This is a genomic window from Campylobacter showae CSUNSWCD (assembly GCF_000313615.1).
Lineage (GTDB): Bacteria > Campylobacterota > Campylobacteria > Campylobacterales > Campylobacteraceae > Campylobacter_A > Campylobacter_A showae_A.
The window spans coordinates 56,578-171,920 of the sequence record NZ_AMZQ01000008.1; the positions used below are offsets into that span (position 1 = coordinate 56,578).

Annotated in this window: 115 protein-coding genes and 1 pseudogene (2 of these 116 only partly in view); 53 read left to right on the top strand and 63 right to left on the bottom strand. The window is 46.5% G+C overall.

Annotated elements, in window-relative coordinates; genetic code table 11:
• A protein-coding gene (locus CSUNSWCD_RS06100; protein WP_009494987.1) for a hypothetical protein crosses the window boundary here: on the top strand, window positions 1-1,844 show its 3' portion. It extends 73 nt beyond the left edge of the window; the window shows 1,844 of its 1,917 coding nt (coding positions 74-1,917); its start codon lies beyond the left edge, outside the window; its stop codon occupies window positions 1,842-1,844.
• 29 nt (window positions 1,845-1,873) lie between these two features.
• Window positions 1,874-2,209 (top strand): hypothetical protein, encoded by a 336-nt coding sequence (locus CSUNSWCD_RS06105; protein WP_009494988.1) that lies wholly within the window; start codon window positions 1,874-1,876, stop codon window positions 2,207-2,209.
• A 114-nt stretch (window positions 2,210-2,323) separates the two neighbouring features.
• On the opposite strand, the gene CSUNSWCD_RS06110 is transcribed toward CSUNSWCD_RS06105, so the two are convergent.
• Window positions 2,324-2,920, bottom strand: a complete 597-nt coding sequence (locus CSUNSWCD_RS06110; protein ID WP_009494989.1) for a DJ-1/PfpI family protein — start codon at window positions 2,918-2,920, stop codon at window positions 2,324-2,326.
• Window positions 2,921-3,053: 133 nt separating this feature from the next.
• Here CSUNSWCD_RS06110 and CSUNSWCD_RS06115 point away from each other — a divergent pair, with 133 nt between their 5' ends.
• Window positions 3,054-4,682, top strand: coding sequence for a formate--tetrahydrofolate ligase (locus CSUNSWCD_RS06115; RefSeq protein WP_009494990.1), 1,629 nt, complete (start codon window positions 3,054-3,056; stop codon window positions 4,680-4,682).
• Window positions 4,683-5,103: 421 nt separating this feature from the next.
• Here CSUNSWCD_RS06115 and CSUNSWCD_RS06120 read toward each other — a convergent pair whose 3' ends face one another.
• Both CSUNSWCD_RS06120 and uvrA read right to left on the bottom strand, forming a co-directional pair.
• Complete coding sequence (locus tag CSUNSWCD_RS06120; RefSeq protein WP_009494992.1) at window positions 5,104-5,544, bottom strand: pyrimidine dimer DNA glycosylase/endonuclease V; 441 nt, start codon at window positions 5,542-5,544, stop codon at window positions 5,104-5,106.
• Between the two features lie 115 nt (window positions 5,545-5,659).
• Window positions 5,660-8,515 (bottom strand): excinuclease ABC subunit UvrA, encoded by a 2,856-nt coding sequence (uvrA, locus tag CSUNSWCD_RS06125; RefSeq protein ID WP_009494993.1) that lies wholly within the window; start codon window positions 8,513-8,515, stop codon window positions 5,660-5,662.
• Window positions 8,516-8,743: 228 nt separating this feature from the next.
• Here uvrA and CSUNSWCD_RS06130 point away from each other — a divergent pair, with 228 nt between their 5' ends.
• Entirely contained in the window at window positions 8,744-10,327 is a 1,584-nt protein-coding gene (locus CSUNSWCD_RS06130; RefSeq protein ID WP_009494994.1) for a class I SAM-dependent methyltransferase, read from the top strand.
• An 89-nt stretch (window positions 10,328-10,416) separates the two neighbouring features.
• On the opposite strand, the gene CSUNSWCD_RS06135 is transcribed toward CSUNSWCD_RS06130, so the two are convergent.
• The gene (locus CSUNSWCD_RS06135) at window positions 10,417-11,169 is read right to left on the bottom strand and encodes a sulfite exporter TauE/SafE family protein (protein ID WP_009494995.1); all 753 of its coding nucleotides are present in this window, start codon (window positions 11,167-11,169) and stop codon (window positions 10,417-10,419) included.
• A 77-nt stretch (window positions 11,170-11,246) separates the two neighbouring features.
• Between CSUNSWCD_RS06135 and CSUNSWCD_RS06140 the strand changes: the two genes are divergently transcribed.
• The 9 genes from CSUNSWCD_RS06140 (at window position 11,247) to CSUNSWCD_RS06180 (ending at window position 19,611) form a co-directional block, all read left to right on the top strand.
• Window positions 11,247-11,675, top strand: a complete 429-nt coding sequence (locus CSUNSWCD_RS06140) for a DUF302 domain-containing protein (protein ID WP_009494996.1) — start codon at window positions 11,247-11,249, stop codon at window positions 11,673-11,675.
• A gap of 48 nt (window positions 11,676-11,723) precedes the next feature.
• Window positions 11,724-13,091: an anthranilate synthase component I family protein gene (locus CSUNSWCD_RS06145; protein ID WP_009494997.1), complete on the top strand. Its 1,368-nt coding sequence runs from the start codon at window positions 11,724-11,726 to the stop codon at window positions 13,089-13,091.
• A gap of 443 nt (window positions 13,092-13,534) precedes the next feature.
• Entirely contained in the window at window positions 13,535-15,148 is a 1,614-nt protein-coding gene (trpD, locus tag CSUNSWCD_RS06150; protein ID WP_009494998.1) for an anthranilate phosphoribosyltransferase, read from the top strand.
• Entirely contained in the window at window positions 15,145-15,744 is a 600-nt protein-coding gene (locus tag CSUNSWCD_RS06155) for a phosphoribosylanthranilate isomerase (RefSeq protein WP_009494999.1), read from the top strand. The genes trpD and CSUNSWCD_RS06155 overlap by 4 nt, the downstream gene beginning before the upstream one ends.
• Window positions 15,745-15,920: 176 nt before the next feature.
• Window positions 15,921-17,102, top strand: coding sequence for a tryptophan synthase subunit beta (gene trpB / locus CSUNSWCD_RS06160; protein ID WP_009495000.1), 1,182 nt, complete (start codon window positions 15,921-15,923; stop codon window positions 17,100-17,102).
• Entirely contained in the window at window positions 17,095-17,844 is a 750-nt protein-coding gene (trpA, locus tag CSUNSWCD_RS06165; protein ID WP_009495001.1) for a tryptophan synthase subunit alpha, read from the top strand. Before trpB ends, trpA begins: the two co-directional genes overlap by 8 nt.
• A 65-nt stretch (window positions 17,845-17,909) precedes the next feature.
• Entirely contained in the window at window positions 17,910-18,323 is a 414-nt protein-coding gene (locus CSUNSWCD_RS06170; protein ID WP_009495002.1) for a chemotaxis protein CheX, read from the top strand.
• 56 nt (window positions 18,324-18,379) lie between these two features.
• The gene (gene fliN, locus CSUNSWCD_RS06175) at window positions 18,380-18,676 is read left to right on the top strand and encodes a flagellar motor switch protein FliN (RefSeq protein WP_034957998.1); all 297 of its coding nucleotides are present in this window, start codon (window positions 18,380-18,382) and stop codon (window positions 18,674-18,676) included.
• Complete coding sequence (locus CSUNSWCD_RS06180) at window positions 18,673-19,611, top strand: hypothetical protein (RefSeq protein ID WP_009495003.1); 939 nt, start codon at window positions 18,673-18,675, stop codon at window positions 19,609-19,611. Before fliN ends, CSUNSWCD_RS06180 begins: the two co-directional genes overlap by 4 nt.
• A gap of 62 nt (window positions 19,612-19,673) precedes the next feature.
• On the opposite strand, the gene CSUNSWCD_RS06185 is transcribed toward CSUNSWCD_RS06180, so the two are convergent.
• The 9 genes from CSUNSWCD_RS06185 to CSUNSWCD_RS06225 all read right to left on the bottom strand — a co-directional run bounded on the left by CSUNSWCD_RS06185 (window position 19,674) and on the right by CSUNSWCD_RS06225 (window position 28,579).
• Window positions 19,674-21,122, bottom strand: a complete 1,449-nt coding sequence (locus tag CSUNSWCD_RS06185) for a Ppx/GppA phosphatase family protein (RefSeq protein WP_009495004.1) — start codon at window positions 21,120-21,122, stop codon at window positions 19,674-19,676.
• Window positions 21,123-22,352, bottom strand: coding sequence for a sensor histidine kinase (locus tag CSUNSWCD_RS06190; protein ID WP_009495005.1), 1,230 nt, complete (start codon window positions 22,350-22,352; stop codon window positions 21,123-21,125).
• Between the two features lie 38 nt (window positions 22,353-22,390).
• A complete protein-coding gene (gene hsrA, locus CSUNSWCD_RS06195) occupies window positions 22,391-23,062 on the bottom strand; it encodes a homeostatic response regulator transcription factor HsrA (RefSeq protein WP_009495006.1) in 672 nt (223 codons plus the stop codon).
• 73 nt (window positions 23,063-23,135) lie between these two features.
• On the bottom strand, window positions 23,136-23,450 hold the full coding sequence (locus CSUNSWCD_RS06200; protein ID WP_009495007.1) for a dihydroneopterin aldolase: 315 nt from the start codon (window positions 23,448-23,450) through the stop codon (window positions 23,136-23,138).
• The gene (gene plsY, locus CSUNSWCD_RS06205; RefSeq protein ID WP_009495008.1) at window positions 23,447-24,061 is read right to left on the bottom strand and encodes a glycerol-3-phosphate 1-O-acyltransferase PlsY; all 615 of its coding nucleotides are present in this window, start codon (window positions 24,059-24,061) and stop codon (window positions 23,447-23,449) included. Before plsY ends, CSUNSWCD_RS06200 begins: the two co-directional genes overlap by 4 nt.
• 288 nt (window positions 24,062-24,349) lie before the next feature.
• Window positions 24,350-24,556, bottom strand: coding sequence for a hypothetical protein (locus CSUNSWCD_RS06210; RefSeq protein WP_244263917.1), 207 nt, complete (start codon window positions 24,554-24,556; stop codon window positions 24,350-24,352).
• Between the two features lie 86 nt (window positions 24,557-24,642).
• The gene (locus tag CSUNSWCD_RS06215) at window positions 24,643-26,952 is read right to left on the bottom strand and encodes an ATP-binding protein (RefSeq protein WP_009495010.1); all 2,310 of its coding nucleotides are present in this window, start codon (window positions 26,950-26,952) and stop codon (window positions 24,643-24,645) included.
• 139 nt (window positions 26,953-27,091) lie between these two features.
• Window positions 27,092-27,814: a PilZ domain-containing protein gene (locus CSUNSWCD_RS06220; protein ID WP_009495011.1), complete on the bottom strand. Its 723-nt coding sequence runs from the start codon at window positions 27,812-27,814 to the stop codon at window positions 27,092-27,094.
• 165 nt (window positions 27,815-27,979) lie between these two features.
• Window positions 27,980-28,579: a peroxiredoxin gene (locus tag CSUNSWCD_RS06225; protein WP_009495012.1), complete on the bottom strand. Its 600-nt coding sequence runs from the start codon at window positions 28,577-28,579 to the stop codon at window positions 27,980-27,982.
• A 165-nt stretch (window positions 28,580-28,744) separates the two neighbouring features.
• Between CSUNSWCD_RS06225 and CSUNSWCD_RS06230 the strand changes: the two genes are divergently transcribed.
• From CSUNSWCD_RS06230 to CSUNSWCD_RS06265, 9 genes and pseudogenes are all read left to right on the top strand, one after another.
• The gene (locus CSUNSWCD_RS06230; protein WP_002952388.1) at window positions 28,745-29,029 is read left to right on the top strand and encodes a DUF362 domain-containing protein; all 285 of its coding nucleotides are present in this window, start codon (window positions 28,745-28,747) and stop codon (window positions 29,027-29,029) included.
• A gap of 95 nt (window positions 29,030-29,124) precedes the next feature.
• A complete protein-coding gene (ndk, locus tag CSUNSWCD_RS06235) occupies window positions 29,125-29,538 on the top strand; it encodes a nucleoside-diphosphate kinase (protein ID WP_009495014.1) in 414 nt (137 codons plus the stop codon).
• Window positions 29,539-29,552: 14 nt separating this feature from the next.
• Entirely contained in the window at window positions 29,553-29,909 is a 357-nt protein-coding gene (locus tag CSUNSWCD_RS06240; protein ID WP_009495015.1) for a DUF177 domain-containing protein, read from the top strand.
• 11 nt (window positions 29,910-29,920) lie between these two features.
• Window positions 29,921-30,067, top strand: a complete 147-nt coding sequence (gene rpmF / locus CSUNSWCD_RS06245; RefSeq protein WP_002943740.1) for a 50S ribosomal protein L32 — start codon at window positions 29,921-29,923, stop codon at window positions 30,065-30,067.
• Between the two features lie 5 nt (window positions 30,068-30,072).
• Window positions 30,073-31,062, top strand: coding sequence for a phosphate acyltransferase PlsX (plsX, locus tag CSUNSWCD_RS06250; protein ID WP_009495016.1), 990 nt, complete (start codon window positions 30,073-30,075; stop codon window positions 31,060-31,062).
• A gap of 19 nt (window positions 31,063-31,081) precedes the next feature.
• Window positions 31,082-32,044, top strand: a complete 963-nt coding sequence (locus CSUNSWCD_RS06255; protein WP_009495017.1) for a beta-ketoacyl-ACP synthase III — start codon at window positions 31,082-31,084, stop codon at window positions 32,042-32,044.
• A gap of 169 nt (window positions 32,045-32,213) precedes the next feature.
• Window positions 32,214-33,443, top strand: a pseudogene (locus tag CSUNSWCD_RS11435) (DUF2920 family protein); the annotation flags it as partial.
• Between the two features lie 18 nt (window positions 33,444-33,461).
• Complete coding sequence (locus tag CSUNSWCD_RS11440; RefSeq protein WP_167536554.1) at window positions 33,462-34,748, top strand: DUF2920 family protein; 1,287 nt, start codon at window positions 33,462-33,464, stop codon at window positions 34,746-34,748.
• A complete protein-coding gene (locus CSUNSWCD_RS06265) occupies window positions 34,735-35,967 on the top strand; it encodes a DUF2920 family protein (RefSeq protein WP_009495019.1) in 1,233 nt (410 codons plus the stop codon). Before CSUNSWCD_RS11440 ends, CSUNSWCD_RS06265 begins: the two co-directional genes overlap by 14 nt.
• Before the next feature lie 436 nt (window positions 35,968-36,403).
• On the opposite strand, the gene serC is transcribed toward CSUNSWCD_RS06265, so the two are convergent.
• Window positions 36,404-37,480 (bottom strand): 3-phosphoserine/phosphohydroxythreonine transaminase, encoded by a 1,077-nt coding sequence (gene serC / locus CSUNSWCD_RS06270; protein ID WP_009495022.1) that lies wholly within the window; start codon window positions 37,478-37,480, stop codon window positions 36,404-36,406.
• A gap of 144 nt (window positions 37,481-37,624) precedes the next feature.
• Here serC and CSUNSWCD_RS06275 point away from each other — a divergent pair, with 144 nt between their 5' ends.
• The 10 genes from CSUNSWCD_RS06275 to CSUNSWCD_RS06320 all read left to right on the top strand — a co-directional run bounded on the left by CSUNSWCD_RS06275 (window position 37,625) and on the right by CSUNSWCD_RS06320 (window position 47,282).
• A complete protein-coding gene (locus CSUNSWCD_RS06275) occupies window positions 37,625-39,043 on the top strand; it encodes a CYTH and CHAD domain-containing protein (RefSeq protein ID WP_009495024.1) in 1,419 nt (472 codons plus the stop codon).
• Window positions 39,044-39,052: 9 nt separating this feature from the next.
• Window positions 39,053-39,769 (top strand): bifunctional demethylmenaquinone methyltransferase/2-methoxy-6-polyprenyl-1,4-benzoquinol methylase UbiE, encoded by a 717-nt coding sequence (gene ubiE / locus CSUNSWCD_RS06280; protein WP_009495025.1) that lies wholly within the window; start codon window positions 39,053-39,055, stop codon window positions 39,767-39,769.
• Window positions 39,763-40,926, top strand: a complete 1,164-nt coding sequence (gene xseA / locus CSUNSWCD_RS06285) for an exodeoxyribonuclease VII large subunit (protein ID WP_009495026.1) — start codon at window positions 39,763-39,765, stop codon at window positions 40,924-40,926. Before ubiE ends, xseA begins: the two co-directional genes overlap by 7 nt.
• A gap of 459 nt (window positions 40,927-41,385) precedes the next feature.
• Entirely contained in the window at window positions 41,386-42,888 is a 1,503-nt protein-coding gene (locus tag CSUNSWCD_RS06290) for a DUF1266 domain-containing protein (protein WP_244263918.1), read from the top strand.
• A gap of 107 nt (window positions 42,889-42,995) precedes the next feature.
• Window positions 42,996-43,664 (top strand): CsgG/HfaB family protein, encoded by a 669-nt coding sequence (locus CSUNSWCD_RS06295; protein ID WP_009495029.1) that lies wholly within the window; start codon window positions 42,996-42,998, stop codon window positions 43,662-43,664.
• 9 nt (window positions 43,665-43,673) lie between these two features.
• Complete coding sequence (locus CSUNSWCD_RS06300) at window positions 43,674-44,228, top strand: DUF4810 domain-containing protein (protein WP_009495030.1); 555 nt, start codon at window positions 43,674-43,676, stop codon at window positions 44,226-44,228.
• Window positions 44,218-44,898 carry a DUF799 domain-containing protein gene (locus tag CSUNSWCD_RS06305; RefSeq protein WP_009495031.1) on the top strand — a complete coding sequence of 227 codons (681 nt, stop codon included), beginning with the start codon at window positions 44,218-44,220 and terminating at the stop codon, window positions 44,896-44,898. The genes CSUNSWCD_RS06300 and CSUNSWCD_RS06305 overlap by 11 nt, the downstream gene beginning before the upstream one ends.
• 16 nt (window positions 44,899-44,914) lie before the next feature.
• Window positions 44,915-45,373, top strand: coding sequence for a DIP1984 family protein (locus tag CSUNSWCD_RS06310; protein WP_034964479.1), 459 nt, complete (start codon window positions 44,915-44,917; stop codon window positions 45,371-45,373).
• 373 nt (window positions 45,374-45,746) lie between these two features.
• A complete protein-coding gene (locus tag CSUNSWCD_RS06315; protein ID WP_009495033.1) occupies window positions 45,747-46,382 on the top strand; it encodes a tyrosine-protein phosphatase in 636 nt (211 codons plus the stop codon).
• 216 nt (window positions 46,383-46,598) lie between these two features.
• The gene (locus CSUNSWCD_RS06320) at window positions 46,599-47,282 is read left to right on the top strand and encodes a hypothetical protein (RefSeq protein ID WP_034964482.1); all 684 of its coding nucleotides are present in this window, start codon (window positions 46,599-46,601) and stop codon (window positions 47,280-47,282) included.
• Between the two features lie 210 nt (window positions 47,283-47,492).
• Here CSUNSWCD_RS06320 and CSUNSWCD_RS06325 read toward each other — a convergent pair whose 3' ends face one another.
• From CSUNSWCD_RS06325 to nrfH, 23 genes are all read right to left on the bottom strand, one after another.
• Window positions 47,493-47,903 carry a Fur family transcriptional regulator gene (locus tag CSUNSWCD_RS06325; protein WP_002952362.1) on the bottom strand — a complete coding sequence of 137 codons (411 nt, stop codon included), beginning with the start codon at window positions 47,901-47,903 and terminating at the stop codon, window positions 47,493-47,495.
• 869 nt (window positions 47,904-48,772) lie between these two features.
• Window positions 48,773-50,614: a 1-deoxy-D-xylulose-5-phosphate synthase gene (dxs, locus tag CSUNSWCD_RS06335; protein ID WP_208853716.1), complete on the bottom strand. Its 1,842-nt coding sequence runs from the start codon at window positions 50,612-50,614 to the stop codon at window positions 48,773-48,775.
• On the bottom strand, window positions 50,614-51,426 hold the full coding sequence (gene fliH, locus CSUNSWCD_RS06340; protein ID WP_009495040.1) for a flagellar assembly protein FliH: 813 nt from the start codon (window positions 51,424-51,426) through the stop codon (window positions 50,614-50,616). The genes dxs and fliH overlap by 1 nt, the downstream gene beginning before the upstream one ends.
• Window positions 51,423-52,454: a flagellar motor switch protein FliG gene (gene fliG, locus CSUNSWCD_RS06345; RefSeq protein WP_009495041.1), complete on the bottom strand. Its 1,032-nt coding sequence runs from the start codon at window positions 52,452-52,454 to the stop codon at window positions 51,423-51,425. The genes fliH and fliG overlap by 4 nt, the downstream gene beginning before the upstream one ends.
• The gene (gene fliF, locus CSUNSWCD_RS06350) at window positions 52,454-54,148 is read right to left on the bottom strand and encodes a flagellar basal-body MS-ring/collar protein FliF (protein ID WP_009495042.1); all 1,695 of its coding nucleotides are present in this window, start codon (window positions 54,146-54,148) and stop codon (window positions 52,454-52,456) included. The genes fliG and fliF overlap by 1 nt, the downstream gene beginning before the upstream one ends.
• Window positions 54,149-55,249: a histidinol-phosphate transaminase gene (gene hisC, locus CSUNSWCD_RS06355; RefSeq protein ID WP_009495043.1), complete on the bottom strand. Its 1,101-nt coding sequence runs from the start codon at window positions 55,247-55,249 to the stop codon at window positions 54,149-54,151. It abuts the gene before it with no gap.
• Window position 55,250: 1 nt separating this feature from the next.
• Entirely contained in the window at window positions 55,251-56,327 is a 1,077-nt protein-coding gene (gene pheA / locus CSUNSWCD_RS06360; protein WP_009495044.1) for a prephenate dehydratase, read from the bottom strand.
• A 9-nt stretch (window positions 56,328-56,336) separates the two neighbouring features.
• Window positions 56,337-57,578, bottom strand: coding sequence for a diaminopimelate decarboxylase (gene lysA, locus CSUNSWCD_RS06365; protein ID WP_009495045.1), 1,242 nt, complete (start codon window positions 57,576-57,578; stop codon window positions 56,337-56,339).
• 55 nt (window positions 57,579-57,633) lie between these two features.
• Window positions 57,634-58,695, bottom strand: coding sequence for an LptF/LptG family permease (locus tag CSUNSWCD_RS06370; RefSeq protein WP_009495046.1), 1,062 nt, complete (start codon window positions 58,693-58,695; stop codon window positions 57,634-57,636).
• 331 nt (window positions 58,696-59,026) lie between these two features.
• Window positions 59,027-59,587 carry an aminoacyl-tRNA hydrolase gene (gene pth / locus CSUNSWCD_RS06380; protein WP_009495048.1) on the bottom strand — a complete coding sequence of 187 codons (561 nt, stop codon included), beginning with the start codon at window positions 59,585-59,587 and terminating at the stop codon, window positions 59,027-59,029.
• Window positions 59,588-59,595: 8 nt separating this feature from the next.
• Entirely contained in the window at window positions 59,596-60,132 is a 537-nt protein-coding gene (locus CSUNSWCD_RS06385) for a 50S ribosomal protein L25/general stress protein Ctc (RefSeq protein ID WP_009495049.1), read from the bottom strand.
• 58 nt (window positions 60,133-60,190) lie between these two features.
• Entirely contained in the window at window positions 60,191-62,452 is a 2,262-nt protein-coding gene (locus CSUNSWCD_RS11950) for a type IV pilus twitching motility protein PilT (RefSeq protein ID WP_009495050.1), read from the bottom strand.
• Window positions 62,449-63,444, bottom strand: a complete 996-nt coding sequence (locus CSUNSWCD_RS06395; protein ID WP_009495051.1) for a transaldolase — start codon at window positions 63,442-63,444, stop codon at window positions 62,449-62,451. The genes CSUNSWCD_RS11950 and CSUNSWCD_RS06395 overlap by 4 nt, the downstream gene beginning before the upstream one ends.
• A gap of 13 nt (window positions 63,445-63,457) precedes the next feature.
• Window positions 63,458-64,081, bottom strand: a complete 624-nt coding sequence (gene serB, locus CSUNSWCD_RS06400) for a phosphoserine phosphatase SerB (protein WP_009495052.1) — start codon at window positions 64,079-64,081, stop codon at window positions 63,458-63,460.
• A gap of 8 nt (window positions 64,082-64,089) precedes the next feature.
• Window positions 64,090-64,587, bottom strand: coding sequence for a chemotaxis protein CheW (locus CSUNSWCD_RS06405; protein WP_009495053.1), 498 nt, complete (start codon window positions 64,585-64,587; stop codon window positions 64,090-64,092).
• Window positions 64,588-64,590: 3 nt separating this feature from the next.
• Window positions 64,591-66,945, bottom strand: coding sequence for a hybrid sensor histidine kinase/response regulator (locus CSUNSWCD_RS06410; protein WP_009495054.1), 2,355 nt, complete (start codon window positions 66,943-66,945; stop codon window positions 64,591-64,593).
• Window positions 66,946-66,955: 10 nt separating this feature from the next.
• Window positions 66,956-67,897 (bottom strand): chemotaxis protein, encoded by a 942-nt coding sequence (locus CSUNSWCD_RS06415; RefSeq protein WP_009495055.1) that lies wholly within the window; start codon window positions 67,895-67,897, stop codon window positions 66,956-66,958.
• A 1-nt stretch (window position 67,898) separates the two neighbouring features.
• On the bottom strand, window positions 67,899-68,639 hold the full coding sequence (locus tag CSUNSWCD_RS06420) for a UDP-2,3-diacylglucosamine diphosphatase (RefSeq protein WP_009495056.1): 741 nt from the start codon (window positions 68,637-68,639) through the stop codon (window positions 67,899-67,901).
• Between the two features lie 121 nt (window positions 68,640-68,760).
• Complete coding sequence (gene greA / locus CSUNSWCD_RS06425; protein WP_009495058.1) at window positions 68,761-69,243, bottom strand: transcription elongation factor GreA; 483 nt, start codon at window positions 69,241-69,243, stop codon at window positions 68,761-68,763.
• 3 nt (window positions 69,244-69,246) lie between these two features.
• Window positions 69,247-70,281, bottom strand: a complete 1,035-nt coding sequence (gene lpxB, locus CSUNSWCD_RS06430; RefSeq protein ID WP_034964484.1) for a lipid-A-disaccharide synthase — start codon at window positions 70,279-70,281, stop codon at window positions 69,247-69,249.
• Window positions 70,278-70,733 (bottom strand): lysozyme inhibitor LprI family protein, encoded by a 456-nt coding sequence (locus CSUNSWCD_RS06435; protein WP_009495060.1) that lies wholly within the window; start codon window positions 70,731-70,733, stop codon window positions 70,278-70,280. Before CSUNSWCD_RS06435 ends, lpxB begins: the two co-directional genes overlap by 4 nt.
• Window positions 70,734-70,885: 152 nt before the next feature.
• Window positions 70,886-72,592, bottom strand: a complete 1,707-nt coding sequence (locus CSUNSWCD_RS06440; RefSeq protein WP_009495061.1) for an ammonia-forming cytochrome c nitrite reductase subunit c552 — start codon at window positions 72,590-72,592, stop codon at window positions 70,886-70,888.
• Window positions 72,593-72,613: 21 nt separating this feature from the next.
• Entirely contained in the window at window positions 72,614-73,126 is a 513-nt protein-coding gene (gene nrfH / locus CSUNSWCD_RS06445) for a cytochrome c nitrite reductase small subunit (protein WP_009495062.1), read from the bottom strand.
• Window positions 73,127-73,518: 392 nt separating this feature from the next.
• On the opposite strand from nrfH, the gene surE reads away from it, so the two are divergent.
• The 7 genes from surE (at window position 73,519) to CSUNSWCD_RS06480 (ending at window position 79,557) form a co-directional block, all read left to right on the top strand.
• Window positions 73,519-74,301, top strand: coding sequence for a 5'/3'-nucleotidase SurE (surE, locus tag CSUNSWCD_RS06450; protein ID WP_009495063.1), 783 nt, complete (start codon window positions 73,519-73,521; stop codon window positions 74,299-74,301).
• Complete coding sequence (locus CSUNSWCD_RS06455) at window positions 74,298-74,963, top strand: tRNA threonylcarbamoyladenosine dehydratase (RefSeq protein ID WP_009495064.1); 666 nt, start codon at window positions 74,298-74,300, stop codon at window positions 74,961-74,963. The genes surE and CSUNSWCD_RS06455 overlap by 4 nt, the downstream gene beginning before the upstream one ends.
• Window positions 74,964-75,033: 70 nt before the next feature.
• Window positions 75,034-75,699: a molybdenum cofactor guanylyltransferase gene (gene mobA, locus CSUNSWCD_RS06460; protein ID WP_009495065.1), complete on the top strand. Its 666-nt coding sequence runs from the start codon at window positions 75,034-75,036 to the stop codon at window positions 75,697-75,699.
• A complete protein-coding gene (locus CSUNSWCD_RS06465) occupies window positions 75,696-76,790 on the top strand; it encodes a phospholipase A (protein ID WP_009495066.1) in 1,095 nt (364 codons plus the stop codon). Before mobA ends, CSUNSWCD_RS06465 begins: the two co-directional genes overlap by 4 nt.
• Before the next feature lie 346 nt (window positions 76,791-77,136).
• Complete coding sequence (locus tag CSUNSWCD_RS06470; RefSeq protein ID WP_009495068.1) at window positions 77,137-77,724, top strand: SMI1/KNR4 family protein; 588 nt, start codon at window positions 77,137-77,139, stop codon at window positions 77,722-77,724.
• Between the two features lie 225 nt (window positions 77,725-77,949).
• Entirely contained in the window at window positions 77,950-78,852 is a 903-nt protein-coding gene (menA, locus tag CSUNSWCD_RS06475; protein WP_009495069.1) for a 1,4-dihydroxy-2-naphthoate octaprenyltransferase, read from the top strand.
• 135 nt (window positions 78,853-78,987) lie between these two features.
• Complete coding sequence (locus tag CSUNSWCD_RS06480; protein WP_034964486.1) at window positions 78,988-79,557, top strand: YceI family protein; 570 nt, start codon at window positions 78,988-78,990, stop codon at window positions 79,555-79,557.
• 263 nt (window positions 79,558-79,820) lie between these two features.
• Here CSUNSWCD_RS06480 and CSUNSWCD_RS06485 read toward each other — a convergent pair whose 3' ends face one another.
• The 3 genes from CSUNSWCD_RS06485 to CSUNSWCD_RS06495 form a co-directional block, all read right to left on the bottom strand.
• The gene (locus CSUNSWCD_RS06485; protein WP_009495072.1) at window positions 79,821-80,963 is read right to left on the bottom strand and encodes a glycerate kinase family protein; all 1,143 of its coding nucleotides are present in this window, start codon (window positions 80,961-80,963) and stop codon (window positions 79,821-79,823) included.
• Between the two features lie 461 nt (window positions 80,964-81,424).
• Window positions 81,425-81,547: a hypothetical protein gene (locus CSUNSWCD_RS11895; protein ID WP_009495074.1), complete on the bottom strand. Its 123-nt coding sequence runs from the start codon at window positions 81,545-81,547 to the stop codon at window positions 81,425-81,427.
• Between the two features lie 48 nt (window positions 81,548-81,595).
• Window positions 81,596-83,023 (bottom strand): GntP family permease, encoded by a 1,428-nt coding sequence (locus CSUNSWCD_RS06495; RefSeq protein ID WP_009495075.1) that lies wholly within the window; start codon window positions 83,021-83,023, stop codon window positions 81,596-81,598.
• 461 nt (window positions 83,024-83,484) lie between these two features.
• Here CSUNSWCD_RS06495 and CSUNSWCD_RS11545 point away from each other — a divergent pair, with 461 nt between their 5' ends.
• Both CSUNSWCD_RS11545 and CSUNSWCD_RS11550 read left to right on the top strand, forming a co-directional pair.
• Entirely contained in the window at window positions 83,485-83,700 is a 216-nt protein-coding gene (locus CSUNSWCD_RS11545) for a hypothetical protein (RefSeq protein ID WP_009495077.1), read from the top strand.
• Between the two features lie 68 nt (window positions 83,701-83,768).
• The gene (locus CSUNSWCD_RS11550; RefSeq protein WP_009495078.1) at window positions 83,769-84,302 is read left to right on the top strand and encodes a hypothetical protein; all 534 of its coding nucleotides are present in this window, start codon (window positions 83,769-83,771) and stop codon (window positions 84,300-84,302) included.
• Between the two features lie 452 nt (window positions 84,303-84,754).
• On the opposite strand, the gene CSUNSWCD_RS06505 is transcribed toward CSUNSWCD_RS11550, so the two are convergent.
• The 20 genes from CSUNSWCD_RS06505 to mqnP all read right to left on the bottom strand — a co-directional run bounded on the left by CSUNSWCD_RS06505 (window position 84,755) and on the right by mqnP (window position 98,895).
• Entirely contained in the window at window positions 84,755-85,693 is a 939-nt protein-coding gene (locus CSUNSWCD_RS06505; protein ID WP_009495080.1) for an NAD(P)/FAD-dependent oxidoreductase, read from the bottom strand.
• An 11-nt stretch (window positions 85,694-85,704) separates the two neighbouring features.
• On the bottom strand, window positions 85,705-86,154 hold the full coding sequence (locus tag CSUNSWCD_RS06510) for a hypothetical protein (protein ID WP_009495081.1): 450 nt from the start codon (window positions 86,152-86,154) through the stop codon (window positions 85,705-85,707).
• A complete protein-coding gene (gene trxA, locus CSUNSWCD_RS06515; protein WP_009495082.1) occupies window positions 86,154-86,468 on the bottom strand; it encodes a thioredoxin in 315 nt (104 codons plus the stop codon). The genes CSUNSWCD_RS06510 and trxA overlap by 1 nt, the downstream gene beginning before the upstream one ends.
• 70 nt (window positions 86,469-86,538) lie before the next feature.
• Window positions 86,539-86,877, bottom strand: a complete 339-nt coding sequence (locus tag CSUNSWCD_RS06520) for a YraN family protein (RefSeq protein WP_009495083.1) — start codon at window positions 86,875-86,877, stop codon at window positions 86,539-86,541.
• Window positions 86,878-86,880: 3 nt separating this feature from the next.
• Window positions 86,881-88,143, bottom strand: coding sequence for a homoserine dehydrogenase (locus CSUNSWCD_RS06525; protein ID WP_009495084.1), 1,263 nt, complete (start codon window positions 88,141-88,143; stop codon window positions 86,881-86,883).
• Window positions 88,140-89,348, bottom strand: a complete 1,209-nt coding sequence (locus tag CSUNSWCD_RS06530; protein WP_009495085.1) for an LL-diaminopimelate aminotransferase — start codon at window positions 89,346-89,348, stop codon at window positions 88,140-88,142. The genes CSUNSWCD_RS06525 and CSUNSWCD_RS06530 overlap by 4 nt, the downstream gene beginning before the upstream one ends.
• A 10-nt stretch (window positions 89,349-89,358) precedes the next feature.
• On the bottom strand, window positions 89,359-90,156 hold the full coding sequence (locus CSUNSWCD_RS06535) for a hypothetical protein (protein ID WP_009495086.1): 798 nt from the start codon (window positions 90,154-90,156) through the stop codon (window positions 89,359-89,361).
• The gene (locus tag CSUNSWCD_RS06540; protein WP_009495087.1) at window positions 90,150-91,175 is read right to left on the bottom strand and encodes a helix-turn-helix domain-containing protein; all 1,026 of its coding nucleotides are present in this window, start codon (window positions 91,173-91,175) and stop codon (window positions 90,150-90,152) included. Before CSUNSWCD_RS06540 ends, CSUNSWCD_RS06535 begins: the two co-directional genes overlap by 7 nt.
• Window positions 91,168-91,848 (bottom strand): 23S rRNA (guanosine(2251)-2'-O)-methyltransferase RlmB, encoded by a 681-nt coding sequence (gene rlmB, locus CSUNSWCD_RS06545; RefSeq protein ID WP_034964489.1) that lies wholly within the window; start codon window positions 91,846-91,848, stop codon window positions 91,168-91,170. Before rlmB ends, CSUNSWCD_RS06540 begins: the two co-directional genes overlap by 8 nt.
• Before the next feature lie 82 nt (window positions 91,849-91,930).
• On the bottom strand, window positions 91,931-92,743 hold the full coding sequence (gene rsmI, locus CSUNSWCD_RS06550) for a 16S rRNA (cytidine(1402)-2'-O)-methyltransferase (protein ID WP_009495089.1): 813 nt from the start codon (window positions 92,741-92,743) through the stop codon (window positions 91,931-91,933).
• A 4-nt stretch (window positions 92,744-92,747) separates the two neighbouring features.
• Complete coding sequence (gene rpmE, locus CSUNSWCD_RS06555; RefSeq protein WP_009495090.1) at window positions 92,748-92,948, bottom strand: 50S ribosomal protein L31; 201 nt, start codon at window positions 92,946-92,948, stop codon at window positions 92,748-92,750.
• Window positions 92,949-93,031: 83 nt separating this feature from the next.
• A complete protein-coding gene (locus CSUNSWCD_RS06560) occupies window positions 93,032-93,688 on the bottom strand; it encodes a 16S rRNA (uracil(1498)-N(3))-methyltransferase (protein ID WP_009495091.1) in 657 nt (218 codons plus the stop codon).
• On the bottom strand, window positions 93,685-94,098 hold the full coding sequence (locus tag CSUNSWCD_RS06565) for a hypothetical protein (protein WP_009495092.1): 414 nt from the start codon (window positions 94,096-94,098) through the stop codon (window positions 93,685-93,687). Before CSUNSWCD_RS06565 ends, CSUNSWCD_RS06560 begins: the two co-directional genes overlap by 4 nt.
• Entirely contained in the window at window positions 94,095-94,277 is a 183-nt protein-coding gene (locus CSUNSWCD_RS06570) for a hypothetical protein (RefSeq protein ID WP_009495093.1), read from the bottom strand. The genes CSUNSWCD_RS06565 and CSUNSWCD_RS06570 overlap by 4 nt, the downstream gene beginning before the upstream one ends.
• Before the next feature lie 5 nt (window positions 94,278-94,282).
• A complete protein-coding gene (locus tag CSUNSWCD_RS06575) occupies window positions 94,283-94,864 on the bottom strand; it encodes a 6-pyruvoyl trahydropterin synthase family protein (protein ID WP_009495094.1) in 582 nt (193 codons plus the stop codon).
• A 62-nt stretch (window positions 94,865-94,926) separates the two neighbouring features.
• A complete protein-coding gene (locus tag CSUNSWCD_RS06580; RefSeq protein WP_009495095.1) occupies window positions 94,927-95,691 on the bottom strand; it encodes a 7-carboxy-7-deazaguanine synthase QueE in 765 nt (254 codons plus the stop codon).
• Window positions 95,692-95,896: 205 nt separating this feature from the next.
• Window positions 95,897-96,865: a GTP 3',8-cyclase MoaA gene (gene moaA / locus CSUNSWCD_RS06585; protein ID WP_009495096.1), complete on the bottom strand. Its 969-nt coding sequence runs from the start codon at window positions 96,863-96,865 to the stop codon at window positions 95,897-95,899.
• Window positions 96,866-97,005: 140 nt separating this feature from the next.
• A complete protein-coding gene (locus CSUNSWCD_RS06590; protein WP_009495097.1) occupies window positions 97,006-97,521 on the bottom strand; it encodes a DUF6115 domain-containing protein in 516 nt (171 codons plus the stop codon).
• The gene (locus CSUNSWCD_RS06595) at window positions 97,514-98,032 is read right to left on the bottom strand and encodes a hypothetical protein (RefSeq protein WP_009495098.1); all 519 of its coding nucleotides are present in this window, start codon (window positions 98,030-98,032) and stop codon (window positions 97,514-97,516) included. Before CSUNSWCD_RS06595 ends, CSUNSWCD_RS06590 begins: the two co-directional genes overlap by 8 nt.
• Window positions 98,029-98,895, bottom strand: coding sequence for a menaquinone biosynthesis prenyltransferase MqnP (mqnP, locus tag CSUNSWCD_RS06600; protein ID WP_009495099.1), 867 nt, complete (start codon window positions 98,893-98,895; stop codon window positions 98,029-98,031). The genes CSUNSWCD_RS06595 and mqnP overlap by 4 nt, the downstream gene beginning before the upstream one ends.
• Before the next feature lie 90 nt (window positions 98,896-98,985).
• Between mqnP and miaA the strand changes: the two genes are divergently transcribed.
• The 9 genes from miaA (at window position 98,986) to CSUNSWCD_RS06645 (ending at window position 110,030) form a co-directional block, all read left to right on the top strand.
• Entirely contained in the window at window positions 98,986-99,876 is an 891-nt protein-coding gene (gene miaA / locus CSUNSWCD_RS06605; RefSeq protein WP_009495100.1) for a tRNA (adenosine(37)-N6)-dimethylallyltransferase MiaA, read from the top strand.
• A gap of 521 nt (window positions 99,877-100,397) precedes the next feature.
• On the top strand, window positions 100,398-101,474 hold the full coding sequence (locus CSUNSWCD_RS06610) for an epoxyqueuosine reductase QueH (RefSeq protein WP_009495106.1): 1,077 nt from the start codon (window positions 100,398-100,400) through the stop codon (window positions 101,472-101,474).
• Between the two features lie 136 nt (window positions 101,475-101,610).
• Entirely contained in the window at window positions 101,611-102,057 is a 447-nt protein-coding gene (gene fabZ / locus CSUNSWCD_RS06615) for a 3-hydroxyacyl-ACP dehydratase FabZ (RefSeq protein WP_009495110.1), read from the top strand.
• 10 nt (window positions 102,058-102,067) lie between these two features.
• Window positions 102,068-102,856: an acyl-ACP--UDP-N-acetylglucosamine O-acyltransferase gene (lpxA, locus tag CSUNSWCD_RS06620; RefSeq protein ID WP_009495112.1), complete on the top strand. Its 789-nt coding sequence runs from the start codon at window positions 102,068-102,070 to the stop codon at window positions 102,854-102,856.
• Window positions 102,856-104,088, top strand: coding sequence for an ATP-dependent Clp protease ATP-binding subunit ClpX (gene clpX / locus CSUNSWCD_RS06625; protein ID WP_009495113.1), 1,233 nt, complete (start codon window positions 102,856-102,858; stop codon window positions 104,086-104,088). Before lpxA ends, clpX begins: the two co-directional genes overlap by 1 nt.
• An 8-nt stretch (window positions 104,089-104,096) precedes the next feature.
• Window positions 104,097-105,134 (top strand): rod shape-determining protein, encoded by a 1,038-nt coding sequence (locus CSUNSWCD_RS06630; protein ID WP_002947212.1) that lies wholly within the window; start codon window positions 104,097-104,099, stop codon window positions 105,132-105,134.
• Window positions 105,124-105,879 carry a rod shape-determining protein MreC gene (mreC, locus tag CSUNSWCD_RS06635; RefSeq protein ID WP_009495114.1) on the top strand — a complete coding sequence of 252 codons (756 nt, stop codon included), beginning with the start codon at window positions 105,124-105,126 and terminating at the stop codon, window positions 105,877-105,879. Before CSUNSWCD_RS06630 ends, mreC begins: the two co-directional genes overlap by 11 nt.
• Window positions 105,879-109,172, top strand: coding sequence for a carbamoyl-phosphate synthase large subunit (gene carB / locus CSUNSWCD_RS06640; protein WP_009495115.1), 3,294 nt, complete (start codon window positions 105,879-105,881; stop codon window positions 109,170-109,172). The genes mreC and carB overlap by 1 nt, the downstream gene beginning before the upstream one ends.
• 216 nt (window positions 109,173-109,388) lie before the next feature.
• Complete coding sequence (locus CSUNSWCD_RS06645; RefSeq protein WP_034964493.1) at window positions 109,389-110,030, top strand: hypothetical protein; 642 nt, start codon at window positions 109,389-109,391, stop codon at window positions 110,028-110,030.
• Window positions 110,031-110,140: 110 nt separating this feature from the next.
• Here the strand turns inward: CSUNSWCD_RS06645 and CSUNSWCD_RS06650 are convergent, their stop codons facing one another.
• Together CSUNSWCD_RS06650 and CSUNSWCD_RS06655 are read right to left on the bottom strand one after the other, a co-directional pair.
• Window positions 110,141-110,530 carry a hypothetical protein gene (locus CSUNSWCD_RS06650; RefSeq protein ID WP_009495117.1) on the bottom strand — a complete coding sequence of 130 codons (390 nt, stop codon included), beginning with the start codon at window positions 110,528-110,530 and terminating at the stop codon, window positions 110,141-110,143.
• Window positions 110,521-110,799: a hypothetical protein gene (locus tag CSUNSWCD_RS06655; protein WP_009495118.1), complete on the bottom strand. Its 279-nt coding sequence runs from the start codon at window positions 110,797-110,799 to the stop codon at window positions 110,521-110,523. The genes CSUNSWCD_RS06650 and CSUNSWCD_RS06655 overlap by 10 nt, the downstream gene beginning before the upstream one ends.
• A 149-nt stretch (window positions 110,800-110,948) precedes the next feature.
• Between CSUNSWCD_RS06655 and CSUNSWCD_RS06660 the strand changes: the two genes are divergently transcribed.
• The 3 genes from CSUNSWCD_RS06660 to CSUNSWCD_RS06670 all read left to right on the top strand — a co-directional run bounded on the left by CSUNSWCD_RS06660 (window position 110,949) and on the right by CSUNSWCD_RS06670 (window position 113,678).
• Complete coding sequence (locus CSUNSWCD_RS06660; RefSeq protein ID WP_009495119.1) at window positions 110,949-111,848, top strand: DMT family transporter; 900 nt, start codon at window positions 110,949-110,951, stop codon at window positions 111,846-111,848.
• Window positions 111,849-111,861: 13 nt separating this feature from the next.
• Window positions 111,862-112,284: a Sua5/YciO/YrdC/YwlC family protein gene (locus CSUNSWCD_RS06665; RefSeq protein WP_034964494.1), complete on the top strand. Its 423-nt coding sequence runs from the start codon at window positions 111,862-111,864 to the stop codon at window positions 112,282-112,284.
• A 92-nt stretch (window positions 112,285-112,376) separates the two neighbouring features.
• Window positions 112,377-113,678, top strand: a complete 1,302-nt coding sequence (locus CSUNSWCD_RS06670; RefSeq protein ID WP_009495121.1) for an ankyrin repeat domain-containing protein — start codon at window positions 112,377-112,379, stop codon at window positions 113,676-113,678.
• A gap of 173 nt (window positions 113,679-113,851) precedes the next feature.
• On the opposite strand, the gene CSUNSWCD_RS06675 is transcribed toward CSUNSWCD_RS06670, so the two are convergent.
• A protein-coding gene (locus tag CSUNSWCD_RS06675; protein WP_009495122.1) for a M16 family metallopeptidase crosses the window boundary here: on the bottom strand, window positions 113,852-115,343 show its 3' portion. The gene runs 1,352 nt beyond the window's last position; 1,492 of the gene's 2,844 nt are visible here — the last part of the coding sequence; its start codon lies beyond the right edge, outside the window — the gene reads right to left on this strand; the stop codon is at window positions 113,852-113,854.

Genomic DNA, 115,343 nt, shown 5'->3' on the forward strand with positions numbered 1-115,343 from the left:
AAGCTAAGCCTGAGGATTTGGTAGAAATTTCGCACGAAATTTTTGATTTTGAAGCCACAGCTAGCGTGACGTGGGAGTTTTACGGCAAGCGCGAGGAGAGCAAGACCGCAGGCGGCGCAAAAGAGCAGATACACTTTGGCGACGACGTGCGAGGCTACGAAAATCATGCCAGAGAGTGCTTGCTGCAGGCTAGAGATAGCGCGGATCTGCGTGAAATTTTACTCACCGAATTACGCCAAGACGCAAAAGAGGCCGTCGCAAAATCAGGCGGCGCGGTTAGGTATTACGATTTTAAGCCATTTAGCATGAGCGAGCGTTGCGACGAGTGCGGAGGCGACGGGCAGACGCGTTGCGGCGAGTGCGGCGGACGCGGTAAAAAAACCTGCTCCAGCTGCGGCGGACGCGGACGACAAAGCTGCTCCACGTGCGGAGGCAGCGGCGGCGTAAATCGCCCTCACACGCAGTACAACTCCGACGGTAGCACCTACGTGACGTATCGCTACGAGAGCTGCTCATCATGCGGAGGTAGCGGCTCAAATACCTGCTACGGCTGCTCGGGATCAGGCACGGTTAGGTGCGGCGGATGCGGGGGATCAGGCTATGTGCAGTGCGCCCAGTGCAGCGGTCACGGATATTTTACCACGGTAGCAAACATCGGCGCCTACGCGAAACCCAGCGTAAATTTACGCATAAAATCGCGCGCCTACGCCGACGAGCTTTTGGACTTCTTGTGCGCGCGCAGCTGTAAATTTCTCTCGCAGACGATACCGTTTTATCAAGACGAAGAGAGCGGCGACGAGAGCTCGCACCTGTTTTCTTATGTGGGCTCTAGCGCGATAATGCGGCTAAATTTTATCCTGCTAGGCAAGGAGTACGAGGCGGTTGGCTTTAGCAACCCGCCCTACGCATTTATCAGGCCGCCATTTTTCGACGATCTTTTCGCAGACGAGATTTCTATGCTAGAAAAGATCGACGCCGACGGCAAGATAACTAGGCGCGAGGCGTTTAAATTTTTCACGCGCTACTGCTCGCAGCCCGCTCTAGACTCCGCGCTAAAGCGTATCGCTAAAACGGACGGCGCGCAAACCGAGGCCGCAAATGCCGTGATAGAGGCCTGCGAAGGCTACGTCTCAAGGGGCGCGGCGAGCAAACTGGGCGATACAATGAAAAAATGCCTGGATAAAATCTCTCCCGTTTACTCGCCTGCGGTTTGGTTTGGGCTGGGTTCGGTGTTTTGGCTGATTACGCTAGTTTTTACGGCGGGATTTTTGGGCGAAAATTTAGCCGAGCGCTACATCATGTCGCCTATTTATACGCTTATATTTTTGGCCCTTTGCGCGGGCGTTGCTTTGTGCGTCTTGGCGCCTCTTAGCGCGCTGGTTACGCTGATTCGCCGTAGTGCCGTGCCTAAAGAGTACCGCCAAAGCATGCGAAACAAAGAGGCTTTTGCTCTGTTTTTTAAAATTTTAGCCGGCTTTGGAGCAGTTGGCGCGATCTATGGCGCGATATCTAGTTTTGGTTACGCTCCGACTCTCATGCAGCTTGACGAGCGCTTTGAGGCGTCGCGCAGCCTGGAGGCCAAATTTCGCGAGATGACGGCTAAATTTGAGGGCTCTAGCGACCAAGAGCGCGAAGCAAACTCGACCGCCGCAGCTAAAACCGCGCCGCAGATCACGCAAAAAGAGAAAATTTTATACGTGCAAAAGGCTATCGGCGTCAAATCTGACGGCATCATGGGCGCGCGCACGCTCAAAAAGGCGCAGGAGTTTTTGGACGCAAATTTGACGAACGCGGATGAAATTTACGAAGCGATAAAAGCAAAAGAAGCAAGCCGCGCAAAGTGATTGATTATAACTCATTTTAGGAGGATAAAATGCCCAAAATCAACTGGGACGGAAGGTCTGCGGGCAACGGCGCTTGGGTATACGAGGGTAACGAGCTAAAGCCCAAATACGGCGCAACCACACACAATACCTTTGAATTTGACGGCGGGGTGCTAAAGCCCAAAACCGGAGCCAACTCCTCTAACACCTTTGAGTTTAACGACAAAAAAATAAAACCCAAATACGGCGCAAACTCGAGCAACACTTGGGTTATACAAGGTAGTGTCGTTAAGCCCGATTTTGGCTCAAACTCGAGCAACACCTACGACATAAACAAAGCTCCTATCGCCGTTATAATAGGGCAAGTCTGCCTAAAACTGTGGTAGCGGGACAGGATACGAGCCGTTTGTTTTAAAACTTACGATTTTGGCGTGCGGCGCGGTAAATTTGACTCGGATTAAATTTGACGCTCAATTTTAGTGGGCGCCGCAAGCTAAAATTTAAAACAGATCCGCGTTTTTGTCGCTATTGTAGACATATTCCATCGTCCGAGCGATCCTCTGCGCTTCGTCCAGCCCGTGCATATCGGCGATAAAACCCAGAGCCTCGTCGATACCCGCGCTCACGCCAGAGCTAGTGTAAAATTTCCCGCTAACGCACCAGCGGGCCGCACGCACCCAGTGCACGCTAGGAGCCTCTGAAGTAACCCACTGCCAAGATAGTTTATTGCTCGTGGCCTCCATGCTGTCCAAAAGCCCTGTTTTAGCTAGCAGCACCGAGCCCGTGCATACCGCGATCACGCATTCGTGTCTGCGCGCTAGCTCGCCCAAAATAGCGATAAACTCGCCATCATGCGCAAGCTCTCTAGCCGCAAAACCGCCTGGCACGAGCAAAACATCAAATTTAGCTATCTCGCTTAGCTTTCGCGTCCAAATTTTAGCGTTCGTACTGCTGCCGACGAGCCCGCCAGTAGCCGAGAAATACTCTATCTCATAGCACTTTTGCTCGCCTTCCAGTGCCCTAGATAGCGCCTCGGCGGGTCCTAGCGCGTCCATCGTAGTAAATCCCTCGTAAAGCAAAACATTCACAGCCCTCATCGCGATCCTTTGTCAAATTTAGTTTCAAATTTAGCCCAAATTTGATTACGAGCGGCTAAAATTTAATGAGACTTTTCGCATTAGCGAGATAAAATTACAAAATCACTTTAAATCAAATTTTTAAGGAAAAACGATGCTAAGCGACAGAGAAATAGAAGCGAGCGCAAAGCCGCAAAATATCGTAAAAATCGGTGCAAAACTAGGGCTAGGCGAGGAGGCGCTAGACACCTTTGGCAAGCTAAAAGCCAAGATCGAGCCCCGACTAGGTAGCGCACCCGGCGCAAACCTCATCCTAGTTACCGCGACCAACCCGACGCCCTACGGAGAGGGCAAAACGACCGTGACCGTCGGGCTATCTGACGGCTTAGCGCGTATCGGCAAACGCGTGTGCGCCGCACTTCGAGAGCCAAGCCTTGGGCCGGTTTTTGGTATAAAAGGCGGAGCGACAGGCGGCGGTTACTCGCAGGTGACGCCTAGCGAGGATATCAACCTGCACTTTAACGGCGACTTTCACGCTATCACCTCGGCAAACAACCTCATTGCTGCGATGCTGGACAATCACATCCACCACGGCAACGCCCTAAATATCGACCCTGCGCGCGTCGTTTTCAAACGCTGCATGGATATGAACGACCGCTCGCTAAGAGAGATCGAAATCGGCCTTGAAAAGAGCAATAAATTTACACGAAAAGACGGCTTCGTAATCACCGCCGCTAGCGAAATAATGGCGATCCTATGCCTCGCAACCGACCTAAAAAATCTAAAAGAGCGCGTAGAAAACATCGTCGTCGCCTACGATAAAGATGGCAGCCTCGTTCGCGCAAAATCCCTAAACTGCGCCGACGCCGTCTGCGTCCTGTTAAAAGAGGCGATAAAACCAAACCTCGTGCAGACTCTTGAGGGCACGCCAGTACTCATCCACGGCGGACCGTTTGCAAATATCGCACACGGCTGCAACAGCGTCATCGCAACTAAAACTGCGCTAAATTTAGCGGGCTACGTCGTGACCGAGGCGGGATTTGGCGCTGAGCTTGGAGCGCAAAAGTTCCTCGATATCAAGTGCCGCACCGCGGGACTTGCGCCAAAGTGCGTCGTACTAGTAAGCACTATCCGCTCGCTAAAATATAACGGCGGATGCGACAAAGACGGCATCTCGCAGCCAAATTTAGACGCGCTAAAGCTAGGCGGCGAAAACCTAAAAGCCCACATAGAAAATCTCAAAAATTTCAATCAAAACGTCATCGTCGCGCTAAATAAATTCGCGACCGACACAGACGAGGAGATCGCTCACGTGCGCGCCCTTTGCGAGGAGTCGGGGGCTGAGTTTAGCCTGTGTGAGGGCTTTTTAAAAGGAAGCGTGGGCACAGAGGATCTAGCTAAAAAAGTCGCACAAATCTGCGAAAAACCGGCTCGCGAGATAAACTTCACGTATGAGCCCGCCGACCCCGTCAAAACCAAGATCGAAAAGATCGCGACTAAAATTTACGGCGCCAAAGAAGTAGTCTTTAGCCCGCGCGCGCAAGAAGACTTGGCCGAGATTTCGCGTCTAGGCTTTGACGGCTTGCCCGTTTGCGTCGCAAAGACGCAGTATAGCTTTAGCTCGGACGCTAAGCTGCTAGGACGACCGAGGGACTTTAGCTTCGAGGTTAGCGCGCTCGAGATCCGCGGTGGAGCTGGCTTTATCGTGGCGGTCAGCGGATCGACGATGCTGATGCCGGGACTACCTAAAGTGCCTGCCGCCGAGCAGATGAAAGCGGAGTAAAACGAGCTCCGATTCGTCAAATTTGAGTGTGAAATTTGATCGGTCGGCGTAGTTTGATTTTAAAAAGTGGAGGCGAATTTGGCGGAAATAACGCCGGGTTCGCCTTTTTAAATTTGACTTGTTTGCCCTAAATTTGCCATCAAATTTAAAACGTTAAATTTAGCAAATGCCTGTGCTAGCTCGTAAATTTTATGGTAACGCTATTCGTGCTAGATTTTTATCTTACCGTCCATACACCGCCGAAACGCAAAATCAAATTTACTCGCTCAAAGCAACGTGTCAGCCTATCGCCAAATTTGCACTATTTTACGGCGTTTTAAATATCCGAATTTAATGCTCGAAATTTGCCGCAAATCTTGGCAAAATCGGCATAATGTATTTTTTGGCCTAGGCAAGTCAAAAAACCTAGCACGAAACGGCGCTAAATTTTCACCTTCTCCCACAGCTCGATTTCACCATCGACCTCTTTAAAAATACTCGCGATTTCTATATTTTTTACGCTTAAATTTCGCTCATAAGCCTTGACGTCGCGCGACTTTAGCTTCTCTTGCAAAAAGGCAAATTCATACTCGATCTGCCCGCGAGTGACGGCTATTTTGGCTAAATTTCGCTCGTCAAATTCGCCCACTTTTGCCGCGTCAAATTTATACCCGCGAGCGCAGGCCTGCGCAAAAACCTCCGCCAGATACGCATTTATCGCCTCTAGCGTGTTTTCGTGCGCGTAAAAGCGGTCGAGCTGCGGGTGATTTTTGTAGCCCTTGGTGAGTCCATCCAGCACGTTTTTAGCTAGCAGCGCCTCGCGCCAAAGTGCGACTAGTCCCTTTGCGTCGAGATATTTAAAACTTATCGTCCAAAGCCTCATTTTTGCCTTTCGTTAAATTTACCGCAGTTTTTGCTAGCCAAATTTGGCGAGGTTAAGCCCGCAAATCATCAAATTTTTACCGTAAATTTGATCCGCTTCAAACTTCTCAAAATTTTTATTTTTTCTTTGCCTTTTTTGCCGCGTTTTTCATGGCTTCTAGCTCCTCAGCCAAAAATTTACCCGTATAGCTGCCCGTTTTTTTATGATTTTTAGCGACCTCTTTTACGCTGCCTTCGGCGATGATTTTACCGCCCTTTGCGCCGCCTTCTGGCCCCATATCGACGATGTAGTCGCAGTTTTTGATGACGTCCATGTTGTGCTCTATGACAAAGACCGAGTTGCCAAGATCGACCAGGTGATGCAGCACGCGCACGAGCCTATCGACATCGGCAAAATGCAGCCCCGTAGTCGGCTCGTCGAGGATATAGAGCGTATTTCCAGTGTCTGAGCGGCTAAGCTCCTTTGCGAGCTTTACGCGCTGCGCCTCGCCGCCGCTTAGCGTCACGGCGTTTTGTCCTAGCGTGATATAGCCTAGTCCCACGTCTTGCAGCGTCGTTAGTTTGCTGGCGATTTTTGGCACGGATTTAAAAAACTCCACCGCCTCGTCGATGCTCATATTTAGCACGTCGGCGATGCTTTTGCCTTTGTATAGGATTTCTAGCGTCTGTGCGTTGTAGCGGGTGCCGCCGCACGAGTCGCAAACGACGTTTACGTCTGGCAAAAAGTGCATCTCGATCGTGATCTCGCCCTCGCCTTGGCACTTTTCGCAGCGTCCGCCCTTGACGTTAAAGCTAAACCTGCCGATCTTGTAGCCTCGCAGTTTGGCCTCTTTAGTCTGCGCAAAAAGCCCTCTGATCTCGTCCATCACGCCCGTGTAGGTGGCAGGATTACTGCGCGGAGTGCGTCCGATCGGGCTTTGATCGAGATAGATCACTTTGTCTAGATTTTCTAGTCCGCTCAAATTTACCCCAGCTACCTTTTTTACTTTTTTAGCGCGATTTAGCTGCTCCTGGGCTTCAGGCAGCAGGGTTTGCAGTACGAGCGAGCTTTTACCCGAGCCAGAAACTCCCGTGATACCGACTAAATTTCGCAGCGGAAAGCGCGCGCTTAAATTTGAGATATTATTGATATTTACGTTTGAGATCTCGAGCCACGTGTCGCTTTTGCGGTTTTTTTGGTAGTCGATTTCCTTTTCGCCGTTTATGTAAAGCGCTGTTTGCGTGCTTGAGTCTAGCAGGCTTTTCACGTCGCCGGCAAAAACTATCTGTCCGCCAAATTTTCCCGCTCCAGGCCCGATATCTACGACGTAGTCGGCCTCCTCGATCGTTTTTTTATCGTGTTCTACGACGATAACGGAGTTGCCTTTGGCTTGCAAATTTCGCAGAGTTTTTATGAGCTTTAGCGTATCACGCTCGTGTAGACCGATACTAGGCTCATCCAGCACGTACATCACGCCGCTAAGGCCCGATCCGATCTGGCTTGCGATCCTGATGCGCTGCGCTTCGCCGCCGCTGATCGTGCGCGCGTCGCGTCCGAGCGATAGATAGCCAAGTCCCACGTCGTAAAGAAAAAATAACCGCTCGTTTATCTCCTTAAATATCGGCTTTGCGATCGTTTTATCGTATTCGCTAAGGTAGCCAAAATTTGACTCGTCCGAGAAAAACGCAGTGCAGTTTTCGATACTCATGTCCAAAATCTCGCCGATACCGCGCCCTGCGACCTTGACAGCTAGGCTTTGAGGCTTTAGCCTGTGTCCGCCGCAGTCGTCGCAGACCTTCTCGCTCATATATTCGTCAAAGTCCTTGTAATCCTTTAGCAGTCCGTGCGTGATTTTTAGCGCGCCCTCAAATTTACGCAGCAGCTTGTTTCGCTTCCAGAAAAACTCGACCTCTTTTACGTTGCCGTAGAGTACGAGGCGCCTTTCGTCCTCGCTAAGCTCGCCATACGGGCGCTTTACGTCGATGCCGTTTTGCTCGCAAAAAGCTAGCAAAAATTTATAATAATAGCTCATGTTGTAGCCGTATAGCAGCTTTATTGCGCCGCCTTCGATGCTTTTTTCCTCGTCGATCACTTTGGTTAGATCTAGGCTATATCTGATACCAAGGCCGTCGCACCTCTCGCACGCGCCTTTTGGGGAGTTGAAGCTAAAACTAAGCGGCTCAAGCGGAGTAAATGAAATTTTACAATCAAAGCATGCCGAGTGCTCGCTATAGTGGATGAAGCTCTCTTTTAGCCCGAGTTCCTGCGCATTTGCGATCTCGACCTCGACCTCGCCGTAGCTTTCACCCAGCGCTTTTTCTACGTCTTGGGCTAGGCGCTGCGCGTTATCGGCGTCTATCACGATGCGGTCTACGATGAGCTTTATCGTGTGCTTTTTGGTTTTGGCTAGCTCGATCTCCTCGTCTAGACGCACCTGTACGCCGTCTATCTGAGCTCTCACGTAGCCTTTGCCGCGTAAATTTTCGATCAGATCCGCCCATGTGCCCTTTTTCTCGCGCACAAGCGGAGCGTAAATAACGACTTTAGCGCCCTGAGGCAACTTTTGGATCTCGTTTATGATGTCGCTAGCCGACATTTTAGAGATCGGTTTGCCACACTTGTGGCAGTGCTGGATGCCGACCCTTGCGTAGAGGAGGCGCAGGTAGTCGTAAATTTCAGTGATCGTGCCAACCGTTGAGCGAGGGTTTTTGGACGTGGTTTTTTGATCTATCGCGATAGCAGGCGTTAGACCCTCGATCTTATCTACGTCTGGCTTGCCTACGCGGTCTAGAAACTGCCTAGCGTAGCTGCTAAGGCTCTCCATATATCTGCGCTGCCCCTCGGCATAAAGCGTATCAAACGCTAGCGTGCTCTTGCCGCTGCCGCTAAGTCCGGTGAAAACTACGAGCTTATTTTTTGGGATTTCGAGGTTTAAATTTTTCAGGTTGTGCTCGCGCGCGCCCGTGATTTTTATGGTGTCGTTTGCGTTCATTTTCGCTTCCGTGATTTTAAATTTTTAACCCGTCATTATACCCAAAATCGCTTTAACTAAAATCGCTGTTACTTTTATCAACACTACGGCAACTGTCGTCTTTATCGCTTCGGCTGTTTTCGGGCTTAAATTTTAATCAAATTCGGGCTGTTGTGACCGCCCGAATTTACCCTTATTTAATAGGCGTTACTGTATCATCGTAAAAATATTTTAACTTAAGGCTATAAAATGAACGACATCCAAAAATCCTACGATGAGCTTCCCTATATCTCGGCTGCATTTGCAGAGACTTCGCCTGCGCGACTTGAGGCTTTGGCTTCGTTTTTATCACTAACCCCGCCGCCGTCCAAAACAGCCAAAGTGCTAGAAATCGGCTGCAGCTACGGCGGAAATTTATTTCCTTTTGCCATCGCAAATCCGCAGGCAAAGGTGCTAGGCATAGATCTAAGCGAAGTGCAGATAAATAAAGCCAAAGAGCTAGCCGCACAAATGCGCGTGGATAATATCGAATTTAAAGCAAAAGATATCTGCGATTTTACGGATGCAGACGTGAGAGATTACGGCAAATTTGACTACATCATCTGCCACGGCGTTTATAGTTGGGTGCCCGATATGGTAAAGGACGCGATCCTAAAAACCATCAAGCTATTTTTGAGCCCAAACGGCGTTGCCTACGTGAGCTATAACGTCTATCCGGGCTGGAAGATCAAAGATACGATCAGGGATTGTTTGATTTTCGGTACCAAGGACATAAAGGGAGAAACCGCAAAGGTAGCTAAGGCTAGAGAGCTTTTAAAAGTACTTGGAGAATACGCCAAATTTTGCCAAAAAGACGGTAATGCGAGTCAAATTTTTGTAAATTTCGAAAGTCTAAAATTTCATATCGATTATATTCTAACGATGAACGACTCATACATAGCTCACGAGTATTTGGAAGCTTTTAATAATCCGATTTATTTTAAAGATTTTGCAAATAGTCTAGAGAAAAATGACCTAGCATATCTTGCCGAAGTCGGACTCGAGGATGTTTTTCAGTCAAATTTGGGGCTGGAAGAGTTTGACTCGTATATAGACGCAAATTTTAGCTCGCGTATCGAAAAAGAGCAGATGCTTGATTTTTTAACCAATAATATTTTCAGACGTAGTATGATAGTGCACAAAGAGCTCGTTCCAAACGATTTTAGCGTAAATATCGGCGTGAACGAACTTTGCAAGCTGCATATATCGGCAGACTTTAGCAAAACGAAAAACGGCTACCTAAACATCAAAAATATCGCGATGAAGCCTGAATACAACTGGCTTTATCAAGTCTTTACCGACGTTTATCCGGCAAGCGTAAATTTTGCCGACGTCGCAGCGCTTTTAAAAGACGACGAAAATGCGGTAAAATCGGCGTATTTTGGCTTTATGGAGATTTTAGCCGCAGACTGCGCTAAGCTAACGACCTACGAGCGACCAAAAGTCGTTTACGAAGTAGGTAAAAGCCGCCTAAAAGAGCGGGTACGCGGATATTTTGAGTATTTTAGTGCCGCAGATGAACCGGTGATCAAAATCGCTGACGAACTAAACGTACCGGCAAATTTTTCTCAGTTTGATGCCTTTATCGCTCTTAAATTTAACGGCGAAAACTCGCCCGAAAATATCGTAAAGCAAACGGCAAAATTCGCACAAGAGCGTAAACTGGAGTTTGCCCTCAAAAACGGCGAAGCAATAAAAACCGTCAGCAAAAACGAATACCAAAAAGCAGCCGAAAACTACGTAAAAGACCTTGAGTTAAAGCTAATCGACGGCGGATTTTTAGAAAATTTCTGATTTTTATTGAAGGCGAGTGGGGTAAATTTACCCCACTCTCTTATTTATCGCAAATTTAATCGTATTATTTTAAATTTATAAGCTCAAATTTAAGCAAAAAGCTTATTTATCATTATAATTAACGTCGTACAGATGAGCGCGAGTAGGCATCTTTTTTGGACGGTGCGGTCGATCTTTTGCGCTAAAGCTACGCCAAATCTCACGCTTATAAGCGAGCCGATACCGACTAAAACGCCGACCTCGTACTGCACGAGTCCTTGCGAAGCGAGGCTAATAAAGCCCGAAATCGATGAAAATATCACGAAAAATAGCCCCGTACTAACGGCCTTTTTGATGTCGTAATTAAGAAAATTTATCAAAACCGGCATGATGATAACCGAGCCGCCGATACCCACGCTAATCGCTACTATACCAACAAAAAGCCCGACGAAAAAAAGCGGAACGAGAGAGGGATTTTGCGCGCCTTTTGGCTCGGGGTTTTTAAAAAACAGCTTAATAACGTTAAAAGTCTGAATACAAATAAGCGTTAGAAGCAAAAATTTAGACGGTACGCTCGCCACGATAAAACCGCTCGCACTCGCCCCGCAAAAGCCGCCGATACCCAAAACCAAAGCGGGTTTTAGATCGACGTTTTTGTTTTTTATATTTAAAAGCGAACCGTAAACTGAGCTAAACACCATCTGCAGGACGCTCACGCCGATTGCGTATTTGACGTCAAAGCCCAAGAATACGAGTATCGGTACGGCCGCTGCGCCGCCTCCGATGCCCAAAAATCCAGACAAAAAGCCGACAAATAGCCCCAAACATACATAGCCGATCGATGCAACCGATAAAATTTCCATAATCTCGCCTTAAAGTAAAATCCGATTTTAGCCGTTTTTGGGTAAAATTAATTTTAAAATTTAAAAAAGGGAAGTTATTGAAAAGATTGTTTTTGATGATTTTTGCGGGATTAAATTTGGCCTTTGCCAGCGTCACAGCAGGCCAGAGCGAGCTAGAGCTAGAAGCTGCGGTTAAGAGGTTTCAAAGACTGCTTGATATGAAGGATATTAGCGAATTTGCCGTAGTGCCTCATCATATTTTCGCCGCGCAAACGGGAGTAAATTTGACGCCGTCGATCACTGTGATTTTCGGTGCTCCAGGCGTACTTGCACCGTTAATAGAGTGCGAACCAAGCCTCGCGCTAGAGCTTCCGTTTAAGTTTTTATTTCAAAAAAGAGACGGCAAAACTGTCGTGAGCTTTGAGGATATAAAAAGCGTCGCGGCTAGATACGGCGTCTTTGACTGCCACGCCCTAGACGCGGCGCAGAGGCTAGAGCGCGAGCTTTTTGACGCCGCCGTCAAATGAAAATTAAGCTTAATTTTTATATAATCGACGCTCATTAAAGGATATTTTATGTTACTTTTGAACCCCGTTTTTTATTACGAAAAGATCCGCGAAAAATTCGCCAACTCCTACCTCGCCGAGGACACGACGCAGACCATCGTCGGCATCGACTGCGAGTATATCAGCAGCGAGCAAACCGATTTTGCGGGGCTTAAGAGCTATTTTAAAGCTCAAAAATCGGGTGCGCCTTTTGCGGGACTGTTTGGAGTGCTAGGCTACGGCGGAATAAAATATTTTGAAAAAATACCCGAATTTAACGCCTCACAGTACGATTTCCCAGACTTTTTCTACGCTAACGCCCGCGCCTACCTACACTTTGATAAAAATAGCAAAATTTACAGCTTTTACGGCGACCGCGAGCGGTATTACGATTTTCTCGTTAAATTTAGCACAGATGACGAAGCGGCCGCCAAGGAACAGCGCGCAAAAAGGCAGTGCAAATATAAAATTTTAACCGATTTAGAGGGCGAAAAAGCGCATTTTCTAAAGATCGCAAAGCGCGCCAAAGAGTATCTAAAAAGTGGCGACGTCTTTCAAGTCGTGCTAAGCGAACAGCTAAAACTAGCCTCGGATATGGATAGCCTAGACTTCTACCGAGCCTTGAGCGAGGCAAATCCGAGCCCGTATATGTTTCACTTTCCGACCCCGTACGGCGACGTCGCGGGCTCTAGCCCCGAGCTAGTCTGCGAGATCAAAGAGGGCAAGATCTACGTCGCACCTATCGCAGGCACTCGCGGACGCGGCAAAGACGCGATCGAGGACGTCGCGCTCGAGCGCGAACTGCTAAACGACGAAAAAGAGCTAGCCGAGCACAAAATGCTCATAGACCTTGCTCGCAACGACATCGGCCGCGTCAGCAAGCCAAAAAGCGTCGCGGTCAAAAACGCCATGCGCATCGTGCGCTACGAAAGCGTGATGCACATCGTAAGCGACGTCTACGGCGCAAAATCAGACGATCTAGACGCATTTGACGCGGTCGGCAGCATCTTTCCCGCAGGCACGCTCAGCGGTACGCCGAAAATCCGCGCCATGGAGATCATCGCCGAGCTTGAGTCGTATAAGCGCAACGCCTACGGCGGCGGCATCGGATTTTTCCACTTTAATGGCGATGCGCAAATGGCGATTTTGATTAGAAGCGCGATATTTGCACGCAAATTTGACGCTAAATTTGATGCTGGCAGGCATAACCCGCACCTTGACGGAGCAAACGAGCCAAATTTAGAGGGTGGCGAGCTCGATGGAAATTTTGCCGAAATTTTCGTGCAGGCTGGAGCGGGTATCGTGATAGATAGCGTGCCGGAATACGAATATAAAGAGATTTGCAAAAAACGCGCCTCGGTGCTAAATGTGTTCGCAAAAAACGCAAGGGAGATTTGAGAAATATAAATTTGGGCTTTAAGTAAAGGGGTGGGGGCTTGAATGGCGCTCTGCTAGCAGCTCTCAAAGAGAGTGCAAGCACAAGGCGAGGCAAAGCCGAAGCAAAAGAGCCCCCTTCCCCCTTTAATCCCTCTCCCCCTACGACGTGAGAGGTTGCTGCACTGCGTGCAGGTTAAATTTGGCGCTATTGCGCCGCAAATTTAAATTTACATTTTCAAGATGTGGGTCTCGGTGACCCAAATTTGCAAATTTGAGTTCAAAAAGTTAAGGCGAAGTATTTTATAGAAACATTTTGCTTTGCAAAAACGCTACGCTTGTTTTGAGATGGATTTGAATGTTGCGATGAAATTTTCGACCGAAGATAGAACATGTAGTTCATCGAGGGAGAAAATTTTTAGCTCATTCAAAGGCACTCAAAAGACAAGCCGTATAAAAGGAAAGAAATGATTTTATTGATAGACAATTATGACAGTTTCGTCTTCAACGTAGAACAATATCTACGCGAACTAACCGACGAAGAAGTACGCTGCGTGCGCAACGACAAAATCACGCTAGACGAGATCCGCAGGCTAAATCCGAGCAAAATCGTATTAAGCCCGGGACCAAAACACCCGCAAGATAGCGGTATCTGCCTAGAGATTTTAAAAAGCGACATCGTCGCGCCAGTGCTTGGTATCTGCCTCGGGCATCAGGCGATCGGGCTCGTTTACGGCGCCAAAATCAAACGCCTAGAAAAGCCCTATCACGGCAAAACTTCGCTCATAAAAGTCAGCCGCAAAGAGCCGCTATTTACGGGACTGCCGGACGAATTTGAGGTCATGCGCTACCACTCGCTTTACGTGGACGAGCTACCGTCAAATTTAGAGGCTTTGGCCGTGAGCGAGGATGGCGTAGTGATGGCGCTTAGCGCGAAAGATAGGCCGATTTTTGGTATCCAGTTTCACCCCGAGAGCTACTTCACGCAGTACGGCAAAAAAATCATCGAAAATTTCATAAACTATGAAGCCACGCCTGCGGCAGAGGTCGCCAAAGAACCCAAAATCCGCCCGCTCAAGCCGTTTCTAATCAAGCTGCAAGAAAACGAGCGGCTAGACGACCGCGACTTTGAGCAAATTTGCGAAATCATCGCAAGCAAAGAGTACGAGATCACGCAGCTAGCGGCACTTTTGGTGCTAATCAGCGAAAAAAGCCTCTATCCGCAAAGCCTCGCAAGCCTCGCCAAAAACATCCTAAAATACTCGCAGACCTACCGCGATCCATCGCCGATGATCGATCTTTGCGGCACGGGCGGTGACGGCTTTAAGACGATAAATATATCAACCAACGTCGCGTTTATCTTAGCGAGCCTTGGCGTCAAGGTCGCAAAGCACGGCAATAAGGCCGTTTCTAGCAAATCAGGCAGCTCAGACGTGCTGGAAATTTTGGGCGTTCATAGCTCAAATTCGCTCCTACGACAGCGAGAGCTGCTAAACGATAAAAATTTGGCCTTTTTCCACGCGCCGTTTTTCCATCCGTTAGTTGGCGAAGTGCGCGAAGTGCGCCAGCGCCTAGGTATCCGCACGGTTTTTAACGTACTTGGCCCGCTGCTAAATCCAAATTTGGCGCTCAAAAATCAGCTCGTGGGCGTCTATCATAAGCCTGTTTTACGCCTCTATGCCGAGACGCTGCAGCTGCTGGGACGCGAGCGAGCGCTGGTGGTTCGCGGCGAGGATGGGCTAGACGAGATCAGTCTATGCGATGAGACGCGCGTCGTGGAGCTGCGCGGCGGCCAGATCAGCGAGTACAGCATCACGCCCGAGCAGTTTGGCTTCAGACGGGCGTTTCACAGCGAGATCGAAGGTGGCACGCCTGAGCAAAACGCTGAAATTTTAAAGCAAATTTTAAAAGGCGAGTTGGACGGACCGAAATTTGACGTAGTCGTGCTAAACGCGATGTTTGCGCTCTACACAGCAGGCGTCGCGGACAGTCCCACGCAGGCCAAAGAGGTCATCCTGGACGCGATAAAAAGCGGTAAAGTTTATCGCTATTTCGAGGACTACGTGCGAGGCGTAGCGTGACGCTGGTTAAAATTTGCGGCATCAAAACGCCCAAAGAAGCGCGCGAGGTGGCGAGCCTGGACGTAGATTTTTTGGGCGCGATATTTGCCAAAAGCAAACGTCAAGTAAGCGCTCAGACGGCGCGCGAGATAGCCGGTATAGCGCACGAGGCAGGCAAAAAATGCGTCGGCGTTTTTGCCGGACAAAGCGACTGCGAGATAATGGAAATTTGCGAATTTGCCGCTCTTGACGTCGCGCAGATCCACGGCGAGGCTAGCTCAAATTTATACGCAAATTTAAAGGCGATGGGGCTAGAGGTTTGGCGCGTTTATAGCGTGCTAAATGCGCTTCCAGCCATAGATACCGCGCTTTGCGATATGCCGCTTTTTGATTGCAAAGGCGAAAATGCCGGCGGCAACGGCACTAGCTTTGATTGGGAGATTTTGCGTGCAGTCAAATTTGACTTTGGCATGGCGGGCGGCATCGGCGAGCATAACGTGTGCGAAGCAATCAAATTTAACCCGCGAGTGCTTGATCTAAACTCAAAAGTTGAGGATGAAAACGGTATAAAATCGGCGGAGAAAATAAAGAAAATTTTGGAGCTCATAAAGGTGTAAATTTTGCTTGCGATGGAGGCAAAATTTACCACTTTGCCGCCTCGTCCAAATAAAATATCGTTTGTTTCAATTTTTCTCATTTTGCCCGCTTTCCGGCTGACGCTGCTATACCGCACCTCAAATAAGCCTAATAAAAACTTAAAATGCTAAAATAAACGAAAATTTAAAGGATACCGATGAACACCAAAGCATATTTCGGAAAATTCGGCGGGCAGTTCGTGCCCGAAACCGTGATGTTCGCGCTAGACGAACTCGAGGCCGCGTACGAAAGTATCGCAAAAACGGCTGAATTTAAAGCCGAGCTAGACGACCTGCTAAAAAACTACGTCGGACGCCCGAGCCCGCTATATCACGCAAAACGCCTAAGCGAGCACTACGGGCATGAAATTTATCTAAAGCGCGAGGATCTAAACCACACGGGCGCGCATAAGATAAATAACGCCCTAGCTCAAGCGCTTCTAGCCAAAAAAATGGGCAAAAAGAAGGTTTTAGCCGAAACGGGTGCGGGTCAGCACGGCGTGGCGACTGCGACGGCGGCGGCATTGCTCGGTCTTGAGTGCGACGTATATATGGGCGCGACAGATGTCGAGCGTCAGCAGCTAAACGCATTTCGCATGCAGCTTTTAGGCGCCAGAGTCGTTAGCGTAGAAGATGGGCTAAAAACGCTAAAAGAGGCCACCACCGCAGCGATCCAAGCGTGGGTAAACGAGATAGAAAGCGCATTTTACGTCATCGGCTCAGCAGTCGGCCCGCACCCGTATCCTAGGATCGTGCGCGACTTTCAAAGTATCATCGGCCGCGAGACCAAAGAGCAGCTAAAAGAATACGGCGTGCATCCGGACTACATCATCGCCTGCGTCGGCGGCGGCAGCAACGCCATCGGCATCTTTAGCGCGTTTTTGGACGACGCGGACGTAAATTTGATCGGAGTCGAGGCTGCGGGCCTAGGCGCGCACACGCCGTATCACGCCGCAACTCTAACCAAGGGCCGCACAGGCATCATCCACGGCATGAAAACGATCGTTTTACAAGACGAATACGGCATGATCGAGCCCGTACATAGTATCTCAGCTGGGCTTGACTACCCAGGCGTGGGTCCCGAGCACGCGCACCTGCACGAGAGCAAGCGAGCCGCCTACTACGGCGTCACCGACGACGAGTGCATAAACGCGCTATATCTAACCAGCCGCCTAGAGGGCATCATCCCGGCGATCGAGAGCTCGCACGCGTTAGCGTATCTAGAAAAGCTCTGCCCAAATTTGACGAAAAAAAGCGTCATCGTCGTAAATGTCTCGGGACGCGGCGACAAGGACATAAACACCGTGATGAGCTACGAGAAAGGAAAAATTTATGGCTAAGGTAAAAGACGCGTTCGCGGACAAAAAAGCAAACATCGGCTACATCGTGGCGGGATATCCTAGCGTCGAAGCGACGAAGGAGTTTTTATTAAATTTAAACAGCAGCTGCCTAGATCTACTAGAGCTTGGCATCCCATACTCCGATCCGCTTGCAGACGGCAAACTCATCGCGCAAGCTAGCTTTGAAACCGCTGCAAAGGGCGTAAACACCGACGCGATATTTGCCATGCTAGAGGAGTGCAAAGGCAAGATAAATAAACCGGTCGTATTTCTCGTGTATTTTAACATCGTATTTGCCTACGGCGTAGAGAGGTTTATCGCTCATTCAAAAGATGTCGGTATAGCAGGATTTATCATCCCCGATCTGCCGTTTGAGGAGAGCGAGGAGGTGGCAGGGTTGTGCGCCAAATTTGACCTTGATCTCATCCCGCTAATCAGCGTCACCTCGCAAAACCGCGCGGATAAAATTTTAAAATTTGGCTCAGGATTTGTCTATGCTCTGGGCGCTATCGGCGTGAGCGGCTCGCAGCGAGCAAGCGAGGAGAGACTAAAAGCGCTCATAGAGGGTCTAAAAAAAAGAAGCGATCTGCCTGTCGCGGTAGGCTTTGGCGTGAAAAACAAAAACGACGCCGACGAGGTAAAAACCTATGCCGACGGCGCGATAATCGGGACTGAGATAGTAAAGCTCACTGCCAAATTTGATGGCGAAGAGCTGATAAAGCAAATCAATAAACTTTTTTAAATTTAGCCGCGTTTACGTTAAATTTAAGTATAATCAAAAAATTTCGTTTAAAGGACGGCGCGATGATGGACGTTGCGGAGCTTGGGATCAAGCATCTGTGCGAGGATACTCTAGGCTACAAAGTAGAGAGCGCAAGGAGCGCGGAAGGCGAATTTTACGGCTCGAGCTTGCCGATTTTTAAGGGTAAAGAGGAGTTTCACTTTTATCTTTACTTTAAAAAAGATACACTAAACCGCTTTGCTAGCGTGCTTCTTGGCGTCGATAAACTAGCCGAAGACGAGCTAAGCGATATCTGCAAAGAGGCAGCAAATCTCATGATCGGCTACGCTAAAAATCTACTCAACGAACGCGAAGCAAACGCCTATAAACTAGGCACTCCCGAGTATCTAGGCAGGACGAGCTTTCACGTCAAACTAGACGACAAACGCGTATATAAAATCAAAAATAGAACATTTCAAGTAGGATACAAAAAAATATGAGCGAAGAACTACAAGAGATAAATGCCGTAGAAACGGCGTTGCAAGGGGTTCAGGAGATGTTGCAAGAGCGCGGTGGGCTTTTTAAAAGCTACGACGAGCTGATGGATATCGGAGTGGATTTTATCTCGGAGCTAGGCACCACGACGATTAGCGTAAAGCAGCTTTTAAAGCTCGAAGTGGGCTCGGTAATCGACCTGGAAAAGCCTGCCGGCGAGAGCGTGGAGCTTTTTATAAACAACCGAATTTTCGGCAAGGGCGAAGTAATGGTCTACGAAAAAAACCTCGCCATTAGGATAAACGAAATCCTCGACTCAAAATCCGTCATCCAGTACTTTAAACGAGAGCAACTATGAGGATTTTCGCGTCGCTTTCGCTGCTTTTCATAGCGCTTTGGGGTTCAAATTTATCCACGTATAACGTCTACGAGCGCGGCGACCGCGTCGATATCATGCTTAGCTTTGACGCTCCTTATAGCGGTGCGATCCTGCAAGAGCGCAAGGACGGCGCTATAACCCTACTCTTTAAAGACCTACAAAACGATCAAAATATAGAAAAAAGCGTAAACTCAAGCATACTACAAGAGATTTTGTTTGAGCCTAGGGGCCAAAATTTAGCCCTCGTGATAAAAAGCGACGCGCAAGTAGCCGTTAGCGCCTCAAAAACCACCGACGGCTTTGGTCTGCGCATACGCGTGACGCCTGAAAATGCGGCGAACCCAGCCGCCGAAACCGCGCTATCTCCGCAAGAAACTAGAGAAAATATAACCGAAGCTACGAATTTATCCGGCGATCAAAACGCATCAAATTTGACCCCGTCGGCTCAAAGCACCGGCTTAAATTTAGGTGCACAAAGCGGCGACGTAAATTTCATGACGCAAGGCATGAGCGATATGATCGATTATAGATATTACGCGGTTTTGGGCGTTTTGGCGCTACTTTTGGTCGTGCTTTTGTTCGTAAAAGCAAAGCTAAAAAACAAGCAAACAATGCGAAAAACAAAACGAGAAAACGGCTGGTTTGAAAAGGTAAAAAGCGACGAAGGTGTGGAGATAATCTACGAAAAATCGCTTGATGATACGAACAAGGTCGTGCTTTTTCAGCATCTTGACAGACGCTATCTCGTGCTAACGGGCACATCAAACGTGCTTTTGGATAAATTCGGCGAAGAACAGATGACGAGCGAGCAGGATTTCCAGAGCTTTTTTGAAGAAAATCAAAAAAAGCTAAACGCCTACATCGAAAACCGCCAGACGCTAGACGCATACAAAGATAAGGCAAGTATAGACTAAATTTGCCTTTTTAAAATTTGATGAAATTTATCGCAAATTTCATCAAATTCCTCCAACAAATTTCACGCAAAACAGATCGCAAAGGTATCCGGCTTAGTCATTTTTTTGATATTTTCCTTCGCCATAAACAGCTCCTTAGCGCCGTAAATTTGCAAAGTGTGGTTGATAAACTCAAACTCCAACTTTTTATGCGCGCAGTTTGCATCGAGATTTTTAGCAAGCGCGAGGATAAAACTCAGCCAGCGCACGACGTCCTCGCTCGGTAGCAGGTTTTTAAAGCGCTCAAATTCGCTCGAGCTTTTTTTACCGTTTTGCGCGATGATCGCGGCAACTAGGCATTTTTGTGCATGCGAAAAGCCGTAGTTTAAGGCATTTAGTACAAAAAACGCCGAACTAGCGTGCTCGCCGTAAAATCCCAAACACTGCGCTACACTGTGTAGCCTCGCAGCGACGGCCAGCTCGCTCTCGTATCGCCCCTCAAGCCCATGCAGCGGCTCTAGCGCGGCAAAGAGGTCTTTTGCGTATTTAACGATCGTCTTGTTATCGTCTAGCAAAAATCTATCCTGCAAGCTCCTCACACTCGGGTTGAAATTCGGCGGGAATTTACGTGTCGGGCGCAAGATATCGCTCAAAAATACGCCCTCTCTAAAGCCCGCGCCGCTAGTATAGATGTTTTGTGCGCCCACAGCATCCACTGCACCTAAAAAGATGAGCGCGCCCTCTCTAATCGTATCGAAGCGGTCTTTTTTGATGCCGAATTTTCCAAGCTCAAGCACGCTCGCTCGGGCTAAATTTTCGATGAAGTTTTTGTGGTTTTGAAATTTGTAGGCAAAGTTGTGCACGGTTTTTAGCGGGTAGTCTTGCGCCGACATGATAGCAGAAGATATCGCGCGCAGGCTACCGCCGATGGCGACTAGGTTTTTGCTTTTAAAATTTTTAGGCAGACTCTTGAACGCCTCTTTGATAAATGGCGCTGCGGCGTTTAAATTTTTCTTATCGAAAAACAGCTCCTTTAGCCGCACGGTGCCTAAATTTAGCGACACGGCGTCAGTTATCTTGCCTCCACTAACAAGCGCAAGCTCGGCAGACCCCCCACCGATATCAAGCGTGACGAACTCCTCTAGCGGCTCAAGCAAATTTAGCGCCGCCACGCCGCCAAACGTCGCTTCATCCTTGCCGCTAACGACCTTTAAATTTATCCCAAGCTCTTTGCGCGCCATGCCTATGAGTTCGCCGGCATTCGGAGCGTCGCGCAGAGCCGAGGTGCCCATAGCGAAAATTTTCGTACATTTGTAGTTTTGTGCGATATTTTTAAACTCACTAAGCGCTTCGCAGGCCTTTTGCATCGACTTTTCCAAGATCTCGCCGCCGTGCTCGTACGCGCCCTCGCCCAGACGCACCTTCATCTTAAATTCGCCGATGATGTGAAACGCGTAACGCGAAGTCTTTTCAAAAATCGCCATTCGCATCGAATTTGAGCCTAGATCTATGACGGCGGTTCGTTTTGCCATTTATTTGCCTTTATTATTTTTATTTATCGCTAGAGTGAGGGTAGATACCGCGCCGCTGCGCCCGTCGGTGCGGTTTTTGATAGACACCGAGCCGCCCAGAGCCTGAGCCGCACCCTTAGCCAAAAATAGCCCAAGTCCCGCTCCGCCCTTATCGCCAAAACGCTTAAACGGCGCAAAGAGATCCTTGCTCTCATCGATACCGCAGCCCTCGTCTACGACCTCGATAGTAAATTCGTTTTCGCTAAGACGCGAGCGCAGAGTAACCACGGCACCGCGAGGAGAAAATTTGATCGCGTTTTGGACGAAATTTTGGATAACGTGCGTTAAAAGCGTCGGCTGCAGCGTCATCTCAAGACTGCTCGGAGCAAAATCAGTCGCTATATCCTTGCCCTCGCCGCGAGCTAAAATTTTAAAATTATTCGCAGATTGATTCATAAACTCGATGATATCTATACGCACGGCCTCCTCAAACTGAGCGCCCTCCTGCCGCCCGATCTCCAGGATATAGCCGATCATTTTGTTCATCTGATTGATGGCTTCGTTGTTATTTTTGAGCGCTTCGATATACTTTTCGCCCTCGCGCGGCTTTATTAGCGTGACTTCGTTTTTGGTTTTCATCACCGCAAGAGGCGTTTTTAGCTCGTGCGCTACACCGACGAAAAGCTCCTTTTGATACAGTACAAACGTCTGAATGCGTTCAATCAAGCGGTTTAGACTTTTGCCTAGCGGCTTAAACTCGGGCGGCAGCTCGTCAAGACTCACCGTCTGCAAAAACCGCTCGTTTAAATTCGTCATTTTTCTACTTAAAATTTTAATCGGCACCAGCAGCATCCGTGACAAAAAAAGCACGTAAAAAATAATCAGAAGTATCGACGTAGCGTTTACCATGATGATATCGATTAAAATTTGATCTACGAGCTTGCTTTGATGAGTGGTGTCTTTGGTTAGCGCGATACTAATGTCTTCCATATACGGGTAAAATAACGTCAAATGTGTCTTTTGTCCGACTTTTTCAGTTACAAAATGAGGCGATACGGTCTTGCCCTTTACGAGCTTTGCTTTAGTCGGACTGTCGTTTAGCGTGAAGTACTCAAACGGTTTTTCTACTTTAGATAAATTTGCGCTCGTGGATAAAATTTTAGCTTCATATGCGAGCGATTGTGAGATATTTTCGTATATAGTAACCTTGATATACTGATATAAAAGAACGGAGATGATGAGAATTAGCATCGCAGAAGCCGATGCTAATTGCACTATAAACCTATATCTTAGGCTTTTTTGGGAAAGCAAAACCTATACCCGCGTCTTCTGACTGTCTCGATAGTCGAGATATTTAACGGTTTATCCATTTTTTGGCGGATTTGATTGATTGCTACTTCGATTACGTTTGGAGTTACGAGCTCAGGCTCCTCCCAGATCGCGTCTAGTAGTTGCTCTTTGCTGACGATCTGATCGCTGTGGCGCGCAAGGTGAGTTAGCACCTCAAACGGCTTACCTTTTAGCTCGATATCTTGACCTAGATATGTGATTTTCTCCTCGTCCGGATCGATGATAAGGTCGTCTATTTTGATAACGTTCGTACCGCCAAAGCGAAGTCTCGCTTCGATTCTAGCCACCAAAACGTCAAAATCAAACGGCTTTTTGATATAGTCGTCCGCACCCGCTCTAAATGCCCTAACTTCGCTATCTTTATCGTCTTTAGCAGATAGCACGACTACTGCAGTACGCGGGGATTTGTGTTTGATGATGTTGATCAGATCCACGCCGTCGCCGTCAGGCAGCATCCAATCAGTCAAAACCAAATCGTAATTTCTAATACCGATGTAGTATTCGGCATCCTTGAAATTCTCCGAGCTGTCGGTCTGATAGCCGAACTCTTGCAAGCCCTCGGCGATGGTTTTGTTTAGAGTTACCTCATCTTCAACTATTAAAATTCTCATTTTTTCCCTTCAGTGAAATTTGTTGGGATTGTAGCATAAATTAAGCAAGATTTCAAGATACTTTAAAAAAAATTTAATATTTAAACTCGGCTCTTGCGCCAACCGTCGCATTTTTGACGATCTCGATTTTTAAAATTTCCATTTTTAAAAAGCTAAGCGAGTTAAATTTTTCCTTCAACTTTTTTGCGCAAATTTCAAGCGAACTCTCCACGGTGCCAAATTTTTCTTGCGCGTAAATTTCTTCGATAAAATTTATCATTTCCACGTAGTCTATAAACTCGCCGCTTTCAAATTCCGCGCTAACTCTTACCTTTTGCGGCGTCACGCGCTCAAAATCAAGTAGCCCAATGATCGTGCTAAACTCGTAGTCTCTGATAATCGTCGTCAAATTACGCGCTTTTCTTGCCCTGTTATGAGGCGTTTTATGTTTGGCAGATGCTTGTAAACGACCAAAAACGCGATCAAAAATATCGGCGCATAGGAGTTGATGTCGGGAATCTGCGGCTGCAGCGCAAAAGTCGCTACGATAAACGCCACAAGCGCGGCTAGAGAAGCGAGCGATGAAATTTTAAGCAATTTGCCGACGACAAACCAAACCCCAAGTGCGATAGCGATCTCAAGCGGTAAAAAAACCGCCAAAACGCCAGCACCCGTGGCTATGCCCTTGCCGCCTTCAAATTTTAAAAACGGCGAATAGCAATGCCCAAGCACCGAAAGTACCGCCATCGCCCAAAGCGTCGCTGGAGCAAGGCCTAAAAACTTCGCGATTAAAATCGGCAAAACGCCCTTTAAAACGTCGCAAACGACGGTTAAAATCGCGATCTTTTTAGCGAGTTTGGGGTCTTTTTGCTTTAGCACGCGCAAAACGTTCGTCGCGCCGATACTGCCGCTACCTTCGCTTCTGATGTTTACTCCGCCGAAGATATACGCCAAAATCACGCCCGATGGGATGCCGCCTAGCAGATACGCCGTAGCATAAGCTATCAAATTTTCGTTCATTTTTTATCCTGATTTTTGTTTCGATTTCGCAATATTAATTAAATTCGGCTGATTTTTTGATAAATCGGTCATTTTGGAGGACGGTAAATTTGTAAATTTTACCCACCGAGACCTGCACCGCAAAAATGCTAAATTTGGTTTTGTCAAATTTGGATTTTAGTCTTTCTTGTTAAGGGGGAAGGGGCTTGAATTGCGCTCTGCTTTGCAGCTCTCAAAGAGAGTGCAAGCACAAGGCGAGGCAAAGCCGAAGCAAAAGAGCTCCCTTCCCCCTTAACGATCCCCCAACCCCTACAACGTGAGAGGTTGCTGCGCTATGCGCAGGTTAAATTTGGCGCCGTCGCATCGTAAATTTGAATCAAATTTGATGTTTTCAAGATACGGGTCTCGGCGACTCAAATTTGCAAATTTAAACGTAAAACGATAAGGCGAAGTATCGTGAGATGATTTTTCGAGTTTTCTGCTTCGCAAGCTCGCAGCTGCAAGCAGAAGAAGCAAAATTGAGCGTGCGCTAGGCATATAGCCTGCGGAGCGAAAATTTTTGCGAAATCTCGAAAAAGCACTCGCGAGACAAGCCGCTAAATTTACTTCCAAAGAAGATAGAGTTTTTCGTCGTATATATCGCTACTCTTCGGACTAACCTCCACCTCCGTCACCTCCACGTTTTGCACATCATTTTTGGCTTTTAGCGCGCTCGCGTCTTCTTCAAATTTCGCCATCAGCTCCTCGATCTGCGTATTTAGCTGGGCGACTTCTTGCTCGCTTAGTTTGACGTCGCTGCGCTCTTTTAGCACGCTATTTGCCGAGCGCGCGGAGGTTGCGACTTTGCCGATGTTGCCGCTACTTAGCAGCCCTTTGCCAAAAATCGCGCCCAAAATGCTAGCTCCCACCGAGATCGCGGTCTCGATACCTTTGCTCTTGAAGTCTCGCTGCTCTTTTTCCAGCTTTGCGACCGAGCGGTTTAGTTTCTCCTCCAATCGCGCTTTTTGCTTATCAAATTCAGCCGTGAGCTTAGCCGTTTGCGCCTCTAAAATTTCGTTGCATTTGTCAGCCAAACGCACGTAAAACTCCTCCTTGCTCTCGCCCGGCGCCGAGCTTAAATTTAATGCACTAAAGAGCCTAAGCTTGTAGTTTCTATAGATAAATTCTTTGAAATTTTTGGTTAGCTCTTTGAAATTTTTAGCTCCGGCGATAAAGCCCGGTAGCGGCGCGTAGGAGAGCTTAAAATTTGGCTCCGAAACCGCGGTAAAATGCATATTTTCGCTAGCTTCGCTCCAGTCGGCGCTTTTTTGAGCTTCATCCAGCCTTAGCGTGAAATTTACCTCGCGAACCTCGTCAAGCCCCTTTTTGGCGTCGTAAAATCGCACTTTGGCTTCACCGTAAAGATATCCCTCTAGCTCGCCGCCCTCCTGCAAATTTGAGCTTGCGGCGTAAATTTGAGCGATATCCGGCGACAGCACCGGTTTGGCGGCGAAATTTGAGCTTTTTGCCGGGCTTGACCCGCTCAAATTTGACCCGCTCTTTTGCTCTTTCATCAAATTTGAAATTTGCTCGCGACTAAGCGGTCCTTTGAGATAGCTCAGAGCCCAGCGCGTCGAGATGACGGACAGCCCGTCCTCGTGGATGTTTTTTAGTAGGAAGTTGCGCTTTTGCAAATTTGAGATGAGATTTTCTATCTCGCTTTTATCCATCGCAGAGCCCGCAAGCCCCGTCATACCGTCGATCACGCGCGCTTTGTCCTGCGCAGCTTGTAAGCGCCCGATGAACCACGTACCGATGTTGCTAAGGCCTTTGTAATCAAGATCGACCGGGTTTTGGGTGCTCAGTATCACGCCAAGGCCGTGCGCGCGGGCTTGCTTGAGTAGCGTTAGCATCGGGGTTTTAGACGGCGGGTTGCCGTTTGGCGGGAAAAATCCGAAAATCTCGTCCATATAAAGCACCGCGCGAAGCGAGCTCGTACCCTCGGTCTTGCGCATCCACGCGATAATCTCGTTTAGCAGCAGCGTCACGAAAAACATCCTCTCGCTGTCTTTTAGGTGCGAGATGGTAAAGATATTGCACTTTGCCTTGCCGTTTGCGTTAAAAAGCATCTTTGAGATGTCTAGCCGCTCGCCGTTTAGCCACGCGCGAAAATCAGGGCTTGCAAGCAGCGTGTTGATCTTAACCGCTAGTTTCATGCGCTCACTACTCGGGTAAAATTTCTCCACGTCAAATACACCGATCTTAGCAAACGGAGGCGTCGCGATAAAGCCGATGAGCTCCTCTAGGCTCACGTCCGCGCCCTGGCTAAATTTAAGGGTAAAAATGTTTGAAATAAGCAGGTGTTCTTTTGAGTTTACGTCGTTTTCTATGCCCACGAGCGAGAGCACGGAGCTGGCCAGGGAGCCTACGTATTCGCTAAACTCCTCGCTGCCTGCGTCTAAATTTGGGCGCGCAAAATCGCCCAGCAGCGCCACGCCGACGCCGCTACTGCTCTTTGGCGTGTAAATTTTTAGCTCGGCACTATCTTTAAAAAGTCCCACGCGCTCTAGGCTTTGAAACGAGCCTTCGATGCCTTTTGCCCACGTCTGCGCTTCGCTAGCAGCAAATTCATCCACGCTCATGCCTTTGTTTTGCGCTTCGTTTTCATCGACGTAGGGCGCAAAATCCTGCGCGCGCATCTGCGGGAAGGCCAAAGCGAGGTTTGTCATATCGCCCTTTGGGTCGATGATAAAGGTCGGGATGTTATCGATGCAGGCTTCTTCTAGGATGCCGATACCAAGACCAGTTTTGCCGCTACCGGTCATGCCGATGATGGCTGCATGCGTCGTGAGGTCTTTGTTTTTGTAAAAAAACGGCTCTTTGTCTTTGAGGCCGACGTAAAATAGCTTTAAATTTTCCTGAATCGTTTTCATGAAATTTCCTTGTAAATTTTGGGCTATTTTACTGATTTTTGATTAAATTTCGGGTGAAGCTGCGGGGTAAATTTGAAATCGAAGCGGGTAAAATTTAAAAAGGCAAGCGCAATGCTCGCCTTTTAGTTTTGCGTTAAATTTATTGGTAAGTTTTTAACTGCTCTTTTAGCTCTTCTAGAGTTTCTATTACGCGTTTTTTAGTAAATTTTGCTATATCTTCGCCTGCGCCGTCTTTATCGGCTAGCTGACAACAATATCTCATCGCGCCCTTATATTTTAGCGCTACGACAAGTTTTAGATCGGTATCTATTTTTATGTTTTTATTAGAGCCGCTCGCCTCGTCCGGTATGCATAGCTCAAATTTAGCATTTATAAGCTCGCCCTCTTTAAATCCGCCGTCATCCAAGCTAACGACGCCTAGGCCTCCCCTTGAGATGTCGTATAGATTGCCCTGTATTTCGCTACCGTTTTGTGTGAGGATCACCTTGGTGTAACGATCCGGATATACGCGCTGATATTTTCTTAAATTCGCGTGCAAATTTTTCATATACGTGAAATTTTGTAGCGTTACGGTCAAATTTGCAAGATCAAATCCGATGATATCCGCCCTTAAATTTTCGGAAAAATATTCATCGCGTACGATATAGGCGTTTTGTTCCTCTTTCATGGCCAAAATTTGCTCTAATGCTACCTTGCAGACGACCGTATCGTCTTCTATATGCTCTACTTCACCCATGCACTCGACTTTTACGCCATTGTAAAGATTTAGAAAGTGCACCCGACGGTTATCTTTTAACACTTTAGCAAATACGTTTACAGCGTCCTCGCGCATAAAAGAGCTGTCGTTATACGTGCCGTTCATCTGAAATATGATTCCTTCCGAATAAAGTTTAAAACTAGATTATAGTAAAAAATCCTTATTTTTTCATTTAAGTACTGATATTTTGTATTAAACTTAATGTCGTTTTGATGTAAAGATGTAGAAAAGAAGCACTAAGGGCGAGCCCTCGCCCTTAAATCTGGATGATTATAATTTATCTGCGTTGTGAGATAGGTAGTCTGCGACGCCTGCGGTATCGGCCTTCATGCCTTTATCACCTTTGTGCCAGCCAGCTGGGCAAACTTCGCCGTGCTCATTTGTAAATAGCATAGTATCTACCATTCTGATCATTTCGTCGATGTTTCTGCCAAGTGGTAGGTCGTTTATAACTGCGTGGCGAACTGTGCCGTCTTTGTCAAGTAGGAATGATCCGCGAAGTGCTACGCCAGCGTCTTCTAGAAGTACGTCAAAACCGCGAGCGATTGATTTTGTCATATCAGCTACGATCGGAAAGCGAACTTTGCCGATACCGCCTTTGTTTACTGGAGTCTCTTTCCACGCAAAGTGTGAGAACTGGTTGTCGCAAGAAACTGCGATAACTTCGATACCGCGAGCTTTAAATTCGTCGTATCTTTTATCAAACGCGATGATCTCGCTAGGACAAACGAATGTAAAGTCCATAGGGTAGAAGAATACTACCGCGCCTTTCTCGCCGATATTTTTATATAGGTTGAAATCATTTACGATTTGATTGCTTCCTAAAACTGCTGCAGCTGTAAAGTCAGGTGCTTTTTTTGTTACTAACATTTTTTCTCCTTAATAATTTTTATTTGTAGCGAAATTATATCATCTAAAGATTAAAAAGAGCTAAAAATTTAACGTTTTCGTTTTTAAATTTAACGCAAAAATTTAATATCAAATTTACTTAGTTTTTGATATTCTTGCGAAAATTTTAACCAAAAAGGATAAAAAATGGCAGTAAAAATAACAGATATTTGCATCAGCTGCGGCTCATGCATCGACGAGTGCCCGACGAGCGCTATCGTAGACGACGCGGATAACCCGACCGGTGAGGACGCATACTACGTTTACGCCGACAAATGCGTCGAGTGCGTAGGCTATAACGACGAGCCGGCATGCGCCTCAGCCTGTCCGACCGACGGTTGCATCGTTTGGGACGCTCCTTTTGCAGGACAGCCTTCTCGCGCCGAGATAACTGCAGATATGAGAACGGGCGAAACTGCCGTCATCTCGTAAGCTACGCATCTAAGCCATTTTGCGGGGCTTATTTTGAAATTTAATTTTTTTTTGATATAATCACCGCCTTATAAAAACCACAAAAAGGAAATTTTATGCAACAAACGCTTTCTATTATTAAGCCTGATGCCGTAAAAAAGGGCGTTATCGGAAAAATCGTGGATAGATTCGAAAGCAACGGGCTAAGAATCGCCGCTATGAAAAAAGTCAAACTAAGCGCATGCGATGCAAAAGCTTTTTACGCAGTTCACAAAGACAGACCTTTCTTCAACGATTTGGTTGATTTTATGGTGAGCGGACCGGTCGTAGTTATGGTTCTTGAGGGCGACGATGCGGTAGCTAAAAATCGCGATCTAATGGGTGCAACAAATCCAAAAGAAGCAAAACCTGGCACCATTAGAGCCGACTTTGCAGAGAGTATCGACGCAAACGCCGTTCACGGTAGCGACAGCCTAGAAAACGCTAAAAACGAGATCGCATTTTTCTTTGCAACAAGAGAAATTTGCTAAATTTAGGTTAAATTTTGAAAATATCTTTCGCCAAAATCGCAAATAACCAAATGCCATTCGAGCTAAACTCGGACGGAGTAAATTTTAACGGCGAACTAAAAAGAGTAACTCAAAATTTAGTTAGCTGTAAAGGTAAAATCGTAGGCGAAATAGCTCACAACTGCGACCGATGCGGCGAAGATATAAATTTAAGACTTAATGAAGATATAAATTTGATATTAAGCGACGGAATTTATAAAGACAAAGAAGAAAATCTCGACGATGTAGTAGAGTTTTTCGACGGTTTTGTAAATTTAGAAGAAGTATTAACAAGCGAAATAGAAGCTTTTAAGAGCGATTATTTTTATTGTGATAAATGTAAAAATCTATAAAGGAGAATAAAATGGCAGTACCTAAACGAAGAGTAAGTCATACTCGCGCGGCAAAGAGAAGAACGCACTACAAAGTAACGCTTCCGGTTCCCGTAAAAGATAAAGACGGCTCATGGAAAATGCCTCACCGCGTAAATAAAACTACCGGAGAGTATTAATACAAATGACCAGCATTTGCATTGACGCGATGGGCGGCGACTTCGGTCCGCAACCTATTATCGGCGGCGTGATCGAGGCTTTAAAAGAAGTAAAATTTGAAGCCGTTTTGGTAGGCGATACGAAAATTTTAGAAAGCCTCGTTCCGCAAAATTTAAAACAATACGTAAAATTTATTCAAGCCGACGAGGTCGTTTCCATGAGCGACGGCGCCACCGATGCGTTAAAGCGAAAAGAAAGCAGTATTTTTAAGGCTATCGAGCTACTTAAAAATAAACAAACTATGGCCGTAGTTTCAGCAGGACACAGCGGAGCCACTATGAGTCTTGCCACACTTCGTGTCGGACGACTTAAAAACGTCTCCAGACCGGCGATAGCGACGCTAATGCCTAACGTAACGGGCGGTAATACCCTAGTTTTGGACGTCGGCGCAAACGTGGACTGCAGGCCCGAGCATCTATTTCAATTTGCGATAATGGGCGAAGCCTATGCAAAAGAAATTTTAAAAATAAAATCTCCTAAACTAGGACTTCTTTCAAACGGCGAAGAGAGCAGTAAAGGTAACGAAGTCACCAAAGAAGCTTTTGGAATGATTTCAAAACTTGATAGCTTCGTGGGTAACGCCGAAGGAAATCAGGTTTTTGACGGAAGCGTCGATGTCGTGATTTGTGATGGATTTGTCGGAAATATCCTACTAAAAACAAGTGAAGGCGTAGCCGACGCTATAACAAAAATCATCAAAAAACACGTTAAAAAATCCCCAGTCGCTATAGCAGGCTCACTTCTAATGAAAAAAGTTTTTAAAACCCTAAAACAGCAAGTTGATTACGACGAATATGGCGGTGCACCGCTACTTGGCGTGAACGGCTGCGTCATAATAAGCCACGGTAAAAGCACACCAAAAGCTATAAAAAATGCGATATTTCAAGCTCTAAAATTCGCAAACTCCGATATAAACAAAGTTATCGAAGACGAGCTGTCGCACTTCGCAAAATGAAATTACAAAGAAAAATTTAATGCCAAAAGCCTCGCTAATATCCATAGCCGCATACGCTCCACCTAAAATTTTAACAAATTTCGACCTTGAAAAAATGGTGGAAACCAACGACGAATGGATAGTTAAACGCACCGGCATCAGCCAAAGACGCATAGCGCAGGACGAAGATACGAGCGATCTTGGTACGAAAGCGGCAAGGATAGCGCTTGAAAGAGCAAATTTGACCGCAAAAGATGTCGATGCGGTTATCTGTGCAACAATCTCGCCAGATCACTTTTGTATGCCCTCAACGGCGTGTAAAATCGCTAAAAATTTAGGCATAAATGCTATTACGGCATTTGATATAAGCGCGGCGTGCACTGGTTTTATTTATCTACTTGAGCTTGCAAAATCACTGATTGAAAGCGGAAGCAAAAAAAACGTATTGATAATCGGAGCCGAAAAACTAAGTAAGATTGTCGACTGGACAGACAGAACGACTTGCATACTATTTGGCGACGGAGCAGGCGCCGCGGTCGTAAGCGCAGGCGAAGAAAACGAAATAATCGACGTTCACACCGCAGCCGACGGCAACTACGCAAACCTACTCATAACTCCGGGCGGAGAAGAGAAATTTATCAAAATGTCGGGCAATGAAGTCTTTAAAATCGCCGTCCAGACGCTAACTAAAGACGTCGTAGATATCCTAGAAAAAAATCAAATTTCAAGCGATAAAATCGATCTTTTTATACCTCATCAGGCAAATTTACGCATCATCGAAGCAGTCAAGCAACGCTTAAATTTTACAAACGAACAGTGTGTCGTAACCGTAGGAAAATACGGCAACACAAGCTCAGCCTCTATACCTATGGCGATGAACGACGCATACGAAGAAGGCAGGCTCAAAAAAGGTGATCTACTTTTACTAGATGCCTTCGGCGGCGGCTTTACTTGGGGTTCGGCTCTACTTAAATTTGGTGGCGAAACCGCAAATAATTTTTAATCTTACAGTTAAAATTTAAATCTTACGCTTAAATTGATCAAAACCAAAAATCGATTCCATAATCCTTAGTATAACCACCGCATAGCTTACGATCGACCGATTAAACTCGACCAAAAAAGCTAAATTTAGCTCGGCAGAGGTATAATACAAAAAATCACGGAAGGCAAAAATGGTAGTCAGTAAAATCTACGAAATCAACTCTTGCGACGATATGGAGCTGGGCGTTAAACGCTCTACGAAATTAAACTTCAAACTGTGCTACGATGACGATAAGCCGGTTAACGCCATAGTTTTTATAGTGCCTGGATGCGGCGGCGACGTCGATAAAGCATATAGAGACCACCTAGCCGAATTTACTGCGAGAGAATTTAACGTAGCTGTGATCAATGTAGATTATCACCATATCTATAACAGATTAGTTACGGGCGCTAGATACTACATGGACGAATTTGATCAAGAAATTTTAAGAGAAAAATGTCGAGAAATAAACCTGCAATTAGGCGGAGATTTAAGCTCGCTAAAAAATTTCGATAAGCTAAACGGCGTCTTGTCTGCGGTTAGTAACTATATAGACAACAATAAAAATAGCGGAGCATTTCCAAAAGATTTTGTTTTAAATTTATCCCTTACGATTGATCCGGCAAAAGACGAATACCAAAATTTCGGCATTATGCAGGCGCAGGATTTGATAAACGCCCTACTTTTTATAAAGACAAATGCGCCGTTTAAAGTGATTAAAAATTTAAACGAACTACCAGTCGTCATGATCGGTAGCTCACACGGAGGCTATCTATCGCATATGGCCGCCAAGATCGCTCCGTGGCTCATAGACGGCATCATAGATAACAGTAGCTACGCCAAGTATCCGCTTAGGATCGTGGGATTTGGTAAGGAGCTTGACTATATGAATCACTGCTGCTCATCAAACGATATGCTTTTTAAACATATAAATTTTTTCATCTCCGACAAGACGCTTTGGACCTTAAAAGATGGCTCCGATAAGAGATTTATGCCAGCGCACGAAAAGATACGTTATATTTTAAATTTAGACCACGTAAAAACCCAAAGCAAATATCCAAAGCCGATTTATCTAAGCTATCACTATGCCGGAGACGACATCGCTCCTATAGCTGATAAATCGGAACTTTATAACGAATTTAACGTCTGTGGCATAGATGCGACATTAAAAATAATAAAAGACGAAAGCGAGCTTGACGGTAAATTTATCAAATCGCTAACTCACGGCTTTGATATGTCTATAAAAACGCTGATCTCAAAAGAACTTCCGCCGATGTTAACCAAGATTGCAGCTCGCCCTAAACAACCTTGCGAGGATAAAAGCATAACCTATATCTCGGAAAATTTAGAGTATAAATTTTTTGAATCTAACGATAAAATCAATCTACAAGTTTCAAAAATATGGCAAAACGGCACGGTAGTTAAAAAAACGTATAAAATCCACTCCTGCGACGATACCGAGCTTAATATAAAGCGCGAAAGCCTGCTAGAGTTTAACCTTTGCTTTGATACCAAAAAGCCGGTCTCGTCAATAGTTTTTATAATCCCTGGCTACGGAGGAGACGCAGACAGCAACTACCGCGAGCACTTAGCGCAGTTTGTCGCGAGCGAATTTAGCGTAGCCGTAGTAGGCGTAAACTACCACTGTATCGGCGATAGACCGCAAACAGGAGCGACGATATTTTTTGACGATTTAGATAGATCGATATTAAAAAAAGAATGCGCCAGGTGTGGCATAGAGCTCCCGGAAAATTTAAGCGTAATCGATACGCAAACCCTGCTTGATATCGACAATCTAATAGACGCAAGAAAACGCGATAAGACAGTACCTCAAGACTTGTCGCTTAAACTATCAATTTCCCTTCAACCGACTAAAAACGAATATCAAAATTTCGGCATTATGCAGGCGCAGGATTTGATCAATGCGCTACTTTTCGTAAAAGCCAACGCTCCTTTTGAGTGCGCAACCGACATAAACGACCTACCAGTCGTCATGATCGGTAGCTCGCACGGAGGCTATCTATCACATATGGCCGCCAAGATCGCCCCGTGGCTTATAGACGGCGTCATAGATAATAGTAGCTATGCGCTAGCCCACTGGCCTTTTATCGGCTTTGGCAAAGAGATAGATTATATGAAATATTACAGCGGTTACACCAGCGAATGCTATCACAATATCGAGCTTTATTTATTCGACAAGACGCATTGGACGCTAGACAAGGCTTCGCCGGCTTATTTTTCCAAGTCGAGGAAATATATAAGAGAAATTCTAATGCCGCAACACCTCAAAGTCCAAAGCGGCTATAAAAAGCAAATTTATACTAGCTATCATTACGCTTATGACGATTTTTACGCTCCGGCTAGCGAAAAACAACGACTCTACGACGAACTGAAAAATTTAGGTTACGACGCTACTCTAAATATAATAGAAAACGAAAGTCAGCTTGACGGTAAATTTATTAAAACGCTAACGCACGGTTTAGATATGTCGATAAAAACGCTAATCTCAAAAGAGCTTCCGCCGATGCTGGCTAAAATCACAGCTCGACCGAAACAGTCTTGCGAGGATAAAAGCATAAGTTACGTTTCAGACGATTTAGAATATAAATTTTTTGAAGCGAACGACAAGATAAATTTAGAGATAAAAGAACAAAATCTACCGCAGCAAAATCATGATAATAAATAAAACATACGAGATACCCTCCTGCGACGACGTAGAGCTTGGCGTAAAGCGAGATTCGCTACTTGAGTTTAAGCTTTGCTACGATGATGAAAAGCCCGTTAGAGCCCTAGTTTTCATAGTGCCTGGGCTTGGCGGCGATGCGAACGAAAACTATAGAGAGCATTTAGCGCAGTTCGTAGCTAGCGAATTTAACGTAGCGGTAGCTAGCGTGAACTACCACTGTATCGGCAACAGACCGCAAACGGGAGCGACGTATTTTTTAAACGATTTAGACAAAATCATCCTTAAAAACAAATGCTCGAAAATCGGTATAGAAATCCCAAGCGATATCAGCTACGACGCGCTTTCGGTGCTGGATGACTACTTGGGCAATATAAAATCAAGCGGCGGTTTGCCGAGCGATTTTAAATTAGAAATATCCGTAACGCTGCAACCGACCAAAAACGAGTATCAAAATTTCGGCGTTATGCAGGCCCAAGACGTGATAAATGCCGCGCTTTTTATCAAGGCAGATCCGCCGTTTAAATCCGCGACCGACATAGACGAGCTACCCGTAGTCCTAGTCGGTAGTTCGCACGGCGCCTACATAAACGCCTTAACGGCCAAATTTGCGCCGTGGCTCGTAGACGGTCTCATCGACAACAGCAGCTACGCGAAGCTAAACTGGGAACTAATAGGCCTAGGCAAAGAGGCGGATTATCTCAAATTTCGCGAATACTCGACCGATATATATTTTAAAAATATCAAAATTTACGTCTTTACCAAAACGATGTGGACGCTACTGGATAAATCCTCGCCTCGATATTTCTCGCAAGCGCGCGAAGATATACGAAACGCCCTAGACGCCGCGCATCTAAAAGCCCAAAGCGAGTATCCAAAGCCTATCTATGTCGGCTACCACTGCGCCGTAAACGACCACTGCGCGCCGCCCGATGAGAAAGTGCAGCTCTACGAGGAGCTACGCAAACTCGGCTTTGACGCAACCTTGCATATGATAAAAGATGAGAGCGAGCTTGACGGCAGGTTTCTAAAAAAGCTAACGCACGGCCTAGAGATGTCTATCAAGCTTTTGATCGCCAAGGAGCTGCCGCCGATGCTAGAAAAGATAGCATCTCGCGAGAAGCAAATTTGCGAGAGTAAAAGCATAAGCTATTGCTCGGACGGGCTGGAATATAAATTTTCAGAGGCAAACGGTAAGATAAATTTGGAGATAAAAAGATGATTTTATTTGTAAAATTTGCGTTTGCTAGGGGCTAATTTGAGCGGAAAATTTGATAAAAAATTTAAGAGGCAAAAGCCGCGCACCAAGCGCATAAAATTTACGGCGCAATCTTTATCTCAAAAGCGTGTTTATACACAAATTTGACAAAATTACTCTAAGCTAAAAAACCGCCTCATCTTGCGCTTCCAGTCGTCTTTTGGTATTTCCGTATCGTTTGGATCGTCGCTCCAGACCTAACGACGGACGCGAGCTAAATTTAACTCGGCAAATTTAAGACCGACTCGCCGTAAAACCAAAGCAAATTTAAGCGACCGACCTCAAGCCAAAGCCGCTTAAATTTGAGTAAAAAGCAAAATTTGGCGCGCCACAAATTTAAACCCCCGAGTTTAAATTTGCCCGAAACAAATCCAAATTCGCGCGGCGCGTATAGTCAAATTTACCCGTTTTTCCTAGCAAATTCTTTCATAAACTCAGCCAAAGTTCGCACGTTTTCGATACTCACGGCGTTGTAGATGGATGCTCTGATGCCGCCTACGTGACGGTGTCCTTTTAGGCCCAGCATACCCGCGTTTTCGGACTCGGCGATAAAGGCCGCCTCCAGCTCGCGGTTTGCGATGGTAAAGCTAACGTTCATCAGCGAGCGGCTATCTTTTTGCGCGTGACCTCTATAAAAGCCGCCAGAACCGTCGATCGCACCGTAAAGCAGCGCCGCCTTTTGCTCGTTGATCCGGTTTACGCCTGCTAGACCGCCCTGCTCCTGCACCCAGCCCAGCGTCAAATTTAGCAGATATATGCCAAAGGTCGGAGGCGTGTTGTATAGCGACGCGGCGCTAGCGTGCGTATCGTAGCGAAGCATCGTCGGAGTGCGCTCCATGCAGGCTCGCTCCAACATATCTTTGCGGATGATGACGACGGTTACGCCGCTTGGGCCGGCATTTTTCTGCGCGCCGCCATATAGCAGCCCCACGTCCGTGAAATCAACCGGCCGCGAGAAAAAATCGCTCGACGCATCGACTACTAGCGGAGCTTTAGAGCGAGGCAGCTCGCGGTACTGCGTGCCGTAGATTGTGTTGTTTGTGCAGAGGTAGCCGTATGCGGCGTCTTCGCTAAATTTAACCTCTGGGATGCGGTCGTAGGAGGTTTCCTTACTGCTGGCGACTACTTCGTAGGATATGCCCACATTTGCGGCCTCTTTGATCGCCTTACTCGTCCAGACGCCCGTATCTGCATACTGCGCGACGCCTTTGGCGGCTAAATTTAGCGGTATCATCGCAAACTGCAAATGCGCGCCGCCTTGCAAAAATAGCACGTCAAATTCCTCGCCGATACCGTATAGTTCGCGCGCCTTAGCCATCGCGCCGTAGTGCACCTCTTCGAAAATCTTGCTTCGGTGGCTGATTTCCATTATCGAAAAGCCCTTGCCCTGATAGTCGGTGAGCTCGTTTTGCGCGCGCTCAAGCACGCTAAGAGGCAGAGCCGAAGGGCCCGCGCTAAAATTTAGCTTTCTATTCATCCAAAACTCCTTTCAAATTTGAGCTGATTTTAGCGTGATTTGCGTTAAAAAATCATTTCGCGTCGCAAGGGCGGTAGCAAAAGGGCGCAAATTTTACACTTTAAGCTACCTTTTGATACAATTTTTCATATTAAGGAGCGAAATTTGATAGAGATCGAGCGTAAATTTATCCTGCGTGACGCCGCCGTCATAAACGAGCTAAAAGCCCGCGACATCGACGTCCAGCAAAAAGATGTGACGCAAATTTACGTCAAAATCACTCCGCTTGAGGAGATTAGATTTCGCGAGGCTTCGGGCGTTTTTACGATCACGCAAAAATCAGGCGTCGGTCTAGCGCGCGAGGAAAACGAGAGCGAAACTGACGCCAAAAGCTTTAAAAAAGCCCTAAAAAACGCGGTCGCCACTCCGATAAAAAAGACGAGATTTTTATTTCAGCTTGACGGCGCTGCTTGCAACGTCGATATTTTTCACGGCGCTTTAGAGGGGCTTGTAACTTTTGAGGCCGAGTTTGTAAGCAAGCGCGAAGCGGCGGAGTTTAGCCTGCCCGAGTTTATCGTCGCGCGCGTAATCAGCGAAGTCACGGAAGACGAACACTATAAAAATAAAAATTTAGCACTTTTTGGCCTGCCGCATGGTAAATTTGACGCGCAAAAGAGCATTGAAATTTTACAAAATAGCCCAGAGCTGGAGCTAAATTTACCAAGCTACATCGGTGCGATGGACGCGATGCGGACGGTGTTTTTTCAGATATTTACGATGCTTCGTAAACACCTAAGCGAATACGCAAGCTCTGGCGATGCCAAGGCGCTGCACCAGATCCGCGTAAATCTGCGCAAAACGCGCTCTTTGCTTAAAATTTTCACTCCCGTTTTTGACCGAAAAACAGCTTGTTATTTTCTGCTAAATTTTAAAAAACTAGCCGAGCTAACCAACCAAAAGCGCGATATAGATGTATTTTGCGAGTTTTTGCAAAGCCAAAAAGGCTTTGAGTCGCTAGCTAGCGAGCTAGAAAATTTAAGCGCAACTCTAGCCAAAAGCGTCCAAGCCGAGCTACAAAGCGAGGAAGCGAACGAAATTTTGCGCGACTGGGAGGTGTTTTTACGCGAAGGAAGCGACTTTTTTAAAGGCGAGCTAGGAGACGCGCCGATAAAAAAACTCGCCGCAAAATCCATACGAGCTCAAATTTTACGCCTCAAAAAATCTCTCTCAAATTTGAGCCAAACAACCGAAAACGCGCAGTTTCACAAGTGCCGCATCGAGATAAAACGGCTAAGGTATCTAAGCGAGATTTTTGGCGGCAGTTTTGGTTTTGCTGCAGCTAAAAAATGTTTTAAGAAAAGCAAAATTTTACAAGAAACATTTGGCTCGCTACAAGACGCCGACATCTGGCTAGGCCTGCTAGCGCACGTAAAAAGCGGCGCCGAACAAAAGCGCATAGACAAACTCCAAGCTAAAATTTACAAAAAAATCTACGAGCTGCGAAGCGAAATTTTAGACTCAAAGCCTAAAATTTTAAAAAGCCTCACAAAGCTTTCGCGCGGCTTAAAAATCTACTATATCTAAAGAGAAAAAATGGAAAAACAAGAAAAAATAGTTCAGATGTTTAACGACATCGCACCCACCTACGATCTGGCAAACCGCGTGCTAAGCATGGGCGCGGACGTGAGCTGGCGCAAGATCGCGTGCAAAACGGTTCTGTCAAATTTCAAAGACTCAAGCGTAAATATCGCGGACGTCGCATGTGGCACGGGCGACATGATGGGCTTTTGGCAAAAGACGGCGGGCGAATTTAACGTAAAAATCGAAAATCTAATCGGCGTCGATCCCTCAAGCGGCATGCTCGCGGTCGCCAAACAAAAATTTCCCGAGTTTAAATTTATCGAGGCGCTAGCGACTCAAACGACGCTTGATAGCGGCTCGGTGGACGTGCTGAGCATCAGCTACGGCATCAGAAACGTGGTCGAGCGAGAAGCCGCACTAAGAGAGTTTAACAGAGTGCTAAAAACGGGCGGGTATGTCGTGGTGCTTGAGTTTACCAAACGCAAAAAAAGCGGGATTTTAACGGGCGCTCGCGACTTTTATCTAGGTAAAATTTTGCCTAAAATCGGCGGCTTTATCTCCAAAAATCAGGAAGCCTACGAGTACCTACCAAGCTCGATAGAGGGCTTTTTAGACGCCAAAAGCTTTGCGGACGAACTCGCTAGCGCAGGCTTTGAGATGCGCCTTTGCAAGAGCTTTTCTATGGATATTTCTACTCTTTTCATAGCGCAAAAGGCCCGTGAGTGCTAAGCGTCAGCGAGCTAAACGAGCAAGCCAAAACTCTACTTGAGACGACATTTTCGTACGTCGAGGTAGAGGGCGAGATCTCGCGGCTCGTCAAACACGGCTCTGGCCACTGGTACTTCACGCTAAAAGACGAAAAGGCCGCGATCTCGGCCGTCATTTATAAATTTAACGCCGCTAAGCTCAAATTTGACGTCGCAGACGGCATGAAAGTCGCCCTCTACGGCAAAATTTCGCTCTACTCGCCAAGCGGCAGCTATCAGTTTATCGCGACCCTGATACGCCCCAGCGGCGAGGGCGAGCTCGAGCTTGCGTTTAAACAGCTAAAAGCACGGCTTGAGAGCGAAGGGCTTTTTGATATCTCGCGCAAAAAACCGCTACCCAAATTTCCGCGCAAGATCGCACTCGTAACATCAAAAACCTCAGCCGCACTGCAAGACATGCTGCGTATCGCTTCGCAGCGCTGGGCGCTGGTAGAAATCATAATCTTTGATTCGCTAACGCAAGGCGAAACTGCGCCCGCCTCGCTCATACGCGCGCTAAAAAGAGCCGACGCAAGCGGAGCTGACGCGATCGTGCTCGCGCGAGGAGGCGGCAGCAGAGAGGATCTGTGGTGCTTTAACGACGAAAATTTAGCCCGTGAGATCTACGCCGCGCGCACGCCCGTGATCTCGGCCGTCGGACACGAGATTGATTACGTGATCAGCGACTTTGCGGCGGACTTTCGCGCCCCGACTCCAAGTGCGGCGATGGCTGCGCTGCTACCGGATACGGGCGAGCTAATGCAAAGCATAGATAGGCTAAGCGAGGCGGCGGACGCGGCTTTTGTGCGCGTTTGGGAGCGTAAATTTAACGCTCTGGCGATGATGAGAGCGAGATTTTCTCAGGCGAGTTTAGAGCAAAAAATCGCTCGCAAGGAGCAAATTTTGCTAAATTTAAGACAGGCTTTAGACGCCGCCGCGCAAACTAAACTGCTCAAATTTGAAAACGCGCTAAAACTCGCCCACGCCGCATACGCGCAGCAGGAGTCCTTTTTCGCGCAGATTTCAAATTTCGTCCGAGTGCAAAAAGACGGCAAAACGGTAAATCTAAGCGAGCTAAAACCGGGCGACCGCATCGCGCTAAGCTCGGTAAACGCAAGCAAAGAGGCGGAGATTTTGTAAGCGACTCCGCCGTTTGCGGATTTGCTTTGGATCAAATTCGACTTTCGCGAAACGACGATTTTGATAAATTAGACCTTGCTGCGGCGCCGATTTTAAATTTTACTCGGCGGCATATTCGGCAAATTCGGCGTTATATCGAGCTAAATTTTACGCGGGCCAAATTTAAGCTCCAAGTAAAATTCGGCGGCAGAGTATAACGCAATCAAATTTAAGCGAAGCGTTTTTGTTAAATTTGATTTTAGACGGCTTGCGCGGGCAAATTTAAGCTAAATCAAGCGCAAAGCATATCAAATTTAACGGCGATTTACGGCTTATAGCGCGGTTTGATTTATTTTGCGCTATCGTCATAAATCACAAACGCGGCGCAATAATAGTTATTAAAATAAATTTAAGGAGTAATGAATGAATAAGATTTTTAACCCCAACAACATTTTCGCTTTTCCTCTTAAGGCGTATGATTTGCAGAACGTTTTCTTTTGCAAGGAGCTGTTAAAAGAGCGATTTTTTTGTATTTCCGAGGACTACGAGAGTAGTTTTTACAGATCCCCAAACGCACTGCGGGAAACTTACCAAGTAGTTTTAGAAGAAGATGTTATGAACTATATAAAAAAGCTGGACAAGCATATTTACGAATGCATTTTATTTAACTTTTTATATAAGATAAAGGAGGAGCTTGAGACGCTAAGCTTTGATGAGTTTAATAAAATTTTAACCGAAGAGGAGATAAAAAAAGAGTTTAAAAATTTCGGCGTATACTTTGATAAAGACGATTTTAGCGAAAATGACTTTGTCGACAAAAAAGCCGAATTTATGCAAATCGCCGAGGATTTTTATAAAAATGAAAATTTACGCAAATTTATCGAATTCTGCGCCGATACGAGCGATATACTCGCCGTTTGCGAAAAACAAAACATAAGAGCTTACGATTACGCATCCATAATAGCATTGGCGATAATCGGCTTTGAAGATTTATATTTGAGTCAAAAAAAATATGAAAAAATCGTAAATTTCTACGGTGAAAAAATTCTTAGCGAATTTAACGGCTGGGACGAATTTATCGCCAGCTTTATGCTTGGAGAGCTATACAAAAACAGCTTTGAGAAAAAAGAGGATGACGAAGACGACGAGGACGACTATGAAATTATAAGCAATCTTAGGCTCGCTTATAATGCCCTAACGCTTCCTTACGATATATTTCAAATGAGCGGCATCTGGGAGAACAGTGTAGATAATGCGAAAGAAAAACTGGTTCCTATTCTAGAAAAGCGCCTAGACAAAAATGAAACCCACGAGCAAAAAGAGCTTTATGAGAAAAAAAGAAAATATTACGAAGAAGAGTGCGCCAAACTCGGCTTAAATACTCAGGATTTTACGCAAATTCTAAATATTTTTTATGAGGAATTTTACGCTCCGTTTAGAAATTTAAAGACCGATTATCTGTTTAGCGAAACCGAAAAAGATATTGTAACGCCGTTTACTACGCTTAAAGGCGACGATACTTTATATAAAGATTCGTCAAGCGGCATATTGCTCGAAGTCTTTTACGCTTGCGTTTCGTATTTTAACGAGACCAAACGCAATAGCCATTATAGCTTATTCGAGGCGGCGAATAAATTTTTAAAACGACACAAACTCGGACTAAAAAGAAACGACCTACCGATAGAGTTGCCGCTTATCATCTTTAAAAACGCCCTAATTACGACAAAAGCCGTTTATCTTCAAAGTGGATTTTTAAAAGTGAAAAGGATAGCTTGGGCGAACGTTAAATTTTCGGCAAAAGTTTTTACGTTTGAGGATATCGAATATCGCTTTAGTAGCGAAGATGTTTTTGTTCTATCACTAAATTTTTCTGATTTTATAGCCAAGAACTTGGATCTTAGAAAAGAGGTCATAGAAGAGCTTGGGCATGAAGTAAAGGCGCTTGAACTAGCTTTTAACAATCTAAAAAAGCGTTTTAGCTAACGTAGAGATTAGCTGTGCAAAGATCTTACGGACGGGCGATTGCAGTATCTATTTTTAAGCATAAAACAGATAAGATAATAACGCAAATCAAAATTTAAAGGAGCGATATGAAAACGAATGTAAAATTTTTACTAGCCGCGTGCGCCGCGATGCTAATAACAGGCTGCGCAACGGAGAGATCGCGCGTGGTCGAAACGCCAAAAGTTCAAACCCTAAACACCAACTATCAAGGACAAAAGATCGCCGTCTCGATCGGCCGCTTTAGCAACCAGTCCTCATACCAAAACGGCGTATTTTCAGACGGCGAGGACAGACTAGGCAACCAAGCCCAAACCATCCTAATCTCAAATTTACAACAAAGCGGGCGCTTTTCGGTGCTTGACCGCAGCAACATGCGCGCCATCAAAGAAGAAAGCGCGCTAAACAAAGAGGCGCAAAATATCAAGGGCGCAAGATACGTCATCACGGGCGATGTGACGGAGTTTGGCCGCAAAACGACTGGCGATCACCAGCTTTTTGGCATCCTTGGTAAAGGCAAAACCCAAACCGCCTACGCGAAGGTAAACCTTAACGTCGTAGACGTGAAAAACTCCGAGGTGATCTACTCCACCCAGGGCGCGGGCGAGTACGAGCTCTCAAACCGCGAAGTGCTGGGCTTTGGCGGAAGCGCGGGTTATGATTCTACGCTAAACGGCAAGGTACTAAGCCTAGCCATCATCGAGGCCGTAAACAACCTAACGCGCGGGCTTGAAAGCGGCGCTTTTAACGCGAAATAAGGATAAATTTTGCGCTTTAAAACTCTAGCAAATTTCGCGCTCGCCTCCGCCGCCGTCCTACTACTCTCGGGCTGCGCGGACGACTCGCCTAGGCAGCTATACTACTGGGACGGCGCATACACGGGCTCGGTCTACGAGTATCTAAGCGAAGAGGGCGACGCAGGCGCGCAGATCGCCGCACTCGAGGAGAGCCTGCAAAAAGCCTATCAAAGAGCCGTCAAGGTCCCTCCCGGACTATACGCGCATCTAGGCTTGCTCTATCTCTCGCAAGGAAACGGGGCGAAATTTAAAGCCTACATCGAAAAAGAAGCCGAGCTCTATCCTGAGTCGCGCGACTACGCGATGTTTTTGCTAAACCAAAACGGTAAAACGGCTGGCGCAACGGGCAAAACTGCGGCAAATTTAGGCTCGAAGTCGCAGGAAAAAGCGGTCGCGAACGAGTCAAATTTAAACGACAGAAGCTCAAATTTAAGCGAGCAAACGAGCAAGCAAAATTTGAAAAACAAGCAAACAAAGCCTGCCAAAACGAGCAAAACCGCAAAAGGAAGCCAAAATGAAAAATAAAATAAAATCGGCGCTCCTTGGCGCGTTTGCGGTGCTGTTTCTGGGCGCGTGCGCCGGTTCGCAGCCTCAAATTTACGACTACTCGGCGTTTTTGCAGACCAAGCCTCGCTCGATCGTAGTCGTGATGCCAACCAGCGACTCGTCTGAGATAAAGGCCTCCGCGGCGGTGCTGGCAAATGCTCTCTATCCGCTTAGCGAGGCGGGATATTACGTATTTTCGCCAGCGCTCGTAAACGAGACCTTCAAAAACAACGGCATCTACGACGCGGCGGAGATCGCACAAGTCTCCACGTACAAGCTAAAGCAGATATTTGGTGCCGATGTCGCGCTGTATCTAAACGTCGCGGACTACGGCACCTCGTATATGCTCATTAGCAGCGTCACACGCGTGAGCGTAGCGGCGACTCTAGTCGATCTAAACACCGGCGCCGTACTCTGGCAAAAGAGCGCCACCGCGGCAAACGACTCGGGCGACGGTGGCGGCAACCTCATCGGCATGCTAGTCTCCGCGCTAGTTAAACAGATCGCCGACTCGGTCTCGGACGCGAGCTTTGATCTCTCGGCGCGTGCGGACGCAATTTTGTTTAGCACCGATTGCCGAGACTGCTTGCTTTACGGCCCGTATTCGCCGCGCTACGGACAAGATCGGCAGCTTGGCGGTGGAAAATAAATTTAAAAGGACGAAAATGAAACTAGCCGAGGCGCTGATACTGCGCGCCGACATACAAAAACGCATCGAGCAGCTAAAATCAAGGCTTGCGGACAACGCGAAGGTGCAAGAGGGCGAGAAACCTAGCGAGGAGCCAAAGGCGCTACTAGCCGAGCTAGACGCGCTCACAAGCGAGCTTGAGCAACTAATCGTTCGGATAAATTTAACCAACTGCACCGCAAAAGCGGACGGCAAGAGCCTAACCGAGCTAATCGCCAAACGCGACGTACTCACGCTAAAAGCGGGCGCGCTGCGGGCTTTCGCGCAAGCTGCCGCGCAAAAAGTGGAAATTTATTCGCGTAGCGAGATTAAAATTTTAAGTACGGTCGACGTCGCGGCGCTGCAAAAGCAGGTTGATGAGCTAGCAAAGCAGATCAGACAGCTTGATACGACGCTACAAGGCGCGAACTGGCAGACCGAGCTGATCGAAAGCTAAAAGCGTAAAATTTAGAAAAATTTCGGGTAAGTATCGCAAGAGGCGAGTACAAAATTTATGGCAGCGCTCGCGGAAACGGCGCACCCCTTTTACGATTTATTTTCAGTAAATTTACAAGGGCAATGTAACTACGCAATGTAACTTCCGCGTACTGATCTAGCGATACCCAGGGCGGGAACGGGGAAATTTTAAAACGAAATTTTAATTTTAACGGCGCGGCTTACGGGCTCGCGGCAAAATTTGACGACGATTTGGGTGGATTTGACGCTCAAATTTTGCGTTAAATTTAGACGCGCTCGCGTTTTATATTTTGGCCGCCAAGCGTCAAATTTTACAAAAATCATAAAATTTAGCCAAATTTAAAGGATGAAATTTGAAATTTAAAACCCTTGCGTTAGCTGCCACTTTTTTCTTTGCGACCGGCGTAAACGCCGAGCTCGCGATAGAAGCGAATTCCATAAATTTTAGAAAAACGAGCGGCGCGGAGCAAAATCTCGCGGACGCAAAAGACGCCAAATTTCAAAACACGCATTTTAAAAATGCAGATACCGCAGCACGCGACACAAACTCGAACTCATCGCAAAAAGCAACCCTCATCGACGAAGCGAAAAATTTCTACCGCGTGGACGAGCTGCTGTTTCGCAGCGCTCAGCTTGACGGGAGCGACGCCGCAAAGCTGCACGAGCTAGGCATCAAAAGCATCGTAAATCTGCGCCATTTTAGCAGAGGCGGCGACAGAAGGGCGTTTGGGATAAATTTTGGCTCGCGAATAAGCCGCTTCAAAGCCAAGAGTAAGCCCGCGCAGATAGCGGACGTCTTGCGCACCATTCGCGAGCGCCAAAAGGAGGGCGCCGTGCTAGTGCACTGCTATCACGGAGCCGATTGCACGGGGCTTGTGGCGGCGAAAGTTGCAAATTTAAATTTTAGCGACGTGAAAATCAAATTTGATGACGGTATCGTCTGCGTATCCGAAGCGCGAACAGAAAATTTCCAAGAGGCCTTAAAGTAGTGAAAATTAGATCGTGAAATTTGACGCATTTCCAGTAGTCAAAATACACTCATTTCTGCGGCTCGTATATCACAAGCAAAAGGCTAAATTTAAAGAACCCGATTTGCGCTTGCGGCGGCGGGGCGCGCAAAACGCCGCAAATATCAGACAAAATATCCGTAAATTTAGCCAAAACGCAGTAAAATTCGAGTGACAAATTTAGCAAAAGGAGCGATCGTGGAAAATTTATTGTTAGCGCAGCTGTGCGAGGCGCTACCGCAGGGCATGCAAGTACCAAGCGAGATAGAGGCGCTTTATGCGTGGATCGAAGCAAACGGCTTTTATGACGACGTAGGCGGGCGCAGACGCGGCTATCTCTACCCGCAGGATCGGCTACGGCAGAACTGGAGCGACGATGAGCGCGAGGGCGGCACAGACATCGTCTTTTTCACGGATGAGCCGAAAAATCGCGACGAGGAGCTAAGGTATTGGTTTTACGGCGAGGATCGCGAGCTTGCCGCAGAGATCAAGCAGCGGCTTTGCGTGTTCGCAGGCAGCGGCTCAGAGGGCTCGATGTGTGCGCTGTGGCTGGACGATGCGGGCGAGACGAAGATCGTGCATATGGGCTCGGGTTCGGGCTCGACGATGACCTGCGTTTTGGCTCATAGCGGATTAGATTTTTTACGGCTGCTTGCGATCGGATACGATGAGATCTGCTGGGATGAGGATTTTAGCGCGCCGCCAAACAGCGAGGAGGACGACTTTATCGTGCATCCAAACCTAAAATTTCAGCAGTGGGTAACACAGACGTTCAAAACGACGATCCCGCAGACCGCGCTTGAGCTAGTCACTCCCGCGCATTTGGACGACGAGAACCCGAGCGATGAGTTTTTGATCTGGGTAAATCGCGTCGCGGAGTGAGGTTAAGTATAAATTTAAGCAGGTTAAGATGCAAAATATCGCTGTTTTGGCGCTACCAAAGCTCTTGTGAGTATAATTTATTCTTGATAAAAGCTCGCTTACAGGATCAAAAATAGTTGCAAATTTTATTAGCATAAGCCCGAATTTAATTCATTATAAAGCTACAAACGAGAGAAAATTTTGGCTTGCCAAAAAAAGCGAGCTAAGAGCCTAATGACGGCAGTTTTTACAGTCTTTTACGGTTACGAGCACATTCATCTTTTCGATGAAATTTCCGAGCTTTCTCTCCAAGCTTTCCTTGTACTCACTCAGCGCCTCGCAGAAATTATAGTCCTCGACGTGCCCACAGCTCTCGCATACGACGTGGATGTGCGGGTAGCTAAAGATGTCGTAGCGCGCCTTTTGGTTCGGCATATTTACCTCGACGACGAGCCCCTCGTCTTTGAGCATATTTAGGTTTTTATACACCGTCGCGAGCGATACGGACGGGTTTTCGGCACAGATCTCTTCGTAAAGCTCATCGATCGTCGGGTGCGTGTGACGGTCGAGGATCTTGAGCACGCTGAGGCGCTGCGGGGTGGCTTTGAGGCCGTGATTTTTGAGAAGTTCCATATAGTTCATATTTTTTCCCGATATTTTTTGCTAAATATACAAAAATTTTATTTAAAACTTCTTTATAGTTGGTAATATAAATTATTATTTACTAAAATTTGTGTCATTTGTAGTCAAATTTATGCTTTTTGCGAGTTTAAGCGCTATACTCAAGGCAAATTTTAGACCTTTAGGCTTAAATTTGAATGCGATTTAAATTTGACAGTTTGCTCGCCGAATTTAAATAAAAAGCCGACTTTTAACACGACTTAAATTTTGCCATCAATTGTTGCAAGCAACCACCGCTTATCATCACTACCGTAAAATTTATTTTTTGTCGGTTGCGGCGGTATCGCAGCATTTTAGATAAGGCTACGTTTTTGAAGCAAAGGCGTAAAAATAATTCGCATTTTTGAGTTTTCGCTAATTACGATTTTAAATTTAAACAAGCTTCTATACCTTGCCGTACGACCAAATTTACGAGCAAAAATCTACTTAAATTTTACCTTTTTGATAAAATCCGCACCCAATCAAGCATCGGCGCCAAATTTAAGCGTTTTATAGACGGTAAAAACGAAAGTCTGTAATGTTTCTTAGCGATTTTTATCCTAGGGCACAGCGAGCAAAACAAACCTTAGCACAAAGCCTATCGAGGCTCAAATTTAACCCAAAATTCGCTCGCAAGCCAGTCCGCAAAAAAGATAAACGAAGATAAAAATCAATAAAACCGGCTTGATGCGTGCAAATTTACCCGTACCGTTTAAGGCGCGGTAAATCAAAGTAAGAGCGGCGAGACCGAGCATAAAAAAGTTTGTTTTGCTCAAATTTTTCGCCTTTTCCGTCCAAATACGCTCGCCCAAACTCGCAAAACCGAAGCGCGAAAACGCTTCAGCTCAAATTTAATCCGCCATTTCGGATAAAATTTTCTCGCAAATGCTTGCCGTATCGATACCAAGAGCCTTTTCGACGTCGGCCGTAGCGCCGTGCGGGATAAACGCGTCGTCAAACTCAAAGCTGACGATGCGCACGTCAAAAATGCGCCGCTCCTGCAAAAACGCAGCCAAAATCTCGCCTACGCCGCCCTTTTTTGCGGTATAGGAAAAGACGTACCAAATCTTATGCCTGCGCGCGAGCTCTTGTAAGAGTTCGCCGTCAAGCGGCTTAACAAACACTAGATCAACGAGGCTCGGGTCAAATTTGCCGTTCGTTTTTTCGAGTAAAATTTTGCGCGCGGCATTTGCCTTGCCCGCGGCGTTGCCGTAAGCGATAAAGGCCGCTTCGCCGCTGCCTTCGACTAAAACTTCGCCCTTGCCGAGCTTTAGCTCTCGCGCCTCAAATTCGCCCTGCGCCAGCGAAAAAGCTCCGCGCGGATAACGAAAAGCGCAAGGCCCCTCGTGAGCATATGCGTAGCGCATCGCGAGCCTAAAACTATCGGCACAGCGAGGCGCGAAAATCGTCAAATTCGGGATCAAATTTAGATAACTAACGTCAAATGCGCCCTGATGCGTCTCGCCGTCCTCGCCGACGATGCCCGCGCGGTCCATCGCAAAGACGACGCTTAAGTTCATGATCGCACAGTCGTGCACGACCTGATCAAATGCCCGCTGCAAAAAAGTCGAATAAATCGCAATAAATGGCTTAAAGCCCTCCTTCGCCATCGCTGCCATCGAGGCAACGGCATGCTGCTCGGCGATCGCTACATCCCAAAATCTATCGGGAAACCTCTCCATAAGAGCGTCTATGCCAGTGCCGGTAGGCATCGCGGCGGTGACTCCGACGATATTTTTATGCTCGCTAGCTAGCTCGGTCAAATTTTCCGCAAAGAGCGCGGTGGCAGATTTGGCGGCTGATTTTTTGATAGCTTCGCCGCTTTGAAGATCAAACGGGCTCACGCCGTGCCAGCTAGCTAGATGCCCCTCGGCCTTTTCGTAGCCCTTGCCTTTTAGCGTCTGCGCGTGCACGACAACGGGCTTTTTCATGCCTTTTGCGACGTTAAACGCCTCAATAAGCGCCTTCACGTCGTGACCGTTTACGGGACCGATATACTCAAGCCCCAGCTCCTCGAAAAACATCCCGGGCGTAAAGATCCTAATGCCCTCCTCCATCCTGCGCGCCATGTATGCGGCGCCGTCTGGCATATAGCTCAAAAATCGCTCTACGCGACTTTTAAACTTTTGATACAGCGGCCCGGCCATCATCTGCGAGAGGTAGTTGCTAAAGGCGCCGATGGGCTTGCTGATGCTCATCTCGTTGTCGTTTAGGACGATGACGCATGGGTTTTTGATGTCGCCGAGCTCGTTTAGCGCCTCGTACGCGATACCCGCGCTCATCGAGCCGTCGCCGATAAAGGCCACGGGGATGCGATCCTCGCCTTTTAGCTTTATCGCCTTTGATGCGCCGACTGCTAGCGAGATCGAGGTGGAGCTGTGACCTGCGATAAAGTAGTCGTATTTACTCTCAGAAGGCTTGGTGTAGCCGCTGATACCGCCAAATTTTCTAAGAGTGTCAAATTTATCCCAGCGCCCCGTGATTAGCTTATGAGCGTAGCTTTGGTGGCTAACGTCAAATATAAACGGATCTTTTGCGGCGTCGAAAACATAATGCATCGCGACGATAAGCTCGACTGCGCCGATGTTCGAGCTCAGATGCCCGCCGTTTGCGCTGACGGTTTGTAAAATTTTATCACGGAGCTTTCCGCAAAGCGCTTCAAGCTCCTCCATATTCATAGATTTTACGTCTATCATTGTCCTATTATCTTTTTGATTTTTTCTAGTCTGGCTTCGATCGTGCCCTCGAGGTTACCCGCGTCGCTAAGCACGATCGCTCCGCCCGCGCTAATGGCTTCATCGGCGGAGATTTTGACGTTTTGACCGGAGAAATTTTCTTTGATAAACTCGTAATCTTTCGGATTTACTTTGACCTGCACCTCTTTAGCGTCTTTTATCTCGCTAAAAAGCTCCTTACAGATAGCTGCGGCGATGTTTGCCGAATTTAATGAAATCTCTTTTTTTACGACCTCTTTGGCTATATCAACTGCGGTAGCGGGCAGCTGCGCTTCGCTAGATGCGATGAGGCTTTCAAATTTAGCCGCCTGCTCCTCTAGCTTATTTATAGATCCGAGATACCTGCTCTCAAGCGCTCTTAACTCCTCGTCAAATTTAGCCGCCGCCTCGTCTCTGCCCTGCTTTATGCCGTCCTCTTTAGCGCGCTGGATCTCGCTCTCTAGGCGTTTAGCAAATTCGTTTTCTTGGTTTTCGATTTGCATTTGCAGCTTTATCATACTGCCGCTCATCTCGTCGGTGCGTTTTAGTAGCTCCTCGATGAAGTTTGATTCTGGCCTAAAATACGAGCCCTGCTCTTTTGCTTCGATTAAATTTGAACTCTCTTGCTCGCCGTTTAAAGCTCGGTCGTTATGCTCGGTCGCGCGGCCAGATTCGCTTTCGTGGGCCGAGTGTGTATCCTCGCTTCTTTTTTCCTGGCCTAAAATTTTAAACCGATAGTTTTCTACAAAGTGCTCTTTTGAGCGCTCATTTGTTATTACACTACTTTTCATTCTATCATCTCATCGCTTTCGCCTATTTGGAACGCCCCGCTTTCGGCTAGGGCCTGAACCTGCTCTACTATGCGGCGCTGTGCCTCTTCGACGTCTTTTACGCGCACCGCTCCCAAAAACTGCATTTCTTCTTTAAACGAGTCGCTGGCGCGCTGAGACATACTAGAGAGGAATTTCTCCTTGAGAGCGTCGCCGCTGCCTTTTAGTGCGACCATGAGGTCTTTTTTATCGACGTTTTTAAGTATTTCGCGGATAGCTGCTTGATTGAGGGTGTTAATATCCTCAAAGGTAAACATAAGCTCTTTGATTGTCGTAGCGAGCTTGTCGTCGACGTCCTCGATATATTCGATCGTAGCTTTGGACGCCTTTTGGCCGAGGCGGTTTAACACCTCCGCCACAGCCCTTGGTCCGCCGACTTCGACCTTGTAGGACGTGAGGCTCTCTAGTTTGCCTTCTAGCACCGTTGAAACGCGTTTGATTATAGACGGGCTAATGTCGCCCAAATTTGCCATTCTCACAACGACCTCGCTTCTAAGCTCGTTATTAAAAAACGAAAGCGTCTCGGCCGCGCTGGTTGAATCCATATGCGCCAAAATAAGCGCGATAGTCTGCGGATGTTCGTTAACGATAAAGTCCGCAAGCTGTTGAGGCTTTACCTTGGAAAGATAACCGAAGCTCTTTGTGTTTTCCATGCTTTTTGCGAGCTTGTCGAGTATCTTTTGCGCAGCTTCCGGGCCGAAAGTGCGATATAAAATTTCTTTCGCGTACTCTAAGCCGCCGCTTCTCATGTACTGATTTGACTGCATGAGAGCGTAAAATTCTTCTAAAACAGCGGCTGCTACGCCTTTATCCGTACTCTTTGCTGTAGCTATATAGCGCGAAATTTCTGTTATAACGTCAACCTCCATATGCGAAAATAGCAAAGTCGTGGCGTCCTCGCCCAACTGAATAAGCAAAATAGCGACCTTTTCGGGCATCGAAAGGTCGTCATAAATCATCTTTTGTTGTTCATTTAGCTTTGTTGCCATTAAAAGTCCTTACGGTTGCTAAAATCCAAGTCGTTTTTTATCATATCTTGGAGCAATACGGCTATTTCTTCGCTGCGATCTTGAACGATTAGTTTCATTTTTTCTAGCAATACGTCATAGCGCAAGTCGTCCTCATTAAAGTTATCGCCGATACCAAGCTGCTCCTCAACTTTTTTCCTAGCCGCTTGAAACTTCTCTAACGTATCTTCGCTATCCTCTAGCTGAACTTCGTTTTCCGACAAATCAAGCTCTTCTTCTTTTACGTCCTCAAGCATTTTAGCCATAAATGGAGCAATAACCTTTTTATAGAATACATACAGTAAAACGGCCGCAAAAAGATACTTGATAATAGGTAAAAACGGCACTATGTAAAGCTCGAAAAAGGACTGAACTTTGCTAGCCGGCGTCTGTCCGTCTTGACGCTGAAACTCAAAGTTACTAACAGTAACCTCGTCGCCTCTGTTTTGATCAAAGCCAATAGACTGGCGAATAAGAGCGTCTATACGCGTTAGCTGCTCTTTATCAAGCGGTACGTAGGCTATTTCGCTAGTTGGATTTCCTTTTTCGTCTTTTTTATTTTCGTATTTTCCATCCACGACGACAGCGGCGCTTAGGCGGTTTATCTTAGCAAACTGATCCTTGACGCGCTCGACTTTTTTTGAGATTTCATAGTTTGTTGTAGATGAGCTTTTTGAGTATAACTCTTTCATTTTACCGTCTTGAAGACCTTCTACCGGACCGATATTGCTCACGGCCCCAGGCACGCCTTGTACTTCAGCTTCTTTGCTGCCTTGGCGTTTTTCTTCGACATTTTGTTCGCTTCTAGCTACAGAGTTTGGATCAAAGGTCTCGCTTTGGCTATCTTTTCTAGCAAAGTCAAAGTCTATCGTTACTTTGGCTACGACCTTATCCGAGCCGCCCACGATAGGCGATAGGACGTTTATGATTTTTTCTTCAAGATTGTGCTCGGCGTCGCGTTTGTAGCGGATTTGTTGCGTGATCTGATCGCTATCGTATTCGCCGTCCTCCTCGCCAAGCGGCACTCCGTCTTGACTTACGATTTTTACTTGCTCGGGTTTTAAATTTGCCACCGCTGCGGCGACTAAATTTTTAATGCCCGTGATTTGTTTTAAATTTAAGCTCTGCCCGTCTTTTAAATTTAACACGATAGACGCACTTGGCGGCGTGGCACGCTCGGTAAAAAGCGTTTCTTTGGGTATCGCGATACGCACGATAGCTTTATTTATCGGCGCCAAGCTTTCTATCGTACGAGCCAGCTCGCCCTCTAGAGCACGTTGAAATTTAACCTTTTGCTCGGCATCAGTCGCGCCAAATTCTTGCTTATCGAAAATCTCAAATCCGACCTTACCGTCCTTTAAAATCCCAAGCGACGCGATCGAAATCCTCTCGCGGTAAACGTCCGAGTTTGGCACTAAAATCGTGCCCTCGTTTAAAATTTTATACTTTACCTTATCTTTTTCAAGCTGCTGGATTATTAGCGCAGAGTCTGCGGCAGATGTATCTTCAAAAAGTACGCTATAGCCGTCGTAACCTTCATTTGAGCTTTTATAAATGCTCAAAAACACTAAAAATCCAACCACTAACACAACCGAGCCCGCAGCGACTAGACGCTGTCTTAACGAGAGGTTGTGATAGACCTGTCCGATTTGTTGAATTGCGGTTTTGAAATCCATTTACTTTAAATTTCCCTCGATTTGTTTTAAAACTACGTCGTTTTGATTTGGTTTCCCGATAGTTATGCGAATCGCGTTTAATCCGTAACCTTTTAGGTCACGTAAAATTATACCTTTTTTTAACAGATTTTGAGCAAGCTCGCTCGCGTTTTGACGCTCGAATTCAAAAACGATAAAATTCGTAAAGCTAGGCAAACGCTTTATACCGTGGAGGTCGGCAAAATTTTCGTATTTTTTCATCTCCTCAAAGTTCGTCTCAAGCGTCATTTTTACGAATTCTTCGTCCTTTAGCGCTTCTATGGCCGCTTTTAGGCTAAGCGTCGTTATATTAAACGGCGCCCTTAGTTTTCCTATCTCGCTCATCACGCTTTCTTCGCCGAGGCCGTATCCTACGCGCATACCGCCTAGACCGTAAGCCTTAGAAAACGTGCCCAGATATACCGCGTTTGGAAATTTAGCTATGAGCTCACGCGGCTTTATCTCTTTTTTTGCGTCTTTAAATTTAGCAAACTCTTGATATGCGCCGTCGATAACCACGAGCGTATCGGCATCGATTTGCTCTAAAAATTTATAAATTTCCTCGGCATCCAGGCAGCCTCCTAGAGGGTTATTGGGCACACACAAAAATATAATGCCGATCTCGTCTTTTTTAGCCTTGTAAATTTGCAAAAACTCGCCCAGATCATGCTCTTTACTCTGGGTTTTAAAGACCTTCGCACCCGCTGCTTTGGCGTAAATTTCATACATAGCAAAGGTTATGCCCGTGGTTAAAATTCCCCTCTTTGCGTTCGCCTTTGCGTGCACGGCAAATTCTATTATCTGATCGCTTCCGGAGCCTATTACGATAGATTTTTCGCTAACGCAAAATTTACTAGCTAGCGCAGCCTTTAGCTCGAAGTAGCTGTCGTCGGGATAAAGATGCATTTTATTTGCTATCTCGCCTACTGCTTTTACTACCGCAGGGCTCGTACCGTACGGGTTTTCGTTGCTGGCTAGCTTGATGACGTCTTTGGCGTCGATGCCGTATTCGCGCACGACTAGCTCGATAGGCTTGCCCGCCTCGTAGCTCACTAAATTTGCCAAATTTTCGTTAAATTTCATCTCATTCCTCCCACGCGACGTAGCTTCCTAGCCATGCAATCTCATGGCCGTAGCTTATCGCTTTTTGTATAGCTTTTTGGACGTTGTCGTCGTCGATGTGCCCCTCGAAATCTATATAAAAATTCGCTTTAAATTCGCGCTGTTTTATCGGGCGGCTCTCTAGTTTGGTTATGTTTATACCCTCGTCTCTAAATGCCAAAAGTAGCTCCACTAGCCCGCCGGGACGGTGCTCGGTCTTTGCTAGGATTGATGTTTTATTTCTTTGCGCTCGCTCGTTTTTAAAATCGCTTAAGATAAAAAATCTCGTGCGGTTTGCGGCGTTATCCTCGATCGTCTCAAACAAAATCGGCACGCCGTAAAGCTTGGCCGCAATCTTAGAGCAGATGGCGGCCGAGTTTGGCTCGCTGCTGGCTAGCTGCGCGGCCTGTGCGGTCGATTTTGCCGGGATAAACTCGACGGCTGAAAGCATATGATCGTCTAAAAATTTGCGGCACTGATTGTAGCCTTGCGGGTGCGAGTAGATGCGCTTGATGTCCTTTAAATTTTCGCACTTGCTCGCAAAAATATGGTGGATATCCATGTAAATTTCAGCCACGACCTTGACACTATCAAACCGCCCAAGGCAGTCTAGCGTCGCGCCCACCGCGCCTTCTGTATTGTTTTCTATCGGCACGACGCCGTATTTGGCCTCTTTGTGCTTTAGTTTGGTAAAAACCGCCTCGATACTAGCTAGGGGCAAATACGCGCTCATTGCGCCGAAACGACTCTCCGCGGCTTGGTGCGTGTAGGTGCCCTCAGGCCCTAGATAGGCGACTTTTTCGGGCATTTCGAGATTTCTACTGACGGCAAAAATTTCAAGATAAATCGCCTCAATAGCAACTTTGTTTAAAAATGCGGAGTCCTGCCCCTCGAGGCGGTTTAGGATCGCTCTTTCACGCTCGGGGCGGTAGATCGCGCTGCCGCTGGTTTGCTTTAGCTCTCCGATCTTTCGCACGAAATTCATGCGTTCGTTTAGGCGTCTTAGCACCTCATCGTCGATCTTATCTATCTCGTTTCTAAGGTCGTTTATGTTTTGCATTTTCGCTCCTTAGCCTAAAAATTCGCGCTCCAGCGCCACGATGTCCTCAAAGCTTTCGCGGCGCCTTATCAAAAAGTCTTCGCCGCCTTTTACCGCAACCTCCGCGGCGCGCCTGCGAGTGTTGTAGTTGCTGCTCATCGCAAAGCCGTATGCGCCAGCTGATTTGACAACAACAAGATCGCCCGCGTTTAACGGCGGTAAATTTCGATCTTTTGCTAAAAAATCGCCGCTCTCGCAGATCGGCCCGACTACGTCGCAAGAGCTAAATTTGAGCTCCCGAAGCTGCTCAGTCTTGCGCTCGCAAAGAGTCTCGCCGCCGCTAATAGCAAAAATTTTATGCCAAGCCTGATAAAGACTCGGGCGGATAAGGTCGTTCATCGCGCCGTCCACGACCACAAAACGCTTGTTTTTATTAAATTTCTCGTAAAGAACGCTAGTTAGAAAATACCCAGCGTTGCCGACGATAAAGCGCCCGGGCTCGCAAACTACGGTAACGTCCAGACCGCTTAAATTTGCCAAAATGCCCTGCGCGTATTCGTATAGATCAGGCTCGCTCTCATCGCCGTAAACGATGCCTATGCCGCCGCCGACGTCAAAAAATTTGATGTCGATTTGCGCGGCTTTTAACTCTCTAGTCAAATTTGCCACGATCTTTGCCGCTTCGATAACGGGCTTGATATCGGTTATCTGAGATCCGATGTGGCTGTGGATGCCGACCGGTTCTAGATGCGGCGAGTTTTTGGCGTGCAAATACATTTTTTTCGCCGTTTGCAGATCCACGCCAAATTTATTTTCATTTAGTCCGGTCGATATATATGGATGCGTCTTGGCGTCGATGTCTGGATTTACGCGGATGCTGATACGAGCAGGCTTGCCTAGCTGCTTTGCGATCGCTTCCAGGCGGTTCATCTCGGCTTCGCTTTCTAAATTTATCATCAAGATTTCATTTTCCAGCGCAAATTTAAGCTCGTCGTCGCGCTTGCCCACGCCGCTTAGGATGATCTGGTAGCTTTTAGCTCCCGCTAGCAGCGCGCGCCTAACTTCACCCACGCTCACGCAGTCAAATCCGGCTCCAAGCCCGGCTAAAAATTTCAAAACGCTTAAATTTGAGTTTGCCTTAACGGCGTAGCATACGAGAGATTTTCTAGCGTGAAACGCGTTTTTTAGCGCTTCGTAGCGGTGTGCCATGTAGTCAAAATCGTAAACGTAAAGAGGGGTGCCGTATTTTTGTGCTAAATTCGTAAAATCCATAACCGACCTTGTTTAAAAATAGTTAGATTTTACAGAAATTTTGCCTAAATCTCTCTTAACGACTCCCAAAACGCAGATAAAAAGCGTAAGCACCGAGTAAAATAATCGGTAAAAGCACGCCGACTTCGGGTGAGACGACGCCGTTTCTAGCAAATCTCATCATCACAAAAAGCGCGCCCCAGACGCAAAGCGAGGCAATCGTAAAGATAAAGCTTTTTAAGGCGAGGTTAAAAAATCGTCCGGTAACCGGCAAGAAATAGTAAATGATGAGCACCATAAACGGCGCAAAAAACGGTGCGAAAGCGAGGTTATAAAGCGTAGTTTTGGTCGAATTTAGCCCGATACCTTCGTCTTTAAACGCCAAAATGTAATCCACTGCATCGGGAATCGTGATCGCCGAGCTCTCCGCCGACGCGCTTTCTATGGTTTTTGGTTTAAAATTTTCAAGCGTTTTTAGCTCGCTTGGCGTTTTGATATCAAGCCCCTTTTCGCCAAGCTTAATATTTTGCGGCAAATTTACAATTTTAGCATTTTTTAAAAGCCACGCATCGTCTATAAACTTCGCGCTTTCGCCAAAGGTAGCGCTGCGCAAGTTGCTGCCGTTTATGTCAAATATCCGCATGTCTTTAGCCTCGCCACTAATGGGATTTAGGCTATCCACATAGACAAATTTACCTTCGAATTTTAAGAAAATATCCGAGCTCGTGCGCGATAAATTTGAGAGTTTCACGATATTTCGCCCGTACTCGTAAGCGTAGGCAAACGGCGTGAAATTTAGCCCGACGTAAATGAGTGTGATGGCAAGCGCGATGTAAAAAGGCGGCTTGATCAGGCGATTTTTATCGATACCAAGCGCATAAAAACTAACTAGCTCGTTACTGCGGATCATGCTAAATTTGCTCGTTATCAGCGCAAAAATGAGCGCGAGCGGCAGGACGTAGTTTACCGCCGTAAGCGAGGTAAGGCCGAAGTAAAGCAGCTTTAGGTTCGCGCTTGCGGGCATGTCTTTTAGGTTGGTTAGGATGTCGATGCCGACGTAAAAAAGCGTGAGCGCGACGAATAAAATCATGAAATATTTAAAATAAAGCCAGCCGACGTAACGCGCATAAAGGTTCATTTATGGCCTTTTAAATCAAATTTTGCGTACTCGAGTCGGCAAACAAGAGCAATACTCTCGAAAGTATCAAATTTAAACAGCTCTGTTTTTCGCGTGAAATTTAATAAAAATGCAGCTCTGGACAAAAGGCGAGTCTGTGAAAAAACCGTTTTTTTCGTAAATTTTATAAATTTGCTAGTAAAATTTTTAAGTAAATTTATAAAATTTGCTGTAAAGAAGATTTGGCGCACGGTTTTAAATTTTGGCTTTAAATTTAATAGACTTTTTAGTACTTTAAAAAGCTCCAAAATTTGACGAATCACAAAAATCGAAAATGCCAAATTTAACCCGCTCACAAAATGCCTTTTTTTGTTGAGAATTTTTGCGAAACGGCATCGATGTCGGTTTTTATTAGCTCATTTAGCGCGTTTTCACAGTAGTCTAAAATTTTTTCCAGCCCCTCTTTTTCCTCTGCGTTAAATTCTCCAAGCACGTGACCGGTTACAGCGCTTTCGCCTTTGTGCGCGCTTCTACCGATACCAATACGAACGCGCTCGTAATCTGCGCCCATTAACGCGTCGATTGATTTTAGCCCATTATGCCCGCCGTTTCCGCCGCCCTTTTTAAATTTAACGACGCCGAAATTTAAATCAAGATCGTCGTGAATAACGATAATGCGCTCAGGCTTATAAAAATCTGCGACGGCTTTCACGCTTCGTCCACTTAGGTTCATAAAAGTCGTTGGTTTTAAAAGAAGTAGATTTTGAAATTTAAACAGATCGCCTTGAAATTTGACTGAGCTCACATCTGTAAAATTTGAGTTTTTAAGTCTATCTATCAGCATAAAGCCGACGTTATGTCTTGTTTTGGAGTACTCGGGACCGGGATTCCCCAGTCCAACTATGAGTATCAAGGCTAGCCTTATTTAGCTTTTATTACGCCTAGAACCGCTACGCGGTCAGCATCGATAATAGTGACGCCCGCAGGAACGGTTATATCGCGTACTAGGACGGTGTCGTCTATATCAAGGCCGCTAACGTCTATGTCGAATGAATTAGGCAAATTTTCAGCCGTGCATTTTACGGCTAAGCGTCTTTTTGAGATAATCAAAACGCCTTTATTTTTTAGACCCACAGGAGTTCCGTAAGGTTTAACCGGGATCATATATTTTGAGACGACGCCTGGAAGCGCAACCTTCAAATCAACGTGTTTTAGCGCATTTGTCACAGGGTCTTTTTGGTATTCGACTACTACGACTTTCAAGGTTTTTCCGCCCACTTTTACGTCAAACGCAAGGCTCTCTTTTTTGCGAACCTCTTTTATAAAATCATTGATTTTAAAAGCGGCCTGCACGTTCTCTAATCCCTTGCCGTAAATGTTGGCGATTAGATAACCATCTCTTCTCAAGGCTTTTGACGCCTTTTTACCGATACTCTCTCTAACGATACCTTCTAACATCGTTTTCCTTTCCTTAAAAATAGAGGCAGATGATACCCAAATTTATATAAATTTCGCCTTACTTGATATCTTTGAGCGCAATAACTTCGCTTTGAAATTCTTTTAAAAGCTCTACATCCTCTTCGATAGAGGCAACCATCGCTCGTTTTTTAGCAAGGTCGGCACTCTTGATTTTGATATCGAGGTTTTCCCTTCTACTGGCGCTTTTTAGCGCTTCTTCTTTTGTTATGATTCCCGAAGTATACATGTCAAGCAAATGCTGCTCAAAGGTCTGCATTCCGTAGGTATTTTTACTTTGTTCTATCGCGTCGTAAATTTCGCTATCTCTATCTTCTAAGATCATATCTCTTATTCTTATGTTTTTTACCATTATTTCGCAAGCGACACGGCGTTTGCCGGTCGTAGTCACGACAAGGCGCTGAGATATGATAGCCTCCGCAACCGAAGCAAAGGTCATTCTGATTCGGTTTTGCTCCTCTTTAGGAAACATGTTTATGACGCGGCCGATAGTTTCTTTTGCATCAAGAGTGTGAAGCGTCGCAAGCACCAGGTGTCCTGTTTCTGCGGCATTTATAGCAGTTCTAACGGTCTCTAGATCTCTCATCTCGCCTACGAATATAACATCTGGATCCTCACGCAAAGAAGCCCTTAGCGCGTCAGCAAAGCTATCTACGTCTTGCCCGATACCGCGCTGATTTATTACGCTTTTATCATCGCTATATATAAACTCGATCGGATCTTCGATAGTGACGATGTGATAGTTTTTCGTGTGATTTAGGTGGTTTATCATACTAGCTAACGTCGTCGTTTTACCGCTACCAGTAGGTCCCGTTACTAGGACGATACCTCTATTTACTTTATTGCAAAGCTTTTCAATAACGGGCGGCAATAAAAGCTCCGACATCGTAGGAATTTTCGTCGGGATCGTTCTAAATACGAAAGATACGCCATCCATCTGCAAAAAGACATTTGAGCGGAAACGATAGTCGTCGTTTAGCCTATAGGTAAAATCCACGCTCTTTCTTTTCATAAGATTGTAATAATTCGCCCCTAAAATCTCCTTTGCAAGTAGTATCGAGTTGTCGTAATCTAAAATTTGATCGCCCATGGTAAATATCTCGCCGTTAAATCTACCTCGAATAACCCTGTCGGATTTTACGTGCAAGTCGCTACCGCCAAGCTCAATAAGCTTTATTAAGTATTTATCTAGTACGCCCTTCATGGCAATTCTTCTAGCACTTTCATCAGCTAGCATTATTGACGCCCTATCGCCAGGCATTCCAAGACCGCTATCATCGGTCGACAGCCCGATTTCGGCCAAAAGCGCAGCCCTATCTTTACGCTTGGCAGGTCTTGCTTCAGCTTCTTTTGCCGTACTTATCCCGCTTTCTTGCGCGCTTTTGACTTGCACTTGCGTTGCTCCTTTGCTTGTACTTTTATATGCTTGCATTAAATTTGACTCAAAAACTTGTTCTTGCGATTCATGCAAATTTTCAGACACGTCAATCTTCGTGTTTTTCTTGGTATTCCAAAAATCTACATTTAAATTTGACTTAGATTGGATTAAATTTACCTCTTTTGCGATTATATCCGATTCATCTTTCGCTTCTTTATTGTCTCCATTTTGAGATATATTAAATTCGTTTTGAAAAAAGTCTAAAATTTGATCCTTTTCGCTAGGACCTTGCGTCAAATCAACCTCTTCTACAATAAAACCGACGCCTAAATTGTCTAAGCTTGCGCTATTATCATTAAATTTTGCGTCCGGCGCTTTATCGACGCCCGGTTGCTCCAACGCCTCAGCTATCTCCGTTTCATCAAGCATATTTTTTTGTTCAAGCGTCTCGTCTAGAGCGTCTATTTCGCTTAACGCTTCATTGATAGCCTGGAGATTTTCACTCAACTCATGATTTTTTGCTTCTAGTTTAGCGTGTTCGATAGATTCATCAAATTTGATAGGCTCTGCTTGCTCTTTCTTTTTCAAAAGCTCGCCATCTAATGGCTTTAATGCCGGTAGGTTATCGAAATCAATATTTTGTCCAAATTTAAACACGGGCTCATGATCGGTCAAATTTTTATATGCGATTCCGCCTATTTTTTGCTCGTCTTTTTCAGGCTTTAGCTCTATGACTTGCTCTTCTTGCGAATCTTCTTTATTTTTATCTCTTATTTTTTGTATATCGTTTTTTACCGCATTCGCTCTTAGATTTATAATACGCTCAAGTTCGTCGTCTTGAGTGTCAAATTTAATGCCGGAGCCAACCGGTTCATAGTCGGCTATCTCTTCTTGTTCTATCGAATTAAACCCAGAAGACTTCATTTTAATGCTTTCATGATATCTTCAAATGCAGTTACAAATTGCTTTAAGCCGTCGCTTAGTAAGTCTTTATAAACCTTCTCCATATCTATGTCGGCCCTTTTTACTACGCCGAAAAATTTCTCTATACTATCGTCGCTAACGGCGGTTTTAGGTTCGTTTTTGCTCGCGATAAAGGCCTTTATAGTATCAAGCGGGGCCGTATTTATCGCATTTTGATACATCAGCTCTTTTACGTAATAATCCTTTGCTAAATCATCGCCCTTCACCCCCGTACTAGCAAACAGCGCCCTCGTCGTAGGCAAACTTTTATTTTCTATGATTTTATAAATTTTAGTCGCGTTCATGATACCGATTTGTCCCGTCGGTAGCGAGTTCTCGCGCATCTTTTCATCTAGCAAGCGATCAAATCTGCTAACAAAAATACTAATCACGCTCTTTGGTAACGGCGTTAGCGGAAATTTCTTTTCATAAGCCTTTACTCCCTCTTCAAAAGCGTCCAAACACGCTACGGCTTGCTCGGGCGAGAAAATCAGCGTCGCATTTACCGCGATACCGCGCGCAGTTAGAGCGCTCATCGCTTCAAAGCCGGCTTTTGTAGCAGGTATTTTTATCATGACGTTTGGCATGCCGATCTCCGCGTGAAGTCTAGCACCCTCATCTACCGTAGCTGCGGCATTATCGCAAAAGCTAGGATCAACCTCTATACTAACAAAACCGTCGTCGCCGTTTACATAATGCTTCAAAAGTTTTATTGCAGCTATCTTGATATCTTGCATCGCGAGCGTCTCATAAAGCACCTTCGGATATTTTTTACCCATTTGGCTAATGACGTCTTTATAAGAATCCGATAAAAACGCAGCCTTAAAGATGGACGGGTTTGAAGTCACGCCGTTAATCGTGCCACTTTGAAGTAAATTTACAAACTCGTTTTGTAAAAAATCGCGCTCGATAAAGTCGCACCACAATGAAAAATTTATATCGTTATTAAACATTTTTCTCGCCTTTTTATATCAAATTTACGATCTCGCGCAAATCTTTTTTATCCACGCAACAAGTTGCCGCTTGCCTCAAAATTTGCTTTGCGCAAAATGCGATTTTTAAATTTGAATGCTCAAACATAGATAGGTCGTTGGCGCCGTCGCCCACGCTCATCGTCTGCTCTTTTGAGATTCCAAGCAAATTTTGTAAATTTGCAAGCATCGCGCCTTTTGAAAAGCCAAACATCATTTCGCCCCCCACGAGTCCAGTCAGGACGCCGTCTTTGTGATGCAGGATATTCGCGAAACTAGCATCAAATTTGAGCTTTTCTTGCGCTCTATCGGTGCCCGAGTGAAATCCGCCGCTAAAAACTACGACCTTGATGCCCTTACTTTTTAGATGCGCGATCAACTCGGCGGCTCCTGGCATGAGCGGCAAATTTGAGCAAATTTGATCTACTTTAGCAAGCTCAAGCCCCTTTAAAAGCGAAACGCGGCGCGTCAAGCTCTCGAAAAAATCAAGTTCGCCAGCCATCGCTTTTGCAGTTATTTCGCTAACCTCATCGCCCACGCCTTTTGCCGCAGCTAAAAAATCTATCGTCTCACCGTCCATCAGCGTCGAATCAAAATCAAATACACAAAGCTTTATCAAAATTAATCCTAAAAATCACGTTTCAATAGCGTTTCGACTTTTAAAATCGTAAGAATACTATTATCTCTCTTACCGATGCCATAAATCATACCCTTATCTCTTAAAAGCGTTTCAGGCGGCGGATCGATCCTATTTTGCTGTATCCTAATAGCTTCCGTTAGCCTATCAATCACAAATCCAGCAACGTTATCGCCGTCTTTCATTACTATATATCTAGTACTCGTGCTCGGTTTTGCGGCATTTAGAGAAAATTTCTTTCTCAAGTCGATTAACGGGATGACGCTACCGCGCAAGTTAAATACGCCCAAAACATACTCAGGTACGCTAGGCACGCGAGTGTATTCGATGGGCTTAATTATCTCTTGGATATTTAAAATAGGTATCGCATACTCCTCGTCGCCCACGATAAAGCCGACTAGCTGGACGATCTCCTCGTGCTCTTTTTCGTTTGGGTCTATCACCTGTCTTTTTTGTCTTTTTAGAACCTGATTTAGTTTGTCGTTCATGTTCTATCCTATTAGTTTGATATTTTTTCTAACTACGTTTTCAAGGTACTCGGACGAATACGGCTTAGTTATATACTCGGTCATTCCTACTTCCACGCCTCTTAGCCTATCGGCCTTTGACGTCCTTGAGGTTACCGCAATAAGCGGCAAATTTCTATATTTTGAGTACTTGCGAATTTCGCCCGCTAGCGTGTAGCCGTCCATTCGCGGCATTTCGATATCGATTAGCATCGCATCAAGCGCATGTTCGCCAGATTTTACGATAGTTAGAGCCTCGACGCCGTTAGTGGCCTCTATCACCGTTACGCCAAGAGGGGCTAGCGATTTTTGCATTATGGTTCTGTCCATCTTCGAGTCGTCGACGATCAGCACCTTGTAGTCGCTCGGTTTTTCTTTAACGCTTTTTGAGGATTCCATGCTGGCTTTTATGTCTACTTTTATATCTTTTGCCATCTCCATCATCATACCTACGTCGATGATGAGTGTTACGCGGCCGTCGCCTCTTATCGTGGCTCCCGCGATTCCAGGGATATTTTGGAGATAATCACCCATTGATTTAATTACGATCTCCTCTTGTCCTACGAGGCTATCTACGATGATGCCTAGTTTTGCCTCCGCTACGCCGATAACGACCACGTATGTCTGATCGCCGCCGTCAAAGACCTGCTTGACGCCAAAGATATCAGATAGCTTAACCAGCGACAACACCTCGTCGCGTAGTCTGAGCACGTTTTTGCCGTCAATCGTATAGATATCGTCGATCGGCACGCGCACGGTCTCTAAAACGCTTGCTAGAGGAATAGCGAAAAACTCCTCTTGTGCGCCTACTAAAAGCGACTGTATGATAGCTAGCGTGAGCGGAATCTTTAGCTTCATCGTCGTGCCCTTACCCACTTCGCTTTCGATGTCGATTATACCGTTTAGCTTTTCGATATTCGTTTTTACGACGTCCATTCCCACACCGCGGCCGCTTACGTTAGTTACCTTCGCAGCAGTCGAAAATCCAGGCTTAAATATAAGTCCGAACGCCTCTTTATCGCTCATAGTATCGGCTTCGCGCTCGGTGATGATGCCCTTTTCTATCGAGCGTGCCTTTAGCATATCGGCATCTAATCCCTTACCGTCGTCGGTGATCTCGACTACGATATGGTTGCCTTCGTTATAGGCTTTTAGCTGGATGGTGCCTTTTTCCGGTTTGCCAGCAGCTAGTCTGGTAGCGCCGTCTTCGATACCGTGGTCGCACGAGTTTCTTATCATATGCACGAGTGGATCGCCGATTTGCTCGACGATGGATTTATCAAGCTCCGTCTCCTCGCCCGTGATCTCAAGGTCGATTTGCTTATTTAGCTCGCGGCTTAGATCGCGGATCATGCGAGGAAATTTATTAAATACCTTTGCAATAGGTAGCATCCTTGTTTTCATAACGGCTAGCTGTATGTCAGTAGTTACTAGGCTTAGGCTGGATACTACTTGATTTAGCTCCTCGAGGAATTTCTCGCCCTCATATCTCTCCTCGACGTCGTCGTAAATTTTAAGCAATCTGTTTTTGCCAAGCACCAGCTCGCCGATCAGGTTCATCAGGTGATCTAGACGCTTAACCTCGACGCGTATAGTCTGCTCGTCCGCGCTAGCTCCACTTGATGGAGCGGGTACTTTTTTGTCCTCTTTTTTGTTGGCAGGCTTTGCTGGAGCGGGCTTTGGAGCCGGTGCAGAATTTGAGGGAGCTGGAGCTTGCGGCGCAGCCGGTGCAGTAGGTTTTGGCGCTTCGCCTGCTGCTGCTTTTTGAGCGCGTCTTGCCTGATCTTCAGCCTTTCTTACTTTCAGCAGTCTTTCTATCTCGGCTTCGACCTCGTCGTCGCTTAAATTTGACAAATTTTCATCACTAACCGGTTCAGGCTCTTTTGGCGCCTCTACTACAGGCTCTGGTACCACGGGTGCAGGCTCGCTAACGGCCGCACTCGGGGCTTCACCTTCGGATATTGCGGTTAGTCTTTTGCAGATATCGCCTATCTCGATGCCTACGTCCGTATCGTTGCCGCTATCTCTGATACCGTGGAGTAAGCCCTTCATCATATCCACAGACTCTAGCACCACGTCCATGATATCCGGAGTTATCTTTAGTTCATTTCGGCGCGCTTTATTTAATACATCCTCCATATGGTGAGTTAATTTTGTAAGGATATCGAAATTTAAAAAGCTCGATGACCCCTTGACCGTATGCGCAACGCGGAAAATTCTATTTAAAAGCTCTAAGTCTTCAGGATTAGACTCAAGTTCTATGAGGTCATGGTCTATTTGTTCTACTAGTTCGAAGGCTTCAACCAGGAAGTCTTCCATTATCTCTCTCATATCATCCATGATTTCCCCCTTATTTCTTGTTCGCTTCGATCACGCGAAGCACCTCGTTATAAAATAGCGACGCGTCAAATTTGGTTAGATACGCGGCAGCTCCGGCCTCTTTACTTTGAGCTTCGCTGTAGTCGTTGCTTATAGAAGAGTTAAATATAATAGGAATTCCCGCATATCTTGGATTATTCTTTAGAGTCGATGCAAAGCGATATCCGTCCATCTGAGGCATTTCGATGTCGCTCAAAATCACTCTTAAAAATTGACTTAGCTTATCGCCGTACATTTCGTATAGATCTTGCATTCTAGCAAGTCCCTCTACGCCATCTTTTGCTTCGACTACTTTTAGTCCCATTTTTTCTAGCATATCTTTTACTAGTTTTCTTGCCGTCGAGCTATCGTCTAGCACTAGTGCTAAACCGCTTAAAAGCTTACTTTGATCGATCTCTACTTCCATTTTCGGGCTATAAATGCCAAGCTCTTCGACGACGCTTTCAAGGTCAAGTATAAGCAAAACTTCATCGTTTTCGATACGAGTTACGCCAGTTATCTTGCCTTTGTCTAGAGTTCCCGCGTTTGAGGCGAAAGTCGCAGCCTCTATATCCGCCCAACTTATACGCCTGATACGTTTTGCCTCATGAACGATAAAACCTATCAGTATTCCGCTAAATTCGGCGATGATAACGCGAGGCTTGATAACTCCGCCTTTGGGTTCTTTTATCTGCATCCATTTGGCTAAATTTATGACAGGTATCACGACGCCGCGTAGGTCAAAAATCCCCTCTATATACTCGGGTACTCCTGGAAGCTCGGTTAAATTTGGCATCTTGATGATCTCGCGCACCTTAGCGACATTGACGCCGTATATACCCTCATATACATTGTCTCCCGACTGCTTAAAGATACGAAAATCAACAAGCTCCATCTCATTTGAACCGGTTTTTAATGTGCCATTTTTAAGCATTTTAAACCTTTACGCTCTTTCGAGCAAACTTAATATTTTGGTCGTATTCTACTACAAAATAGCTTTGCTCGCATGCAAAAGATGGAATATTTATATATTTTTGTTTACCTATCGTGTACTGTTCGCCCTGGTGATAGTGCCCTTCGATGACAACGTCAGCCTCGTAAAATGCGTTATATCGACGCATTTTTGCCTCGACTAAATTCTTAAAATTCGGTATTTTATAATCCAAAATTTTTCGTTTAAGTTTATTTAAAATCTGTTTTGAGAACTTAAATTTTAAAAATTTATCGAAAAAATTCATCGTTTTTAAAAACCATTTGACGCGCAAAAATCTCAAAGCGTATTTTGAAACAAAAGGCAAAAATATATCTCCATGCGCGATAAGCACGCTTTGGTCGCACTCCGAGGCAAATTTAACCGGCTGAGCGCCGATCGAATAGACTTTGACGTTTTTAAACAGAGGCGCGAGGTTAAAATCGTGATTTCCTTCGAAATAGTAAATTTCCATTTCCTCGCCCAACTCGTCGATCGCGCGGACGTATCGCTCGTAAAATTTGACGAAAAACTCGCACTCGCCCGCCAAAAAATCAAACATATCGCCCATCAAAAACAGCTGCGGCGTCTTTATCTCGCCGCTTTTTAGCGCGCATAAAAAATGCCAGAAATTTTCGCGATTTTCGTTTTCGTGCGAGTCGGCGATAAAGATCGCACTGCTTTTTACGACGATTTGCTCAGGCATCAAATTTTACTTTTTGTAGCGCCGAATTTGAAAGACTCGGCAAACGCCATAGTTAAATTTAATGGCTCAAATTTAACGGCCGAGCTCATAAATTTAACGGCTTTAAACGCGCGCATCGGCTCTAGAATTTGATCGGCTTATAGCTAACAGAGACGATCTCGACGTCGCTTCTGCCGTTTGGCAAATTTAGCGCGACCTCGTCGCCCTCGCTCTTACCAATTAGCTGCTTAGCTAAAGGCGAGTTAATCGAGATGAGTCCGCGCTCTAGGTTGCTCTCAGGCGTACCCACTAGCGTATAGGTCTTTTCTAGCTCGGTTTCTACGTCCATGATGACGACCGTGGAGCCAAATTTTACTTTATCGTGCTCGTACTGGGCGGGGTCGATTACCTTGGCGCGGCTTATTATGTCGCTAAGCTCGGCTATGCGGCTCTCGATAAACGCCTGCTTTTCGCGCGCGGCGTGGTATTCGGCGTTTTCTTTTAGGTCGCCGTGACTGCGCGCGATGTCGATCTCCTCGACGATATTGGGGCGCTCGACGGTTTTTAAATTTTTTAGTTCGTTTGTGATTTTTTCATATCCAAAAAGCGTCATCGGTTCGGTCATTTTTTATCCTTTGTTTGTTATTAAAATTTGCGCTACGCTGGCTGCAGAGCCGTGCTCTAAGTATTTTCGTAGCTTCTCGCAGCCTTTGATAAATTTCTCTTTATCGCAGCTCTCGTAGGCTTTTATTAGATTATTTGGCGTTACTTCATCTTGCAATAGCTCCTCATGTAGCGCCGCTTCTCCCATAAAATCAAACATAATATTTGCAAGCCCGATGTGGCGCAGCTTCACAAACATCCGCGCTATCATTATGTCGATGGCTTTGGCTTTATAGGCTAGTACAAACGGCGTGCCCACGAGCGCAGCCTGCAGCGTCGCGGTACCCGAGCAGATAAAGGCAAACTCGCTTTGCAAAAGCGCGCGCGGCGCGTCCGTAACCACGCTAAAGTCGCTAACGTCGCCGTAAATTTGCATATCGTTTGCTAAAAACGGCGGCACAACGAGCAGTTTTTCTTTGTCTTTTATCTGGCTCGCCACTTCGCGAAAAATCGGCATCAGTCGTGAAATTTCGGCGCGGCGGGATCCGGGCATAAAAGCGATCTTACCGCTTTGCAAAAGCTCGTTTTTTCGTACTCGTAGTTCGTCAAGCAGCGGGTGTCCGACATAGCGCGAGCGATTGTAGTACATCCCGTCAAACGGCAAAATCGAAGCCAAATGATCGCAGTACGCCTCGACTTTCGCCACGCGTCCGGCCTTCCACGCCCACACCTGCGGCAAGATGTAGTAGGTCACGGGCGTTTTGATCCCGGCTTCTTTGATCGCTTTAGCTAGCGGCAGGTTAAAGGCTGGGCTATCGATGAGTAGCACGGCGTCACACTGCGCAGCTAGGCGCGTCATCTCTTTTATAGCTCGTTTTGCCTTAAAATAAAGCGGCAAAACCTCCACGAAACCCATCGCGGAAAACTCCGAGCTTCGCATAAAAGGTTCGCCAAATTTCTCGTCGAAAATGCCTTTTAGCTCGCACTTTGGCAGGTACTCTAAAACCTGCTCGAAGTGCAAATTTGCAGAAGCCTCTAAACAAGAGACAAGTAGCTTCACTGATTACCCTCAAATTCCTCGGCTACGTACGCAAGCTCAGCCGCGCGCCCTTTAGTCATCTGCAAATAGCAATCGGCCGCTATTACGAGATAAATCGTTCCTTGCGGAGGATAAAAAGCGCATTTGGCCTCTTTATAAGCAACCCACTTACGCTGTATATCTTTTAGGATTTTTTTATTTTCTTCGTTTAGTACGCTCATAGCCTTTTTATAGTTTTCGTTTAAAATTTTATCTTGGACGGCGAATTCAGCTTTTATACACCCTACCATACCGGCGGTAGAGCTATCTTTTTGCATGCACTCGTCTACGCGCCTTTGCGATTCGTCCCTTTCTTCCAGATTCGTCTCTAAATTCGACGGCGAATTTGACGAAGGCTTTGTCTTTATCGCAAGTTCTTGCGCGCCAAAAACGAGGCTCGCCGCAAACGCCGCAAAAATAAATTTTTTAAGCATATTTTACCCTTTAAATTTAACGGGAATTATCGCCTAAAACGGCTAAATAAACAATAAAATTTAAATTTATAAGAAAAATTCAGGTTTAAAAATTTGAAAGATAAATGCGTAAATTTAAAAACCCAAAGCCCGCAGGCCTTGGGTTTTGGGGTTTATTTAAAATTTAGATTCTTAACGTCTTCGTCGGCTTTTTTCATAGCTTCGGTAGGCGCTACGCCGATAGGATATTTATGTCCTAAAGAAGCAGGCGCAGGAACCGGAGTAGCCTCTTGAGTTAGCTTGATGCTGATGCCGTAAGGCGCAAGCTCGTTAACTAGCTCGGTTTGTCCTTGGCGAGCAAATTCTTTACATTGACCTAGGATCCTAGCCGACTCTTCGTCTCCGTGGAAGCCGTAGCTGTTTTCGCTAAATGCGAAGTCCCAGCGGATGTGAGTTTTGCGGTGTAAGTAAAGAGTCTTTTCAAGAGCCTTACTGATAGCTTCTTTTCTCTCTTTTTCATCGGCGATCGAGGCAAATTTCTCGTGCTTAGCTAGCTCGGCTCTGGCCGTTTTTATGTCTTGGATCAAAGAAAGTAGCGCATTTTCGCAGTTTCTTAGCTCGTAAGCGTGGCGATTTTGTACGAATGAAATTCTATCTTTTAGCACTTGTTCGCTTTGCGGGTGGCAAGTTTTGCAAGCCGCGTTTATATCGGCAAGCGGAGTTAAAATTTCATGCTCGGTGATCTTTTGAGCTCCGGCGCGTTTATACGGCATGTGGCAGTCTGCGCACGTTACGCCGCTTCTTCCGTGGATACCGGTTGAGCTTAGCTCAGCTTCTGAGTGCTGCATCTTGATGATTTTAGCGCCGGTATCTTTGTGGATGTAGTCAAATTTAAACCCGTCCTCTTTGGCTAACTGATCGTCATAGTATTGGTCGAAATTCTCGATCTTAAACGGCTCGTCTTTCTTCCAGAAATTCCAAGGGAAGGTTAAAACGGATTCTTTGCCTGCAGGATAGTATTCTACGTGGCACTGCATACAAACGTAGCTTCTCATCTCTTGTCTGGTGGCCTTTATACCGCTTTTTGCGTCGGCTTGGTAGCCTCTAGCGACCATTGCGTTTACGAATGCGGGTCTTGTTACTCTTAGGCTCATATCATCTGGCGAGTGGCAGTCTGCACAGGTGCTGCCTAGATGCGATCCGTGGATACTCTCGCCGTGTTTAGCCGCGATTTTTTTCATGACGTCAAAATACGGGATAGAGTTCATCTTCGTCCACGCGGCTTTTCTCTTTTCGCCTTCCTCTTTAGGCATTACGTCGAAAAACGGCATAGGCTTAGTTGCAGCAGGCGTAGGATCGGCAGTTAGGTTATAATCGCCATCAACTTGAAGCGCGGTTAAATATCCGGTGTGGCAATTGACGCAATATCCTGGCTGACCCTTAAATGCAGGAAGCCCGTGAGCGTTTAGATACTCTTTATCGTTTCTTTTGGTTTCGATCTGATCTATCTGCGAATAGTAGTGGGTTCGCGGTTTGCTGTAATCCACGCCGAACGCATAACCGTTCCAAAACACCGTAGCCGCAGGCCAGCGAATAATCTTGCTATAAGGTAAATCACCGCCGAAAGCCGTTTCTACAAATTCGCTTCCTTTTGGATTTGCGTCGCTTTTATGCTCCATTTTTTTGTAAGCATCGAGCTGATTTGGGAAATTTGCGCCCCATTTTTCAAAATCAGGCTCAAGTTCGCTCACTTTATTGAGCATTAGCGGGTAAGTTTTTGACTCTTCTTTTTTATGAGCTATGTCATTATAAAGAGCAAGTACGCCCGCACCAAGTGCGATAGCTACTAGAAAAGTAACTATATATGACAGTTTTTTCATTATTCTCCTCCTAGAATTATTTTAAAAGTTATGTGCGTGTCCGGCTTGTCTGTGACAAGATACGCATTTTAACGGCTCGTTGGCATTAGCATACTGCCCGTGTTTGCCTGGCAAGCTATCGCCTATAGCTCTTGGATCGACTGAATTTCTAGCATAATCCTTATGGCACTCTATACAATTGTTTTGTATGATTTCCTTTTGCTCATCGCTTGCGGTAAACGATACGGGATTATCCAAGAAAGTAAACGCATAACCGTGCAAGAAGCCGTATTTAGCTTTCGCCAGCCATTTGCTTACGAATTCTTTAGGCATGTGGCAATCTATACACGTCGTAACGTGTTGATGTCCGCCCTTAGACCAGCCTTCATAGACTTGGTTCATGACGTGGCAGTTTATACAGGCTTCGGGATCGTGAGTAAGATGCTGAGGACCGTTAGCAAAAAAGAATGTGAAAATTCCAAATCCGCCAGTAAGTCCGATAACCGCCAGCAAAGCTATGACCCATTTAGACGCTTTTTCCTTTGCGTTTTCCATAATCGGCTTTCTAACCTCCTTTGTAAATTTAAATAAAACTTAACTTTATTTATAAGCCGGTATTTTATTATTAGTTCGCTTAAATTCTCATTTATTTTTCTAATATAATTAAAATTAAATCTAAAGCTTATTTTTATACTGTGTAAATATAACAGTAGTTGTTATCAGTTTATTATGATTGATTTCAATCTATTTCGGTATTATATAATAAAATATATTTACTACCTTAAATTTGAATAAAATTTAAAAACTAAAATATAAAGTAAACAATATCCAATATAGGCCAAAACTTTAAATTTAAATAATAAAAGCTGTGCTAAAATCTTTTCTTTAAAAATTTGAAAGCTATGGGCTCGTCAAATTTGAGCTAATCGTGATAAAAAGGAATAAATTTGAAAGAAATTTTAATCACAAACGACGACGGATTCGAGGCTAACGGCCTGCACGCTTTAGCTAGCGCACTAAGGGAGCTACCTGATACCCGCGTTACGATCGTCGCTCCAAGTACCGAAAAATCAGCCTGCGCACACTCTCTAACGCTTACTAGACCCCTTCGCTTTATCAAGCTTGATGATGATTTTTACAAACTCGACGACGCTACGCCCGCAGACTGCGTCTATCTCGCGCTTCATGCGCTTTATAAAAGACTGCCCGACCTCGTAATCAGCGGCATAAACCACGGCGCAAACGTGGGCGAAGATATCACCTACTCGGGTACGTGCGGAGCGGCTATGGAGGGCGTTTTGCAGGGCGTGCCTAGCATCGCGTTTTCGCAGTTTTACAAAAACGACAGTATCGAAAAACTTGGCTTTTCGCTCGCGCAGCAAGCCGTCAAATTTATCGTTCCGCGCGTATTAAACCGCGAAATCTCCCTACCGCCGCGCCAGTTTTTAAACGTAAATATCCCGGCCGTCTCCGTCCGCGAATTTAGAGGCTACCGCATAGTTCCCGCAGGCAGGCGCAGCTACGCCACGCACGCGATGCTCCACCGCAACCCGCGCGGCATCGAGTACTACTGGCTCGGACAACCGTCGAATTTAGACTACGAGCAAAACGGAGAGTCCGATATCAGCGTACTTAGCGAGAGTTTCGCCTCGCTCACTCCAATCATGCTCGATATGACCGCGCACGCGAGCTTGCAGGGCCTAAAAACCGCGCTAAAGGATCAAATTTGAGCGAGGAAATTTTGGATCAAAACGACCGATTTACGAGATCTCGCTGGCTGTTTGGCGATGATTTTAAAAAGCTTCAAAACGCAAACGTCCTAATCTGCGGCGTAGGCGGCGTGGGCGGAGTCTGTGCGGACGCGCTGGCTCGCTCCGGAGTGGGCAAAATCACCGTTATCGACAAGGATATTTTTGATATAACCAATCAAAACCGTCAAATTTACAGCGAAGCGGTCGGTGCCGTTAAAGTCGGAGAATTTGGCAAGAGATACGAGTGCATAACGGCGCTGCAAGAACTTATGACGCCGGAGTTTATCGCAAATTTCGACTTTTCGCCCTTTGATCTCGTGATCGACGCTATCGACGACGTACCCGCCAAGATCGCGCTCGCGCTAAAAACGCACGAAAAGCTAATTAGCTCGATGGGCGGAGCAAAGCGCATCGACCCGACGCAGATCAAGGTCGCCTCCGTCTGGCAAACCTGCAACGATCCGTTTGCTAAAAAAATACGCACCGAGCTTAAAAAAGCGGGCTTTAAAGGTAAATTTGACGTCGTGTTTTCGACCGAACCGCCAAGGTGCGTGAAACTGGGAAGCTTCATGGGTGTAACGGCGTGTTTTGGGCTAAATTTAGCAGCTTTAGCGGTGAGAAAAATCATCAGCGAAAAATAGCTGCAACGACTTTAACCGCTCGCTTAAAACAAATTTATGCTATTATACCGCACTTAAATTAAGGAAAAAAATGAAAACATGCGTCATCCTTGCCGGCGGTAAAAGCTCGCGAATGGGCCGCGACAAAACGCTACTGCCTTTTGGCGGATTTGCGACGCTCACGCACTACGGAGCGCATAAATTCGGGCGGATTTTCGAGCGCGTATTCATTAGCTCCAAATTTGAAAAATTTAACCCACCCCTGCCGCTCATCAAAGACGCCGACGCAGAGGAGATCTCGCGGTCAAATTTGACCGAGGCGAGCGACAAAGAGGGTGCGCCAAAAAGCTCAGCTCAAATTTCCGCGCAAGATACGTCAAATTTGAGCGAGCCAACCTTTTCTCCGATGCTAGCGCTTTACAGTATCCTTAAGAACTTCCCAAACGAAAGCGTCTTTATCGTTCCCGCCGATATGCCGTTTGTTAGCGAAAACTGCGTGCGCGAACTATATAAATTTACCGGCGAATACGACATGGTCATCGCCGCGGACGAGTCGCATACGCACTCGCTTTGCGGGTTTTTTAGCGGGGATTTAGCGGATGCGGCGGGCGAGCTTTTTGCCGCGGGCGAGCACAAGATCGGGCTTTTGCGCGACCGTTGCCGCTGCAAGATCGTAAAATTCGCAAACGCGGACGAGTTTTTTAACATCAACTATCAGGCAGATTACGAACAAGCCTTAAAAGAAGGAAAAATATGAAAAAAATTATCGTTTTACTGGCGATTTTGTTAAATTTAACCGTAGCTGGCGAGACGGAAACGGCGAAGCAAAATTTAGCCGGCCAGTCCGAAAATACGGCTGAAAATTTAACCGAGCCGACCGCCAAAGACGAAGCCAAGCGCCTCTACGAAGCCGCCGCAAAGCTCGAATACGAAGGCGACAAAACAAGAGCCCTTCAGCTTTATAAACTAGCGGCTAAAAAAGCGATATTTACGGACGAAGACGGCGAAACGGCTGCGATGGAACGCTCCGTGATCGCGCCCTCAGATAGCGTAGCGGACGCGCCCGTAGAGGAGCAAAAGATCGCCTCCAAAGAGCGCCCGAAAGCGAAATTTGAAAGCGGTGAGGCATACGATGTGGATGAAATTTTGGGCTTAAAAATGCACCACCTAAACTACCTCTTGCCGGCAACCTACGCATTTAACGACGTCGAGGGCAGGCGTAGATTTGAGACCGCTTTTCAAATCAGCCTGCAAAAGCCGCTGTTTTACGACGTGTTTGATATGAATGAAACGATCTCGGCAGGCTACTCGCAAAGCTCGTGGTGGCAGACGGCTAAGAGCTCTACGCCGTTTCGCGAGACCAACTACCGCCCCGAGATTTTCATAACCGTTCCGATGAGATTTGAGGCGCTGCCGAGTCTTGATTATCTACGCGCGGGACTTTTGCATGAGAGTAACGGCCAGGGCGGCGAGAAGTCGCGCTCATGGAACCGCGTCTATCTCGAGGCTAAACTTTACGCCGGTAGCCTCGTCGTGATCCCGCGAGCGTGGGCGCGCATCCCTGAGAGCAAAGGCAGCGACGACAATCCCGACATCGAAAAATACATCGGCAATATGGATATAAATTTCGCTCTGCCTTTCCGCGGCCACGTCTTTACGGCTATGGTGCGAAACAACCTGCATTTTGATAAAACCAACCGCGGCGCGGGCGAGCTTGGGTGGCTATTTCCGTTTGGCAAGAGCGGCGTTTACGGCTACGTGAAGTACTTCACCGGATACGGCGAGAGCCTCATCGACTACAACCGCCACACCGATAAGGTCGGCATCGGCTTTGCGATTTTAAAATAATTTGTAGACTTGCCGCCTAAAGACCTAGGCGGTTTAAGTCATTATCGTAGCCGGTAAGCCGATTAGCTTTGATTTATTTTTACATAAGAATTTGCAAGCATAGGCGATTTCACTAATTTATGGATCGCTATTGCTTGTGGATTGCATTTTTATTATTTTTATACAGTTTACGGAGATTTTATTGCTTAAATTTCACTAGATTTATACTACTGATCGGTAAAATTTTGCGAGAGGTTTTAGCGTCGTTAGATAAATTTCCGCTTTTAACTTTTAACCGCTCCCTACATAAAAATTTGATAAAATCCATGCGATTTTTCCGCATAAAAATTAAATTTTAAGGATACAAATGTTTTTGCAATTAGACGAGATCCGACAAAGACTCGACGTGATATTCTTGCCTTTAGAGCAAGAGGGCGTAACAGGTATGAGGCTGCTAGCACAAAGCGATGCCGACGCGTCCATGCGGGCGCTAGAAAATGCGCAAGAGGCTCTAGACGTCAAATTTCCGCTTGCGTTTTTGCACCTAGTTTGCAAATTTGACTTTGGCGAATTTGAGGTTTGCAACGTATGCTTTGGCACCGGCGGCGACTACGCTAGCGAGCTAGTGCGGCTAAACAGCACCGACGAATACGGCGGCAAATGGTGGCAAGGCAAGACTCGTCCTGCAAATTTGATAGTTTTTGCCGTCGGCGATCCGTGGATATTTCTGATTGATTGCGCGGACGGCGCGATTTATGCGTGGCTGCTCGGAGACGAAGAGCTTTGCGGTAGGCGCGTTGCGAGCGATTTTGAGAGATTTTTTAGAGCGCTTGCCGGTATCGGTATCGCGCGACTAAGCAAAAAGGGCGTACCGAGCGCGGAAGAAATCGTCAAATTCGTCCAAGCAAGCGATGATAAGGCGATTGAGTTTTGGCGAGAAATGGCGGAAATTTGATAAATTTAATGCTGAAACTGGACTTTTACGCTAGCTTTGGCGGCAAATTTGACTGATTTCAAAACTCTAAATTTGGTGACAACCGCCGTCAAATTTTAATCCCAAATTTATAAATTTTGTCCGCAGATCCGCTCAAATTTATATTATTTTTTGCATTCTGGTGCTAAATTTGAGCTCAAATTTGCCATAAATTCGGCGTATAAATTTAACAACAAAAGGTAAAAAATGATAACCGCAAAGGCTCTTTACGCATCCGCTCGCCTTAGATCTCTGCCGCTTAGCGTCTCGGGCGTACTGCTCGGTAGCGGCGCGGCATACGGCGCGGGAGTATTTAGAGCGGATATTTTCGCACTGGCGCTGCTTACGACGCTGCTGTTTCAGATACTCAGCGACTACGCTAACGACTATGGCGACGCGGTAAAAGGCACCGACGACGATGGCAGGCTGGGGCCGCGCCGCGCGATACAAACGGGGCAGATGAGCGCGGCCGAGATGAAGCGCGTCATCGTAGCTACGGCGCTGCTTTCGGCATTTTCGAGCCTCGCGCTAAGCGTTTTGGCGTTTGGCGAGCGGTTTTATCTCATACTGCTATTTTTGGCACTAGGTAGCGCGTCGATATACGCTGCAATCCGCTATACCGTGGGTGTCGGTGCATACGGATATAAGGGGCTTGGCGACGTTTTCGTGTTTTTGTTTTTTGGGTTACTTAGCGTGCTGGGTTCGTACTTTTTATACGCACGATCGCTTGATGCGGCGCTGCTGTTACCTGCGTGCGCGTGCGGGATGCTAAGCACGGCGGTGCTAAATCTAAACAACATGCGCGACGTGCAAAACGACGCGCTCAAAGGCAAGCGCACGATCCCCGTGCGTATCGGGCTGCTCGCGGCCAAGCTCTATCACTATGCGCTGATCGCTGGCGGTGCGGGATTAATGCTTTGCTACTCGCTTTTGCGCGGCGAGCCTGGCGCAAAACTACTCTACATAGCGAGCTTTGCGCCGCTTGTTTGGCACCTATTTTTCGTTTCGCAGGTGCGGGATTGTCGCGATTTCGACGGACAGCTAAAGGTCGTCGCGCTCAGCACGTTTGCGATGTCGGCGCTGTTTTTCGTCGGGGAAATTTTGGGCTAAATTTAGCCTGATTTTTTATCACACGATCTTGGGGTGGCAAGCCAAACAATTCAAATTTATATCAAAATGTTGCGAAAAAGTTATATATTTACTTTTTTAAAATACACTTTCAAACCAAAATCGCAAGGAGAAAAAATGAAAAAACTAATCAAATTTTCGCTAGTCGCAGCGCTAGTAGCGAGCTTCGCAAACGCAGCAGTCTATGAGATCGACCCAGCGCACAGCAGCGTCGGCTTTAAGATCAAGCACCTAAGCATCTCAAAAGTAAGCGGAAATTTCGGCAAATTTGACGCCGTGATTGACTACGACAAGGACGCCAAAGAGCTCAAAGCGCTCGAGGCCACCATCGAAACCGCCTCGGTAAATACGCAAAACGAGAAGCGCGACGAACACCTAAGAAGCGCGGATTTTTTCAACGCGGCCAAATTTGACAAAATCACCTACAAAATGGTCAAATTTGAGAAAGAAAGCGACACGGAAGGCAAGGTCGTGGGCACGCTCACGATGCACGGCGTAACTAAGCCCGTGGTGCTAAAATTCGAGCTTGGCGGCTTTACTGCAGATAAAAACGGTAAGGAAAAAATCGGCTTTAGCCTAGAGGGCGAAACCAAACGCAAGCTCTTTGAGATCGGGTTAGATACCCCGGAGATCACGCTATCTGACAAAGTCGAGCTAGAGATCGAAGTCGAAGCCAAAGAAAAATAAACCCAAAATAAGCCTAAAGCCTTTTTTCGGGCTTTAGGCTTATTTTTAAATTTTAAGTTTTCGTAAATTTGATAAACCGCGTGGCATAAAAACCTGAACGGCAAAAACCAAAACTAAAAGACGCGTCAAAGCATGATGTCAAAATTCGAAAAATCCGCCAAACTGCCGCACTGAAAGGCAAATTTGCGGCAAAATACAAAGCACCCGCTCAAGCCGGCAAACCGATAAACTCGCCAACCAAATCACCGCAACAAAGAGTAAATTTACCCCTTACGCCCTAGCAAATATAGCCTCAAAGCCTGCTCTGCCGTCATTTTGAGATTGCGCATTGCGGTTTGCTTATCCATCGCCTCCTCTAGGCTCACAGGCTCGTTTAATACGCTAAAAAACGCGTCGATGCCGTTTTCGTTACAGCCGCCGGCACACGGCGACACGCTGCCCGCTAGCGCGATGATCGGTTTGCCGTATTTTTTGGCGATTTTTGCCACTCCGGTAGGGGTCTTGCCCATCGAGCTTTGAAAGTCCAGTCGCCCCTCGCCGGTGATGATTAGATCGGAGTTTTTCACGTCCTCTTCGAGGCGGATTTCCTCCATGATGATGTCGATGCCGGGCTTTAGTTTGGCGTTTAGGTAGCTAACAAACCCGTATCCTAGCCCGCCTGCCGCGCCCGCGCCCTTAAAGTTCCAAAATTCGCTCGAAAAGTGCTCGCTAGTCGCGCTCGCAAAGCTTATAAGCCCAGCGTCTAGATCCTTTACCATCTGCTCGTCCGCACCCTTTTGCGGGCCGTAAACGTAGGCCGCGCCGTTTTTGCCAAAGAGTGGGTTATCCACGTCGCAAGCCACGAGGAATTCGCACTCTTGCAGCTCTGGTGCTACGTTTTTGTTTGAAATTTTGGTGATTTTTATGAGGTTTTCGCCTTTGCCCTCGAGCAGCTCGCCGTTTTCGTCAAAAAACTCGTATCCCAGTGCGCTTAGCATGCCCGTGCCTGCGTCGTTCGTCGCGCTACCGCCGATACCCACGATAAATTTACGCGCACCTTTGCTAATAGCGTGCAAAATCATCTGTCCAAAGCCGTAAGTGCTCGTTTTCATCGGGTTTCGGCGCTCTTTTTCCACCAGCATGAGCCCGCTAGAAGACGCCATCTCAAGGATACCCAGTTCGCCCGCTAGCGCGTATCTGGCGGGGATCTTTTCGCCGAGAGGATTTTGCACGATGACGTCGATAAACTCGCCCTCTAGCGCGTCCGCTAACGCCACCACGCTACCCTCACCGCCGTCCGCAATGGGCTTAACCACCACCTCATCTATCTCGCCGGCTAGGGCTTCAATACCCTCTTTTACGGCATTGCCGGCCTCGAGGGAGCTCAAAGAGCCCTTGAAAGAGTCGATTGCTATTAGTATTTTCATCTGTTTTCCTTTTTTGGTAAGGCTTGTATTTTGAGCGCTTTTTCAGTTGCGCTTCGCTCACTGCTTTGCAAGAAGCGGAGCTGGCTAAAATTTAGCTCGGCAGACTATTTTTGCTTCGTTGCACTCGCAACTGCAAGCAGAAGTCCAGCCTACGCTAAATTTTATCTGCGCAACCCCAAAAATCATCTCAAAATACTTCGCCTTGATTTCTTATAATCAAATTTTAAATTTGCAAATTTTACCCACCGAGACCCGTATCTTGAAAATGCAAATTTAACTCTACTAAAATTTATAAAACCCGGCGACGCTTTGTTCGAAGAGCAAAGCTATGTCGCCACATCTCACGTGCAGTGGGGATGGTGGGGTTTCTGCGTCGCTGCACTAGTAGCTACAAGCAGACGGGGGCGGGTTTACCTTCGGCAGTTGCGAGTGCGTAGTTCGACGCAAAGGAAAAGGGCGCTCTACTTAGCTTCACTATGTTCGCTACCGTCGCCATATGGGCTTGAGACCGCTTCGCTCGTAGCTGCGCAGGCGTAAGTAGACCACCCCCCTTCCGCCACCCAAGAAAAGCTAGAATTTACCATTCCACTGCCCCGCAATAGCAAATTCAACCCCAAATTTAGTCGTCAAATTTATAGCAAAATAAGCGACGCTACCCAAACCGTCACCATGCCTACGATACCCATTATAAATGTAAGCATCGTCTGAGTCTTGTAGCCCTGCTCCGGCGACATCTTGCTAAAGTTCGTAACGACCCAGAAATAGCTATCGTTAGCGTGCGAAACCGTCATCGCGCCCGCAGCGATCGCCATCACCGTTAGCACCGCGCCCATCTCGCTAGTTAGCCCCAGCGCGCTCATCATCGAGCCGCTATCGGTGAAAAGCCCCATGATAGAGGCCGTCGTCGTAAGCGCCACGGTCGAGCTGCCCTGAGCGGTCTTGATGATAGCCGAGATAACAAACGGGAAAAATATACCAACGGTGCCGATAAGATGGGCGTTTGCCTTCATAAACTCGACAAAGCCCGCTTTAGCGATGACGTTGCCTAGCACGCCGCCCGCAGCCGTGATGAAAAGGATCGGTCCGACGATCTTTAGCGTTTCATTGGTCATGAGGTTAAATTCGCCCAGCTTGCCCGTTTTAGCCAGCAAGATAACGGCAAATAGCACGCCAACTCCAAGCGCGATTACGGGATCTCCCATAAATAATATAACCTTTACGAACCATGCCGTCGCCGATGGATCTTTTTCTAAAATGTCCGGAGCGACGAAGGCGACGAAAAACCCCTTTTTATTTAAAATATTAAAAAGAGAACCGCAAGCCATCAGCAAAATCGGCATAAAAATCGGCGCCAAGCTCAAGAACGCACAAGGCAGCTTGCCGTGCTCTTTGATGATCTCGTCGTAGCTCTTGCCCACATCGGCAAGATCTTCCTTTAGGCTCACTTTTGCGCCGATAGTTTTAGCAAAAAGATAGCCAGCGATGAGAACCGGTATCGAAACGACCGCGCCCACGGCGATGACTAGTAGCAGGTTGTGCCCTACGCCCACGAGTCCGGCAGCCGCTATCGGGCCCGGCGTTGGCGGTATAAACACGTGCGAGGTGTATAGGCCGCACGAGAGCGCGACGGCCATAGCTACGGGGTTGGCGCCGATTTTTTCCTTTATCGCGCGGCGGATCGGATCGAGTACGACAAAACCACTATCGCAAAAGACCGGGATGCCCACGATCCAACCCATGATGAGCATCGCTAGCTCGGGGCGCTTGTAGCCTACACAACGCACGACCATATCGGCCAGCTTTAGCGCCGCGCCCGTCTTTTCCAGCGCCATACCGATGAGCGCGCCCAGGATGATGACGATGCCTATGCTTTTAAATATCCCGCTAAATCCCTCTCCGATGATCACGGGAACCTTGACCAGGTCGATGCCAGCGACGACGGCTAGAGCTAGCGAAACGAGCATGATCGCTATAAAGGGGTGAACCCCCAACTTTGAAATCAACACGATCATAACGACGACCGCGATGACGAAGCAGACGATGAGAGCAATACCGCTCATAACAGCTCCTTTCGGATAAATTTTTGTCTAGCGCAATATTACCGAAATTTGTTTTTAAAATATCTAAATTAGATTTGAAATTTTAGTTTCATTTTATAAAATAAGTGAATTTGACGGCCGATTACTTTTGCGGTAAATATGCGGGCAGCTTTGGTGCGATTAAATTTTGTTTTGAATTTAGGTTCGAATTTGGAGCAAATTTATCACAAAAAATAACTTGTGAGGTTAAAATTTGCAATATGATAATTCGTAAAACAAGCGTCAAATTCGACTACTAGCGCTTGCCGAAGCTCAAATTTAACTCCGCCCTAAGCCTTACGGCACTATCATTTTATCAATGATTTGCAAAAGATGCGAAGCGGTCAAATTTAAAACAGTTGCGGGTTTTATTGGCCCGCATATTTTAGGCACGAGGCAAAACGTACCGTCTCCGTTTTGCCGACAACTAAAAAGGATACGCTATGGATATGATAATCTTACTTTTTTACGTTATTCCTTATATGGCGGTTAGCGCCATAGTGATGGTCATCACTGCAAAATACACTAAGAGAATTTGGATCAGAGGCATTGTAGCGGCCGCACTATTTCTAATCCCTACTTACGACATCATCATCACAAATATTCTTGAAGTGTATTACTGCGCTACCACTCCAAAGGCCTTTATAAAAAAACGGTAGAGTATCCGCAGAGTATTTATTTTGAGGATAATGTTTTTAACGGCTTTAACGAGCAGGATATAGAATATATGATGAATAACTACCTTGACGACATTCATCTAAAAACTTTAGCTTTAAATTTACCCGACGGAAACGTAGCCATATATCATTACGAAAAAAATCAAGACGAATACGACAAGATAGCAAAAGAGGTAAAGCAAGAGCTAGGGGATAAGACGTCGCACTATGATGATATCAGAGCTAGAATCATAAAAATAATCGACTCGAATAAAATCATAACTACGAAAGACAAGATGCCTAAGATGAACTATACAGTCCTATATGACAAGGTAAGTTTAAATCGGTTCGCTTCTAAATACTTTCACTCCGACACAATGAGAATCATAGACAATAAAACAAATGAAACTATTGCTTTTCAACAGAGATGTTTTATGTTTAAGAGGTTAACCGATTATAGTGCTGGCGAGTATAGCGGAAAGTATATATGTGATGATAAAAGAATTTCTTTAGTTATGAACACTTTTCCAAAAATAGATTTGAATATAGGATACGTGTTACTAAATTTTGATGCGAGATTTAAAAATTACTTTAAAGGAGAGTAAAATGAGAGTAGAAGAGAAAATATTACGCTCGCCACAAAAGACTCAAGAAGCGCCACAAACAGACGATTAAAATAAACATCCAACTCTCGACTCGAAATTTATTTGGCAAAGCCGAGTCGATAAATTTAATTGATAAATTTAGCAAACAGTCCGTACTTATCCGCCAAAAGATAAAGTCCTAAAAATAGCGCGGCGTATAAAACTGTTTTAAATATTTTTAGCAAGGCGTGCAAATTTGATCCTTTTGCTTCGTTAAATTTGCGAAATCTTAGCCAAAGGACGGTTAAATTTGAGTGAAATTTGGGGTGAGGGATTTGGAAAATGCGGGAGAAATTTAAATCAAGGCAAATTTGACTAAATTTGAAAGAATAAGGCAAAACTCGGTAAATTTGGGAAAATTTGAAGTAAAAAGAGGAAATTTAGCCGAAAAGCTCGGCTAAATTTGAGAAATCTTAGTGTAGGCTCTCGATATAGCTAAGTGCGCTAAGGGCCGCTACTGCGCCGTCTCCTGCGGCTACGATGACTTGTTTTGGCGCGTCTTTTCTGATGTCACCCGCGGCAAATAACCCCGGCACGCTAGTTTGCATCTTTAGATCGACGCTTACTTGGCCGCCGTCCTCGGTTTTGCATACGAATTCGCCGTTTTCTTGACGGAGAACGTCGTTGTTTACGTTAAGCCCGACAAATACGAAAACGCCAGGCACTTTTAGGTCGCGCTCACCCTCTTTTGTGTTTATGATTAGACCGGCAAGTCCTGCTTTGTCGCCGTAAGCTTGCTTTATCGTGGCGCTCGTGATAAACTCGATCTTGGCGTTAGCGCGGGCCTTTTCTAGCGTGACGGGAGCGGCGCGAAACTCGTCTCTGCGGTGGATGATGTAGACGCGAGAGCAGATGTTGGCTAGATACAGAGCCTCCTCGATCGCCGTGTCGCCGCCGCCTAGAACCGCGACCTCTTTGTTTTTATAGAAAAATCCGTCGCAAGTCGCGCACGTGCTCACGCCTCTGCCGAAAAACTCGTCCTCGCCCGCAAAGCCTGCGCGGCGCGGAGTGGAGCCGGTGGCTACGATGACTGCTTTGGCATGCTCTTCTTTGCCGCCTTCAAGCTTGACCGTGAAGCTGCCGTCGGCGTTTTTCATAACGCGCTCAACGCCCGCCATCTCGTGCTTTAGTCCAAAATGCGTGCACTGCGCGACCCACGTACTCATGAAGTCTATGCCGCTCTCGCCAGGAGCCTTTTGGCCGGGATAGTTTTCTATCTCAGAGCTGCCCGTTATCTGGCCGCCTGGCATGCCTTTTTCAAACATTACGACGTTTTTTAGTCCGCCGCGAGTGGCGTAAAGTCCCGCGCTAAGTCCTGCAGGACCGCCTCCGATGATTGCTAAATCTAACATATTTCTTCCTTTTAAATTTTATTTATTTTTGAATCTTGTTTATAAACGCCGCCCTTTTGCGCCTTTAGCTCCACGCTAGCGGGCAAAGACGTGATATTTAGGACGTGCATCAGCTTTAAAATCGTATTTATATCCGACGCGACGAAATTCATATTTCCCTCGCTAGGAGCGCGTTTTTGGAGCAAGTCCACGGCGACGATTTTTAAATCCTTGCTTGAAGTTTTTAAAATTTCCTTCCAATCTGATTGGTTGGAGCTAAAAACCACGAGTAAAAATTTATCATCCTGCGGCGCGAAAATTTGAGCTTGTTCGTAAAAAACCAACTCGCTAAAATTTACGAATTTATACTGCGAAAATCTGTAATTATTGTAAGCAAATACGCCTGCTACCAGCGCTGCACCGATAAAAGACGCAAAAACGGAGGTGAGAGGAAGCAGGCTTCCTCCTCGTCTAAAAACCATTAAAGAAGCGAATTTATCTTATCGGCGATGGCTTGTTTTGATTGTGCGCCGACCATTTGCTCTACGACTTCACCGTTTTTGAAAAATAGAAGCGTAGGGATCGAGCGGATACCAAATTCTACGGCTAGGTCTTGCACTTCGTCGGTGTTTACTTTACAAATTTTAGCTTTGCCCTCAAACTCCTCGGCTAGCTCGTCGATGACTGGAGCAAGCATACGGCAAGGTCCGCACCAAGGCGCCCAAAAATCTACTAGCGCAACGCCTTCTTTAGCGACGTCGAAATTCGCAGTCGTTAGTTCTACGTATTTTCCCATTTTATTCTCCTTTTTAAAGATAGTTGTAATTATACACGAAAGTATTTAAATTTTAGCTAAATAAGAATTTTTACAAACTAATATTTTCTATCCACTTTATTTCGCCCTTTTTTATCGCGATTAAATCAACCTGAAAATCGGTATTTGCGCCGTTTTGTAACAGATAAAAATCGATAGTTTTTAAAATTTTATTAAATTTAGCGGGCGTGAGGCGATACTCTGCCTCGTAGTCGCCCTGCGTAGCTTTGATTTCAACAAAGCGCAAGATGCCGTCTTTTTTAGCGACGACGTCGATCTCACCAAATTTGGAGCTAAAATTTCTAGCGAGAATCTCGCAGCCGTTTTTTAGCAAAAACTCGCAAGCCAGATTCTCCGAGCTTTTGCCGAAAAGATACGCCCTAAGTCCCAAATTTTACTCTTCTATCCTCATCATAAAAGGTTTTTCTTTTACAAACTCTTGCTCTTGCAAAATTTCCATAGTGCGTCTGACGTCCTTTTCCACGCTCGTGTGCGTCGTGAAAAATAGCGTCGCATACGGACTTTCGTCCTTTGGTTTTTGTAGCAAACTATCGATAGAGAGGTTGTTTTCGCTCATTAAATTCGTGATTTTAGCCAGCACGCCGACCTTGTCCTCGACCCTGAGTCTAAAATAATATTTCGTGCGAATTTCGCTCGGATCTAAAAGCTCGAGCGCATTTAACTCAAACGGCGCCTTGTAGCCTAGCATTGGGGATTTGCCGTCTCTGGCGATGTCGATCAGGTCGCTGATGACCGAGCTTGCCGTCGCCGGACCGCCCGCACCCGGACCGTAAAACATCGTCTCGCCGACCGCGTCGCCCACTACGCTCACGGCATTTGTCACGCCGTCTGTTTTAGCTATCATTTTGTCTTTTGGTACGAGTGCGGGATGCACGCGCAACTCGACCTTGTCGCCCGTTTTTTTAGCGATGGCAAGCAGTTTGATGACGTACTCGAAATCGTTAGCGAAAAAGATATCCTCGGGCGTGATGCCTTCGATGCCCTCTATCAGGATGTCTTCGGGGTTGCCGTGTACGCCGTATGCGATGCTGGCTAGGATCAGTAGCTTGTGCGCCGCGTCAAAGCCTCCGACGTCAAAGGTCGGATCGGCCTCGGCATAGCCTAGTTCTTGGGCTTTTTTTAGCGCGTCCGTGAAATTTGACCCCTTGCTCATCATCGAGGTTAAGATATAGTTGCTCGTGCCGTTTAAAATCCCGTTGATGCTTAGGATGTGGTTTGCGCTAAGGCCCTCGCGAAGGGCTCTGATGATAGGTATGCCGCCCGCGACGCTAGCCTCGAAGCCAAACGGCGTGTTTTGCGCTAAATTTTGCAAGGCGTAGCGGTGATAGGCTAGTAGCGCCTTGTTTGCAGTTACGACAGCTTTTTTGCGCTCTAAAATTTTGCTGACGACCCTAAAAGGCTCCCCTACGCCGCCCATAAGCTCGACGAAAACATCGATATCGTCGCGTTTTATGACGCTATCTATATCGTCCGTGAGTGGGATGGCGACATCTCTTTTTTTGCTTAAATTTCTAACGACGCCGATGACTGGAACTATCTCCTCGCCGCATCTTGCCGCGATCAGTTTTTTGTTTTGGAGTAAAATTTTAGCTACGGCTTCTCCGACCGTGCCGACGCCTAAAATGGCTATATTCATGCAAATTCTTTCAGATATTTTTTGACGTTTCGCGCCGCTTGGCGGATGCGGTTTTCGTTCTCGATGAGAGCAAGGCGCACATAGTCGTTGCCGCCCTCGCCAAAACCGATACCTGGGCTCACCGCGACGCTAGCTTTTGTTAAAAGCTGCTTTGAAAACTCAAGGCTACCGATGTTTCCGACTTGCGGCGGGATTTTTGCCCAGATGAACATACTCGAGCTTGGCTTATGCATCTCCCAGCCCGCGCTTGCAAAGGCTTCTAGCATCACGTCGCGGCGTTTTTCGTAAATTTGGCGGATCTCCTCGACGCAGCTTTGATCGCCGTCTAGCGCAACTGTGGCGGAGACTTGGATCGGAGTAAACATGCCGTAATCGACCCATGATTTTATCTTTTTAAGAGCTGCGCAAAGGCGCTTGTTCCCGCATAAAAATCCTACGCGCCAGCCCGCCATATTGTAGCTTTTTGATAGCGTGTAGCACTCTACGGCGACGTCTTTTGCGCCTTCAACCTCAAAGATGCTTGGCGTCTTGTATCCGTCAAACGTGAGGTCGGCGTAGGCGATGTCGGAGATCACGTAAAAGCGCTCTTGTTTACTCATCGCCACTAGCCGCTCATAGAAGCTCTTTTGCACGGTTACGGTCGTCGGGTTGTGCGGGAAATTTACGACGACGTATTTAGGTTTCGGCGAGCTTGAGCGGATTGTGTGAAGTAGGTCTTCGAAAAATTTATTTTCGTCAAGCTCAAATTTGTCGTTGTATTTTAGCGGCATCTTCGCCACGCTACCTCCGGCGAATAAAAACGCCTGCGTGTGAATCGGATATGCAGGATCTGGCACCACGGCGACGTCTCCCAGGTTTATCACGGCCTGAGCTAGATGCACGAAGCCCTCCTTGCTACCCATAACTGCGACGGCTTCGGTGTCGGGATCTAAATTTACGCCGTATTTACGCTTGTACCAGTTGCAGATGGCTAGGCGCAGTTTGTAGATACCCGCACTCGCCGAGTAGCCGTGGGTTTTGTCTTTTTGCACGCTTTCGCAGAGCTTATCGACGATGTGCTGAGGCGTGCGACCTTCCGGGTTTCCCATCGAAAAGTCGATGATATCTTCGCCAGCTCGGCGCGCCGCCATTTTTATCGCGTTCACCTCAGCAAATACGTAGTTTGGAAGTCGTTCTATGGTATTAAATCTAATCTCGTCAAACATAAATTTCTCCTTATTCTAGGTAGATTTTGAGTCCTCGTTTGATATTTTCTAGACTGACGGCATCGTCGATCATTATGTATTTTGCATTTTGAGGAAGCGAGACTTTTAGGCTATTTACGGCCTTGTTGCTTTGCTTTTCGTCGATCAAATTTAGATTTTTATCCAAAATTCTCACGACGGCGGACCAGCGATCTTCTGCGCTAGCGCTTATCGTCGCGCTCTTTGCACCGCTAACGTCGATGAGATATGGCTCGAGCGGCTTTGAGAGCTGGACTTCTTGCGAAAACTGCACTGGAGTTTGGTTTATAGAGGAATTTGACGCGTCGATGACGTACTCGTAAGATAGCTCGCCGGGTCTGTTGATGTCCGTTATCTCGGTGCCGCTTTCTTTAAGCGCAGCGTAGAGCGAGCCGGGATCGGGGATAAATTTGGTATCGATCGTCACGCCCCAGAGCGCACCGCCGGCGTTAGAAAATTCGCTCGTTAGGATATTGTTGTATCCAAGGCCGTTGAGAGCGTCTTTTGCGATTTTCATAATTAGTAGCGGGTTGTTTTGGCGCGAGATAAATTTGATATTTACCTTGACGTTTTGCTTGTAGGATAGTCGCAGGAGCGAATTTGACTTTAAAACATTTGAAATTTTAGCAATGTCGGGCTTGCCGTTTGCGTTTAGATATGCAGAGCCGTCGCCAAAGAGCTGAGTCGCTTTTGCACTATTTTGACCAAGCAAGCCGCCTGCTATATCCACCACGCTAGCCGCAAGGCAAAAAGCCGCGCTAGCAGCTAAAAGTAAAAGTTTTTTTACCACGATTTGCCCTTGTTTAGAGCTACGAATTCGTCGTATGTGAGCGGCGTAACTTTATCTTTTTCGACCAAAAAGCGCTTTGGATTATCACCGCTAAATTTGATGTTTTGATCGCCGATTTCTAAATTTATCTCTCCGTGTCCTGTGACGATGAGTTGTTTTTTGCCTATTTCGATAGAAACAGCATTTGAGGCATTTTGAGATTTCTTTTTATTGTCGTCCAAATTTATCACGCCGAGCCAAACTTTTCTGCGCGGGACTACTTTTATCTCGCTTAGTCCGTTTAGTTGGTATACATCACCGCTTTTAGGCGTTACTTGGACTGCAACAGATGCATTTTCATCGGTCAAATTTGAAACTTGCTCGCTTTGCAAATTTTGACTAACGTTTTGCTCTGCGGGTTTTGATTGCGTGCTTGTAGAAACCGTCACGTTAAACTCCGGCAAGGGTTGCTCTACTTGGGCGGCGGCAAAATTTGAAGCGCTCTCTTCGATTTTATTTATCTCGTCTTCTTGTTTAGGGGCAGAGGAGACATTTATCGTGATATTTGCGTCTTTGATGGAGTCTAAATTTTTAGTCGCCTGTTGCACTATATTTGTATCGGAGTAAGTCACGCTTTTGTTTTTGTCCTCAAAGAAACTCGAGAGGTCGCCGATGTATTTTTGAGGTTCGAAAAAATAAATTAAAGCGCCGATCGCACAAATAGTAATTATGCCGCCTAGCATACCGCCATAGGACGATTTTTCGCTTGCAGTATAGGCCGGTATTTTAGGAGATATAGTTATTGTTTTGTGTTTTAACTCGCTCTCGTGCTCGGCTATAAACGCCTCATATTCGCTCATCCACTGCGCAAAGTCGATATCCAGCTCGCGCTCCAGAATTTTAATAAAACCTTTAACGTTAAAGCGCGCCAATTTTTCAAAATTTTTATCGGCGATGTAGCCTAGATATTCTATCTCAATGTGTGTTTTTCTTGCAACTTCGCTAAGCCCTAGCTCTTTTAGCAAACTTATATCATTCATTTATAATCCTATCGCAAAATATGGCAAACGCAGCCGAGACATTTAGGCTGTCCCAGTCGTTTTTCATTTTTATTCCTACTATTTCGTCGCTTTTGGCAAGGACTTTTTTGTGCAATCCTTCGCCCTCGCTACCCATGACGAGCGCGACTTTTTGGTTAAATTTGACCTCATGAGCGTTTTTGCCGCCGCTTGCCGTGGCGTAAATTTTAAAGCCGACCTGTTTTAGTTCGTTTAGCAAGCTAAGACCGTCTTCGACGAGAGCGATATTTGCCTCGTAGGCCGCTCCGCTACTAGCTCGCAATACGCCTTCCATCGCTAAATTTTTAGCGACTACGACGATGCCTCCGCAACCTAGCGCATGCGCCGTTCGGACGATGGCGCCGATGTTTCCCACGTCGCTAAGTCCGTATAAAACTGCTATAAAATTTTGTTTTTTTATCTCGTCGATACTTTTAAACTCAAACTCTTCGACATCGGCTAAAAAGCCTTGGTGATTGCCGCCGTGTGCGAGAGCTTGGGCTTTTTGATTATCCACGCGCTTTATCGGCGCGCCGACGCCTACGATCTGTGAAAATAGCGCCTTGTCGCACTCTTTGGCGAGATAGACCGTTTTGACGCTTTTTTTATAGTTTTTTATGATGTGCAAAAATAGCTGTTTTCCGTATATTATCATCGTCTGATGATAGCTAAAAATCGGTAAAATTTAGCTAAATTTTCGGATGAATTCGCTGTTTGTTTGAGTCTGCGAGCAAGTTTTAGCGGGTGAGCTCGGAGTAAATTTCTTTGGCGTTTCGACCTGTGATTTTGGCTAGCAATTTAGACTTGGCTTTGGGTGAAATTTCAAGTTCTAAAATATCGTTTTGGGTGATTTTCTCAAAGGTAAAATTTGGATTTTTCTGCACAACGACGCACCACTCACCGCTCAAATTTGCCTCTTGTAATTTTTGCGCCAACTCACTTGCCGTGGCTCTAAATTTGGTTTCAAATTTCTTTGTTGCTTCTTTTATGGCAAACATTTCTCTATCCGGCTCAAGCTCGGCAAAGTCTAATATGAGCGAAAGTATGCGTTTTGGGCTTTCGTAAATGACTGCCGGGAAAGGCGAATTTAGCGCATTTTGGATAGCTGTGGCTCGCTCTTTGCCTTTGTTTGGTAAAAATCCCAGAAAGCAAAATTCTTTCTCGCAAAGTCCGCTGGCGACGACGGCCAATATCGCGGCATTTGAGCCGCTTAATACTTCATACGCGATACTGTTTTTTATAGCAAAATTTACGAGCGCAGCTCCCGGATCGCTGATACCGGGCATGCCTGCATCGCTTAAAAACGCTACGTTTTTATCAAAAATTTCAAGCTCGATTTTGGATAAAATTTCATCTTCATTATGCGTGTGTAGCGAGATAAATTTTTGTATATTTATATTTGCGTCAAAACGCGTATTTAACAGGTTTATGAGGGATTTTGCGACTCTGGTATCTTCGCAAAAGAGTATCTCGCATTCGTGCAAAACGCTCAAAGCGCGAAGCGAGATATCGCTTAAATTTCCTATCGGCGTAGGAACGAAATATAGCAAAGGATTATTTTAAGTTATATTTTTTCTTAAATTTATCAACGCGGCCTGCGCTATCTACGATCTTTTCGCTGCCCGTGAAAAACGGATGGCACTCTGAGCAGATATCCACTCTGATTTCGCTTTTGTTTGACTTCGTAGTGAAGGTGTTGCCGCAAGCGCAAGTTACTTTGCACTCAACAAATTCCGGATGAATTTCTTTTTTCATTTTTTGTCCTTTTATCGTCTGATTTTTTAATTTTCATTTAAAGTAAGGCGAGATTATACAAAAAACTTCGTAAAAAATCAAATTTAAATCAAAATTTTAGCCGCTATGCCTAAAATCGCAGTTTGCGAGCGCAAAATATTTTTTGCTCTTAGTCCGTATTTTTTAGCGACTGCTTCTCGCTCGCTCTGGCTAAATCCACCTTCTGGCCCGATCGCTAAAATTTCCTTGCCCGCGTAACCGTCCAAATTTTCACCGTCAAAGTCTATAAGAGCGACGTTTGGATAAAATTTAACTAGCTCATCCAGGCTTTTGTAAATTTCAAATTTCATCAAGTCGTTTCGTCCGCACTGCTCGCACGAGCTTATCAAAATACGCTCTAGCCGCGAAAAATCGAGTTTAAAGTTTTTTTGCGAAAACTCGGCGTAAAAAAATATGATTTTAGCTACGCCCATTTCGTTTAGGCTTGGCAAGGTTTTTTCAACCGTTTTTGGATCGACGACGGCCCAAGATAGCGTAAGATCGCTATCTTGCACCTCCACATCGTGCGAAAATATCAAATTTAGCTCCGCGCCCCTTTTGTCTAAATTTACGATTTCATAGATGTGGTTTTGCCCGTCGGTCAAATTTCGCACGTCGATGCGCTCGCCAAGTTTAGCGCGCCGCGCCTTCAGGTGTAAAAACGCCTCGCCTTCAAGCCTGATTTGCTCGTTTTTGGCCTCTTTTGAATATAAAAATTTCATCTCACCCCGCTTGCAATAAGTATCAAAACAAAATCAGCCGCGATTTTTAGGCGCATTTTGGCTCTAAAATCGGCAAAATTTTTCGTTTTTATCGCCTTTTTTAGCCGCTTAAACTCCATTGCTCCAAGCCCGATAAGTAGCGCCCAAACCGCGATCATCACGAGAGCTTTGAGACTCGGATAAAAGTAAAAAACGCTCATCAAAAGTAGCCCCGTAAGCATCATCGCTGCTAAAAACGCATAGTATGTGGGCAAAAATAGCCTAATGCGCTTAGCGTAGGCTGGCGAATTTACGCCGAAATTTATCAGGCAAAAGTGCGCCGCGACGAGCGCTAAAAGCGTAAAGGCAAGGCCGATGTGGATGGAGCGCGCTAGCTCGTAGAGTTCTGAGAGATGCTCGTTAAATTTCATTTTTCAGGCACCGGCTCAGGCGGCATATTTTCGTCGATACTTACGTTTGCGTCGCTCTGCGCGATAGGTACGTCGCTAGGCACCGTGCTGCCAAGATCCAGCGACGCGGGCTCTTTTTTCTCCTCGCAGCCGCTAAAAAACAGCGCTGCCAGCGTCAAAATCGCAAAAATTTTCCTCATTTGCGCTAGACCTCCTTTGGATTTACTATTTTTTTGCCTAGCTTGATCTTCTCAAACAACTCCGCGTCCTCCCACTCGGCTCTCACGCCATCAGAAAAGACGATCTCGTTTAAATTTACCTCACCCATTTTTGCGTTGTACGCATCCTCTCTAAAGCACTGCGCATAGCCCGTGTCGGTCTCGTGGATGATGACGCTGTGTAGCTTCACTTCGCGCTCGCCGTTTTGCATCTGAGTAGTTTTCAAAAGCCTATCGATCATCACGAAAAATATCCTGCAAAACTGCTCTGCGGAGGGATTTAGCGGGATCTCGATCCAGCGCGCAGAGTGTTTTTTGAGATCGTTTTTATACTCGGCACTATCTCCGCTAAATATCGTCGTACAGTGATCGAAGCTATCGATGATGCAGCCTATTTCGCGCTTCATCAGGCCAAAATCATACACCATTCCCGCATTATCGAGAAAATTTGATTCAAGTAAAATTTCAGCCCTATAAGAGTGCCCGTGGATACTGGTTTTGCAGCGTTTCGAGCTACAAAATCTAACGATATGGGCATTTTCAAATTTAAACATTTTTCTTATTATCATCTTAGCTCCGTTTATTAAATTTTATCATTTCGCGCCGTAAAGTTGCGGGTTAAATTTACGCCCTAAACCCCTTCTTTCGCGCCCCAAAGCCTGATATGTAGGCGATCGGAGTAGTTAAAGCCGTGCGTGATCGCAAACTGCGCGACGGATAGGGCGTTTTGCTCAAGGCTTATTTTATCATAACCTTGCGGCATACAAAAGACTTCCGCGTCGCAAAGCTCTAAAATACGCGAAATTTGCGCTATCGCCGACCCGTTTTCTACGCTTTTTTTATCAAGGACGAATTTATAAAAACTGCCCGCGGCATTTTGCTTTATCGCTTTTAGCGCGGCGGGATTTATGCGCTTAGCTTCGCTTTCGCCGCTATTTTCGAGTTTGACGCTGACGGCAAAACGGCATTTTTTATAAATTTCAAATTTGGCAAAATCCACCTCAATCGTGCCGTTCGTCTCAAAATGCGGCTCGTAGCACTCGCTGATCGCAAAATTTAAAAAATCTAGCAAAATTGGGTTTTTGTGATGTAGTAGCGGTTCGCCACCCGTGATGACGACGATAGGTTTGCGGCGTAAATTTGCGCTCAAATTTTGAGTGATTTTTATGAGTTCGTCATCACGGGTGATTTTTTGATACGAAAAATGTCCTGTAAAAACCGCGCGGATCGTGTCGCAGCCAGTTAACGTCTTGCCGGTTTTGGGCGAGACGGCTCGCACGCCAAAGCCCGCGCAGTTTAGATTGCAACCCGCAAACCGCAAGAAAATCGCCAAACTGCCGCTGCTTGCGCCTTCGCCTTGGATGCTTAGAAAACTCTCGACTAGGTTTAAACTCAAATTTTGCCTTTTAAATTTTGGACGATTATATCAAAATTTGAAGGGTGATTTCATTTGACAAGACGGTTTTTGCGCCAAATTTGAGCGGATTTTGTTAGAAAAACGGCGGTAAATTTATGGGTAAAAAATAAAATTTGTATGTAGTGAAATTTAATAAAAAGCAGGCTAAATTTACGTCAAATCTAGCGTAAATTTAACCCTAATTTCAGCCACCCGTTTGGTAAAAGGCGCGGCTTGAGGTTTCGTTTTGAGCGCCGATCGCCCATTTGTTTTCTTTGGGCTTATTTTGCAACACCTGGCGCAATATCTCGCTAGCGCCCGCGATATCGCCCTTTCTCACTGCGTCTTTTATGCTCATCGCATCCTCGAAATACAGGCACGGAATGAGATGTCCCTCGGCCGTGAGGCGTATGCGGTTACAGCTCTCGCAAAAGTCGTGTTTGTGCGGGTCGATGACGCCAAATGTGTAGCCGTCCTCTAATCGGTAGATGCTGGCTGGACTGGTCGGGATCTTTTCGGCGGCTTCAAAGCGATATTTTTGCGCGATGATGTCTAAAATTTCAGCCGATTTCATGCCTTTTAGCTCGTCATTTGCGTGGATGTTTTCCATATATTCGATAAAGCGAATTTGACAACCCATAGAGCGTGCAAACTCTAGCAAAGATACGATCTCGTCGTCGTTTACGCCTCTTAGCGCGACGGTGTTTAGCTTGACTTTTAGCCCGGCTTCAAGCGCAGCGTCAAGGCCCGCTAAAACCTCGTGCAAGACGCTTTTTTGCGCGAGAAATTTGGCTTTTTCTGTTTTTAAGCTGTCAAGCGACATATTTATGCGCTTTAAACCCGCGTTTTTTAGGGCTTTTGCGTAGTGTTTGAGCATAAAGCCGTTTGTCGTGATGGCTAGATCGACATCGGGGCTGTGCTCGTTTATCATCGCGATAAATTTGTCCAAGTCCTTGCGCAGTAGCGGTTCGCCGCCCGTTATGCGGATCTTTTTTACGCCTTCGTCTAGGCAGACTTTGACAAATAAAAACAGTTCCTCAAAGCTCAGTAAATTTTCCCTCGGTTCCCAGCTAAACGGAGTTTTAGGCATGCAGTATTTGCATCTAAAGTTGCATCTTTGCGTGACCGAAATACGCAGATAATCAACCGTCCGTCCGTGCCCGTCTATTAACATTTTTCGCCCCTAAATTTTATCAAAACCATTTAATTTTGATTTGGTTAGAAGGCATTATAGGAAGTTAAGCTTTAAATTTTTTTAAAATTCGCGTATGAAAATAATGTTATTTTTTTATATTTCGCGCCTTAGTTTTAACACTAAATCAGCTCCCGCAGTTTTAGCGTCAGCTCGACCTTGCCGACGCCAACGCACAGCTCTTTTGCGATGCTTTCGACGCTTTTGCCTTCGCTATACATCTGCACGATGCGCTTTTCGTCGTCCTCGCCGTTTGGAGCCGAGATCTTGCTGATGCTTTTGGTGCGCTCTTCAAGCGTAAATAGCCTATCTTGCTGCTGGCTTTGGAAGCTATCTATCGAGCTTTCGATGCCTTGGAGGGTGTTTATTATCGGAGTTATTTTTTGATTTATTTTTTCGTTTAGGCGCTGTTCGAGGTTGCTTTCTAGTTGCACTACGTCAAATTCGGCCGGCTCGCTGTGTTGATTAAAATTCGCAACCTGTTTTTTTACCGCGTGAAGCTCTTGTATTAGGCTTTCGATAGCTTTTTCGTATCTTGAAAATTTCCTTGAGGCCTCTAAATCTTTTATAAAAACCAGCACGAAAAGCACCGTTAAAATCAGCCCGAAAATTACAAATATTATCAAGTCGTTACTCATCGTTCATCTCCTTTAGTTCTCTTATCATAGCGCGCTCCCTGGCTGTCACGTAGCCGTTGTAGTCGCTCTCGTCGCTCTCGTTTATGCGCGTGATTTTGGCGGTTTTTTCATCTAGCGCTTCAAAAAATATCGCCACGTCTCGCTTTGGAAAAATAGGCATAAAAATGCGTCCGTAGTAGCCCACACCTTCTTTAAATTTAGCCTCTTTTATCCTAAAATTTTCAAAATTTATCCCGTCAAGCGCGCTAGATTGAGCAAGCTCTAGTTTTATAAATTTTTCATTTTTTATATAGGCGTTTAGCTCGTCAAATTTGCGGTGAAGCTCGACAAGTAGCGTTAGTATCACCTGATCGCTTTCTTTCGTGTCGCCCTTTGCTTTGGCGCGCTTCATCCATGCTCCCAGCGGATCGTCCTCGTTGCCGCTTAGTTTGTCGAATTCGCGCAAAAAATCACTCTCTCGCTCGCCGATTTCCTCAAAAACTATGTCTAAATTTGCTGGAACCAGTCTCATAGGCTAGCCCAAACGAAAACGAAAAAAAGTATGCCCAGATAGCCGTTTAGCGTGAAAAACGCGCGGTCGATCTTGCTAAAATCTCGCCTAACGATGCGGTGTTCGGCAACTAAGATGCCACCGCAGAGCAAAATGCCAGCATACGCCGCCGCGCCAAGCCCTCCCGCCCACGCAAAAAGCAACCAAAATATCACGGCCGTGGCGTGAAAGATCGCCGAGATAAACATCGTAGCCTTTTCGCCGTAAACACTAGGGATGCTAAAAAGCCCGTGCTCGCGGTCAAATTCGATATCCTGAAGCGAATAAAGCAGGTCAAATCCCGCCACCCAAAACATCACGCCAAGGCAGAGCAGCACGCTAAAAAGCGGTATCTCGCCCGCAACGGCGACGGCTCCAGCTATCGGCGCAAGACCTAGCGAGAGGCCTAAAACTAGGTGCGCTAGCTCGCTAAAACGCTTAAAAAGCGAATATCCGCCAAGTACGGCTAGGATCGGAAAGCTCAGCCAAAACGCAAGATCGTTTACGAGATAGGCGACAAGCACGAAGATGGCGGCGTTTGCGGCGATAAAAATTTGCAAATTCGTCCTGCCGATACGCCCGTCTACGCTCGGGCGATTTGCCGTGCGCGGGTTTAGTTTGTCGATGTCCTCGTCCTTGTAGCGGTTAAACGCCATCGCGAAATTTCGCGCCGAAACTGCGCAAAGAACGCCCAAAATAAGCAGCTTCCAGCCAAACCAAGCCGTGCCGTTTACCTGCGCGCTCGCCGTTATCATCGCGGTAAAGATAAAAGGTAGCGCGAAAATCGAGTGTTTAAAGACGATCAGTTCGTTAATATCTTTTAAAATATTTATAAATTTTTGCATAATCTTCCTGAAATTTTTGCTTTATTTTATCTTATAAAAGCGTAAATTGTGATAAAATTTGAGTAGATTCACGAATTTTAAGGCATTTTTATGAAAGAACTCGCCATCATCGGCACCACGGCTAGCGGTAAAACGGCGCTCGCGCTAAAGCTTGCAAGCGAATTTAACGGAGTGATTCTGAGTCTTGATTCACTTTGCGTTTATAAATTTATCGATATCGCTAGCGCTAAACCCAGCGCGGACGAGCTAGCCTCAGTGCCGCATTTTGGGGTAAATTTGCTGATGCCCGATGAACATTTTGACGTCGGGATGTTTTTTGATATTTATAAAACGGCTCGCGAATTTGCGCAAAAAAACGGCAAAAATTTATTTATAACCGGCGGCAGCGGATTTTATCTAAAGGCGCTTTTATCGGGTCTCACGCCCAAATTTGAGCGCGTAGAAAGCGGCCTATCAAACTCTCAAATTTACGAGCTAGTTTCAAGCCTCGATCCCGAATTTGCCGCCAAATTTAGCGCAAACGACACCTACCGACTGCAAAAGTGGTTTGATATCCACTCCTTTTTGCGCTCTAGCGGGCGAGACGAGGCCGTGAGCGCGTATCTGCGCAAAAACACCCTAGCCCCCGTCGCGTCAAATTTGGCGATTTTCGAGCTTAGCTGGGATAGGGACGAGCTAAGAGGACGCATTAAAGAACGCACTAGGGCGATGTTTGAGCAGGGTTTACTGGATGAGGCGCGCGGGCTGTTTGCGAGATATCCGCAGCGACCAAAGCCGCTAAACTCGGTCGGACTAAAAGAGTGCGGCGAGTTTTTGCGAGGCGAGATCAAAACCGAGGCTGAGCTAGAAGAGCTCATCTGTACGCACACGGCACAGCTGGCTAAGCGTCAGCGGACGTTTAATAGATCGCAGTTTGAGAGTAAATTTAGCGGCAGCGTCGGGGAGTGTGAAGAGAAAATCACAGAATTTTTAAGTGATTAAATTTGCAAATTTGGCGGCTCGTCTTTTGAGCGTCTTTGAATGAGTTTGAAATTTTAAGTCTGCGGCAGACTACTTGTCTAGCCTTGACTTAAAATTTCTGCACAACATTCAAATCCATCTCAAAATACTTCGCCTTGACTTTACGCTCAAATTTGCAAATTTAACTCGAAATTTTACGCACCGAGACCTGCATCTTGACGGCGCTAAATTTGGTTTAGTCAAAATTTAGCACGCTGCGCGTTTTTAAATTTAAGCTGCTAGCTTTAATGAAATTTGCAGTTAAATTTAGTAAAATCGGCAAAATATTCAAGACAAAATAGTATATTTGGATAATTTTTTATTGGGTGCGACCGTGTCGGGTTGCGGCATCATAAATTTAAAATAAAAAGGCGCGGTATCGCGAGATAATTTTTGAGGTTGTGAAGCTAAAAATTTTGCGTAGGCTGGACAAGTAGTCCGCCGAGCTAAATTTTAGCAAACTCCGCAAAAAGTATCCGCGAGACAAGCCGTAGAAAGGTAAAATGTTAGTTCACATCTGCTGCTCCGTCGACAGCCACTATTTCCTGCAACGCCTGCGCGCCGACCGTCCGCACGAGCGTCTAGTTGGCTATTTCTACGATCCCAACATCCACCCGTACAGCGAGTTTATGATGAGGTTTCGCGACGTAAAAAGGAGCTGCGAAAAGCTAGGGGTCGAGCTCATCTGCGGCGAATACGAATACGAGGCGTGGCTAGATGGCGCAAAGGGGCTTGAAAACGAGCCTGAAAAGGGCAAGCGCTGCGCGTACTGCTTTGATTTTCGCGTGGGAAATTCGGCTAAAAAAGCGCTCGAGCTGGGCGAAAAATCTATCACCACAACGCTGCTGATGAGTCCGAAAAAGGACTTCTCGCAGCTAAAAAGCGCACTAGATAAGGCCGCTAGCGAATACGGCCTCGAAACATTTGCCGTGGACTACCGCGCGGGCGGCGGCACGAACACGCAGTTTGAGCTCGCTAAAAAAGATAAACTCTATCATCAAAACTATTGCGGCTGTATTTTCGGGCTTAGCAAGCAGCGCGAGGCGCAAAAACTGCCGCTTAGCGAGCTGATGAGCGAGGTGGGCGGGCGAGTGATGCCAGGAGGCATCGAAGAGCGTCTGGAGCTTTATGAAAAGGTGCGCGAGTGCGAGGCTGCTGGCGTGAAATTTCATCTGTCGCGCAAATATTTTCTAAACTACCGCCTGCTACGCGCCTACGTCAAATTTGGCGGCTCGGTCGTGCCGTCGTATTTTCTACTTTACTCGCATTTTAAGCGCGAAAACGTCAAATTTAGCGTGAGCGAGACAGCGCAAATTTGCGACGAGCTGCGAGACGGCGTGATGCTGCTAAATTTAGCCAAATTTAACGAGCTCTCGGGCGAAAATTTCGCTAGCGTAAACGAGCTTTGCCGCCGGCCTATCGCCGTACCTCGCGAGCTAGAAATCCGCCGTGAGCTGTGCGGAGAATTTAGCCAAAATCCTATAATCGTGCTGGACAAAATTCGCGCGGGCAGGTACGAAATCTACGCTAAAGACGAGCTTTATAACGATAGTCGCGAGGTTTTGGTGGCGCAAATTTGAGCCAAATTTAGCGTGCTCGAGATAAAAAACGGGCGCGGAAATTTAGAGGCTAAATTTTGCCACGGCCAAATCAATAATCTTTTTCTTAGCAAAATTTGGCTAAAATCGGCTTTAAATTTTACTCACAAGGTTTAAAGTGATCGACATCGTTGAAATCCAAAAAATACTCCCGCACAGATATCCATTTCTGCTAATCGACCGAGTTACCGAGCTTGAGCCCGCCAAACACATCGTTGCGTACAAAAACGTAACGATCGGCGAGCCCGTATTTCAGGGGCATTTCCCGGGCCACCCGATATATCCCGGCGTCATGATCATCGAGGGTATGGCGCAAGCAGGCGGCGTACTCGCGTTTAAGAGCATGAGCGACGAACATCAAGCGGGTATCGAAAATAAAGTCGTTTATTTTATGAGCATCGACGGAGCGAAATTTCGCCATCCTATACGCCCCGGCGACAGGCTCGAGTACCGCCTCGAAGTGCTAAAACACAAAGGCAACATCTGGGTGCTAAAAGGCGAAGCCTACGTGGACGGCACGCTATCGTGCGAAGCCGAGCTAAAAGCTATGATCGTAGATAAATAAGCGAGCCAAAATGAGAAATATCCATCCGCAAGCCGTCGTCGAGGACGGTGCCAAGATCGGCGAGGACGTAACGATCGAGGCCTATGCCTACGTCGGCAAAGACGCCGTGCTAGGCGACGGCGTACTCGTAAAACAAGGCGCTAGGATCGTGGGCGATACGCATATCGGCGAGGGCGGTAAAATTTACAGCTACGCCATCGTGGGCGACATCCCGCAGGACGTGAGCTACCGCGCCGAGGAAAACACTGGCGTTCGTATCGGTAAAAACGCGACGATCCGCGAGTTTTGCACGATAAACTCAGGCACGCACAAAGGCGACGGGATCACGCGTATCGGCGATAACGCATTTATCATGGCCTACTGCCACGTAGCGCACGATTGCATCATAGGAAACAGCGTCATCCTAGCAAACAACGCGACTCTAGCCGGTCACGTGGAGCTAGGAGACTATAGCGTCGTGGGCGGTATGACGCCGATACATCAGTTCGTGAGAGTGGGCGAGAGCTGCATGATCGCGGGTGCTAGCGCGCTATCTCAGGACGTCGTGCCGTTTTGCCTAGCAGAGGGCAACCGAGCCTATATCAGAAGCTTAAATTTAGTCGGTATCAGGCGCAGGTTCGATAAAGACGCAGTCGAAGAGATAAATAGGGCGTATAAATTTTTATTTAGAAAAAGCGGGGATTTAAAAGCCGCGGCTAGCGAGCTTTTAGCGGGCGCGCAAATAGAACAGGTGCGAAAAATGTGTGAATTTATCCTAAGCACCAAGCGCGGTATCCCATTAGCAAAAGGAAGAGAATAATGGCGAGAAAATGTAATTTTTGCAGCGAGGTAGAGTCTGCCGATAGGAGGCTACTGGCCGATATAAACGGGACTGCGTTTATATGCGAGCACTGCATCACTGCCGCTTACAAGGTGCTTTACGGCGAAGAAAACCGCGAGCAGGAAAAAGAAGAGCGAACTAGAGACTATCAAAATTTGACGCCAAAAGAGCTAAAGGCGGTGCTGGATAACTACGTAATTGGCCAAGATAAAGCTAAAAAGGTCTTTAGTGTCGGCGTTTATAATCACTACAAAAGAATTTTTAGAAAAGGCGAGATCGAGGATGATACGGAGATCTCAAAATCAAATATCTTGCTAGTCGGTCCTACCGGTAGCGGCAAGACGCTGATGGCGCAGACTCTGGCTAAATTTCTAGACGTGCCTATCGCTATCTGCGACGCGACGAGCCTAACGGAGGCTGGCTACGTCGGCGAAGACGTGGAAAATATCCTGACCCGCCTTTTGCAGGCCGCGGACGGCGACGTAAAGCGCGCCGAGCAGGGCATAGTTTTCGTCGATGAGATAGATAAGATCGCCAGAATGAGCGAAAACCGCTCGATCACGCGCGACGTGAGCGGCGAGGGCGTGCAGCAGGCGCTTTTAAAAATCATCGAGGGTAGCCTCGTAAATATCCCTCCAAAAGGCGGCAGAAAGCACCCTAATCAGGAATTTATCCAGATAGATACTTCAAACATCCTCTTTGTCTGCGGCGGCGCGTTTGACGGCCTGGCTGACATCATCGAGCGCAGGATCGGAAAAAACGTGCTGGGATTTGGTCAAGATAAACGCTCTAAAGACGATAGGGAAAATTTGCTAGACGCACTAGAGAGCGACGATCTGGTGCATTTTGGACTGATTCCTGAGCTTATCGGTAGGTTACACGTTGTCGCTACGTTAAATAAAATCACCGAGGATGATATGGTGCGAATTTTAACCGAGCCCAAAAACGCGATCTTGAAGCAATACCAAAAGCTTTTCGCGATAGATAGGGCGAATTTGAAATTTGACGACGAAGCACTAAAAGAGATCGCAAGGCTAGCTATCGAGCGAAAAACGGGCGCTAGGGGGCTGCGAAGTATAATGGAAGAGGTGATGACAGATATAATGTACGAACTGCCGGAGCTTGCGGGCTACGACGTGGTGATCACCAAAGAGGTTGTAAACGGCAAAGAAAAGCCGATTTTCGTAAAAAATAATAAAATAAGCGCATAAGGATACAGATGATTTTAGACCAACTAATAGGATTTTTTTCAAGCGATATGGGTATCGACCTAGGCACGGCAAATACGCTAGTTCTAGTAAAAGATAAAGGCATCATCATAAACGAGCCGTCGGTCGTTGCAGTACAACGCGAAAAATACGGCAAGCAAAAAATATTAGCCGTCGGACACGAAGCAAAAGAGATGGTGGGTAAAACTCCGGGCGACATCGAGGCGATCCGTCCGATGAGAGACGGCGTTATCGCGGATTTTGATATGACAGAAAAGATGATCCGATATTTCATCGAAAAAACTCACCGCAGAAAGAGCTTCCTGCGCCCTCGCATCATCATCTCAGTGCCTTACGGTCTAACTCAAGTCGAGCGTAAAGCCGTGCGCGAGAGCGCGCTAAGCGCCGGGGCTAGAGAAGTATTTTTGATAGAAGAGCCGATGGCTGCGGCTATCGGAGCAAATTTACCCGTGCGCGAACCGCAAGGTAATTTAGTCGTCGATATCGGCGGCGGTACGACTGAGATCGGCGTTGTATCTCTTGGCGGTCTAGTCATCAGCAAGTCTATCCGCACAGCGGGCGATAAGATCGATATGAGTATCGTAAACTATATAAAAGAAAAATACAACCTCCTAATCGGCGAGCGCGCGGGCGAAGATATCAAAATCTCGGTCGGTTCGGCGATCCAGCTTCCTGAGGAGCTTAGCATCGTAGTAAAAGGTCGCGACCAAATCAGCGGTCTGCTAAGCCGCGTGGAGCTAACTAGCGAAGACGTGCGCGAGGCCATGCGCGAACCGCTAAAAGAGATCGCCGACGCCCTAAAAACCGTGCTTGAGATGATGCCACCCGATCTTGCCGGCGATATCGTAGAAAACGGTATTGTGCTAACCGGAGGCGGAGCGCTGATTCGCGGGCTTGATAAGTATCTAAGCGATATCGTAAAACTTCCAGTTTTCGTTGCGGACGATCCGTTGCTAGCCGTAGCCAGAGGCACCGGCAAGGCTCTTGAGGAGATTAAATTTTTACAACAACTCGTAAATGAAGAGTAAAATTTTATTCGTCGCTCTTGTCGGTGCATTGATATTTTTTTCGCTTGACAAGGGCGCACTCGTTTCTAGCTACATCGTAAATTTAAATAGTCGCATTGTTGCCGCCTACGACGATGCCGTCAAATTTGTAAAAGATACCGTAAACGAGCATTTTAGGCAGAGCGAGGAGATAAAGCAACTTCGCGCTCAAAATGCTGAGCTAGAAAAATCGGCAGCATTGCTTTCAAGCTTCGCAAAGGAGCTAAATGAAATTTTGCTTGACAAAAACTCGACCGCATACGAGCCTAGAGTCCAGCTCGTACGGGCTCTTAGCTACGTAAATATCAGCGACTACGACAAGGTCTGGCTGGATAAATTTGACGGCTACGACGAGTCTAAAATTTACGGACTAATTTATCAAGGCAAGAGTGCGGGTATCGTCGTGAACAAGGACGGAAATCCATTAGCTTTGCTTCAAAACGATCCAAAAAGTATATTCGCCGTCTCTATCGGCGATGAAAAGATCCCTGGCATTGCGCACGGGAGCAAAGATGGAATAACGGTGAAATTTATCCCCCAGTGGCTTAATCCAAAAGAGGGCGACGAAGTCGTAACGAGCGGGCTTGACGGGATATTTTTCAGCGGAATTTCAGTAGGTAAGGTCACTGGCGTGATCCAAGAGAGCCTATATAAAAGCGCGGCCGTAAAGCCCTACGTAAACATAACAATACCCTCGTATCTATACGTCGTAACAAAGGAAAAATAATGCCAAAAAGAACCGACATCAACACCGTTTTACTCATCGGCAGTGGCCCTATCGTCATAGGCCAAGCGTGCGAATTTGACTACAGTGGCACGCAAGCTGCAAAGACGCTAAAGCAGCTTGGCTACCGCGTCGTACTCATAAACTCAAACCCGGCCACCATCATGACCGATCCTGATTTCGCCGACGCGACCTACGTCGAACCGATAACCAAAGAGAGCATCAAGCGCATCATAGATAAAGAAAAAGTCGATGCCATACTGCCTACGATGGGCGGTCAGGTCGCGCTAAACGTCGCGATGCAGCTATACGAAGCGGATATGCTAGGCGGCGTCAAATTTCTAGGCGCCAACCCGCAAGCGATCAAAAAGGGCGAGGATAGGCAGGAGTTTAAAAAGGCGATGCAAAAGATCGGTATGGACCTGCCGCAAAGCCAGTACGCCTACGACATGGATGAGGCGCTAGCCGCAGCCGCAAACATCGGCTTTCCGCTCATCATCCGCGCTAGCTATACTCTTGGCGGTGCAGGTAGCGGCGTAGCGTATAATATCGACGAATTTAAAGAACTAGCCCAAACCGGCCTGGATGCCAGTCCGATACATGAAATTTTGGTCGAGGAGAGCTTGCTAGGCTGGAAAGAGTACGAGATGGAGGTCATCCGCGACCGCAACGACAACTGCATTATCGTCTGCTCGATCGAAAACTTCGATCCTATGGGCGTGCATACGGGCGACAGCATCACGGTTGCGCCGGCTCTTACGCTAACTGATAAAGAGTATCAGGCAATGCGCGACGCTAGCTTTAAAATTTTACGCGAGATCGGCGTGGATACGGGCGGCAGCAACGTGCAGTTTGCTATAAATCCAAAAACAGGCCGCATGATCGTGATCGAGATGAACCCGCGCGTGAGCCGTAGCTCGGCGCTAGCAAGCAAGGCCACGGGCTACCCGATTGCCAAGGTCGCTACGATGCTGGCGGTGGGCTTTAGTCTGGATGAGATCAAAAACGACATCACCGGCACGCCTGCTAGCTTTGAGCCCGTCATCGACTACATCGTGACCAAGATCCCGCGCTTTACGTTTGAGAAATTCCCAGGCGCTAACCCGTATCTAGGCACCGCGATGAAGAGCGTGGGCGAGGTGATGGCGATCGGTAGGACGTTTAAGGAAAGCATCCAAAAAGCGCTTTGCGGGATGGAAAAGGATTATTACGGATTTAACTTCGTAAATTTGGAGAAAAACGCGCTTGTTTACGGACTTAGAAACGCGAATGAAAGCCGCATTTTATACGTCGCGCAGGCGTTTCGCGACGGCCTTAGCGTGGCTGAAGTGCACGAGATGAGCAAGATCGATCCGTGGTTTTTGGATCAAATTTGGCAGATCGTTAAATTTGAAGAGCGCATCGATATGGACATCCTAAACGACGAACCGCTGCTAAGAGAGGCCAAAACGATGGGCTTTTCGGACAAGATGATCGCGCATCTAATAAATTTAAAAGACAACCTTGATCTGGGTCAAAACGATATTTATTTTGCGCGCGAGAAAATGGGCATAAACCTAGAATACAACGAGGTTGATACCTGCGCGGGCGAATTTAAGGCACTCACGCCGTACCTCTACTCGACGACGAATATCACCAAGCTGCCGCATCTTGCGTCAAATTTTGCAGAGTCAAATTTAAGTTCAAATTCGGCGCAAAAAGAGAAAAAAGTGATGATCATCGGCGGCGGTCCAAACCGCATAGGCCAGGGCATAGAGTTTGACTACTGCTGCGTGCACGCTAGCTACGCGCTACGCGACATGGGCGTAAAAACCATAATGTACAACTGCAACCCCGAAACCGTCAGCACCGACTACGATACGAGCGATATTTTGTACTTTGAGCCGATTGATTTCGAGCACGTTAGAGCCGTGATCGAGCACGAGAACCCAGACGGCGTGATCGTGCACTTTGGCGGCCAGACTCCGCTAAAATTTGCTAAACGCCTGAGCATAGCCGGCGCAAAAATCATCGGCACCAGCGCGCGCACGATCGACGTCGCCGAGGATAGAAAGAAATTTAGCGAATTTATCTCTAAAATCGGCGTCAAACAGCCGCGAAACGACACCGCTACAAGCGAAAAAGAGGCGCTAGAAAAGGCCGCGGCCATCGGCTATCCCGTACTTGTGCGCCCTAGCTACGTGCTAGGCGGCCGCGCGATGAGACGGGTGCATAGCGACGAGGAGCTGCGCCTATATATGAGCGAGGCGGTCAAGGTCAGCAACCACTCGCCCGTGCTGATCGATAAATTTTTACAAGACGCCGTAGAGCTCGACGTGGACGCGATCAGCGACGGCAAGGACGTCTATATCGGCGCCGTGATGCAGCACATCGAGGAGGCGGGCATCCATAGCGGCGACAGCGCGTGCATACTGCCTCCGCTAAATTTGACCGCGCAGATGATCGAAAAGGTAGAAAACCAAACCCGCGACATCGCGCTAAATTTGGGCGTCGTAGGGCTCATGAATATCCAGTTTGCCATCTACAAGAACGAGCTTTTCATGATCGAGGTAAACCCGCGCGCCAGCCGCACCGTGCCGTTTGTTAGCAAGGCGACGGGCGTGCCGATGGCAAAGGTCGCCACGCGCGTGATGTGGCAGGGCGATTTGCGCGAGGCACTTAAATTTTACGACAACTACGGCGCAGTTTACGAGGAGCGCGGCATACTCAAGCCTCGAGTGAAAAATCACGTCTGCGTAAAAGAGGCGGTGTTTCCGTTTAACAAGCTCTCTGGCGCGGATCTAATCCTGGGGCCTGAGATGAAAAGCACAGGCGAGGTCATGGGCATATCAAGTGATTTTGCAAAGAGCTTTGCAAAAAGCCAGATCGCCGCTAGCAACTCGCTTCCTACTAGCGGGCTAGTCTTTTTGACCCTTGCCGACGCAGACAAAAAATACGCCGCAAATTTGGCGCGCGAGCTAATAAATCTCGGCTTTAAAATCATCGCCACGGGCGGAACGTATAAAATTTTAAATGACGCAGGCGTAGAAAGCGAGTTTGTCTATAAGATCAGTGAAGGTCGCCCAAACGTCGAGGACAAGCTCAAAAACGGCGACATCGCGCTTGTCATCAACACCAGCGACAGCAAGTCAAACAGCGAGGACGGCAAGAAAATCAGGCAGAACATCATGCGGTTTAAGATTCCGTATTTCACTACGATGTCGGCGGCTCTAGCGGCGGCTAAATCGCTAAAAAGCGTGCAGGACGGCAGCGCGCTTGAAGTTAAGAGCCTGCAGGAGTATCTGGGCGGCGAGTGAGGCTAAAAACTAAAATCGTCAAATTTGCGCGTCAAATTTAGCCGCCAAATTTGACATCTGTAAAATTAGCTAAATTTAGGGGCAAAATTTACGTTCTAAATTTAGCTGAATGCTACTTCAGATGCCAACTGCAAAATCACACTGAAACGTGCACGGAATTAAATTTTCTTTAGATTCCCGCTTGCGCCGTTTGCGATCAAAATATAAAGCAAGAAAATGATAAGACTAAAAGCAAGATTAAGATTGGCCGCAAGGAAGATTGAAATCGCCTTTTTTGTTAGCCTGATCGCTTATGTTTTGGCAGCTCTTAGCCTATTTATCGTGCCCGAAGACATCTTGTCCGTTCACGCGGTTTTTAGAGACTTTACGACGTTTATGGCGGATTTTTATCCTGCTATAAGCGTAGCGCAGACTAAAACCGCCTTTGGCGATGTAGCGGCGTTTCATCTTAGCTATTTATGCTTTTTTATGCCCGTTTGTTTGCTGTTTGCGGGACTTTACGGCGTGGCAAAAGGAGCCACTGGCAGGCTCAAAGGAAACAAAAGTGACGCCCAAGCGCTTTCGCAAGGCATTATTTTATTTGCGCTTATCGTGTGCTTTTTTATTTTCGGCGGACTGGATGTTTTTTTCTCGGGTTATAGCATATGGCACACTTATCGGCCGGCGTGGGAGTTTATAATGCAGACGAGATTAGGTCTATTTTTGCGTTATGAGATAATCGGCTTTGGCTTTGCGAGCGCTTGCGTGATGATGTCGGCATATCTTATTATGCAGATTTGTAGGCAGCTGCTGGCGTTTGTTTTGCTTAGGGCTCGCCAAACGGCTGCGTTTTTCGGGCGAATTTTCGGGCGTCGCTAGCCGACTCGTTAAAGCTTGTTTAAATTTGACCGCACTCGTCAATAAATGAGCCAAATTTAGCTCAAATTTGACGCGTGAAACGCTAAATTTAAACGGCTAATACCATAAATTTAAGCCACCCGTCGTATCTGCCTTAGTTTTATGCGGATGAGGTTTGCTTTTAGTAGCGCTTCTTCTTTATTTGGCGAGTTTGCGAGCCGCTCTAGCGCCTCTTTGGCGAGTTTTTCTGACTCGCTTAAGTCCTTTTTCGTGCTTAACTCTTCTAGCAGCTTTGCATTTGCTTTCGCCGCGCTTAGGCACAAAAAATCAAAACATACGCAAAATACGAGTAGAATCTGCGCGCACGGGACGTAAATGCTAAAAATATCCCTCGAAATTATCGCCGTGATAAGCCCGCAAAGCAGCTCCAAAAGCGCCAAACGAAACGAAAAAACGTAAAAATATTGCTCTTCTAGCTTCGCAATCATCGAAAATGCAAAAAGTAGCACATCTAAAAACAACCCGGAAGCTGGCCTGCCGAAAACATTTGCCGAGGCACTCCAAGTAAAATCAAAACCAAATTTTGCGAAACTAGCGCGATGTAAAGCGACAAAATGAACGCGGGCGCAAACACGGCGAGGCTAAATTTAGGCTCTTGCAAGCAAAAGCGGACGGCAAATTTGATAAACGCGTAAAATTTCGCCAAAATGCCGAAAGCAAAGTATCCAACCGCCGATAAAAATAGCACGCAAGCGCAGAAAAATACAATCGCAAAAGTCGTTTCGCCCAAATTTTCTCCCTTTTGTTTTTAAATTTTATAGTTTTCATCGTTTAACACGGCTTAATCAAAATTTAGCTTCGCTCCGCCAGCTCTCGCCCAAATTTAACCCCAGCTTAAGCATAAGATTATATACTTTGGCTTTAAATTTAAGGCGGCAAATGAGATCTCAGAGTGAATTTTTCGGTGTTTTCGTCACGCTTCTTGGCGGCGTATTATGGGGATTTAGCAGTGTTTGCGGGCAGTATCTGTTCACGCAAAAGGGCGTCAGCGCCGACTGGCTCGTGCCCTACCGCCTAGGCCTCGCCGGGCTTGCGATGGTAGCGTATTACATCGCTCGCTCGCCGCGCCTAGCCCTCGCTCCGCTAAAAGATCGCGTGCTTTTGCCGCAGCTGCTCATCTACGCGTTTTTTGGGCTTATGATGACACAGTATTCGTACTTTTGCGGTGTCGAGCTCTCAAACGCCGCCGTCGCGACCGTGATCCAGTACTCCGCGCCCGCGCTCATCCTTGCCGTCGTTTGCTTTTTAGAGCGGCGCGCGCCTAAAAAGGTCGAGCTCATCGCGCTCATTTTCGCGGTGCTGGGCGTCGTGTTGCTCGCCACTCACGGCGATCTTGGCTCGCTCGTTATCAGCGCAGAGGCGCTGGTTTGGTGCCTCATTAGCGCGCTTGGCGTCGTGATCTACAGCCTCATCCCGACTAAGCTAAATCAAAAATACCCCGTCGCGTTAAATTTAGGCTGGGGCATGGTCATCGGCGGCGGCGCGCTTGCGCTTTACACGCGGGTTTGGCAGCTGGGCGGCGTGAGCGACGCAGACGGCTTTGCGGCGCTTGTCGTGGTGGTGATTTTAGGCACGATATGCGCGTTTAGCTTTTACATGACGGGGCTAAAGATAATAGGCGCGAGCAGGGCGAGCATGATAGCGTGCATCGAGCCCGTTAGCGCCGCGGCGTTTGCTTATTTTTGGCTGGGGACGGAGTTTGTATTTCTTGATTTTGCGGGCTTTACGCTCATTATCTCGTGCATATTTTTGCTGGCTAAAGATAGGAAAAAGGCGTAAATTTGGAGGAGAGATGATCTATTTGGCGCAGACCGATACGACGGCCGGGTTTTTGAGCAAGGATTTTCGCGAGATAAACGCGCTCAAAGGCCGAGCGGCGGACAAACCCTGCCTCATAACGACGGCGAAATTTAGCGAGCTAAAAAATCTCGCTCGCGTACCTGCTAAATTTAAAAATTTAGTGCGCCGCGCGAGGAAAACGACTTTTTTATACCCGAATGGCACCGCCGTGCGCGTCGTAAAAGAGTGCGCCCATGAGGAGTTTTTGAGGCAATTTGACTGGCTCTACTCTAGCAGCGCAAATTTAAACGGACAAAATTTCGACGAAGTCTGGGCGAAAGCGGCGGCGGATCAGGTCGTGGATCAAAATTTCAGCCAAAACGCAAGCTCGAAAATTTATAAAATTTCAAAAACTCGACTAAAAAGATTGAGGTAACCCGCCCAAATTTACCCCTACATTTTCCAAATTTCACTCAAATTTAACCGCCCTTTGGCTAAGATTTCGCAAATTTGAATTAAGGGATAAATTTGAACAAACTCGCACTTAGCCTCGCCGCTCTTTGCCTCATCGTTTTCGTAAATTTTATTTACGAAAAGCTATCCGGCCCCACTCGCTTTGTAGTCACTGCCGATACTAAGATAATCCCCGGTTCGGAGCTAAGCAAATACGTAACGCAAGAGGAGATAGACGATTTTGCTTTTAGATACTGGGATATAGATAAGCAGATACAAGACAACGCATTTGCGGAAAATTTCCGCAAGCTTTTAAAATCAAAGCAAACGGATCAAATTTTAAAATTTATGCAAGATAATAACATTAGCATAGATTCTCCACTAATAGACGGCGTTACTCCTTTGATGTACGCTAGCTTTTACGACGACGAAGCCACGGCAAAAAGACTTATAGATATGGGCGCAAACGCTCATGCGCAAGATAACTACAAACTCTCACCCCTGGCCTACGCCATAGAAAACAACTCCACAAAGACCGCTAAGCTACTGCTTGATAGCGGGGTTAAATTTGATGAAGTAAAGGCGGTACAGTGGTATAGAAAAACTCCTTTTTACTACAATATCGAAAAACTTATCATAGACGGAGACGACGTAAAGATAGTATATCGAGATAATTACCAAGTCAATAAAGAATCCAAAGACGTAAACGATCCGATAGGATATATAGTAACCCATAACTACGTAGAGATGACCGAACTTGCCCTTGCTAGCGGGTATAGACCAAAACTAGACGATCATCCAAATACGTTTTTTCACGGACTAAGAGACGATTCCGAATTTATGCGATCTTTATATATCTTGCTAGATACTATCCCAAACTACGAACCTATGCTAAAGCTTCTTTTAAAATACGACGTCGTAGGGCAACCTACGAAAGAGGAACTAAAGAAGGCGTATGAGGAGTGCTATAAAAAGCGCAAGGGATGGATTGATTATAAAGAAAACTATATCTATAAAATGAATCAAGGTAGAGACGAAGAGGCCGAAGAAAAGATACAAAGGACCAATAATAAATACAAACATGCTCCTTACTGGCACATATATCAAGACGGCCTTTTACAATACAAACCAAAGCCGATAGACCCGAAAAAGATAGAAGAATTTGACAAAGAAATAAATTTCTATAATCCGCATTGCCCTGATCAAAATGCTACGTTTAAAGACATTAGAACTTTCATAAAATGGGCAAATGAAATGGAAAAACGAGACGGGATAAATAGCGCTATAGGTAGAGCCGAAAGCGGTATGGCTCAGGTGATTTACGTAGATAGCAACCGAAGCAAATCAGACTCAAACTCAAATTTACAAAGCAAATAGATAAAAGGAGATAAAATGTCAGGGGAATTTGAGTTAAATTTGAGATGATTTAACTCAAATTTCGTTTGGCGAGAGGTAAATTTAGCTTCAAATTTAACAGCCCTCAGCCAACTAAAGCCAAATTTTACTCGTCGCCCGGGCAGCAAATCAAATTTACCGCCAGGGCTTAAATTTTACTTCGCCGAGGCGGGATTATTTACGCTTATCACGACGTTTTTCTCGTTTAGATAGAGCTTCGCCGCGTCTTTTACGTCCTGCTCGGTGAGCGCATTTACCGCCTTTTCGTACTCGTCCAGGCTCAAAACCTCATCGCCAAAAACCAGCTCGCGCATGACCGCGCGCGTCCAAAACTCGCCCTGAACGTAGGATTGGCGCATTTTTACGAGCGCTGATTTTTTGAAATTTTGCAGATAGCGCTGGATGTCCGCGCCGCCTTTTAGCTCGGCGACGTTTGATTTTATCTCGCCTAGCACGGCATTTACGTTATCAGGCGCAGCCGTAAAGCCAAAATGCGCGGTGAAGCTTTCGTACGGGTATTTTGCGAGATTCATATGCACGCCCAAGCCGTAGACCTGCCCGCGGTCCTCGCGCACGTCCTCGCGCAGCATCATCGAAAGCACTGCAGATAGGGCGTTTACGCGCAGTAACTCTGGGCGCGAATACTTCACGTTTTCGTTTTTCAGTATCATCGCGGCGTCGCTTCGCTGCGTGGTTTGGTAATTACGCTTAAACTCCCGTTCGCCCGCGATCGTCCTTACGCCGTCATCGACAAAATTTTCGCGTTCCGCGCGCGCTGGCAAATTTGCCAGATATTTTTGTAAAAGCGGCTCGGCTGCGGTCAAATTTAGATCGCCGACTACGATAAAATCATACGAAGCCGCGTTGGTAAATTTCTCCTTCACTATCTTTTTTACGTCGTTCATCTGCAGCTCGTTTATGTCCGCGGCCTCGAGCGGGTTCGTTCGCGGGTTGTTTTCGTAGAAAAATCTCGCAAATTCGTCGCGAAATTTACGCTCAGGCAGATTTTTGGTCTTTTCCAACTTTTCAAGCTCATTGATTTTTGTCTTTTTTAGCGCGTTTTCGTCAAATCTAGGCTCACTAAACTCCAAAAACAGCGCGCGCAAAAGCCACTCAAAGTCCGCGCTAGCCGAGCTTGCGCTGTATCCTTGCGAAAGCTGATCGATAAATTTGCTATAGCTTAGCTGCTTGCCGCTTAGGATTTTAGCCAGGTCGTAGTTGCTAAACTCCCCCGCCCCGCTCTCGTTTGAGACCTCTACGGCTAGCGCTCCCTGCTTTGGTTTGGCCAAATTTGACGTGCCGCCGCGACTAACCGCGCTTAGCCAGACGACGTCTTTTTTGGTTTTTACCTCCTTAAATGCCACGCGCGCGCCGTTTGGTAGCTCGTAAAGGTAAAAATCAAGCTTTTCGTTATGCTTTTTTGATACGAAATTTTTAGGCTTTAGCGCGTCGTAGTCGAAAAGCTCGCTCTTTGCCTGATTTGCGGCTAGCGTGTCGTACGGCTTTGCCTCCGCCCAAATTTGATCAAATTTAGCCTCGTTTAGCTTCGCTCCTTTGGCGCTAATTACGTTTAGATTTTTTGCGTCGATGGCCAGTATCCGCCTAAATTCGGCGTTTACCTCCTCAAGGTTGATCTCATCAAGCAGC

Coding starts and splice junctions, on each gene's coding strand:
- CSUNSWCD_RS06145 (WP_009494997.1), top strand. CDS start 11,724: ATGTTACTTTTGAACCCCGTTTTTTATTACGAAAAGATCCGCGAAAAA.
- CSUNSWCD_RS06185 (WP_009495004.1), bottom strand. CDS start 21,122: ATGGCAAAACGAACCGCCGTCATAGATCTAGGCTCAAATTCGATGCGA.
- CSUNSWCD_RS11895 (WP_009495074.1), bottom strand. CDS start 81,547: ATGGTAAATTCTAGCTTTTCTTGGGTGGCGGAAGGGGGGTGGTCTACT.
- CSUNSWCD_RS06255 (WP_009495017.1), top strand. CDS start 31,082: ATGCCAAAAGCCTCGCTAATATCCATAGCCGCATACGCTCCACCTAAA.
- CSUNSWCD_RS06575 (WP_009495094.1), bottom strand. CDS start 94,864: ATGATAATAAGAAAAATGTTTAAATTTGAAAATGCCCATATCGTTAGA.
- CSUNSWCD_RS06170 (WP_009495002.1), top strand. CDS start 17,910: ATGGACGTTGCGGAGCTTGGGATCAAGCATCTGTGCGAGGATACTCTA.
- CSUNSWCD_RS06485 (WP_009495072.1), bottom strand. CDS start 80,963: ATGAAAATACTAATAGCAATCGACTCTTTCAAGGGCTCTTTGAGCTCC.
- mqnP (WP_009495099.1), bottom strand. CDS start 98,895: ATGCAAAAATTTATAAATATTTTAAAAGATATTAACGAACTGATCGTC.
- CSUNSWCD_RS06295 (WP_009495029.1), top strand. CDS start 42,996: ATGAAAACGAATGTAAAATTTTTACTAGCCGCGTGCGCCGCGATGCTA.
- trpA (WP_009495001.1), top strand. CDS start 17,095: ATGGCTAAGGTAAAAGACGCGTTCGCGGACAAAAAAGCAAACATCGGC.
- CSUNSWCD_RS06480 (WP_034964486.1), top strand. CDS start 78,988: ATGAAAAAACTAATCAAATTTTCGCTAGTCGCAGCGCTAGTAGCGAGC.
- CSUNSWCD_RS06495 (WP_009495075.1), bottom strand. CDS start 83,023: ATGAGCGGTATTGCTCTCATCGTCTGCTTCGTCATCGCGGTCGTCGTT.
- CSUNSWCD_RS06665 (WP_034964494.1), top strand. CDS start 111,862: ATGATCTATTTGGCGCAGACCGATACGACGGCCGGGTTTTTGAGCAAG.
- greA (WP_009495058.1), bottom strand. CDS start 69,243: ATGACCGAACCGATGACGCTTTTTGGATATGAAAAAATCACAAACGAA.
- plsX (WP_009495016.1), top strand. CDS start 30,073: ATGACCAGCATTTGCATTGACGCGATGGGCGGCGACTTCGGTCCGCAA.
- CSUNSWCD_RS06325 (WP_002952362.1), bottom strand. CDS start 47,903: ATGAACTATATGGAACTTCTCAAAAATCACGGCCTCAAAGCCACCCCG.
- CSUNSWCD_RS06265 (WP_009495019.1), top strand. CDS start 34,735: ATGATAATAAATAAAACATACGAGATACCCTCCTGCGACGACGTAGAG.
- serC (WP_009495022.1), bottom strand. CDS start 37,480: ATGAATAGAAAGCTAAATTTTAGCGCGGGCCCTTCGGCTCTGCCTCTT.
- CSUNSWCD_RS06505 (WP_009495080.1), bottom strand. CDS start 85,693: ATGTTAGATTTAGCAATCATCGGAGGCGGTCCTGCAGGACTTAGCGCG.
- trxA (WP_009495082.1), bottom strand. CDS start 86,468: ATGGGAAAATACGTAGAACTAACGACTGCGAATTTCGACGTCGCTAAA.
- CSUNSWCD_RS06190 (WP_009495005.1), bottom strand. CDS start 22,352: ATGCTAATTCTCATCATCTCCGTTCTTTTATATCAGTATATCAAGGTT.
- trpD (WP_009494998.1), top strand. CDS start 13,535: ATGATTTTATTGATAGACAATTATGACAGTTTCGTCTTCAACGTAGAA.
- CSUNSWCD_RS06560 (WP_009495091.1), bottom strand. CDS start 93,688: ATGAAATTTTTATATTCAAAAGAGGCCAAAAACGAGCAAATCAGGCTT.
- CSUNSWCD_RS06180 (WP_009495003.1), top strand. CDS start 18,673: ATGAGGATTTTCGCGTCGCTTTCGCTGCTTTTCATAGCGCTTTGGGGT.
- CSUNSWCD_RS06510 (WP_009495081.1), bottom strand. CDS start 86,154: ATGGTTTTTAGACGAGGAGGAAGCCTGCTTCCTCTCACCTCCGTTTTT.
- CSUNSWCD_RS06590 (WP_009495097.1), bottom strand. CDS start 97,521: ATGAGTAACGACTTGATAATATTTGTAATTTTCGGGCTGATTTTAACG.
- CSUNSWCD_RS06530 (WP_009495085.1), bottom strand. CDS start 89,348: ATGTTTGACGAGATTAGATTTAATACCATAGAACGACTTCCAAACTAC.
- CSUNSWCD_RS11550 (WP_009495078.1), top strand. CDS start 83,769: ATGATGAATAACTACCTTGACGACATTCATCTAAAAACTTTAGCTTTA.
- CSUNSWCD_RS06130 (WP_009494994.1), top strand. CDS start 8,744: ATGAACGACATCCAAAAATCCTACGATGAGCTTCCCTATATCTCGGCT.
- CSUNSWCD_RS06370 (WP_009495046.1), bottom strand. CDS start 58,695: ATGAACCTTTATGCGCGTTACGTCGGCTGGCTTTATTTTAAATATTTC.
- CSUNSWCD_RS11545 (WP_009495077.1), top strand. CDS start 83,485: ATGGATATGATAATCTTACTTTTTTACGTTATTCCTTATATGGCGGTT.
- lpxA (WP_009495112.1), top strand. CDS start 102,068: ATGAGAAATATCCATCCGCAAGCCGTCGTCGAGGACGGTGCCAAGATC.
- CSUNSWCD_RS06465 (WP_009495066.1), top strand. CDS start 75,696: ATGAAAAAAATTATCGTTTTACTGGCGATTTTGTTAAATTTAACCGTA.
- CSUNSWCD_RS06105 (WP_009494988.1), top strand. CDS start 1,874: ATGCCCAAAATCAACTGGGACGGAAGGTCTGCGGGCAACGGCGCTTGG.
- CSUNSWCD_RS06410 (WP_009495054.1), bottom strand. CDS start 66,945: ATGGATGATATGAGAGAGATAATGGAAGACTTCCTGGTTGAAGCCTTC.
- CSUNSWCD_RS06570 (WP_009495093.1), bottom strand. CDS start 94,277: ATGAGGAAAATTTTTGCGATTTTGACGCTGGCAGCGCTGTTTTTTAGC.
- CSUNSWCD_RS06440 (WP_009495061.1), bottom strand. CDS start 72,592: ATGAAAAAACTGTCATATATAGTTACTTTTCTAGTAGCTATCGCACTT.
- CSUNSWCD_RS06225 (WP_009495012.1), bottom strand. CDS start 28,579: ATGTTAGTAACAAAAAAAGCACCTGACTTTACAGCTGCAGCAGTTTTA.
- CSUNSWCD_RS06215 (WP_009495010.1), bottom strand. CDS start 26,952: ATGAAAACGATTCAGGAAAATTTAAAGCTATTTTACGTCGGCCTCAAA.
- CSUNSWCD_RS06525 (WP_009495084.1), bottom strand. CDS start 88,143: ATGAATATAGCCATTTTAGGCGTCGGCACGGTCGGAGAAGCCGTAGCT.
- menA (WP_009495069.1), top strand. CDS start 77,950: ATGATAACCGCAAAGGCTCTTTACGCATCCGCTCGCCTTAGATCTCTG.
- lysA (WP_009495045.1), bottom strand. CDS start 57,578: ATGGATTTTACGAATTTAGCACAAAAATACGGCACCCCTCTTTACGTT.
- hisC (WP_009495043.1), bottom strand. CDS start 55,249: ATGAAATTTAACGAAAATTTGGCAAATTTAGTGAGCTACGAGGCGGGC.
- CSUNSWCD_RS06305 (WP_009495031.1), top strand. CDS start 44,218: ATGAAAAATAAAATAAAATCGGCGCTCCTTGGCGCGTTTGCGGTGCTG.
- fliN (WP_034957998.1), top strand. CDS start 18,380: ATGTTGCAAGAGCGCGGTGGGCTTTTTAAAAGCTACGACGAGCTGATG.
- CSUNSWCD_RS06420 (WP_009495056.1), bottom strand. CDS start 68,639: ATGCCTGAGCAAATCGTCGTAAAAAGCAGTGCGATCTTTATCGCCGAC.
- clpX (WP_009495113.1), top strand. CDS start 102,856: ATGGCGAGAAAATGTAATTTTTGCAGCGAGGTAGAGTCTGCCGATAGG.
- CSUNSWCD_RS06595 (WP_009495098.1), bottom strand. CDS start 98,032: ATGAGACTGGTTCCAGCAAATTTAGACATAGTTTTTGAGGAAATCGGC.
- mreC (WP_009495114.1), top strand. CDS start 105,124: ATGAAGAGTAAAATTTTATTCGTCGCTCTTGTCGGTGCATTGATATTT.
- CSUNSWCD_RS06310 (WP_034964479.1), top strand. CDS start 44,915: ATGAAACTAGCCGAGGCGCTGATACTGCGCGCCGACATACAAAAACGC.
- CSUNSWCD_RS06645 (WP_034964493.1), top strand. CDS start 109,389: ATGATAAGACTAAAAGCAAGATTAAGATTGGCCGCAAGGAAGATTGAA.
- rlmB (WP_034964489.1), bottom strand. CDS start 91,848: ATGATAATATACGGAAAACAGCTATTTTTGCACATCATAAAAAACTAT.
- moaA (WP_009495096.1), bottom strand. CDS start 96,865: ATGTTAATAGACGGGCACGGACGGACGGTTGATTATCTGCGTATTTCG.
- mobA (WP_009495065.1), top strand. CDS start 75,034: ATGAAAACATGCGTCATCCTTGCCGGCGGTAAAAGCTCGCGAATGGGC.
- hsrA (WP_009495006.1), bottom strand. CDS start 23,062: ATGAGAATTTTAATAGTTGAAGATGAGGTAACTCTAAACAAAACCATC.
- plsY (WP_009495008.1), bottom strand. CDS start 24,061: ATGAACGAAAATTTGATAGCTTATGCTACGGCGTATCTGCTAGGCGGC.
- CSUNSWCD_RS06405 (WP_009495053.1), bottom strand. CDS start 64,587: ATGAACGACAAACTAAATCAGGTTCTAAAAAGACAAAAAAGACAGGTG.
- fliG (WP_009495041.1), bottom strand. CDS start 52,454: ATGGCAACAAAGCTAAATGAACAACAAAAGATGATTTATGACGACCTT.
- CSUNSWCD_RS06115 (WP_009494990.1), top strand. CDS start 3,054: ATGCTAAGCGACAGAGAAATAGAAGCGAGCGCAAAGCCGCAAAATATC.
- CSUNSWCD_RS11950 (WP_009495050.1), bottom strand. CDS start 62,452: ATGAAGTCTTCTGGGTTTAATTCGATAGAACAAGAAGAGATAGCCGAC.
- ndk (WP_009495014.1), top strand. CDS start 29,125: ATGCAACAAACGCTTTCTATTATTAAGCCTGATGCCGTAAAAAAGGGC.
- CSUNSWCD_RS06435 (WP_009495060.1), bottom strand. CDS start 70,733: ATGCTTAAAAAATTTATTTTTGCGGCGTTTGCGGCGAGCCTCGTTTTT.
- CSUNSWCD_RS06540 (WP_009495087.1), bottom strand. CDS start 91,175: ATGAATGATATAAGTTTGCTAAAAGAGCTAGGGCTTAGCGAAGTTGCA.
- pheA (WP_009495044.1), bottom strand. CDS start 56,327: ATGCAAAACATAAACGACCTTAGAAACGAGATAGATAAGATCGACGAT.
- CSUNSWCD_RS06120 (WP_009494992.1), bottom strand. CDS start 5,544: ATGAGGCTTTGGACGATAAGTTTTAAATATCTCGACGCAAAGGGACTA.
- uvrA (WP_009494993.1), bottom strand. CDS start 8,515: ATGAACGCAAACGACACCATAAAAATCACGGGCGCGCGCGAGCACAAC.
- CSUNSWCD_RS06660 (WP_009495119.1), top strand. CDS start 110,949: ATGAGATCTCAGAGTGAATTTTTCGGTGTTTTCGTCACGCTTCTTGGC.
- CSUNSWCD_RS06395 (WP_009495051.1), bottom strand. CDS start 63,444: ATGTTTAATAACGATATAAATTTTTCATTGTGGTGCGACTTTATCGAG.
- fliH (WP_009495040.1), bottom strand. CDS start 51,426: ATGAAAAGTAGTGTAATAACAAATGAGCGCTCAAAAGAGCACTTTGTA.
- trpB (WP_009495000.1), top strand. CDS start 15,921: ATGAACACCAAAGCATATTTCGGAAAATTCGGCGGGCAGTTCGTGCCC.
- CSUNSWCD_RS06385 (WP_009495049.1), bottom strand. CDS start 60,132: ATGTTAGAAGGTATCGTTAGAGAGAGTATCGGTAAAAAGGCGTCAAAA.
- carB (WP_009495115.1), top strand. CDS start 105,879: ATGCCAAAAAGAACCGACATCAACACCGTTTTACTCATCGGCAGTGGC.
- CSUNSWCD_RS06415 (WP_009495055.1), bottom strand. CDS start 67,897: ATGCTTAAAAATGGCACATTAAAAACCGGTTCAAATGAGATGGAGCTT.
- CSUNSWCD_RS06630 (WP_002947212.1), top strand. CDS start 104,097: ATGATTTTAGACCAACTAATAGGATTTTTTTCAAGCGATATGGGTATC.
- CSUNSWCD_RS06135 (WP_009494995.1), bottom strand. CDS start 11,169: ATGGAAATTTTATCGGTTGCATCGATCGGCTATGTATGTTTGGGGCTA.
- rpmF (WP_002943740.1), top strand. CDS start 29,921: ATGGCAGTACCTAAACGAAGAGTAAGTCATACTCGCGCGGCAAAGAGA.
- CSUNSWCD_RS06470 (WP_009495068.1), top strand. CDS start 77,137: ATGTTTTTGCAATTAGACGAGATCCGACAAAGACTCGACGTGATATTC.
- CSUNSWCD_RS06610 (WP_009495106.1), top strand. CDS start 100,398: ATGTTAGTTCACATCTGCTGCTCCGTCGACAGCCACTATTTCCTGCAA.
- CSUNSWCD_RS06220 (WP_009495011.1), bottom strand. CDS start 27,814: ATGAACGGCACGTATAACGACAGCTCTTTTATGCGCGAGGACGCTGTA.
- fliF (WP_009495042.1), bottom strand. CDS start 54,148: ATGGATTTCAAAACCGCAATTCAACAAATCGGACAGGTCTATCACAAC.
- CSUNSWCD_RS06565 (WP_009495092.1), bottom strand. CDS start 94,098: ATGAAATTTAACGAGCATCTCTCAGAACTCTACGAGCTAGCGCGCTCC.
- CSUNSWCD_RS06110 (WP_009494989.1), bottom strand. CDS start 2,920: ATGAGGGCTGTGAATGTTTTGCTTTACGAGGGATTTACTACGATGGAC.
- miaA (WP_009495100.1), top strand. CDS start 98,986: ATGAAAGAACTCGCCATCATCGGCACCACGGCTAGCGGTAAAACGGCG.
- ubiE (WP_009495025.1), top strand. CDS start 39,053: ATGGAAAAACAAGAAAAAATAGTTCAGATGTTTAACGACATCGCACCC.
- CSUNSWCD_RS06230 (WP_002952388.1), top strand. CDS start 28,745: ATGGCAGTAAAAATAACAGATATTTGCATCAGCTGCGGCTCATGCATC.
- rpmE (WP_009495090.1), bottom strand. CDS start 92,948: ATGAAAAAAGAAATTCATCCGGAATTTGTTGAGTGCAAAGTAACTTGC.
- nrfH (WP_009495062.1), bottom strand. CDS start 73,126: ATGGAAAACGCAAAGGAAAAAGCGTCTAAATGGGTCATAGCTTTGCTG.